Source organism: Haematospirillum sp. 15-248, from assembly GCF_012102665.1.
Lineage (GTDB): Bacteria > Pseudomonadota > Alphaproteobacteria > Rhodospirillales > Rhodospirillaceae > Haematospirillum.
The window spans coordinates 1-111,716 of the sequence record NZ_JAAVTF010000006.1; the positions used below are offsets into that span (position 1 = coordinate 1).

Below are 111,716 nucleotides of genomic sequence, written 5' to 3' on the forward strand. Positions count from 1 at the left end.
CGCGGTTCCGGAACCCGTCCTCACGGCGTGGCCGGAAACCATCTTCACGGCGTGGGCGGAATTCATCCCGTGCCGGGCGTTCGCTCCCTGCGGAACGGGGGCGGTCCTCGCGGTTCCGGAACCCGTCCTCACGGCGTGGCCGGAAACCATCTTCACGGCGTGGGCGGAATTCATCCCGTGCCGGGCGTTCGCTCCCTGAGGAACGGGGGCGGTCCTCGCGGTTGCGGAACGCGTCCTCACGGCGTGGCCGGAAACCATCTTCACGGCGTGGGCGGAATCCTTCCTCGCGGCGGGGGCGGAACTCGTCCCGTGCCGGGCGTTCACTTCCTGCGGAACGGGGGCGGTCCTCGCGGTTCCGGAACGCGTCCTCACGGCGTGGGCGGAAACCATCTTCACGGCGTGGGCGGTTTTCGTTGTTGTGGTCCCGATCCTTGTGGTGTGGGCGACGCGCACGGGACGGGGCCGTCTCTTCAGCCCTGAATGATGTGCGGCTTTTCTGCTCGTTTGGCATAGAGTCTACTTTGTTGGTTTTATGAAAATGTTTTCGGTGCCCGGGGCGTGTTGGTGCTACTTTTGCCTTTGCCCATCCGGTCCGGTCCATAACGGGTTTGCCCGTAGGCCCCGATTGAGTTGGGTCAAGGCTTGCCAGCTGTTCACGCAGAAGACGGGGAGGTACTTCCTCAATGCATCCACGTTCCATGCGGCCAAGATAGAAGTTTCCGTAGGCAACCCGGATCAAGCGATTGACGTGATAGCCAAGGTGCTGCATCACCCGCCTGATTTCGCGGTTCTTTCCTTCGGTCAGGGTTATCAGCAGCCATGAATTCGCGCCAACCCGGCGCTCTACATGCGCCTTGATCGGGCCATAGTGAATGCCCTCAACCGTGATGCCGTTTTCCAGATCGGCCAACCTGTTTTCATCAACCGCACCGTAAACTCGTACCCGGTAGCGACGGGGGATCCCTGTGCTCGGCTGTTCAAGCTTGCGTGCCAGTTCACCGTCATTGGTCAACAGCAAAATGCCTTCAGAGTTCAGGTCCAGCCGGCCTATACTGATGAGACGTGGCAGATTACCGGGCAGGTTCTCGAAAACAGTCGCGCGACCCTGTGGATCATGATGCGTGGTGACAAGGCCAGCAGGCTTGTAATAGCGCCAAAGACGCGGCACATCCGCCTTGGCAACAGGCACGCCATCAACGGTTACCCGGTCTGTTCCGGTAACCATAAAGGCAGGTGTATCCAATACCACACCATTGACGGCAACGCGTTGGTCTGCAATCCAGCGCTCTCCATCACGGCGTGAGCATACCCCGGCGCGGGCAAGAAACTTGCAAATCCTTTCTCCTTCGGGGCCTTGCCCTGTTTCATCGGAGTGGAGTTCCGCGCTGTCATCGTGATGGTCTGGAGTGTTGTCTTCGTTCCGCGACGAAGAATCCGCCGTGAAATCCAGTTCTTCCAGCGAGGTGTCAAGCTCGGGCAGCTCTTCCTTATTGTCGGGTTTGGGCATGTCGAGCGGGATGATGGTATCGGGTGTCATGGGAGGCGCGCCTCGTTGATAAAGGCGTCAAAGATTTTTTTGTCCGCCGGGCTGATGTGATACTCCGGGTGCCATTGCACACCGAGGCAAAAGGAATAGGAAGGGTGTTCAATGGCCTCGACTACGCCGTCGGGTGCTGTCGCGCTGACAACAACCCCCGGGCCAGGTGTTTTTGCAGCTTGGTGGTGTGCTGAGTTGACGGGAAATTCCTGCTCGCCCGTAATGCGATGGAGCAGTGTCCCCTCGCGTACATGGACGACATGTCCGGGTTCGGTACGCGGGTTGGGTTGCTCGTGGGCCAAGGGAGAGGGGATTTCGTCAGGTATATGCTGGATCAGTGTACCGCCCAGCAGAACGTGCAGAAGCTGCTGCCCGCCACAGATTCCCAGAACAGGCTTGTCTGCAGCAAGGGCTGCACGTGTTATGGAGGCTTCAAACAGGGTTCGGCCCGGCTTTAGCGTAACAGTTTCATGACGGTGGTCAGCACCGAATAGTGCAGGATCGATGTCAAAGGCGCCGCCGGCGATCAAGAGACCATCGATCATATTGATGTAGGCTTCTGTGCATGCCTCTTCATGAGGCAGCAGCAAGGGCACACCCCCGGCCTTGACCACGGATTCCACGTAATTCTTGCGCAAGGCATACCACGGCAACTTTGAGTAACCGCCCCCATCCTCGCTGTCCAGGGGAATTCCAATAACGGGTGCTTTCATGGGTCCCTTCTTACCGTCCCCGTATCAATCCGGCAATCATCCTGTAGAGAAGCAGAGCAAACTCTTGACGCCAAGTGTCTGTAACCAGACATTCAAGCCATGAAAAACGACGCTTCCCATATTCCGATGATGGCCGCTCTGGCCGAAGCCCATGCCGCTGCCAAGCGCGGGGAAGTGCCTGTTGGTGCGGTCGTCGTTTGCAAGGGCGAGATCATCGCCCGTGCATCCAACCGTACCGAGGAACAGTGTGATGCTACGGCTCATGCCGAGATTCTGGCCCTGAGGCAGGCTGCAAAGCATTGCAGAAGCACACGGCTCGATGATTGCGATCTGTATGTTACCCTTGAACCGTGTGCCTTGTGTGCGGCTGCTGTGTCTTTTTTTCGTATTCGACGCCTGTATTTCGGGGCCTATGACCCCAAAGGAGGTGCTGTCGAGCATGGCCCCAGACTGTATACCCAGCCAACGTGCCATCACAGGCCGGAAGTATACGGAGGATTGGCTGAAACGCAATGTGCTGATGTGCTGCGTGCCTTTTTTTGTTCCTTGCGCCAGACTTGATGCTGGTTATGGAAGCCGGGGTGTGTCCGGAGTCGGTTCATCCTCGTTGGAGTAGAGGCACATGTTATTTTTTTACAGGCAGTTACGGCACATTCTGGCGGTAGCCTTTGCCCTTGTGTCTGTTCTTTCGGTGTTTTTGTCTTCGGATGCAGAGGCCGGGTCTGGCGGGAAAAAGGCTTCAAAGCCACGTAGCGAGGCCAATGCGGTACCTGGAGACTATATCCAGCTGGATGTGATCTGGATTCCCGTTGTGGACGGTCAGAAGACCCTTTACCAAGGTCTTTTTGTCCGTCTTTTTGTTCCTCCCCCGCCAGAGCCTGTAGAGGGTGCGCTGCCGTCCAATGCCCGTTATCAGGCGTGTGTGAAGGCACCATGGGCTCGACAAGCTATCATCGCGGCTCTTAACGATATTCCTGCAAGCCGCAAGGAGTTTGCTGACGAAGCCAAGCTCAAGCGGCGGGTGGAGCAAGCTGTACAGACCATTTCCAAGGAGAAGGTCTATCGGTCGATAGAGATATCCACCAACGTGTTGGTACCGGATGCCGATGCGGCCATGTTATCCAATACGTGCAAGTAGTACTGTTATTTCAGAGCAGGGGTGCTCTTGCTGTGAAGAGGGCAACCGTACCATGTGTGCGAACGTGAACTGACCCGAAGTGCTTTTTCAGGGCTTCTTCCAGGTTCTCTGCCGTGTCGTTCCGGTTACCGAAAATCCCCTTCTTGTTGTAGACATTCATCAACGTGCGGCCAAAGCTGTTGTGGTTCGCCTGATCCCCCAGAATTGTTGCACCGTAGAGTATGCCGTCTGTGCTCAGTGCTGTTTTCAGGCAGTGAAAAGCGGCGGCCTTGTCCTCCATGGTTCCCGGAAGGCAATGCAAAAGGTAGAACAGCGAAATGGAGTCCCAGCTTTGCGCCGGGAGTTGAACCGATGGATTCAGGATATCAGCTTGGATTGATGTTGTGCCCGATCGCCCGATCCGGTCCGAGGCTGCGTTCAGGCTATCCGTGTTGAGATCGAGGAGGGTCAGTTTGGCATTGTCCCGGAATGTGGTGTTCGTAGGATAGAAGCCCGTTCCAACACCGACATCCAGGTGCCGGTTGCTTGCGTGCTCGGTGAAGAAGGGGAGCAGAACGGTCCGTGTTGGACACTGCCATGCCAGTGTATTTGATACCCCCAGCACCCAGAAATCATAAAGTTTCAAGATGAAGCGCGAGTATACGGCTGCCCCCGCTGTGGTATCGAGTGTTGTTGTCATCGTCTGTCCCCACCAAAAACAACGCGGCCACCCTTGACCGAGGGACAAGTTTTATCAGCCCTTTCTATTCAATTGAAGATAGATTTTTCCAGAATCACCTTCTTTTACTATGTTTGTATCCTTTGGCTTGCATGCAGGCATCAAGGATTTCTGTGTAGTGTTTCATGGCATTGCTCCGGTCTTGGATGTCCAGGGCATGTGTGGTGGAGCTTGCGCTGTCCACATAGCGTCTTCCCCCGCTTATCCCTTCGGCATAGCGTCGGCAGGACAGCCATTCTCGCTGTGTTTCCGTGTCGCTGGAGCCTGTTTTTGACCAAGGAGGGGGTGCTGCTGCGCAGGATGACAGGACTGTGCTGACACATATGACAGCTGGCAGGAACAAAGAGCGTATATGCATGGAGTCGTCTCGAGGAATTCTGGTCTTTACCGACCAAGCATACAGGCACGGCATGTGTCCGTCATGCGTCCTTTGCTTGTGACAGAGCCCTGTTCGGGTCTATACTGCGATGCACAAATTTGTTCGGTGTATTAGTACGTCCGTAACACCAAGGAGATCCTGCGATGAACAGTGTTGTTACGGGTTTTGCTGTTGATTCTCCCGTCCATTATTTTGAAGATATTATCAAGGGTGCCTACGCGTCCTTCAGCAAAACTGTGACCGAAGCGGATATGGTTCTGTTTGCAGGGATCAGCGGTGATACGAACCCGATTCATATCAATCAGGAATTTGCCGAAAGCACGGCCTTTGCCGGGCGAATTGTGCATGGCATGTTGTCTGCGGGTTTCATATCGACTGTTCTGGGGATGAAATTACCTGGTCCGGGGGCTGTTTATATGTCCCAGACCCTTAACTTCCGGGCACCCGTGCGCGTTGGGGATACTGTAACCGCCAGAGCCGAGGTTGTTGACCTGATACCGGAAAAAAGAGTGGTCGTGCTGCAAACAGTGTGTCTGGTCAAGGAGAAGGTTGTTCTGGATGGAGAAGCTAGGATGACCATGCCCTCCCGGCAACGACACGGCCGTTGATTGCTGTTGCTTTTCATTCATCCGGCCAGCGCCGGTGTACCCATAGCCATTGTTCCGGATTTTCGCGGATCCATCCCTCCACCATGGCATTGACATCCTTCATGATCTTTTCCACCCCATCATGATGGTCTGCACATGTTTCGGGCGAAAGGGGAGGAAGAATGTCGATGCGGAATCTGGCTCCGTTCAGGCGAATGACTCGTGCCGGTACAGCGGGTATAGCATACTTCAGGACAAACTGGGCCAGGGCCGGGGCTGTCATGGCTGTGCGCCCGAAAAAGGGGACAGGAATGCCGTCGTTCATTTTCTGGTCCACCAGCATGCCAACGTGTTCACCGCTTTTGAGAAGGGCAAGGCCCTGCTTGGCTCCGGATGCTCCCTTGGGCAGAAGGATCCCATTTCCCCGTCGCAAACGTGTGAATAACCGTCGCATCAGGGGGTTGTTGGGGGCACGGTAGAAAAGGTGTATGGGCAGCCCTTGATCCGCGGCGGACAAGGCAGCCAGCTCCCAGTTGGCAAGGTGGGCCGAAAAAAAGATACCGCCGATGCCATCTTCGGCCAAGGCTTGTATGTGTTCTGCGCCATTCAGCTGTATACGTCCGTTGGCCCGGTCCATGATGCGTTCCAGGTGCGGGAACTCTCCAACATTTCGCCCCAGGTTATCCCACATCCCTTTCAGGGTTCTCTGGATCCATGCTTCATCCTGTTCCGGGAATGCCTGCCGCAGGTTGCGGCTGGCAATGCGATGCGCACGCAGCCGCGGGCCTATGATACGCAGGACAAGGCCACCGAAACGGGATGCAGCGTCTATTGGAAGAACACGCATAAGACCCCAGTACAGGCAGGCAAGGGTAACCAGAAGAATATCTGTAACAGTTGGCTTTTCTCTCATCGGGTCAGGGGCTCCAGCAACGCACCCAAGGCTTCTCCATGATCGTTCCATTCTACATGCACGGACAGGACGGACAGTGCAGAACGCTGTAGGGGGTCAATGCGGACGGCATCTTTTGTGGTTGTGACCAGCTGACAGTGTTCAAGACGGGCATGTTCAAGCATCCTGCTGATCTTACTCCTGCTGTAAGGATGGTGATCGGCAAAGGAATAGGTCGCAACCAGTTCGGCCCCCAGCGTTGTAAGGGCATCAAAAAATTTCCCGGGACGCCCGATTCCGGCAAAGGCAATAACGCGCTGCCCGCTCCAAGTTTGGTCCTTGTTGTCCGGGACGAGGCGACCCCGCAAAACAGGAAGATGAGCCGGAGCCGTGTCTATAATGCCCGTGCGGTCTTCACCCAGAAGTACAATGCCATCAGCCCTTTTCCATGCTTGGCGCGGGATCTCCCGCAAGGGGCCGGCCGGTATCATCAGGTTATTGCCAAAGCCGTATTGTCCATCGATGACAACCAAGGACAATGTTTTAGTCAGGGAGGGGTTCTGTAAACCATCATCCATGACAATATACCGTGCACCCGCCTCGCAGGCCGCTTGTGCTCCGGCCGTGCGATCGCGTGCAACCCATGTCGGGGCTTTTTCAGCCAGAAGCAGGGCCTCGTCACCGGTTTCGTCACAGGTGTGGTGCTGTCGGTTGACCTGTACTGGCCCCTTGAGTTTCCCACCATAGCCGCGCAGCAGGGCATGCGCCCCGGGAAGACGTTCAAGAATATCCAGCGTTACCGGTGTTTTTCCGTTTCCCCCTGCGGTTATGTTGCCAACGCAGATAACCGGGACGGGTGCTGTCCAAGGGTGCATGGCGCGCTGCCTCATAAACGTCCCGAGGCCGTACAGCCACCCGAAGGGAGACAGGGCCAAGGCTGTCATATTGCGGTGCTGCCACCAAGAGGGGGTTTGCATCAGCTGGCCCCACTGTCGCACAACGGGAGCAGATAGGCCATAATCCGCTCCAGAATAGCAGCCTCTTGATGGCAAAAGCTTTGAGCAGACTGTATCAAGGTTTCGCGTATGCCGGGCTGCAGCAAAAGCTGCTGCACTGTTCTGGTCAGTTCTTCTGCATCGGGAACCTGTATCGCGGCACGATTCTGCAACATGCGGATGCTGATTTCAGCAAAGTTCTCCATGTTGGGTCCAAACACAACAGCGCTGCCAAGTCGGGCTGGTTCCAGTGGATTCTGTCCACCCGTTCCGAGCAGGGATTTGCCGATAAAGGAAACAGGGCACAGGCGATAGAAAAGCCCCAGTTCTCCCAAGGTGTCAGCCAACCAGACATCGCATGCCTGATCAGGAGCAGACCCGTGGGAGCGGAGGGCAACTTTCATCCCTCTGTCTGTTAGCTCCCTTGCAATATCTTCCCCGCGTTCGGGATGGCGGGGCACGATAATGGTCAGCAGGCCAGGCAGCTGTGCCGTCATGGCGCGGTGCACCTGCCCGGCCATCAGCTCTTCCCCGGGGTGGGTAGACGATGCCAGCCATACAGGGCGATTCTTTATGACGCTTCGAGCTGCCTCCAGTTTGTTGAGGTCGACCGGCAAAGGGGGTGATGCGTACTTGAGATTTCCCGGGCATACAGGATTCCGGGCTCCCAGTTCCTGCAGGCGTTGCGTGTCTTCCGGGCTTTGCCCCATGCACAGGGAGAAACCGGACAGCATATCCCGGATCAGGGCAGGGGCGAGCCGCCAGCGTTGGAAGGAGTGTTCCGACATGCGTCCGTTTACCAGAACGGAAGGAATGCCGCGCTCGCGGCATGCCTTCAGCAGGTTGGGCCACAGCTCGCTTTCAACCCACAAGGCAAGGTTTGGCTGCCAGTGATCCAGGAACCGTCCTACCCATCGGGGGTGATCCAGGGGGACAAACTGATGTATGACGCGCCCGGCTCCGATGTCATGGAGGCGAGAGGGGAGCAGGCGTGCCGATGTCCGTGTGCCGGTTGTCAGAACAGCTGACCAAGACGGACGGGCTGTCATCACGGACTGGAGCAGGGGCAGGACAGACAGGCTTTCCCCCACACTGGCCGCGTGGATCCACAGTACAGGTCCTGCAGGGCGCGGGCGGCTGGCAATCCCCCTGCGTTCCGGCAGGCGTTCAGGGTCCTCCTTGCCTTGCCGGGCCCGGTACTGAAGCCACAGGCGCAAGGCTGGTGCGCTGGTTGAGACAACGCTATGGTACAAAAAAGGTATCACGCCGATCGCCTTGTCTTGCTTGTCTCCCCGGGGTTGGCCGGGGGTGTTGGTTCGTGGCCCATGCGTGCATCGGCGTTAGCAGCCAAGGCAATCATCGCAGTCTCCAGCTTTTCGCGTTCTTGTTCCACCTGATCCGGGTCCAGGTCTGGTGCGATTGTGACGGGATCCCCCCATGCGATGATCCCCTTGCTGAAAGGCAGAGCAAGGCGGAATTTGTCCCAGCTTCCCAGGATCCGACGTTTCTTGCAGGAAAAGGCGCATGGGATGATGGGTACACCGCTCAGGCGGGCAATATCGATAATGCCCCGGCTGGCCCGCATCCTTGGTCCCCGGGGGCCATCTGGGGTCATGCCGATGCTGCTTCCTGTCTTGAGGACCTTCAGGATCTGCCGTACGGCAGATGCGCCGCTTTTGCCCGAGCTTCCGGCAATAGAGTGAAGGCCAAGGTAAGAGATCGTTTTCGCAATCAGCTGTCCGTCGCGGTGCCGCGAGATCAGCATGTACATAACGCGCCCTGTGCGCCATGCGTAAGGCATCATCAGCAGATGCCCATGCCAGAATGCCATGATGAAAGGCTTGTTCTCTGCCCACATGCGCTTGGGCTGTTCGTCATTGTCTATTGTCCACGATCCGGTATGCCAGACCAGCCGTATGTACAGGGATCCCAGCCAGCTGAAGAGGGAATGGACACGGTCGTGGCGCAGAATTTTTTTCAGCATGACGGTCCCGGTTCTGTTGTATCCCTGAACTGAAGGGCATACAGGGCGGCGTAGGCCCCGCCACGTTCCAGAAGATCCTGATGGGTACCATGCTCGATAACCCGACCTTCATCAATAACATGAATGATATCGGCTTGGGTTATGGTTGACAGGCGGTGCGCTATGACAACCGTTGTGCGTCCCTGCATCAGGGTTTGAAGAGCGTCCTGAACCTGACGTTCGCTTTCGGTATCAAGGGCGCTGGTAGCTTCATCCAGCAGAAGGACCGGTGCATTCTTCAGGATGGCCCGGGCAATCGCAATCCGTTGTCGTTGGCCCCCGGACAGGCTCATGCCACGTTCCCCGACCGGTGTTTCATACCCCATGGGCAGCGCAGAGATGAAGTCGTGCGCAGCGGCCAGGCGAGCTGCATTTTCAATTTCGGTATCATTGGCGTCCGGTTTACCGAAGGCAATGTTGGCCCGGATTGTATCATCGAACAGGACCACATCCTGACTGACCAAGGCGACGGATTGGCGGAGTGAGACGAGCGTTGCCTTCCGTACGTCCAGCCCGTCTATCAGGACGGCACCGGATGCAACATCATGGAAGCGTGGTATCAGGTTCAGGATGGTCGATTTTCCTGCCCCGGATGGCCCGACCAGCGCGACAGTCTTCCCCGGCGGGACAATCAGGTCCAGACCCGAAAGAACCGCTTTCTGACCGTTGTAGGAGAACGAGACATTCCGGAATTCAATCTGCCCACCATTTGTTTTCAGGGGAACAGCGTCCGCCTGTTCGGTAATGGCGGTACGGGTGTCCAGAATAGAGAACAGCCGTTCAGCCCCCGCCAGTCCTTCTTCCAGCGAAGCATTCAGCTTGGCCAGATTTTTCATGGGTTGGTAAGCCAGCATCAGGGCCGTGATGAAGCTGAAAAACTGACCAGCCGTTGTGGTGCCGTCCACAACCCGGCTGCCGCCATACAGTATCACAACAGTGATGGCAATTCCGCCCAGTGTTTCCATGACCGGACTGGACATAGCCCTGATTCGTGACGCCTTGAAAGCCAAGGAAAACAGATCTTCGGTCAGGGCACGAATTTTTGAGCATTCGTGTCCCTCAAGGCCATAGGACTTGACCATCCGGATTCCGTGGAAGGATTGCTCGAGAACGGTGTTGAAGGCCCCCATCTGATCCTGGGTGTTGATAGAGACCTTGCGCATGCGGCGCCCGATCCGGGCAATCGGCAAGATGGCAACCGGAAAGACAAAAAAGGCTACCGCAGCCAGAAGCCAGTCCTGCCAGAACATGACGGCTACCAGGCCTATGACGCTCAACATGTCTTTTCCCAAGCTGGTCAGGGCGTTGGAAACCGCATTGCGCATCTGGTTGATATCCACCAGGAAGCGCGATACCAGCCGCCCGGTTGTGTTGCGGGCGAAGAAGCCGGCATCCAGTGTCATCAGGTGGCCAAACAGCCGTTGCTGCAGGTCGGCAATGATACGCAGTCCAACCCGGGCCATGACAACAGACTGCCCGTACTCGGCTATCCCCTTGGTGGCAAACGTTGCCAGCACCATGCCGGCGACCGGCCACAGCAGGGCTGCATTCCGCAGCATGAACACTTCGTTGACAACCGGTTCCATCAGCTTGGCTACCGCTGCTGTCGCCGCTGCAGAAAGAGCCATGAAAAATGCCGCCAGAACAATCTGGCCGCGGTATTGTCCAACAGACTCCCGGTAAAGGCGTTTCATCAGGGCCATGGTCGGGGTTCTGTGGCGGGTCTCGGCGGTCACGCTTGGTTATCCTGTTGCTGCCATGATGCGGCGGGAAGCTATCATGTTGGCCTGTTTTGTCCAATCCCGCAGGCATGATGCAAGGCTTCCTCCGGGGCTATAGATCTGCTATCCACGCATGAACGTGTGCGCAGATCCACCATTGTCTGCCTCCCAACCCTGTTTTTCTGTGGAATGTCCTATGTCCAAGCCTCCTCTTGTGATTGCCCTGGCCGGACCACGTGGCTTCTGCGCCGGTGTTGACCGGGCGATCCAGATTGTCGAGCGGGCGCTGGAGAAATTCGGGGCTCCTGTTTATGTGCGTCATGAAATTGTCCATAATCGCTTTGTAGTTGAAAGTCTGAGGGCGCGTGGCGCTGTCTTTGTCGAGGATCTGGATCAGTGTCCGGACGACCGCCCGGTTATTTTCTCGGCGCACGGTGTCCCCAAGAGTGTCCCGGAGGCCGCAAAGGCCCGCAGGATGACCTGGGTAGATGCAACCTGTCCCCTGGTCAGCAAGGTTCATAACGGGGCCGAACGTCATGTGGCAGAGGGGCGTCAGGTCATCCTGATTGGTCACGCCGGCCATCCTGAAGTCATCGGTACCATGGGGCAGGTTCCCGACGGCCAGATGTTGCTCGTTGAAACGGTGGAGCAGGCCGAGGTTGTGCAGCCCCGAACGCCGGAGCATCTGGCCTATGTTACCCAGACGACCCTGTCGGTTGACGAAACCGCTGACATCATTGCCGTTCTGCGTCGTCGTTTTCCGCAGATTTCTGCGCCGCACAAAGAAGATATCTGTTACGCCACGACCAATCGCCAGGCCGCAGTCAAGGCGATGGTCCGTGGATGTGATGCCGTTATGGTGATCGGGGCGCCGAACTCGTCCAATTCACGCCGCCTGGTAGAAGTAGCCCGCAAGGCCGGCTGCGAGCATTCCCTGCTGGTGCAGTCTGCGGCAGAGGTTGACTGGGCCGCCTTGGCAGGCATGCGTCGTCTTGGGTTGACGGCTGGTGCTTCCGCCCCGGAAATTCTGGTTGAGACTGTTATCGAGGCGTGTCGGGAGCATTTTGATGTGACCCTGGAGCATGTGTCGGTGACCGAGGAAAACATCGTGTTCCGATTGCCCCGTATACTGGCAGCCGAATAGACGGAGAAATACAGAACAATGGCCGTTTATACCAAGGTCGGCGATTCCGAGCTGGCCGCGTTTGTCCGCTCTTATGATATCGGGGATGTCCAGTCTCTGGAGGGTATTGCAGAAGGGGTTGAGAATACCAATTTTCGTCTGGTGACCAGCGGCGGTACCTTTATCCTGACCTTGTACGAAAAAAGGGTTGATCCGGACCATTTACCCTTCTTTCTTGGCTTGATGCGGCATTTGGCTGCGCGTGGTGTTCCTTGCCCTGTGCCGGTGGATAACAGGCATGGTCAGGCGTTGGGTATGTTGTGTGGGCGTCCGGCTGCCCTTGTTACGTTCTTGCAGGGGCATTGGCCGCGACAGATCCTGCCTGTCCACATGGAACCGCTGGGCATGGCGTTGGCCACGATGCACCGCGGGGCTACCGATTTTGCCATGACCCGCCCCAATGATTTGTCCCTGCAGGGGTGGCATACCCTGTACAGGGCCTGTGCCGATCGCGCCCATGACATTGAGCCAGGCCTGGCTGATGAACTTGCCGCTGAGCTTGCTGTTCTTGATGATGTGTGGCCTTCCGGGCTTCCCTACGGGATCATTCACGCCGACCTGTTTCCTGATAATGTGTTTTTTCAGGATGGCCATCTTTCCGGGCTTATTGATTTCTACTTCGCCTGCAATGACATGTTGGCCTATGACATTGCTGTTTGCCTCAATGCCTGGTGTTTTGATGAGATGGCTGGTTTCAGTGCCGAACGTGCCCGTCTCCTCCTTTCTGGTTACCACAGTGTGCGTCCTTTACAGCCGGCAGAGCTTGACAGCCTGCCGTTGTTGGCCCGCGGTGCGGCACTGCGTTTTCTCCTGACCCGCCTTTATGACTGGTTGTACACAGATCCCGATGCTCTTGTGACCAGGAAAGACCCGCTTGAGTACCTGCGCAGGCTGCGTTTCCACCGTACGGCTGCCGGGATTTCCGCGTATGGATTGACGCCGGGAGAGCTGGTATGAGCCAGACACGGGATGATTCGGATCGCGTTGAAATTTTTACAGACGGGGCTTGTTCCGGGAATCCGGGCCCGGGTGGATGGGGGGCCATTTTGCGCTGGAAAGGGCACGAAAAAGAGATTTGCGGGGGGGAAAGCGAAACCACCAACAACAGGATGGAGCTGACCTCGGTAATCGAGGCTCTCAAGACCTTGCGGCGTCCGATGGTGGTAGATGTCTATACAGACAGCACATATGTCCAGAAGGGCATGACCGAATGGCTGCAGGGGTGGAAAAGGAAGCAATGGAAGACGGCTGACAACAAGCCAGTCAAAAATGCGGACCTGTGGCAGCTTCTTGATGTGCAGGCCAGCCGCCATGAGGTACGATGGCACTGGGTCAAGGGGCATGCCGGCCACCCGGATAACGAAAGGGCAGATTTCCTTGCCCGGTCCGGCATCCCGCAATCAACCCGCCAGGCTATGGATTGATTGCCCTTCAGTGGCGATGGCAACAGTTCCGGTTGTGGTGATGTACAGGGGAATGCCGTGTCGGACCAGAACAAGGACAAGAAGCTGAGACTGGGTGTCGGCGGGCCGGAAATGATCGTGCACGCCGAGGAAATTGGTAAGGTTGCAAAGAAGCTGGCGGAATCACGGGGCGTTGACAAGCTGGTTGCCGAAACCGAGCTGTTTGTCAAAGGCCAGGTCGCCCGTATGGAGATTACCTGCTCCAGCTGTGCCCGGCGTATGGTTCAGGATGCCTCTGCCGAGGCATTGAGGGCCGAGCCTATCGAGCGCCCCGCGTGGGACCGCCGTGCTGATTTTCTCCTGCGTTTGATTGTTGCCTTCTACCCACACGGTGTTTCCAACGAGGTCAAGGATCACTCCCTTGTTCTGCCCCGGCACTGTTTGGTGCGCCTGGGGGGGTTCTGGCGTGATGTTCTGGGGACTTTTCCCTATTCGGACCTGAATTCGGATGCCAGCCGCCTGATGACGCGCTTTCCCTCGGCCCGGGATAGCGAGCTGCGGTCGTTGATGTTTTCCCACCCGCCCTCGCGGCTTTTGCTGATGAAGCTTCTGACGCGCCTGTTGGCCATTTTCCAGGATGCTCCGGCCTTGCGTTCCCACTTCATTCCTGCTCTTGCGTATGACAAGTGGCCCAATATTTTCAAGCCGACGGAGAAGCATTTTTCGGCGATATGCTCGGGTTTGTTCGGTGACTTCATGCTGCAGCTCCAGAAGCCCCGGCAGGGAGATGATATGGAGCAATGGTTCGGGCGTGGGGCAACGGGGCGGCTTCTGGACTTGTTGGAAATGACGATCAGCCCCGGTGGCTGAGCTGTTTGTATTCCGTTCTTGCCGAGTCTGGTGGTGGTGCTATAACCATCGGCATCTTAGCCTTGGACAGGATACCTGCCATGTTTCCGGCCAACCCGTTGTTTGTTGCCTTGGATACGGTTGATCACACCCGTGCCGTGCGGCTGGCTTCTGCTGTAAAAGATCTGGCAGGAGGGATCAAGCTTGGTCTTGAGTATTATTCCGCCCATGGGCCCGATGGTGTGCGCTCTGTCCAGGAAGTATCGGGTGGTTTGTCGCTTTTCCTTGATCTCAAATTCCACGATATCCCCAATACGGTTGCCGGTGCTGTGCGTGCCGCGTGTCAGCTTTCTCCCTTTTGTATGACGCTGCATGCCGGGGGAGGGCGCGACATGATGCGCGCCGCAGCGGATGCCGTGCATGAGGAAGCGGGGCGGTGTGGCATTGTCAGGCCACGGCTGTTTGCTGTGACTGTCCTGACCAGTCTGAATGCTGCAGATCTGGCTGAAGTTGGTCTGCCGCGTGTGCCTACGGACCAAGTGCGGCACTTGGTCTCTTTGGCCCGTGATTGCCGTATGGACGGGGTTGTGTGCTCGGCGTACGAGGCTGAGCTTGTCCGTTCTGCCTGTGGGCCCGATTTCGCGATTGTCGTGCCGGGCATCCGGCCACTGTGGGCTGGCTCCGGTGATCAGAAGCGTGTTGCAACCCCGGCAGAAGCACGGGAAGCAGGCGCGGATTATCTTGTTGTCGGTCGTCCGGTAACCACGGCAGAAGATCCTTCACAGGCCGTTTATCGTATACTGGAGGAGCTGGCCGATCCAGCTTTCTCCCAGCAAGGAGATTATGTGTGAGCCAGCCGGTACTCATCAAGATTTGTGGCCTGACCGACGAGGATGCGGTTGAAACGGCAGCAGGGGCCGGTGCCGACTTCCTTGGCTTTGTCTTTTGTCCTGCCAGCCCCCGTGCTGTCAGCCCGGAACGTGCAGCCGAGCTTCTGGCCGGTGTACCAGCTGAGATCCGCGACGAAATTCGGATTGTTGGCTTGTTCGTTGATCCATCTGATGCGGACATTGATGCGGTGTACCGTCATGTCAGGCTGGATGTCATTCAGCTCCATGGAACCGAGAGTCCTGAGCGGGTCGAGGAACTCCGGCTGGAGTATGGTTCGGAAGTGATCAAGGCCATTGGTGTTGCCAGTGCTGCCGATCTGGAGGACGCAAGGCCTTATGACGGTATTGCTGACTGGTTGCTGTTTGATGCCCGTCCTCCGGAAGGAGCGTCTTGCCCAGGAGGAAATGGCCATGCATTTCCGTGGTCTGTAATGCGGGGGTGGTCCGGCCAGAGTCCCTGGCTTCTGGCTGGCGGACTGAATCCCGAAAACGTGGCAGCAGCAATGGCAGAAAGCGGTGCTGTTGGTGTCGATGTGTCTTCTGGCGTCGAGCGTGCGCTAGGGGTGAAAGACCCGGAGCGTATCGCCCGTTTTATTGTTGCGGCGCTTGATGCGGGTGAAGGAGAGTAGTCTCCCTCACCTTTTCAGGTATCCAGATCAGGCGGCCTGACGCTTCAGCTCGGCATCCAGTTTCTTGGCCCGCCGTGAGATGAAAGACCACATGATCTTGCCGACAGCCGCCCCGACCAATCCACCGGGTCTTATACCGGCTGCCTTCAAGACCATGTTGGAAGCGCGTTCTACATGCAACGGCCTGTAGAAACTGAAGGCCCGGGCACCATAGGCCAAGCTGGCCCGGGCACGGTCATAGGGTGTGTCGGCTGGCGCATTAGCGGCATGCCATGCAAAGGACAGCTCGTCATCCTCGCTTTCACGGATTCGTCCCATGGCGACCAGAAGGCGCCGCCATGTGGGGATTTGTTCTTTGTCCAGATAATCCTGCAGGGCAGTGTAAAACAGCTTGTAGTGACGGAACTCATCGCCGGCAATCCGGTGGCAGATGTACTGCAGGACAGGTTCTTCGGTTCCATCGCGCAGGGCGGAGTAGTAGGAGCTGGTACCCGTCTCTACGATGCAGCGTGCAATCAGCTCGCCTGTCAGTGACCCGCGTATGCTTTCTCCTGTTTCCAGATTGATCCGGTATCCATCCCGGAATCTCTGGAATGCAGATTTGTAGTCGAAAGTCTGGTCTGCACGTTCAGCCCAGAGTCCCAATGCATCACCGTGCTGTACCTCTTCTTCCTGCCATTCATCGGCCAGGGACTGGAAGGATGGGTCTGCATGGAACACGTTCTTCAGATATGTGGTGTAATCTGCGGCGTTTCGCTCGACCAAGGCGGCGGCCTTAACCAGCTTGGTCACTTCGGGATCAACCTTGGAGGGGTCAAACTGGCTCCAGGGAATATCGTCCAATTTCCATGTCTTCATTGTGCTGTTTGTATCTCCATTTACACCGACAGCAACTGTTTCCACGTAAAAAGAAAAGGGAACCAGTTACCCGCGCATCACCCAAGATCTTATACCTTTTGTAGTGATAGCCATGAAAAATACAAGGATATGTGTTCGGAAAAGGTTGCGTTTGCTCTCCTGGGGGGAGGCTTGTAGAGGATGATTTTCATCTCTGGATTGTTGATTCTGCAGCGGGGATATCATCGTTTTGTGACTGTCTATCCGCCCGGGCATTGCGTGCATGTGTCGGGTCGGGAATAATTCACGGGGTAATGGCCAGGGTTATCGGGAAGCATGAATACGTCCAGTCAGAACAGGGCTCCTGAGAATGACACCCCTCCCGAGGAATGGCAGGCGAAGGTCGCTGGCGCCAATATCAGCCAGCAGACCCTTCTGGCGACAGATTATCTCAATCATTTCAATGAAATAGTCATGCTGATGGATATCTTGGCAGATATGCCGGAGCTTTTGGAAGAATGCCTGCAGTGGACGCCAAAGAGTTATCAGGAACACTTTCGCGACAGTAGCTTCTCGGATAAAGAACTGGCAATTGAGGCGTATAATCATGTGCCCGCCCGTTACAAGCGGCCGTTCGAGGATACCATTGCCCAGATGGATTCGATTGTTCAGCAATCGTTGGAGCGTGTTGCCGAGGCGGTCAAACTGCAGGACCAAGAGATCGTAAGGGCGAGGGCAAAGGCAGGCTCAACGGCATTGCAGCGCCTGATTGACGTTGCCAGCTCCATCATTCACGGTAGGGACGCCGCGATGGATCAATCACAGATTGATGAAATCTTTCGTCACCTCTGAGAAATACTGATAGCAGGCCCTTTTCAGGGAATCCGTTTTGCCAATGGCTCATTGGGCATCAGCTCTGCATCCCACGGAAACAGGAGCCACATGTCTTGGGGAACGGCCACAGCGTATGTATCAACGCAAGGTTCTCCATGGGGTTTTGCATAGACGGTTGCCATGTAGCCCTGCGGCAGGATCGCTTTGGCCTTGCGAGCTGTAACGCCTGAATCAACCAAGTCATCGATAATCAGCCATCCTTCACCGTCCCCGACCACATCTTTCTGAACGGTCTTTGCTACTCTGACTTCCCCTTGGACGCGATCATCATAGGAAATGATGGACAGGCAGTCGATTAATCTCAGGTCAAGCTCGCGGGCAATGATGGAAGAGGGAATAAGTCCCCCCCTGGTTATAGCCACGATGCCCTTCCAGTCTTTGCGACCCATCAGTTTGTGCGCCAGAAGGCGCGTATCACGGTGGAACAGCTCCCACGCGATGGGCAAGTAGCGGTTTGCTGAATAGTCCTGCATGGCGCACGCTTCCACGAATCCAATTTCTCAAAGGTTTATCCCGACGTATGGGCATAGCTCCACCCAAGGTACAGGGCGGTTTTTGTATCCCATGATTTTCTGTCTGCGTCACATGTAAATTTTCTTGCCATACGTGGTTCTTTGTTACCGTATTCTTGATGAAATATTATTGTTGGACATACGTAGTTTCTATGTTCTCATCATCCGTTGAGACTGTCTTCGTTACCCTTTTCCGGGTTCCTGTGTCCGATGAAGGCAGGCTTGGCTTGCGGGTATACGTCCGGAGCGGATTCTGCTTGGGGGCACAGCTAGCATGTTCACTGTTGGATGAATGAAAAGATGGCTGCGGAATCGCCAACAAATTTGAGTGTATGTGATCTTTATACCATTGGTGTCGGTCCCTCCAGCTCACATACGGTTGGGCCAATGCGGGCAGGATACCGTTTTGTGCAGTCTCTGATACAGCAAAATATTCTGGATGCCGTTGCGTCGGTAACAGCCGAGCTTTACGGATCATTGGCCCTGACCGGCAAGGGGCATGCAACCGATACGGCTGTTTTGGTCGGGTTATCCGGAGAACAGCCGGAAACTGTTGATCCGGATGCGATCCCGATGATTGTTGCCGGGATTGAGCGTGAAGGAACGCTTCGTTTGGGAGGAAAGCGGACAATACCTTTTGCGGTATCCAAAGACCTTGTCTGGCGGTTTGATGATGTTCTTCCGGGTCATCCCAACGGGCTGCGCTTTACAGTCCGCAATGCCGGTGGCGAGGTTTTGTGTACGCGCGACTATTACTCGGTCGGAGGCGGCTTTGTTGTGACCGAGGGAGAGAGCGAGGCTGCCCTTACCCCGGGGCGCAATGTCTTTCAGCCTTACCCCTATAACTCGGCTGCAGAACTGGTTGCGATCTGTAACAGGGACAGCCTTTCAGTTGCCCAGGTTATGATGGCCAACGAGCAAGTCTGGCGCCCCGAAAGCGAGACCCATGCTTTCCTGGATCGTGTCCGTGATGCCATGATGCAGTGTATTGACCGGGGGATTTCACAGACAGGTATTTTGCCGGGGGGGCTGAAGGTCCGTCGCCGTGCCAATGATTTGTTTCGTGAGCTGACCGGAAGGCCCGAGGCCGCCATGAAGGATCCTCTGACAGTCCTTGACTGGGTCAATCTCTATGCCTTGGCGGTCAACGAGGAAAACGCAGCTGGCAGCCGTGTTGTCACGGCGCCAACCAATGGCGCTTCAGGCGTTATACCAGCTGTGCTGGCATACTATGAACGGTTCTGCCCGGGGGCAACCCGGGATGGCAGCCGGACATTCCTGATGACAGCGGCTGCGATTGGTGCCTTGTACAAGACACGTGCCTCAATTTCTGCGGCCGAGGTTGGCTGTCAGGGAGAAGTCGGCGTGGCTTGCTCGATGGCAGCAGGGGCGTTGACGGCTGTTCTGGGCGGGACGCCGGATCAGGTTGAGAACGCAGCCGAGATTGGCATGGAGCACAATCTTGGCTTGACATGTGATCCTGTGGGGGGCTTGGTGCAGGTTCCCTGTATCGAGCGCAACACGATGGGGGCCGTCAAGGCAATCAACGCTGCGCGTCTGGCATTGCGCGGCGATGGCCAGCACTTGGTGTCACTGGACAAGGTCATCGAGACCATGCGCCAGACCGGCCTTGATATGCAGAGCAAGTATAAGGAAACCTCGCAGGGCGGGCTGGCTGTCAATGTGGTTGCGTGTTAGTCCCGTGCCTTGAGACACTCTTTATGAATTCGGTATGAGCCCGCAAGACTTCCATATGGTGGTTCTGCGGGCTTTTACTGGCGTCTAATGACACAGCGAATCCAGTTCCTGGACACGGATGCTCCCCTGACATTATGTTTCATGAGCTGATCAATTTGATATATATACTTTGCATAAAGCATATTTTTTACTGAAAAATGACATATATACGTTCATGCTACTGCAAAATGTATATGCAGATCCCTGTTGGTTGTGTTATCGCTCCTTTCCATAAGAAGGACGTTTATAGGGGCCTGTTTTCGGCTCGTCCGGCGTCATTTTCATGGTGCTTCCTGCCCTGACAGGGCTGTGAGGCGCGTTTTTGTGGATCATCTCCTTGTATTGAAGAGATTTTGCAGTGAGGGACACAGAGATGACAAAGCAGGCCGGTGTTTTGAGCCCCGGAGATCTTGAAATGGTTGTGCAGGAAACGGCGCCGTCCCGCAGTGGGTTGCGTCTTGGGGCTCTGACAGCCTTGGTCGTTGGTTCGATGATTGGTGGCGGTATTTTTGCGTTGCCGCAGAACACCGCCAGCAGTGCCGCGCCTGGTGCCATGCTCATTGGCTGGACAATCAGCGCCTTGGGCATGCTTGCCCTTGCGTGGGTTTTCCGTCTTCTTGCTGATCGCAGGGCTGACTTGGACGGGGGCATCTATGCCTATGCCAGGGCCGGGTTTGGTAACTATGTTGGTTTCTTGTCAGCTTGGGGGTACTGGATCAGTGCCTGGATCGGGACAACCAGCTACCTTGTTTTGTTGCTCAGTACGCTGGGGTATTTCTTTCCTGTTTTTGGGGATGGTAACACCCTGTGGGCTGTGATTGCAGCCTCCGCACTGCTCTGGGCCGTGCATGCCATGGTGCTGCGTGGTATTACCGGTGCTGTTCTTGCCAACCAGGTTGCAACGGTTGCCAAGGTTATTCCCTTGATCCTGTTTGTCATCATTGCCGCCACGGCTTTCCAGCTGGATATCTTTACAACTGATATCTGGGGTGCTGGCAGTACGGATCTGGGCAGTGTCATGGACCAGGTTCGTAACATGATGCTGATTACAGTCTGGGTTTTTATCGGTATTGAAGGGGCTGGTGTTTACTCGGCACGTGCCCGGCGGCGTTCCGATGTCGGCAAGGCGACAGTTCTGGGGTTTCTTGGGGTTATGGCCCTTCTGGTTTCTGTCAATGTGCTGTCTATGGGCATTATGTCCAGAGCGGAACTGGCAGGACTCAAAGACCCCTCCATGGCATATGTTCTGGAGAGTGTTGTTGGTCCCTGGGGAGCCGTTCTGGTCAGTGTCGGGCTGGTGATTTCCCTGCTTGGTGGTTTGCTGGCCTGGATGCTGCTGTGTACCGAGATTTTGTTCTCGGCATCAAAAGGCAGAAGCATGCCGGCTTTCTTGCGTCAGGAGAATGCAAACCGGGTTCCTGCCAATGCCCTGTTCTTGTCCAATGTCATGATCCAGATTTTTCTGGTCCTGACCCTGTTCAACGAATCAACGTATCTGGCCTTGGCATCTCTTGGTACCTCGATGATTCTGGTGCCTTATCTGTTATCTGCTGTTTTCGCCTTGCGCTGCGGTATGCGTGGTGAGTTGTACGGGCACGGTGTTGCCGGTCGCCGACGTGCGATGTGTGTGACAGGCTTGGCTGCCCTGTATAGTTTGTGGTTGCTGTATGCTGCCGGTGTTGACTATCTGCTTTTGTCTGCTCTTTTGTATACGCCGGGCATTGTCCTATATGTGCAGGCCAGAAGAGAGCTGCGTGAACCGGTCTTCAGGCGTCGGGAGGGTGTCCTCTTTTCCCTGCTGTTGGCCGGTGCTGTTGTTGCGGGATCGATGCTTTACGCCGGTTATCTCAGCCTCTGAGTGAGCCAATCGAGCACGCCCCCGCCCAAGAAGCAGGACGGGGGCAATTGTTTCAGAATGTCAGGCGCTGCAGGAAATACCGCCATCCCTTTTTGTCATGCATTTCATGTCTTGATTGCCCATGGCCTGTATCTGTGATCAGGCCCAGTTTTGTGGCGACTTTGGACGCGATGTCCATATACGCACGGGCATGAGGTCCATTGGGTGACGATACAACGCTTGGTCTGCCGCTGTCTGCATCTTGGCGAATGGTGGCAGCCAAGGGAATTTCGCCCAGAAAATCCACACCCATCTCTTTTGCTGTTTGTCGTGCCCCGCCGTGGTCAAACACGTCTTCGCGATGTCCGCATTGCGTACAGATGTGATAGCTCATGTTTTCGACAATGCCGAGGATGGGAACTTCGACCTTGTTGAACATACCCAGCCCCCTGCGTGCATCAAGCAGAGCAAGATCCTGAGGGGTGGAGACGATCACAGCCCCTGACAGTGCCAGCTTCTGGCTGATGGTGAGCTGCGTATCGCCCGTGCCTGGTGGCATGTCGATAATCATGATGTCGATATCATTCCATCGGGTATCACGCAGCATTTGCTCCAGAGCCCCCATAACCATGGGACCACGCCAGACGAGGGGGCTGTCTTCCTCCACCATGAAGCCAATCGACATGATTTTCAGGCCCATGCTTTCTGCGGGGATCAGGCCCTTGTCGTCACTGCTCAGGCGCTGTCCTCGCAAACCGGTCAGGCAGGGGATGCTTGGGCCATAGATGTCAGCGTCAAACAGGGCAACAGAAAGCCCCAGATGCTTCAGCGCCAAGGCAATGTTCACCGCTGTTGTCGATTTGCCAACACCACCCTTTCCCGATGCGACCGCGACAATTTTCTTTACTTCCGGCATGGGAATATGGCCTTGCACTTTCGGTCTGCTTTTCTTTTCCGGGTTGGTATGGGCGGTCAGCACAACAGTGGCAGCTTCAACACCGGGCAGGTCGGCGATGACCGTTTCCGCTGCCTGCCGTAAGGGTTCCAGTGATGAACCCAGTGCAGGCGGAACAACCAATGTTACCACGACATTCTGATTGGTGATGGTGATGCTTTCAACCCATCCTGCCGAGACGGGATCCCCGGCTTCGGGATGGGAAACCGTGCGCAGTGCATCGGTGATATGGTTCCTGTCGGGGGACAGCATTCCTGAAAACTCCGTGTCTACTCTGGTGTTGCAGATGTTCGGTGCATTGCGTGGGGCTGCTTCATGACCTATAAGGCTTGCACGGAGACTTTGTTCCGTACGGTTCCCGGGGCGGCAGGTAAGTGCTTTGGGGCCGGTTTTGCTTTTGTGACTGTAGCGGATTGTACACCATGTCCGGTGCACCATAGCGGCAGATCCGATGTCATTCGAGAAGGAATTGTGGTAATGGCCTCTAACAATCAGGGCGGCCCATGGGGCGGAAGTGGCCCCGGTGGTGGTAACGGGGGAAACAATCCCTGGGGGCGGCGTGGACCCCGCAGTGGGAATCAGCCACCGGACATTGATGACTTGCTTCGTCAGGGCCAGGATCATCTGCGTCGTATGCTTCCCGGGGGCTTTGGTTCAGGACGCGGGACCGTTCTTGTCGTCCTTGCTGTTCTTGCGGCGTGGATGCTGACCGGTTTGTATCGGGTTAATCCTGATGAACAGGGCGTAGAGTTGTTGTTCGGGCGTTATGTCAAGACAACGGGGCCCGGTCTGAACTACTGGTTTCCGGCTCCATTGGGTGAGGTTGTTACCCCGCGTGTTACAGAGACCCGCCAGATCAGCATTGGCTCCCGCGAGAATGCACGGTCTCTTCTGGCACCCCGCGATACAGTGCGCGGAGAGCTGGCTGCTGCAACCAGCCAGATGTTGACCGGCGACCAGAACATCATCGATCTGGATTTTATTGTTCAGTGGCGTATTCGTGAGGCGGGCGAGTTCCTGTTCAACATCCGCGATCCCGAGCAGACTGTGCGGGCTGCGGCTGAGAGTGCCATGCGTGAGGTCGTGGGGCAGACCCCGCTGGAGATGGCCATGACAACCGGACGTGCCGAGATACAGAGCCGTACGCGTGAGTTGTTGCAGAGCATTCTTGACAGTTACCATGCCGGCATCACGATTCTGGATGTGAAGCTCCAGAAAGCAGATCCGCCGCAGGATGTGATTGATGCCTTTAACGATGTCCAGCGTGCGCGCCAGGACAAGGAGCGTCTGCAGAACGAAGCTCAAGCTTACAAGAACGATATTATCCCGCGTGCCAAGGGGGAGGCCGAGCGTATGCAGCAGGAGGCTTCTGCCTACCGGGATCGTGTTGTCAAGGATGCTGAAGGTGAGTCGGCACGGTTCCTTTCTGTTTATGAAACGTACCGCAATGCCCGTACAGTCACGACAGAGCGTTTGTATCTGGAAGCCATGCAGGATGTCCTGAAAAACTCTGACAAGATTCTGCTGGGCCATGGAAATGCTGCCGGGCCTGGCGTTGTGCCCTATTTGCCATTGCCGGAGCTGAAGCGTACCGAGCGCGCAGCCGGACAGGAGAAAGCCCGATGAACAACGGAAAACTTGTGCTTGGTGGTGTGGCAGCGTTTGTGTTGCTGCTGCTGGTTTCCGGGGCTTTGTTTACTGTGCGTCAGACCCAGCAGGCTATTGTGCTGCAGTTCGGCAATCCGGTTCGAGTTATTCAGGAACCCGGTCTGCATGCCAAGATTCCGTTTGCCCAGAATGTGATCTTGTACGAGAACAGGGTGCTGGAACTTGACCCACCGACCCAGGAACTGCCCCTGATCGACCAGAAACGGATCATCGTTGATACCTATGCCCGCTACCGTATCGTCAACCCACTGGAATTCTACAAGACGGTGCGGACCGAGAGCGGTTTGCGCGATCGTCTGGGCGGAATTCTGAATGCAGCTGTGCGTGATGAGCTTGGTGAGTCTGATCTTGCCGATCTTTTGACACAAAAGCGTGGTGACGTGATGCGGCGGATCACCCGTGCGGTGCAGGTTCGTGCTCCGGAATTTGGTATCGAGATTGTGGACGTCCGCATTGGTCGTACCGATTTGCCCCAGCAGACATCCCAGTCTGTTTTTAACCGGATGCGATCCGACCGCGTGGCCCAAGCTGCTCAGTTGCGGGCCGAGGGTGAGGAGTTGAAGGCCAAAATCCAGGCTGAAGCCGACCGCGAGCGGACAGTTCTTCTGGCAGAAGCCCGCCGCGTTTCCGAGGTTCTGCGTGGTGAGGGCGATGGGGAGCGGAACCGTATTCTGGGCGATGCCTATGGCCGTGATCCCGAGTTCTTCCGGTTCTATCGGTCCATGGAAGCGTATCGCAATGCGCTGGGCAATGGCGGTACTGCAATGGTCCTGAGTCCTGATTCCGAGTTCCTGAAGTATTTTGATCGATCTGGTCCGGCGGGTAGTTCCGTCCGTTAGTCTTGATTCCGAAGGGAAGGGTCGGTCAGGCCGGCCCTTCTCGGGCAAGACGGCTTCTCATACCTTGTTCTTTGTGTAGTGTTTGGGCTTTGGTGTGAGAAAGCAGGAAAATCGGGCATATGGTGTCCGGGAAACTTTTGTTATGTTTCGCAGAGGGTCCTGATTCCCGGCAGGATGCTGCGTCAATGGAGGTTCTCGTGACTTTTGGGCCTTCCCTTAAAGCAAGGCAGCTGGTTCCCGTGTGGTTCCGGTGCGCGCGTGCGCTGTCTGTTCTGGTCTTGTCTGCTGCCTTTCTTGCATTGCCATCCGGTTTTACCGGCCTGGCCTCGGCACGCAGTACAACAACCAGCGTGGCTGATCTTGCCGAGCGGTTGTTGCCGGCGGTTGTCAATATTTCAACATCGCAGACCCTTTCAGCAGAGCGTATGCCGGATCTGCCGCAGTTCCCGCCAGGCTCTCCGTTCGAGGATTTTTTCAAGGAATTTTTTGAACGTGGTGCGCCCGGGAATCCCCATGGTGGGCGCAGGGCGACATCACTCGGTTCCGGGTTCATTATTGATCCTGAGGGCTACATCGTGACGAATAACCACGTTATTCAGGATGCTGACGAAATAACCATTATTCTGTCTGATGAGACGGCTTTGAAGGCGAAGCTGGTTGGTCGTGACAGCAAGGTTGATATTGCGTTGCTGAAGGTTGATGCCAAGCGCAAATTGCCTCACGTTGAATTTGGTGATTCCGACAAGGCCAGAGTTGGGGAAGAGGTTATTGCCATCGGTAATCCCCTTGGCTTGGGTGGCTCTGTTACAACCGGGATTATTTCGGCCAAGACGCGGGATATCAACTTCGGACCCTATGACAGCTTCATACAAACGGATGCAGCCATCAACAAGGGTAATTCCGGGGGGCCCCTGTTCAACATGGATGGCCAGGTGATCGGGGTCAATACCTCAATCTATTCGCCGTCTGGGGGGAATATCGGTATTGCCTTTGCGGCCCCGTCCAATTTATTGCGACAGGTTCTGGATGATATTCGCAAGTATGGCCGTACCCGGCGCGGATGGCTGGGTGTCCGTATCCAGAGTGTTACAGACGAAATTGCCGAGAGTATCGGGTTGAAGAAAGCGTACGGTGCCCTTGTCGCTTCGGCCGAGGCGGGGAGCCCTGCCGAAAGTGCAGGTATCCAGTCCGGCGACGTTATTATCGAGTGGAACGGCAAGGAAGTGAAAGAGATGCGTCGCTTGCCGGTGATGGTTGCAGAAACGGAGATCAACCAGAGTGTCCCCGTTGTTGTCTGGCGCAATGGCGAGCGGGTGAAGATCAAGGTCAAGGTTGGCGAGCTGAAGGATGATGAGCCATTGCCTGTGGCAGGGGCAGAGGAGGGGGCTGGTCCCGCTGATCAGGGTGCCATTGTTCAAAGTCTCGGGTTCTCGTTGTTGCCCTTGGGGCAGGCAGAAAAGAAGCGCTATAACATTCCTGATGATGCCAAAGGGATGATAGTAGCGGATGTTTTACCTTCCGGTGCTGCGGCAGAGAAAGGGATACGCCCTGGTGATGTCCTTGTCGAAGTCAACCAGAGTGCGGTTGCCTCTGTCGCCGAGGTAGAGGAGCAGATCAAGAAGGTACGCGAAAAGGCAAGGAAGTCTGTTCTTCTGTTGTTCCAGAACGCATCAGGCATGCGTTTTGTTGCCTTGCCAATAACCGGTTAATCGTTACCTGGTTTCCCCTGTAGGTCGGTCGCGCTGTCCGGCCTACAGGTCTCCCTTCCACGCGCTGTCGTGGGTCGGAACCCGTTCCAGAAGTCCGTTCTTGACCAAGCGGCGCTGGATAACGCGCCCTTCGCCCTGCGGGGGCGTATCATCTGACTCCGGTGCCGTGCGGGAGAACGCGATCTCGATACTGCCCAGATCGTGGCTGACCCAGTTGGCTTGCAGGGATCCGTCTTTCTTTGCTCCGTCAGGGCCTGTGCTCAGTTCGATACGCAGACGTGCATTGTTGGCATCAACCAACGTGAAGACAGCGCCTTTCTTTCCGTCCTGCGCATCACGCTCGTTGCGTGTTGCCTTGGTTGGCATGGAGAGATCAACCTGTGGAGACTTCATCCGGACAATCAGATTTTCCAGCCTCTCGCGGATATACAGGGCTTCCTCTGATCGAGCACCGTCGAACATCTGATCCATTACTTTGGCAACCAGTGTGCCGTCCGGACCCGTCGAGCGCAGGATTTCTGCTGACATACGCGTCTTCAGAAGGCCATCCAGGCGTTCCTCTACCAAGCGGCCAGCCCCCGGTGTGGCGTGGTTAAAAAAACCGCCGAGTGCTTGGGCCAGCTTGGTCTTTTGCGCATCATCACCCGTGTTGCCGGTTCCCGTATCCTGTTCGGCAACGGATTTTTCTATGGCCTGTGCTTCCGCGGAGTTGATGCCAGACAGAATATCAACCCATCCCTTCGCTTCGCCGGTTCGGTCCTTGTCTGTGATCTCATTCTTTTGATCAATGAAGGATTGCCCGTTCAGAACAGCGCGCTTCAAGGCCCGCAATGCTTTTGAGTCCAAGGTTTCTGTAACCCATGCCAACTTTCCGACAGGTGGTACATCGACATCTTGTCCCAGCAATTTCCCGATAGCACTGCGCGAGAGTGCCACTTCGGATGCATTGCCAAAGCGGGACGACATGTTCTGACCCGGGGTTCCGGCACTTTCCAGGGCGGCCTGGTTTCGGGCAGCTGCCAGAAGGCGTGCCGAAGCGCCAATGCCCTGACCATAGAGAGCCAGAAGATTACCCGTCTGAATGGGGCCAAGCAGGCCGGAGAGCATAGAAGGTTTCATGAACGTAGACCTGTTTTCTTCAAGGCATCCGGTCCGGTAAGGCCCTGTGGGCTACCGGTTCTCTGGCCATCAGCAGCAATATTCATGCCTGGAAGAAATTGGTCCTGCTAACAGTGGGATAGAGATGTCTCCGTCATCCCTTGTCGGCAAGGATTGCCGCCCGGTGGGCAGTTCTGTGCCGTGAAAGCGACAGGGCCACCCTGAGGCAGCCCTGTCGTACCGGTTTTTGATATCCAAGGTAGGCGTTCAATCCAGTTCCTGGCGTCCCATCTGGATAAATTTATCGCGACGCTTTTGACGCAGAACCCCCGGTTCCATGGTGATCAGTCCTGTGAGGTGGCGTTCTATGGCCTCTCCGACAGCCTCGATAGCCGAGCGTGGCATACGGTGCGCCCCGCCCAAGGGCTCGGGGATAATTTCATCGACAAGACCCATCCGGTGAAGGTCTTGAGCCGTCAGGCGCATGGATTCAGCAGCGACCTGTGCCTGATCGCCTGATCGCCACAGAATCCCGGCGCATCCTTCTGGCGATATAACAGAGTAGATGGAATGCTCCAGCATGAGGATTGTGTTGGCAGCGGCCAAGGCGATAGCACCGCCGGACCCACCTTCCCCTATTACGACGGAAATCAGCGGAACCCGGATATCCAGGCATGTTTCCACAGAGCGGGCAATGGCTTCGGCCTGTCCCCTTTCCTCGGCATCCAGGCCGGGGAAAGCGCCCGCAGTGTCGACCAGTGTCAGGACCGGAAGGCCAAAGCGATCGGCCATCTGCATCAGGCGCCGGGCTTTCCGGTATCCTTCCGGGCGGGCCATGCCGAAGTTATGGCGCATCCGTGTTTCGCCATCGTGCCCTTTTTCCTGACCCATGACCATGACCGAGCGCCCGCGGAACCGTCCAATGCCGCCAATGATGGCTTCATCCTCTCCAAACTGGCGATCCCCGGCCAGGGGCTGGAAATCTTCGATAAGTGCACGAAGATAGTCCACAAAATGGGGCCGCTCAGGATGACGGGCAACCTGTGTCTTCTGCCATGGGGTCAGGCGTGCATACGTCTCACGCAGCCGTCTCTCGACCTTGTTTTGCAGGCGGGCGACCTCTTCGGCGATATTGAGACCTTCTCCGTCACCCATGTGACGAAGGTCCTCTATTTTACCTTCCAGTTCAGCGACTGGTTTTTCGAAATCCAGAAAGTTCATGGATCCGCACTACACTGCCTTCAGAAAATGGAGCCTACGTCTAGCACAGGGTTCCCGGGGCGGCGACGGGAAAATGCATGTCCTGCGCCGAAACATGCCCGGACCCACCACGCTGTTGCTGTTTACGGGGCACTCAGGGGGGCACGCAATCCTCTGACCAGGCTTTCATAATCCGGCTCTTTTTCAGGATCCAGAAGTCCATGACGTAGGGCAAAGTCAAGAATAACCAAGGCGACATTGAATTTGGCATCCTGACTGCGGCGTACTTGTTCGATCAGCTCCTCTGCGGGAATCAGCTCGAATCGTTCGACCTCGCCGTCTGTGTTGCGCGGCACAAATGATGCGGGAAGTTCCAGGTCGAAACAGAACAGGGTATCCCGGCGAATACCCCATGCATTGTCCATCATATACGACACGGCACCGACCGGTCGGGCTGCGGCCGCAATATCCGCGGGCATGCCGGCTTCCTCTGCCGCTTCCTTGCGCAGATTGTCCAACAGGCTCAGGCCGGCTGGTTGTCCGCCGGCAATCATGCTGTCGAGTTTACCCGGGTCGAGTGTCTTGCTGGCAGAGCGAATGCCGGTCCAGATCATGATACGACCATCGGGTTGGCGGACATACCCGTTGACGTGGATACCCCATGCCAGAAGCCCCAGCATGGCAACGTATCCCCTGTCGATCTGCATCAGGTCGGGATTATGGAATGCCGTGCGGACGGCATACAGTTCATGGCGGCTTCGGGGGGCTTTTCCTTGTGCTGTCAATGTGTCCAGAACCTGCGCAGCAGCTTGTGTTCGTTGTGCCGGTGTCTTGTGCGTCGCGGCGACTCTGACCGTGTCAGATGTAACGGTGAAGATATCCGGAAAAGCGGACAGAGCCTCTGCGTGGTCATGCCGCACCATGCCAACCGGGTGGCCGGCAACGCTGAGGGGACGATACAAATGAGGTGTCCAGGCGTTGCAACGCTTGATGTGATCCTGGAAAGTCATGAACGGGTTCCGGTTCTCAGAGAGCTCCCCCAATCAAAAAAGGAAGGTTGGATTTTTGCAAGATTGTTGTGTGATGTTTCGGTGTTTGCCCTGCGTGAAAGGATCAATCACCATGGCGTGACAAGCTCTTTCCTTTTGTCCCATTATGGGCATCTGTTTGCTGCATCCTGCTCTTGATCGGGAGTTTCTCCATGATGGCCCTTGTCGTTGTTTTTTGCCTTGCAGGCTTGCTGACCTCGTTGTGGTTGGGCGGGGCTGTCCTCTACATAGGCTCCCTTGTCGGATGGGACAGCCTGATGCTTTTGCCGCCATCGGACATGGCTGTTCTTGTTGCGGGTACTTTTGGTCCGGTTGTTGCCCTGTGGCTGCTGGTTGGCTTCATCAACATGGCGGCTTCCGGGCATCGGCAGGAGCATGTTCTCAATACGCTGGCCCAGCAGTCGCGTCATACTTCCGATCATGTCGAGGCCCAAGTGCGCACCCTTCTGCAAATGCAGGCCGACAGCCGCCGTCAGGCAGCCGTAGAGGGAATGGAGCTGGCACTGCGTGACCTGAATGCGCATGCGTCGCTTTTGGCAGAGCGGCTGGGCATGGTCAGTACCGCCGAGGCAGAAACGCTGTGGGGGCGCACGGTATCCGGTGATGTGTGGGCCTTTGCCCAGGCTTTTCTTGTGCGCGCGGCTGCTTACCCTGAGTTTGCCGGTATGTTGGCCGAGCGTGCTCTGGGGGACCCTGTATCAGTTCAGGCCCTGCACTGTTTTATCCGCCGCTGCGAAGCCTTGCGGCACGAGGTTCAGCAGCATGACCTCCACCCGCTGTTCGGGCAGGTTATTGAGGAGGGGCCTCTTGCCCGTCTTCATACCCTGTTTCTGGATCTTGCGGACCGTATCGAAATTTTGCGCGATGTTAAGGTCGGATCTGCGGATTCTTTCTCTTCGACGGTCGAGGACGTGGTGCGCCAAAGGGTTTCATCCTCGCTGGGTGATGACTCCTCGTTACTGGAGCAAACAGATTTTGGCGACGAGAATGATCCGGCCGTTCCCGAGCCTGAACCTGTTTATGGCTCTGGCTCCCGCGCTTCTGCATCGCCTCGCACATCTGGTCTGGATCGCCTCCATGATGCCTTGGCCCGTATGGGGGGCGGAGGGGCCTATTCGTCGAGTACTCTCGGAGACGGGGCTACGGGGCTTCCCGAACGGCCTGTGCAAGGTGAGAAAGGTGTTCTTTCTCGTGAGGCACAGCACCCGGCGTCAGACGCGGTTGTATAATTCTGATATTAGGTATGGGGACCCTTGTGTCCGGTGTTGTGGCAGGGTCCCATCCGTATAAAGGCAAGGATATTGGGAGCTTTTCTGGAGAAGATGTGGGCCTTGTTTTCCCGCCAGCCATCGGGCAGGAAGCAACGGCGCAAAGGCAGGGCTGGCGTTGCGGCCACCCGGGTGGGTGCTCCTTCTCCACCCGATTCTAAACCTCAAGATGTTGCTGGTGGCGCTGAGAATACCCAAGATAGCTTCGGGGAGGTTCCAAAGGAGTATCCCATGACTCCGGAGCGTGCAGAACTTATCCGGCAGGCAAAGGATATTCTGCAGGCCAAGCAAAAAATGATCGAGTCCCTTCCAGAGCCACAGCGCCACAAACTGGCTCTTCTGGCTCATTTGATGTTGTCCATACAAAGCCGGCAGGACAAAAGCGAAAAATCCTAGCCTGCCTGTTTGTGGAATATCCGCTACTATGTCCTGTCAGAAGTTGACGTATGAACGGACGGGCAGAGCGGATGGGCAAAGGTCCTGTAACCGAGGCCGATCTCCTGAAGCGGGAGTTGCGAGGCCTTTTCGAACACATAAAGCGTATGCGCCTTGAAATTGCGTCGATTCGCCGCCCCGGATCCACGGACGAGGACGACCACTTCGCCAAGATGTCCGACGAACTTGATGCCATTGTTAATGCGACAGAAACAGCAACCGACAGCATTATGAGTGGTGTCGAGGAGCTTGACGACCTGTTGACTGGCCTCAGGAAGCATATTGCCGGTAACAGTGAAGCGTTGGAAACCCTTGACCGTGTGCCAGCCCTGACGGCCAATATCTTTGAAGCCTGTTCTTTTCAGGATATTACGGGACAACGAATCAGCAAGGTTGTCCGCTCGCTTCAGTATATCGAGGAGCGGGTCAATACCCTGATCAATATGTGGGGTTCCGATTCGTTGGCTGATGCCGATGTCGATGAAAAGCCCATTGATTTCGAGAAGTCGCTGCTCAATGGTCCCCAATTGCAGGGGAAAGGGGTCAGTCAAAAAGATGTTGATGCCATGCTGGGTGGGGGCGCTGCACAGGCACCGAAAGCCCCCGTTCCTCCTCCGCAACCCCCTGCAAAAGCAGAATCCGCACCTCCTGCGGCAAAGGCTCCTCCCAAGCCCCCTGCAGCGCCTGCGAAGCCATCGTCCGGCGATGATAACCCGGGGAATGGAATGGGGCAGGGAGATATAGATAATTTGTTCGGCTGACGATACATCTTGACGAAAGCTGGGCGTATAGCTAATAACCCTCCCTCCTGCTTTCCGTTCAGGCCTGAAGAAGACAAGAAAAGGATACGAACCATGGCTCGTCGTTGCATTGTTACCGGCAAAGGCGTTCAGACCGGCAACAACGTCAGCCACGCCAACAACAAGACCCGTCGTCGCTGGCTGCCAAACCTCCAGGAAACAGCCTTGGTGTCCGAGGCACTGGGCGAGTCGGTTGCGATCCGTGTCTCTGTCCATGGACTTCGGACAATCGAGCATCGCGGCGGCATTGATGCTTATCTGCTTGGCATGGCCAACACCAAACTTCCGACTGACCTGCGTCGTTTGAAGAAGCGTATTCAGGCTGTCAAGGCCGCCTGATACCGACCTTCTTCAGGGTCTATGTTTGATGTAGAAAGCTCGGCTGCTCATAAGCCGGGCTTTCTGGCCTTTTTTTAAATCCTTCTTCATTTCCCGAGGGTATGCTGAGAAGCTATCTCCACGGGGGTGCCGGTGTATAGCCTTTCTGAGTCGCCGTTCTTTGCTGATGGGGCTGTCTGGTCTGCTGAGGGGCAGTATGTCGAGGAAAAAGGCATCGTTCTGCCCGCGCATGGATCGTGGCGTGTCCGTCATCGTCGCCTGCGGCAAAGAGATCGATCTGCGGATGATGAATCTCTTGATGTGCCGAGCCTTGCCTCTCCTCGTTTGGTTTGGTACATCGAGGCGGATCTGAGACTAATAACTGCCCAGGGCGACTTTGGAGCTATGCGCGGGGTTATCTCGGTCGATCCTCCTACAGAAAAGCGTCCGCGTGATGCGTGGTGGGAATGGTCCAGTCCCGGCATCGGGACATTGGGTGGCCGTTATACCCGTGTTGGTGATACCATCATCAGTCAAGGTGCAACAGATGATGGTGTGCATGTCCTCACCGAGTGCTTCCTGATATCAGAGTCCGGCATAATAGGGGTCGTACGCGGTGTTTTATCCCGTGACGGGGAGACAATCGCGTCGTGGGGATTGACTCTGAGTCTTGAGTAAGAGGTTGAGCTTACTGTACACCTGATAACTGTTCCGGGTGTGCCATTCAGGGTCTTCGCTGTTTTCCGGCGTGGTGCCTCCGCTCTCCCTGTTGAGAGGTGTCAAACAGGGCTGAAACTTGCTTCAGTACGGCCCCTCCAAGCTCTTCTGCATCCATAAGGGTTATGGCGCGGCGATAGTAGCGGGTGACGTCATGCCCAATGCCAATTGCGAGCAGGTCAATCGGGCTGCGGTTCTCGATCCAGGTGATGACGCTGCGGAGGTGCTGTTCCAGATAGGTTCCGGGATTTGCGGACAGGGTCGAGTCATCAACGGGAGCGCCATCCGATATAACCATCAGGATACGGCGTTGCTCCGGGCGGCCAATAAGCCTCTGATGGGCCCATAGAAGGGCCTCGCCATCGATATTCTCCTTCAGAATTCCTTCCTTCAGCATCAGGCCAAGGTTACGGCGTGCCCGTCGCCATGGTGTGTCCGCACTTTTGTAGATGATATGGCGTATATCATTCAGGCGTCCGGGGTTGGCTGGTTTGCCATTTTGCGTCCACGCTTCGCGCGCTTTTCCACCTTTCCATTGGCTGGTTGTGAATCCCAGAATCTCCACTTTGACGCCACAGCGTTCCAATGTTCTGGCCAGAATGTCAGCGCTCATGGCGGCAACTGTGATCGGGCGTCCGCGCATGGAGCCGGAATTATCAATCAGCAGGGTTACAACGGTGTCACGAAACGCGGCGTCACGTTCCTGCTTGTACGACAGGGACAGCGCTGGGTTGGCAACAACGCGGGCCAGGCGTGCTGAGTCAAGGATACCTTCTTCCAGATCAAAGTCCCATTCCCGCAGCTGTTGTGCCATCAGACGCCGTTGCAGACGATTGGCCAGGCGCGCCACAACTCCGCGCAGGTGATTCAATTGCTGGTCCAGCTGAAAGCGAAGACGAGCCAGTTCCTCGGGGTCGCACAGTTCATCGGCACTGCGGATCTGGTCGAATTCTGTCGTATAGACGTGGTATTTTTCGTCTGCAGGTCTATTGTGCCCCGGCCCCGGTGGATGTGTCTGTGATGGTGCAGACATCTCTTCCTCAAGCAGAGAGGCTCCGGAACTTTCCGTCTCTGTCTCCTGCTCTGCGGGGGTTGTATCCCCGGTTTCCAGGCTGTCGCTGGACTGATCCCCTGTGTCTTCTGCTGTGGAATCCGGGTTCTGTGCATCTGCCCCTTGGTCAGCGGAGGACTGCTGGTTCTTGTCCTGCGTGTCAGATTCAAGAGATGCTCCGTCTTCTTCTTGATCCCTGTTGTCGTCTGCTTCAATGCCAAGATCATCCAGAAGCTTGCGTATGGTGGCCGCATATTGCTTCTGATCTGTCAGGCTGTTTTTAAGAATATCCAGCCAGTTATCTAGGGGACCGAGGGATTCCGTACAGAGATCGAGGATGTATTGTTCTGACGTACTGGAGGGAACAATACCAAGATGGCGGTGGAAGGCTGCATGCACCAGATCAGCCATCGCGATGCTTCCGGGGTCAGTGACAGAGCAAAGCTCTTCAGCACTGAGCCTGGCTTCTGTTGCTGCGGCCAGATTCAGGGCTGTTCCGGGCAGGCGTATGGCACCAAGAGCCTCGACCCTTGCCTGTTCCAGGGCATTGTAAACAGACCGGGCATCTTGTCCCTGTGGCATCCGTCTTGCGTGCACGGATGGATCATGATGGCGCAGCTTCAGGGCAATGGCATCGGCCATACCGCGCAGACTTGCTCTGTGGTCAGGGTTGTCTGATGCTGGGGAAGAGGGGAGTGGCAGGCGGACCTGGTCATGAAAGATCCCTGCTGCAGGTGTGATGCCATGTGCATTGACCGGCGTATAACTGACCAGAAGTTCGGACCGGCCGCTTAGAGCGCGTACACAGGCTGCTGTTGCACGCTTGAGGGTCTCGACGGGGGTTTCCTGGCCATCAAGAGGTTTATTCGACATGCGGGCCCGGTGGTCCCCTCCTGCCGAAGATGGCGCGGGAGGATGCGGGCGAGGTGGCGGTTCAGTCATCAGGCAATCTCGACGCACGACAGGAGGGAGAACCCGTTTGATCCTGTTTATTTTTCAGGGCTGGGGTACAACAGCGCGAAGGGCCGAGGACGGCAGCTCTTCGCCAAAGCAGCGCTGATAGTATTCTGCCACGACAGGCCGTTCCGCTTCATCACACCTGTTCAGGAATGTGACGCGGAATGCGTAGGGTATACTACTGAATATGCAAGCATTTTCTGCCCACGTCAGAACCGAGCGCGGGCTCATGACGGTGGAGATATCTCCTGCTATGAAGCCGGCCCGTGTCAGGTCAGCAACAGAAACCATCTGGGATATGGTTCTGCGTCCGGTTGCGCTGTCATATTCTGGCATTCTAGACACCATGATTGCCACTTCGGCATCGTGTTCCAGGTAGTTCAGGGTTGCCACGATATTCCAGCGGTCCATCTGCCCCTGGTTGATCTGCTGGGTTCCGTGATAGAGCCCCGTGGTATCCCCCAAGCCGATGGTGTTGGCCGTTGCAAAAAGGCGGAAGGCCTTGTGTGGACGGATGACCCGGTTCTGATCCAGAAGGGTCAGCTTGCCTTCCACTTCCAGTACTCTCTGAATGACAAACATGACATCCGGACGGCCGGCATCATATTCATCAAAAACCAGGGCACAGGGATGTTGAAGCGCCCACGGCAGGAGACCTTCGCGGAATTCTGTGACCTGTTTACCGTCGCGCAGCACAATGGCGTCTTTTCCGATCAAATCAATACGACTGACGTGGCTGTCCAGGTTGATCCGAATGCATGGCCAGTTCAGCCGGGCGGCCACCTGTTCAATATGGGTTGATTTCCCGGTGCCATGATACCCTTGGATCATGACCCGCCTGTTGTGGTGAAATCCGGCCAGTATGGCCAACGTTGTGTCGTGGTCGAAGCAGTACCCCGGGTCTAGGTCGGGAACGTGGTCCGAGGAGGTGCTGAAGGCCGGAACCTGCATGTCACTGTCAATACCGAAGACCTCACGGACAGACAGTGTCCGGTCGGGAAGATCGGGCAGGGGGGCCTTGGAAAGATCCATCGGGGAAAGTCTCCGGTCACATGGCGTTATAAGAGGGGAGAAGAAGGCGTGGGAAGTGAGGGCACAGGCAGGAGGATAATCCTATCCCGGAGCCTTGAGTCCAGCGAGAAGGGTATGATAGGCATCACTAATGGTTTTGAATCGCTCTTCGGCGTCCGGGTCATCATGATTCAGGTCCGGGTGGTGTTCCTTGACCAGCGCCCGATAACGAGTCCGCAGTTCATTGATGTCAAGCGGAAGGTGCAGGCTCAGCGTCTCCAAGGCTTTTCTTTCTTCTGGATTATCAGGCTGTGGTTTGTGGCCATTTCTGTGCCATCGGCTTCGTCCCGCCTCGGCTTCGTCCCGTTCAGGGTCAAAGAAACCAAAGTGGTCGCGGAAGCGTGCGGAACCATTGCGATCTGCACCTCCCCCCAGTGTTCCAAGCTTCCAGGTTGGTCTTTGCCACGTGTAATCCTTGCGGATTTCATCCTCCAGCTCTTGGGGGCTCATATTATCATAGTAATTCCATTGCCGATTGTAGCTGCGAACATGGTCCAAGCACAACCAGATATAATCTGTCAGCCCACGGTCACGCGGTGCCCGATATTCCCCCTGCTGCGAGCAACCGGGCATCGCGCAGGCATGCGTCTCCGGGCCGCTTGCAGTGCGTGTGCGGCCAAAAGGGTCAAACGGATCAGGGGCGCCCGGGGCCCCGTTTTCGGGCTTTCTGTTACGCATGCAACCACTATAGACAGCCATTTTCCTTTCAGGCAAGCTGCAGGCCGTGGTCCGTGCCGGAAGGTTGACCTTCGTTTGCCATCCAGCCAGTTTCTCCAGCTTTTCTTTGCCTTTTCTGTTGTGGTGTTTCATGACCTTTCGCGACCGCATACACAGCAAGCTGACTGTGGCCCTGTCTCCGGTTTTTCTGGACATCAGGGATGATTCCGCGCGTCATGCCGGTCATGCAGACCGGATTGCCGCGCTGGCTGAACGGGGTGCCGGCGCAGGGCATGCGCCCTTGGACGATAGGGGCGAGACGCACTTTACGGTAACTGTTGTGTCGGCTGCATTTGAGGGGAAAAGCCGCGTGGAGCGCCAGCGCTTGGTTTATGCCCTGCTTGCTGACGAATTGCGGGAACGTGTTCATGCCCTTTCGATAATGGCCCGCACACCTGCTGAGGCATCCACCCTCTAGATTCCTAGCTGTTTCCCGGTGGCGTGTCTGTTTGCGGCCATTCCCGGGCAGCAACGCTTCCTTCTGCTCTCAGAGCGTAGCAGCTGTCCATCAGTGCCGGGGGAAGAGAGCGTTTCTGGTGTGCAGGTTGCTCGGGATCCACTCGTGCAGACATGATTGTTTGAATAGCGGTTGTTGCCAAGGGACGCAGTAGCTCTGTCAGATGGGTACAGCCGCATGGGCCTTGCAGAAGGCTGCGAACATGTTTCTCAAACCCCTTTCCGATTGTTAGGCCTTCCAGCTTTTTGTACGCCGATGCAATGTTCGGACATTCGTGGAATGGAGCGTGTTGAGTTACGGCCTGTGCCCCGTGAATAAGAAGGCTGCTGTCGATAGTCAGAGCGTATCGTCATGCCGTGAAGTGGTTCTCCGGCTTTGATTGTGCCTCTGTCGCGATTGGAGAAATCATAGGTTTTTGTGTCGTGCAGGCTGGCCTCGACATCCCACAGGCCATCTTGGCGCAGGTATCCCAGACATTCGATACGACGTGTATGGATCAGGGACCGTGGGGTGTCAGCGGGGCATGAGGGCATATCAGATGTCCAGTATCGGTAGGTGGTGGAGTGGAGATCCCAAGGTATATCTCCCTCCACCGCCGGATACAGGGATCAGCCCCCGGTTCCGTAACCATCACCGCCGATATAGCTCTCGCAGCTCTTGATGGTACTTTCAAGTTCACCTTGCACAACAGCGTATAAATCCCGCACGGACACGATACCCACTGCATTTCCACGATCATCAACCACCGGAAGATGGCGGTATTTGTGTTGTCGCATCATATGCAGGGCGTCCTGTGCCTGGTCGCCAGGCCGAAGGGTATCCGGATCTGCCGTCATGACATCACCGACCTTCGTGTGGTCAGGATCCAGCTGTGCAGCTACAACACGTTTTGTGATGTCCTGCTCTGTCATAATACCTTTCAGGCGTGTGCCTTCGGTAATCATGACAGCAGCAACACCTTTCTCCGCCATCAGGCGTGCTGCGTCGCGTACAGAGAGAGAGGAGGATACGGTAGCCAGCGTTTGTTCGTTGATAACATCAGGTACGATTCTGGGCATGGACTTGTCTCTCCATCTTGTTTCCTGTCTCCGCTTCGCCTGATGGCGATGGTGTACGGGGACAGGATCCGTGCCTTGATGTGCAATCATAGAGGGATAAGTGGTCAGGCCACAACACTAACATTTCATCCGAAATGTGTGTTCGCACGGAACAAGCGCCAGCATACGATTTATGTGTCGCAGCAGGCTAGATTGCAGATGGACTACGTTCTTCGATTATTTTTCCGGGACAGAGATTCCAACACCTAGGTAGGTCAAACCCAATCCAGGTTAAAGGCGCTGACAATGTCGTTATTATCTTCATCCTGTTCTTCGGATGTTTCTGCCAGAACAGGTGTGGTCGCAAAAACGTGGGCCCGTGACAGCAAGCTTGCGCTGACCACGATATTGGACACCAAGTATTGTTTCCCGTTATGGGCCGGGCTGACAAGGATTGCCGGGCTGTCTTCCGGCCATTCTGCAATTATTTGAGCCATAGAAACACCTTTCCCTGCCGGCCGAACAAACCGCCGGTATGCATAGAGACAATCGTGATTATCAGGAAAGCAGCCCCCGGGAGTTTTTTGACTCCCGGAGTCTCCTGTTTTTCCCGGGATTATCCGGGAAGGCTACGGGGTATCAACCCTTGGCAGCCTCGGCCTCGCGAGCCTTTACGTTGGCTGCGATGTCTTCGGCAATACGTGCCGCACGACCGCGACGGTCACGCAGATAGTACAGTTTTGCCCGGCGCACCTTGCCGCGGCGAACCAGTTCGATACGATCAACAGCAGGCGCATACAGGGGGAACACACGTTCCACGCCTTCCCCGAAAGAAATCTTCCGAACGGTAAAGTTGGAGTTGATGCCTGCATTCTTGCGTGCGATCACAACGCCCTCGTACGCCTGCAGGCGTTCACGGGTGCCTTCGACCACCTTTACATACACGCGAACGGTGTCGCCCGGGGTAAAGGCCGGAATCTTCTTGCCTTCGGTCAGTTTGGCAATCTGTTCCTGGTCAAGTTGCTCAATAATGTTCATGGAACTAACCCTCTTGCTCTTGCTTCTGTGCACAATACCGTTCCCACAAATCAGGACGGCGGTGCCGGGTAATGTATTCCGACTGAACGAGCCGCCATTGGGCAACCCGCGCATGGTGCCCCGAAAGCAGAACCTCCGGGACAACCCGGCCTTTCCAGTCGGCAGGCCGGGTATAGAGTGGGTACTCCAAGAGCCCCCGCTCGAAACTTTCTTCTTCCAGCGACTCCGCTTTCCCAACGACGCCGGGTAACAAGCGAACAACGGCGTCAACCAAGGCCATGGCCGCAGTTTCGCCCCCGGTCAGGACAAAGTCACCCAAGCTGACTTCCTCCATGTCCCAAGCATCTATCACCCTTTGGTCTACCCCCTCATACCGTCCGCACAGGAGCGTGAGGGAAGGCTCAGCGGCCAGTTCCTTGGCCAGAGCCTGATTCAGGAGCTTTCCCCTGGGTGACAGGTACAGAAGGCGCCCGGGGCGAGGCTTTACGGCCCCAAGGGCAGCATCAATGACATCGGGTTTCATAACCATGCCGGCCCCCCCACCAAAGGGGGTGTCGTCCACCGAGCGGTGTTTATCGCTCGCGAAGGCGCGGATGTCCACTGTTTCCAGAGACCACACTTCATCCGTCATGGCCTTTCCGAGAAGAGAAAGTCCCAGAGGCCCCGGAAACATCTCGGGAAAGAGGGTCAGAATCCGGACAGAAAAAGGAGCCTGATTGCCCTTCGCATGCGCAGCATCAGCACCCGCATCCATCAATGCCAGTCCTCTTCGGGCCACTCATCCGTGCGAATCACGGACTCGTTATCACGAATCGGGGGCTTCTTTTTCACTCGTGGGGGCTGGTCCCGGGAATCGGCGGCCGGAGCTACCGGAGCCTCCAGAAGTCCGGGGACAGGATTAATAACGATGCGCCCTGAGGCAATATCGACGGTTGGCACAGTTTTATGGGTAAACGGGATCATGGCTGCCCCACCCGTGTCGCCTCGAATCTCAAGGATATCTCCGGCACCAAAATCATACAGGGCGCCAACAGTTCCAACCTTGGTGCCATTGGGGAAGAAAACGGGCAGACCAAGCAAGTCAGAGTGGTAGAATTCTTCTTCGTGATCCGGACAGGGCAGGGCATCACGGTCGACGTACAGCCTCTGCCCTTTCAGAGCATCGACAGCTGAACGATCATTGACGCCCTCGATTCGGCATAGAATCGAGCCTTTTGCCCTGCCGGTGATTTCTAGGTCAAAAACCCGGGAACCGCTGAGGTCGGTCAGGGGGCCATAGGCCCCCAGGTCTTCGGGCGTTGCTGTAAAGGATTTGACCTTCACAAGCCCACGTACGCCATGTGCGCCCACGATGACACCAACACATATACGTTGGTTGGATTCATCGTTAGCGGAATGCACAGGTTCCCGGATCATGACCGCAAAATCCTCGGCCGTCTTATTCAGAGGCGGCTTCAGCAGCAGCGGCTTCGGCAGCAGCCTTGGCGCGCTCTTCAGCCATGCGCAGGCGTTCCTGAGCCTTGGCACGGGGCTGGTTCTTCTTGGTCTGAGCCGGGATGGCAGGGGTCTTCACAACGCCGGCCAGGCCAAGGATACGCTCGACACGGTCGGATGGAACAGCGCCCTTTGCAATCCATTGCCGGGTTACTTCATCCTGCACGCGGATGCGATCTGGGTGATCGGCAGGGAGCCTGGGGTCATAGGTGCCGATCTTCTCGATGAAGCGGCCATCACGTGGTGCGCGGGAATCAGCAACAACAATGCGGTAGAACGGCTTTTTCTTGGCACCACCACGGGCCAGGCGAATACGAAGGGACATATGTGTTTCCTCAAGACAGTTGATACGGGGTTGTGCTGGTGTGCATAACCCAAGTAAACCTCAGCGTTTCTTGCCACCTTTACGTGACATGGAACGCAGAAGATCAGGGGGAAGCTTCCCCGGTAGCCCGGGCATTGCGCCCGGAAATCCCGGCGGGAGCCCACCGGAGAATTGAGACAGATCAGGAATCGCATTGGCTTGGCCGGTCGGATCAGCTTCAGCAGGCAGTGAACCTTTGCCGAACAGGCCACCAAGGGCCCCCATCAGGCCTTTCTTGCCCCCCATTTTCCGCATCTGCTTCATCATGTCCGCCATTTGCTGATACTGCTTCAGCAGGCGATTGACATCAGCGACGGTAACCCCGGCTCCGGCCGCAATGCGCCGTTTCCGGCTTGCTTTCAGAAGGTCTGGTTTGCGCCGTTCCGTCGGGGTCATGGAGAGGATAATGGCTTCCTGCCGGGCAACCATGGTGTTGCTGATGTTGGCATTCTCGATTTGCTTTTTCATTTTTGAGATGCCGGGCATCAGGCCAAGAAGGCCCTTGACGTCTCCCATCTTCCGGATCTGGCGGATTTGGCCCAGCATGTCGGCTAGGTCGAACTTGCCCTCCATCATCCGGGCGGCCAGTTTCTCGGCTTCGTCCTGGTCCAGTGATATGGCAGCTTTCTCGACCAAGGCCACAACATCGCCCATTCCCAGAATGCGGGAGGCGATGCGATCCGGGTGGAAATCATCCAAGGCATCGAGTTTTTCACCGACGCCGATCAGTTTGATGGGGCAGCCAGTGACCGCACGCATTGAAAGGGCTGCCCCCCCGCGGGAGTCCCCGTCCATGCGGGTCAGGACAATGCCCGTAACGCCAACCTTTTCATTGAATTCGCGGGCCAGGGTAACGGCGTCCTGGCCAATCATGGCGTCTGTGACCAGAAGTGTCTCTGCCGGTGTTGTTATGTCCCGGACGGCAGCGACTTCAGCCATCAGCTCACTGTCAATGTGCAGCCTGCCGGCAGTATCAAGTATTACAACATCATAACCGCCCTTGCGGGCCTCGCTCATGGCCCGTGTTGCAATCGCTACCGGCATTTCGCCGACGATGACCGGCAGGGTGTCAACGCCGGTCTGTTCGCCCAGAATGCCAAGCTGCTGTTGCGCTGCCGGACGATACACATCCAGCGAGGCAAGCAGGACTTTTTTTCGCTCACGGGTCTTGAGACGCAGGGCAATTTTCGCCGATGTCGTTGTTTTACCTGATCCCTGCAGGCCAACCATTAAAATGGGCACGGGCGGTGTGCGGTGGATGTTCAGGCCATTGTCGCCTTTACCACCCCCAAGCATGTCAACAAGGGCGTCGTTGACAATCTTGACAACCATTTGCCCAGGGGTAACAGAGCGAATTACCTCTTGTCCGATCGCCCGTTCCTGTACGGCAGTAATGAAATCCTTGACGACGGGGAGGGCGACATCCGCCTCCAGAAGCGCGACTCGAACCTCCCGCATTGCATCAAGAACATCCTTCTCGCCAAGCGCACCGCGCCCGCGAAGTTTGTCAAAGATGGTTCCCAAGCGTTGCGACAGGCTGTCAAACATTCTTCTTTCCGTATCCTTTTTCCCGCTCTACCCCGTGTTCCCGGTTATGCTGGAGGATCTTCCTGTTGAACAACAGGAAACGCGCCAGTGCGCGTATCTTCGCGGACTGGCGGACCCCCTCGGGAGGAAAAGGAACCCGAAGCAGAGAGAAACCGGTATTTTCCGGTCCGGGCTTCATACGCTGTACAACCCGGTAAGTCAAGATTTCGCGTTATCCACAGACGTGGGCGCTGTTACCCATGGCCTGAATCCGGTTTGGCGGGCTTGTCCGGGGTCATGCGGACCAGCACGATCTGGTTCCGCTGCCGTTCAACAACTTCGAAGCGGAAGCCATGGAACCGGAATACTTGGCCTTGTTCCGGTATGGACCGGGTTTCATGCAGCAGAAGCCCGGCCAGGGTTGCCGCTTCTTCATCCGGCAGGGACCAGTCAAACTGACGGTTCAGGTCGCGGATAGTAACATCACCGTTGATCAGCCAGGTTCCACCCTCTTCCTGACAGATGCCGTAGGCGGGTTCATCGTGTTCGTCTGCAATGTCGCCGACGATTTCTTCCAGGATATCCTCCAGGGTCACAATGCCTTGCAGGGCGCCGTATTCATCGACAACAAGGGCAAAGTGCTCCCGGCGCTGGCGAAAGGCTTGCAGCTGGTCCAGAAGGTTGGTGGAATCCGGTATAAACCAGGGGCTGGATGCAATATCGTCGAGCCTGAGCTGGCTGGGGGTGTTGAAATTGGCCCGTACGGCCCGCAGCAGGTCCTTTGCGTGCAGGATACCAATAATATTGTCCGGGCGCTCGCGCCAGAGCGGAATCCGTGTATGCGGACTGGTCAATACTTGGTCAACGATGACATCGACCGGTTGGTCTGCATCGATCGTCATAAGATTGCGCCGGTGTACCATAATCTCGCTGACTTCGACGTCAGCCAGGTCCAGAACGCTTTTCAGCATGGCGCGTTCGTGCCGGACATCGTGATCCTGGCTGGCTATGGCCTCGGTGTGCAGGTCAATCGCTCCCCGTAGTTCGGCCAGCAGAAGGTCTGCGGACTGATGACCCGCCGAGCTGGCGCCGAAAAAGCGCAGGGTCAGGCTGACGACGGCCTGTAGCAAGCTGACAATCGGGTGAAGAAGCCAGACAAGGATGCTCATGATACGGGCCACGCGCAGGGCTGTTACCGTGGTGTGCATCAAGGCCAGCGTTTTGGGCAGGATTTCCCCGAAAATAAGCAGCAAGGCTGTCATGACAGCTGTGGCATAGGCAACGCCGGCGTCACCGAACAGGTTGATCATGATGCTGGTTGCCAAGGCAGAAGCAAGAATATTGACCAGGTTGTTGCCCAGTAAAATAGTGCCGATCAGGCGTTCCCGCTTTCCCAGCAAGCGGTTTACAAGACCGGCCCGGGGGTCATTGTCTTCTTTTTCCAAGGCATGCATCAGGGGGCGTGATGCGGCGGTCAGGGCTGTTTCCGAACAGGAAAACAGGGCCGAAAGCAGCAAAAGAAACAGGATAATGGTCAAGGTTGTAATCATGGTCTATGCCCGCGCGGGCCTTTCCAGTCTGTTCTCAGGGGCCGGTAACAGTACTTCGGGCAGAGGTCAGCGCCTGTTTCAGGATACCCGAAACATCGGCAGGCACAACATCCCGGCACAGGAAAGCCTGCCCAATTCCACGTGACAAGACGAACGCCACGGTGCCGTCCTTGGCTTTCTTGTCTGATGCCATGTACTCAACAAGGCGGTCTGCATCCAGCGGGTGTCCCTCATGGTGGGGTGGAGCTACCGGCAAGCCAAGTGCCCGGAAGTGATGGCGGATCCTGTCAGCGTCTGCAGGTTGGCACAGCCCCATGTGTGCCGAGAGGTCAAAGGCCATAACCATGCCAATCGCTACAGCTTCGCCATGCAGCAGGGTGCCGTCATAGCTGTATGCACGCTCCAGGGCATGACCGAATGTATGCCCAAGATTCAGGAGGGCGCGCACACCGCGTTCGCGTTCGTCTGCCCCGACAAGTCTGGCCTTGGCCACGCAGCTGGTATGGATGGCTTGTGCCAGTGCCGCTGTATCCAGTGACAGCACAGCAGGCCCATTGTCTTCCAGCCAGTGCCAGAATGTGGCATCGTCGATCAGCCCGTATTTGGCAACTTCGGCATAGCCGGCCAGACGCTCCCGTGCAGGCAAAGTGGACAAGGTTTCAGTATCCGTAATGACTCTGAGCGGTTGGTGGAAGGCCCCGACCAGGTTCTTTCCGTGCGCGGTGTTGATGCCCGTTTTACCCCCTACGGAACTGTCAACCTGGGCCAGCAGGGTCGTTGGGATCTGAACGAAATCAATGCCTCGAAGCAAGGTTGCGGCAGCAAACCCGGCTATGTCGCCGACAACGCCACCTCCCAAGGCTATGACCAGGGAAGAGCGCTCGCAGTGGTTGGCGAGCATTTGTTCCTGCAAGGTTTGCAGGATCTTGAACGTTTTACTGTGCTCACCGGGGGGCAGAATGGCCCGCCCGGTACGAAAGCCGCTCTCTGTCAGGCTGCGTTGCAGGGTATCCAGGTAAAGGGGAGCAACATTCTGATCTGTTACAATAAAGGCGTGGCGCCCCTTGGTTATTTCAGCAATCAACCGGCCTGCCTGCGCCAGAAGCCCGTGACCAATCAGGATATCGTAGGACCGTGGACCAAGATCAACAGTCAAATGACGGTACATTTCCGGGGCAGGCATCATTCAGAATCCGTGACAGAGCCGTGGGTGAAGTGGGCAAGTGCCCTGCGAATGCGGCGACAGGTCATGCCAGGAGACTCGTCCTTGGCCTCGATGACGATGTCAGCGCTGGCGTATATGGGATAGCGTTCTCGTATCAGGCGTTCCAGTGTTTCCTGCAGATTGCCTTGGTTCAGAAGCGGGCGGTGCATACGCCCTGTGGTGCGTGAAACCAGTAGATCCAGCTCTGCCCGCAGCCATATTGACACCGCACGATGAGTGATGAGGTCGCGTGTTTCCTCGGCCAGGAAGGCCCCGCCGCCTGTTGCCAGAACGCACGGTGCACCATTCAGGAGGCGTGCAATTACTTTGGCCTCTCCGGCCCGGAAATCCTCTTCACCAAACCGTGAGAACAGATCGTTTATGGTGCAGCCGGCCGCTTTTTCCACTTCGGCATCAGAGTCATGAAAGGGTAGGCTCAGCTGCTTGGCCAGTCTTCTCCCAACGACGCTTTTCCCGGCTCCCATCAAGCCAACAAGAACCAAGCTGCGTGATGGGGGGTGACAGTTTGAGGGAGAGGTGGCTTGGTTTGGGTCGTGCGACATTGAGAAAGTTTGTATTCTTCACTGAGAGTTCTGCATTGTTTCCGGGTTTGCGGCGGAGGGCAAGGGGCAACCGCACCGGGCATGCATGCCAGCAGCCAATGGAAGGCAGGCTGTTTCACGCATTGACTCCATTGTAGCCTACAGTTGCTTTCCTTGAGGTGGCATTCAGTGCTGCTGCGTTGCAATGACTTGGGTACAGGAGTGTTCCGGCTTAATTTCATGCTGATGGTTCTCAAGCTATTATGGATGTGAAAACGCCACGGAGATATCCCGTGGTGTTTTCTTTTTAATAAGTCTGTGGCCCACCGGATTCTTTGTCACTATGAGGTCAAGTGACTGTGTTCGACTTTAGGCAATCTGATCCTGGAGCGTCATTGCCAATGACTGTGAGGTAGGTTTGCTTCCTCAGTAAGTCTAGAGCGCTGATTCCAGAACAGCATATCCAGTCCTGCGATCGAAGAATGTGCTGCCAATTTGCAGGAGAAGCTTCTCGCATTCGCCTTTTAATTCCAAGGGAGGCGCTTCAAGAGGGCTTACGTCACGCCGTTGGCGACGTGAACAACTGCCTGCTTCCGGAACGACCCATCGTGGGGTTAGCGCAACCGCCAAAATAGCCCCCCAGCTTTGCAGATGGTTGCTGATGTCCTGCAGGCTTGAAGTAACCCAGATTCTCGGCTCGTCCGAGGGACGTCGCCGCCCCCTGAGTTCCATCCTCTGGGATATGCTGTCAGAGTCCGTATCACTACTGTGTAGCGATGTCCTTGAGCCAAACTCCGTTAGACTTCTCCAGTTATTTGTAATAACAGCAGCCCGATAATCGACGGTCCATGAATGTCCTTCATCGAGGCGCGCGGCATGTATCCTGTTTGAAATATCATGGAAACGCACCCCTTCAAAATAGGCGACAACGATGCGCAGGAGTGACATGGCTACTTCTGCATCGGCCTCCTGATCATGCGGTGTTCCATCATACTCAGACAGAATCACAACAGACTGTCTTAAAGTGCGCATGGACATTCTGATGCTATTGGGCTGGAGGCCATCGTATTGATCATGGCTTTGCCCGTATCGAGAAAGTCCTGCTACCCGTTCGATATCTGGATAATCATAAGAAAATGGCAGATCGACAGTTCTTGTGTTGGGCCAAGTCTCCGTTGATATCACTGAGTCCCTGGAACCCGGACGCGGTTCACGCATTCTGAAAAAAACACGCCTTCCCGGTGCTCCATTAATGAAGCCCAGAACGTAAAGATCCCTGTCACGAACAACCAAGCTTACAGAATTCCCTATCGGGGTTCTGTTATCTCTGTCCAGATTAATGAAATCTACTAAAGACCGACCATTGCTGATGCGCGTAAATCGCAATGCCCCGGGGGAGTAGGGAGGTATCCGTGATCCCGCCAGGTAGGATGATGCGGCACCTTCTGCGGTTTCCCCCGTTAATGCTGAACGCAATCCATTGATTTCGTCGAGATAAGTGTGACGGTCGGTAGATGATGATGCATGGCGTAGATAGACAACGTGTGGCTTCATTTGCGCAGCTGCAGGCAGCGATAAAAAGCCAAAAATGATCGCGGATAGAATTACACAGAATGCGTTTCTATATCTATTTACCATACTGTACACAGTCATATGTAAATCTCAATCAGAAAGAAGAGTTAAGCTTTTTATAGTCTGTTTTTCGCAGTCACTGTCATAATCGGCTTCGCCGCGTACTTTTATTCCTGTAGCCAGGGCCAAGGAGAGCATCTTATGCATGCCTTTTGTGCCGGAATAATCAATGTTTCTTGTTGTTGTGCCGTAGTTAAAGTCCTTTCCATTAGTTGATCCTGCTGTAGAGAAATGAACACTATAGTCGTCGTGAACTTTTACCAAGGTGACCCTTGCATTATCAAAGCACACAGCAGGACCTTTAGCTTCCGCGTCGTTGTTCATCGTGAATGAGATAAAAATAGCGGACATGATGGCTATGTTTTTTTTCATCTTTTTTTCATTCCGTAACGTAAAAAAACAGAAACGAAAAGATACACATGTGTACACCCGTATGTGAATATCATAATGATATGATTATGATGAATTTTTCTCATTTCTAGTGAAGTGCATTGTGCCCTGCGGGGAGCAGGCGGAAAAAGTGAGTAGGCGTGCAGAGCCTGACCGTCTAGACTGTCGTGGTCTTGCGCGTAGGTGGGCTATAGGCGTGCGTTGTATTATGGAAGAGTATGGTGATGCGTTTTCTTTTGGCTGTTTTGTTTTTGTCTTTGGTGGGTGGTGCAGTTTTCCTGGCTACATGGGATATGCCTCCCCCGCGTGTTTCTTTCGAAAAGGTTGTGCGCTCTGAACGCGTGACGGGGTAGGCATGTGGGCAACCTTTTTTGTCTGACCTGTATCTGTGGGGGAAAATAAGGAGTGGGCGCGCAAGGTTTGCACCACGTTGAATCTTTTCTGGAAATGATGGCGGTAGAACGCGGCGCAAGCCTGCGGACGCTGGAGGCTTATCGTCGGGATTTGCTGGATTTGGCTGAACATTGCCCGCATGTGAATGTGGCGGCTTTGTCTGAGGCTGATCTGCGCTGCTATGTCCGTTCCCTGGATGAACGGGCGATGTCTCCGCGCACGGCGTCACGTCGTCTTTCAACGTTGCGTCAGTTTTTTGGTTTTCTTCTGGTGGAAGACATCAGGAGAGATGATCCAACCACAAATCTTGACAATCCCCGCCTAGGGCGCATGTTGCCCCGGTTCTTGTCCGAGGAAGAGGTTTCACGTCTTCTGGATGCCGCCCGGATGTCTTCCGGTTTTGCAGGGATACGGAGCACGGCCCTTCTCGAGATTCTTTACGCTACCGGCATTCGTGTGTCAGAGCTCGTCGGTCTTCCGCTTGCTGCTGTTGCGCGGGATCAGGAAAGCCTGCGGGTGATGGGAAAAGGATCGCGGGAGCGTCTTGTCCCCCTTACACGGTCAGCGCGCAGTGCTATCCGGGATTGGCTGCCTGTGCGTGAGCATGATCTGCAGAAAGTAAAGAAAGACAGCCGTTGGCTTTTTCCCTCTACAGGAAAGAGCGGGCACCTGACCCGCGATGGCTTTTTCCGTATCCTGCGTGAAATCACAAAGACAGCGGGTATAGACCCGGCCCGTGTATCACCTCATGTTCTGCGGCATTCGTTTGCGACCCATCTTCTGGCCCGTGATGCTGATTTGCGGAGCGTGCAGCAGATGCTGGGGCATCGGGACATCGCAACAACCGAGATCTATACCCATGTGATGGAACAGCGCCTGCACGACGTCGTGATCCGTGCCCATCCCCTTGCCCGCAAAGCGGCAGACTCAGCAAATGACAAGACCTGAGCCTGCTTTGCGGACGGGGGTGGCATAGAGGATTTTCAGTGCAGGGGGCGTTCTGTCCTCTGCTGCACGTCTTGTTCCGGATCCTCCGGGTTCGTGTGGTTGCTGTCTGCTATCTCGTTTGCGTTTCCTGTTCGCGCGCGCCTTTCAAGGCGCAGGAAGGATGAGCGCGCAAAAGGAATGCTTCCCAGATAAATCAGTCCCACTATGCCCAATGTTGACCATGGTTCTGTCACCAGGAATGTTGCCAGCAGGCCGATCCCGATCATGAAAGGCAGAACCCAGCGGGTTGGAATGCGGAACCGTTTCATGGAATAGGTCGGGATCCGGCTGACCATCAGAAATGATACGCCAAGCATGTACGGGCCAACCAGCCATGGGCTGGAAAACACACCACCCTCGAATTCAAACGACATGACCATGGGCAGGACGCCAAGGAAGGCCGCTGCCGGAGCCGGGGTACCAACAAAGTAGTTGTGTGCATACGATGGCAGGTCCGGTTCGCCCAGCATGGTGTTGAACCGTGCCAGACGCAAGGCCATGCACAGGGCAAAAAGGACACATATGGCCCATCCGATGCCACCGGCGCTGCTCATGCTCCACATATACAGCAGAACAGCTGGTGCAACGCCGAAGCTGACCACATCTGAAAGGCTGTCCAGTTCGGCCCCGAATTTGGATGTGGACTGCAGCATCCGGGCCACGCGACCGTCTATGCCGTCAAAGACAGCAGCAAAGAATATGGCAATCACAGCATGACCGAATTCACCGCGCAGGCCGTAGCGTATGGAGGTTAGTCCTGCAGACAGGGCCAGCAGAGTAATCAGGTTCGGCAGCATTTTGTTGAACGACAGGCTTTGCAGGCGTGCCGTATGATGCAGCGGCATGATTATACAGCCTTTCCTTCACGGGCTGGTTCGTCTGTTGTCAGATCGGCCAGCACGGTTTCACCAGACACGCAAACCTGGCCAAGGATCACCAAAGGGTTAATGCCGGGAGGCAGGTAAATATCCAGACGTGAGCCAAAGCGGATCAGGCCAAAACGATCACCGGTCTGGCAAGCCTGGCCTTCATGAACATCGCAGCGAATGCGCCGTGCAATCAGCCCGGCAATCTGCACGACACCATATTCCCGGCCATCGGGCAGGGCGATGCGCAGCCCGTTGCGCTCGTTATCTTCACTGGCCTTGTCCAGTGTGGCGTTGACGAATCGTCCCGGCTTGTAAATCACAGAGCGTATTTCACCCGCGCATGGGATCCGGTTTACGTGGCAGTCAAACACGCTCATGAAGACGGATATGCGTGTGACCGCTGTATCACCCAATCCCAGTTCAGGGGGGGGGACCATTTCCCCGATCATTTGTACCACACCGCTGGCCGGGCTGATCATAAGTCCGGGGCGTGTCGGCACATAGCGTACTGGATCGCGGAAGAAGAAAAAACACCATACTGTACCAACCAGGCCGATCAGGCCACCAAGCCACCCTGTCAGCAGGTACAGGACAAGGGCCAGAGCTGCGAAGACGGCAAGAAAACGAGGCCCCTCCTCATGCAGAGGGGGCATCAGGAAGCGGCTCCAGGGGACGTCGACAGATTTCACGATCAACCTTCTTGCAATGGACAACACAGCACCGCAAGCAACCAAGGGTACCTATGCGGCCCGGCCAGAATAGACCTCTCTTGTCATGATAGGAAGTACAGTGTTTCCCGGCAGTGAATCTGGTCGTTTGAGCGTAGCCCTCTTCTGTCGGGGATGCCATCATGGGCTTGTGGGGCCGGAGGTCTCCCTATCCGATCCGGGTCCCTGGTTACAGGAGAGGTGTAGCGTGAGCGTTTCCATCCTGCATCACGAAGAGGCTCTGAGCCTGAAGTCGCTGTCCTTTGACGAAGAGGGTTCGGTTTCGCGCCGCCGGACCATTGGTCCTCTTGACTTCTCTTTTTCCAGTCACGGGCTGACGTGGAGTTGTCGTTTCCTTGAGAAGCAGGGGCGGGCTCGTCTGACAATGGCAACCAGCATCTGCTCGGTTCCGGGGCGCCCGGAGCGGATGGAGGCGATTGCAGCCCTGATCCGGGCTGCAAAAACGGCTGGCCTGCACTTTACCATCCAGGAGGGGCATGTGCTCCTTTTTGATCACCATCCCCTGTCGATACCTGTAACGCCCGTGCGTCTTCTGACTGCCCTGACGAAGAAGGTCTTGGTCTGCAAGCCATGGGCCATTGCGCTACAAGATGCGGCCTCCGGTGCCCTGTTCCGCTGAAGGCGGTCAGGATTCTTTGCTGCGGGATGATGGAACCACAAAGATCTGACCTGGGTAAATCAGGTCAGGATCCCGGATTTGACCACGGTTCGCATCGTAGATAACGGTGTAGGCCAGTCCATCGCCATACGCACGGCGAGCCAGTCGCCACAGACTGTTTCCTTCCTGTACGATAACGCGGCGGCCTTCGGGCATGGAGTCCATCTCTATCCTTTGGAAGGGCAGCTCGATACGGGCTTTGACCGCTCCCTTGTCATCCACAAAGTCGGCTCGCAGAGTGTGATCACCCAAGGCGGCTTTCTGTTCCGGGCGGATACGCCATATTCCTGCTTCCCGTGACTGAGCCTCGCCTGCCGGGTTGTTGTCCAGATACAGGCGGATCAGCCCCGGTCCGGATGAGCGGCCAGACACTGCAAGGGTGCCGTTCCGGTCGTAATCAATGGTATCAAGAGAGAGAAGGCTCCCCTCTGGAAGGGGCGCGGCACCTTGCAACAAGGTACTTTCACCGGTCTTCTGGTCGGAACGCACAGCCAGTGTCCGCGTGCCTTTGTGTTCCGGCACAACCAGTATCACAACATCGCGTGACGGAATATCCGTCCCATTCTGGTCTGTGGCTCTCAATGTCAGCTCGCGGGAGCCTGGTGGCAGAGGTTGATCCGGAAGGAAGACCCATTCACCGCGTGCGTCTGTGATGACTTTGCCCAGTTCCCGCATGCCGTCCATCACAACAACTGTGCTACCCACCGGTGCCCGTCCGGCAATGACGGTATTGCCTTCGGGGTCAATGCGTACAACGTCAAACGATGCTTCCCGGGTTGCATACATTGTCGGGGCAGGCATGGATGGGGGGATGTCTGTCCCGGGCGTTGGCAGAACAGCTTGCACATCGGTTGATGGTCTCTGGATTGCGGGGGTTGCGACAGACAGGGGGGCAACCGTATTGCCTTCGTACGTTATCCAGGCCAGAAGCGCGGCTGTTCCTGCAAGCCCAACCCCGACGGCGACAAGGAACAACGGCTTGCGGAACAAGGGCACGGCACCACGTGCGGCCTTGGTGGCTGTCTGGTTTTTCTTTGCTGTCATGTCCGCAAGTCCAATGTCTGGCGCAAACTGTCTCGGTGGAGTGGTCTGCTCTTTATGCCTGAAGATGCACCGTACGGCAAATGTTCCCGCTCAATCATGCAAGGCTATGTGGTGAAAAATCCATCTATGGGTTGCGGTTTGCAAGGGCCAGAATGCATCCGGCCATAACAGGGATCGAAGCAAGAAGAGCGGCCCATAAGGGCTTGGCCCACACAGGACCGGGCATGCGGCGTGCCGTTGGGCCGGCAAAAAGACCAAGCCCTGTAATCAGGAGGGGGAGGATGGATCCGGGCCACCGTGCTCCCAGCCCTTGCGCCAGGCCAAGAAGAGCGCCACCTCCACCAAGAATCGCCGATGATGACAGCCCTGTTCCTAGCGGACTGGCCAGAACAAGAACGCCAGCTGTAGCTGCAGCCAAGGCAAAGGCCGGTCCTGTCACCGGCTCTGCCTTGATAACCGAGGCGATCAGCCCGATGCCAATGGCAAGGACCAAGAGAATGGACAGCCCCTGTGTGCTGCGTTCGGGTTTGTGATGAAGATCAAGGCCAAGCAGCGTTGTAACCCAGACCATCGTTAAAAGGATGCAGCCCACCATGAGTTCCATGCGCGTTACCGGTCCGGCTGGAAGACGGGTCGGGAAGCCGAAAGCGGCCCAGATACACACCGCAGCAAATAAAAGAATGAACGGAACGCGCAGCCATCGGCGGGCATCGGTGCTGTCCAGCACGATACCCGCCAAGGCTCCCCCCAAGGCAACATGTGCCGTTTGCTCAAGAAGTCCTTCCGTACTGAAAGAGAACCCTGACATCCAGGCCCAGCTGGCAAGAAAACCGGCGGGAATGCCGCTGGCTGCCAAGGCTTGACCATGGCCGGGACCTCCGGTCATCCGAATGATACACGAGACAGTCACGGCTAGGCCGAAAGCAAAGGATACGGGTGCAATCAGGTCATTCATTTGGTCTTCTGGGATCGGTTGTTCGAAAGGCTGCTCCAGAGTCCGGGGCACGGCTTTGAAGAGGGGGATTGTCTGTGATATCTGCTCTGGTCAAAGGCGCATGCACCCCCGATACACAACAGATCCAAGATATCCGGGAAGGAGATTACCCGGTTTCCAGTTCGCTGTCCCAGTAAAGATAGTCACGCCAGCTTTCGTGCAGCCAGTTGTGTGGAAAAATCCGACCGATATCCCGAAGCTGGTGACTGGACGGGCGGAACGGTTCACGTATCAGGGGCATGTAGGCTTCCGAGGGAGTCCGGTTGGCTTTGCGGAGATTGCAGCACCCGCACGCAGCCACCACATTGATCCAGTTCGTCCGCCCTCCGCGAGAGCGGGGAATAACATGATCGAAAGTCAGATCGTGTGTTGGAAGTCGTCGTCCGCAGTACTGACAGCGGAACTGGTCGCGCAGGAAAACATTGAAGCGGGTGAAGGCGGGGTTTCGGGCGGGGGGGGCGTAGTCTTTAAGGGCTATGACACTGGGGAGTCGGAATTCTACGGATGGCGATCGAACAACCCTGTCATATTCCGATATTACATTGACCCGTCCCAGAAACACGGCCCTGACGGCATCCTGCCAAGACCACAGGGAGAGCGGGAAGTAACTCAAGGGCCTGAAATCAGCATTCAGGACCAAGGCCGGGGATTTTTCGAGCGTTGCCAGCAAGGTCGTTCCCCTCTTGCTTTGGGAACGGGGCTGTGCGATGTCCGTTCCCGATGCTCCCATGGTGCGCGTCTTGTCTGTTCTTGTCAAAGCCCTGGGGTGGGTTGCTGTTGACGGGACATGTCAGCCCGCAATCCCCGGAAAACAAAATGCCTGATGTTACCCGCTTTGCCCCCAGTCCTACGGGCTATCTCCACTTGGGCCATGTTTTTTCCGCGTGTTATGCCTGCCGGCAGGCGGGTCCCGGTGGGCGATTCCTGCTGCGGATTGAGGACATTGATCAAACACGCTGTCAGGACAGGTATGCAAACGCCCTGATTGATGATCTGGCGTGGCTTGGATTGTCTTGGGAGCATCCCGTCCGTTACCAGTCGCAGCATCTTGGTACATACAGTCTTGCCTTGGGACAGCTTGAAAATCAGGGGCTGATTTACCCTTGTTTCTGTACCCGTTCCGATATTATGCGGGAAGTGGGGGATATTCACCGTGCTCCCCATGGTCCTTATGGCCTTTTATACCCGGGGACATGCCGCTCCTTGCCGCGTCATGAGTCTGAGCGGCGTCGGGAATCAGGGGTTCCATATGCCTTGCGGCTGGATATGCAAGCGGCTCTGAGCCGGACTGGCTCTCTCAGCTGGAGAGACGGCAGCCGGGGTCTTGTCGGGGTGCCAACGGACGGACTTGGCGATGTTGTCCTGGCACGCAAGGATACGCCGACCAGCTATCATCTTGCTGTTACCCTGGATGATGCTTTGCAGGGTGTGACATTGGTAACGCGGGGCGAGGACCTGTTTCAGGCCACCCATGTCCACCGTATCCTGCAGGCGCTTCTGGAGCTTCCGGTCCCGCAGTATCACCATCACCCCCTTCTGTTGGATCCGCAGGGGCGGCGCTATGCCAAGCGCGACCGGTCTGTCACGATACGATCCCTCAGGGCAGCCGGGGCCACCCCTCAGGATATTCTGGCCATGATCGACCGGAAGGGGTGATCAGGTTTCCGTTGCGCGTACCGTGTTTTTATCATGCGTTGGTGTCTGATCCATGTGGTGCAGTCCGGCACGAAGGTAATCCCACCCGGTTACAGCTGTCAGAAGGGCGGCAATCCAGAGCAGGACCGTTCCGATATGTTCTGCCGGTAACCAGGATGGCGCAGCTGATCCCACCAGCAGAACCGGCAGGGCAACCATCTGAACGCCGGTCTTCCACTTGGCCAAGTTGGTCACGGGCAATCCCACCTTGGCTTCAGCCAGAAATTCCCGCAAGCCTGACACCAGAATCTCCCGACACAGGATAACCAGCGCCGGGAGAACACCCCATGCATCGATCCGGTGAAAAGCAACCAGCATCATCAGGACAGAAGCAACCAGAAGCTTGTCGGCAATCGGGTCCAGGAAACGTCCCAGACTGGACACCTGTTGCCATCGGCGCGCCAGCCAGCCATCCAGAAAATCGGATATTCCGGCCAAGGAGAACAGCCCGAGGGCAATCCAGCGCATGGTTGGTGAATCAAGGTAAAACGTGGCAACCAGCAACGGGATTGCCACAATGCGGAACAATGTCAGCAGGTTTGGCAGGCTGGACACGATGCAAGAAGCTCCCCGGAGCATGGACAATGAAACAATCCGGCACAGTTTAGCGGCCGGGATGGAAGTAACCATAGATTTTTTTTGCCAGCGCCTGGCTTATTCCCTCTACAGCAGATAAATCACTGATGCCGGCTGCGGCTATGCCACGTGCTGAACCAAACGCGTTTAAAAGGGCTTTTTTACGGCGAGGACCAATGCCTGGCAGATTGTCCAGGGTTGAGGTACCGATCGCCCGTGATCGTTTTGCCCTGTGTGTGCCGTTGGCAAAGCGATGCGCTTCATCCCGCAGTCTTTGCAGGAAGTAATGTACTGGATGGGATGGTGGCAGGGTAAACGGCTCCCGTCCGGGTTGGTGATAGGTTTCACGTCCGGCATTCCGGTCCGGACCTTTGGCAATACAGATCAGGTGGACGTTGTTGATGTTCAGGCTTTCCAGAACGCCCAAGGCGGCATTCATCTGTCCGGCACCGCCATCAACCAGGATAACATCTGGATAGGTACTGCCTTCGTTATCCCCAGCCTTGCCACGGCGAAAGCGTCGGGCAAGAACTTCCCGCATCATGCCAAAGTCATCGCCGGGTGTTATGTTGTCTCCACGAATGGAGAATGTGCGATAAGCCTGTCGCACAAAGCCTTCCGGTCCTGCGACAATCATACCGCCTACAGCGTGGGTACCCTGGATATGGGCATTGTCATATACCTCAATGCGTTCCGGCGGAGCAGGAAGGGCAAAAACTGTGGCCATCTCCTGAAGAAGAGTGCGCTGGGCCGATGTTTCGGCCATGCGCCTTCCCAAAGCTTCCCGGGCGTTGGTCAGAGCGTGTTCAACGGCCTTCATTTTGCTGCCACGGCGCGGAATGCGTACATCAACCCTGTGTTCGCATCGCAAACGCAGGGCATGCTCGAGTGTTGTGTGATCCAGTACATCTTCTGACAGCAGTACCAAGGGGGGAGGTTGGTGGGTTGCGTAGAACTGTCCGACAAAGGCCTCCAGTATGGCGCCGGATTTGTCTTCGAACGCATGATATGGAAAATAGGCTCGGTTGCCCCAGTTCTGCCCACCCCGGAAAAAGAAAACCTGGATACAGGTTTGTCCACCAGCCTGGTACAAGGCGATGACATCGGCATCGGCCAGTCCTTCGACATTAATATCCTGGTGTGCCTGAACCTGCAACAAGGCTTTCAGCCGGTCGCGCAAACGGGCGGCCTGCTCAAACTCCAGTGCTTCGGCATGAGCTTCCATGTGTTGCACAAGCTGCTGGCGAATTTCGGTGCTGCGACCTGACAGGAAAGACCGGGCCTGGTCCAGCAATGTTGCATACTCGCTCTGTTCGACGTGGTTGACGCATGGTGCGCAGCATCGCCGTATCTGGTGTAAAAGGCAGGGGCGGCTGCGGTTGGCAAAAACCGAGTCTGTACAGGTACGGAGCAGAAATGCCTTTTGCAGGATGGACAAGGTCTCGGTGACAGCTCCGGCTGATGCAAAGGGACCAAAATATTCCCCGGGAAGGTCGCGTGCTCCGCGGTGTTTGACCAGCCTGGGAAAGTCATGCCCACTCGTGATGACAACATAGGGGAAGGATTTGTCATCGCGTAGCAGGATATTGAAGCGTGGTTTCAGCTTTTTGATCAGGTTGGATTCCAGAAGCAGGGCTTCGGCTTCGGTATGTGTGGTCACAATGTCCATGGACATTGTTTCCCGTACCATCCGTTGCAGGCGCAAGGACAGGGATTCTGGTCGCGTATAGGCGACAACCCGTTTCTTCAGGCTTTTGGCTTTCCCAACGTACAGGACCACTCCCTGCTCATCCAGCATCCGGTATACGCCCGGAGAGTCCGGAAGGGTCTTCAGGACAGAGCGTATCAACGCCTCGCCGCGCATGGCTTCTGGTGCGGTGTCATGGCTGTCTGATGGAGAGGGTGGGCGCTTGCTCATGGTATGTTCTATCGCACGGGGGTCCCTGATCCGTCAAAGGCCCACGGTGGGCTGACATGGACTCTCTTTTCCGGCTGTCCACGGAATCTGTGGATAAAGTCGTGCATGATATGGGTGCTCTATCCTGAGTCCCCCGTAACGCCTTACTATCAAGCCATTTGCCTAAAAAATAGGCAAATTTTCTGTTTAATGATGGAGGGAAGCTTCAGGCGATACTGGAATACCTTACGATCTGAAACGGCCTTGGTGTTGATAACGTACGGCAAGAGTAGGAGTAAGTGTGTGGATATCCTGTTTGCGTAATTATCCTGTTTTACAAAGAAAGTCAGTATAGCCACCTGTTTGAGACGTCGTGCTATTTTATCCACAACCATGAGGCGCCACCATGATCATGAATGGTCCTTTCCGGGCGGTTGTTCAACAGCAGTCTCAGGGAGGAAGGAGGTGGCTCAGCCGTTCAATTTCCACCCCGACAATGGCATCGGGGATTACATCCAGCTTTTCGATGCGCACCCGGGCCGAGCGGATCCGGCGATCCTGCAGGCAAATGTCGGCAATGCGGGTTGCCATGGTCTCCACTAGGTTGACATGACCGTCATGGGCAACGGACCGGACACAGTGGCAAATGTGTTCGTAACAGACCACTCCGGCCAGGTCATCATGTTGTGTTCCTGGCTGCTCCAGAACCCCAAGGTCAACATTGACACGGACCCGCTGGGGAGCTGTGTGTTCGTGTTTGTAGACGCCGATCAGGCACGATACGATCATGTCGCGTACGAAGACGTGGCGGATCCTGTGCGATGCATTGGCAATGGATGGTATGACAGGCTTTATTGGCGCAAGAACGGGGCCAGAGGGGTGGTCTGTATGGTCTACGGGGCCCGGTCCGGGCTTGGCTAGCCGTGTGGTCATTAAAAACAGTACTCCGGGTACGGAACGGGAATCAAAAGAGCCCCTGTTATCTCTTTATTCTTCGGGGGGGGTGCCGGGGGCGGGAAAACTCCAACCAAGATGCTGCCCGCCATCCAAGGCTATCATTTGGCCTGTCATGGACCGGGCTGCAACAAGAAAGCGCACAGCATCGGCAATTTCTGACGGGTTGGTCCCGTGATGCAGGGGGACGTTGTCGCACTGCGCACGGAACTGTTCTTCCGTTTGCCGGCTGCTGGGAAGTGTCGGGCCGGGCCCTATGGCATTAACCCGTATGCGTGGTGACAGGGCTAGGGCCAAGGTCTGTGTCAAAGCCCAGAGTCCGGCCTTTGAAAGGGTATAGGTCATGAAATGGGGAGTTAGATTCCAGACCCGCTGGTCAATAATGTTAACAATACAGCCCTGTTGATCAGCTGTCAGCATGGATGCCATGCTCTGGGCCAGGACAAATGGTGCTCTGAGATTGGTCTCCATGTGATGATCCCAGCTGTCCCGGGTGGCCGTTACCACATCGTCATAGGTAAACGTTGATGCATTGTTGACCAAGATGCCGATGGAACCCAAGTGGCTGGTAACTTTTTGGCACATGCTTTCTGTTTCATCATCCCGTGCCAGATTGGCCCGGGCAACAATGGCTTTTCCGCCCTTGGCTTCGATTTCGGCAACAACCTGGTGAGCTTCTGTTGTTGATGTGTGGCAGTGCACAGCCACAGCGATGCCATCGGCAGCCAGAGAAAGGGCGATCTCGCGTCCAATCCGGCGCCCGGCACCGGTCACCAGAGCTGTCGGGGGAAGTGTTGGAGGCAAGGTGCAGGCCACAGGGGTCTCTCCGTCGGGTAGAAAATCAGCCCTCTTTCCTGCCCTGACAAAGGCATTCTGTCCAGTCCTGCCGTGTCGGAACCCGACTCCGGTGCATTGTGGCCCGGCTTTGGGTTTCCATCGCTGGCCTTGTGGAAAGACTGTCGCCCACGGGACACAGGGTATTTCTCTGTATACGAGCGGGTTCACGATGTTTTCGGCGTCCGTTGGGCCTGTTCGTTGCCCCGGGACTATCGTCAGGAATTGACTTGAATATTGGATAAAATTAAGACTTACGCACATAAGCACTGTGGAATGCGCCGGGCCTTGCTGCGGCGCCCTCTTGATTCGGGAAGGAAGCAACGAACATGGCCAGATACTGGATAGTCGGAACGGTCTTCTCGATTGTAGCGGCTGCGGCGCTATATGGATCAGCGGCCCTTGCCAAGACGGCAACCGGGCCTTCTGTTATCTTGCTGATCGTATGCCTTCTGGCAGGTTTCGGGATTTTCCGGACCATATCCATTGCCTTCGCCCCTGATGCCGCGCAAGAGGAGTCACCGGAGCCTTGGCGTGGTACATTGGCAACAGTCGGTGTTTTGCTGGTTGGTCTGGTTGCGCTCTTTCTCTACATCGGCACTTATGTTGCCGGTGTATTTGGTGTTAGTGGCTTCCTGACTTTGCCTGCTGTCTTGTTGACGTTCCTGGCCTTGATCCTGGTTGTCATGCTGACAGGAGGCAAGGTTGAGGGTGAGGGCGAACGTCACGACGGAATGCCCTGAAGATACGGTGTGTTGAGAGGATCAGCGTATGGGGTGTGCCCTTTGGTCGGGCATCACCCCTTTGTTTTCATTATGGTACTGTTTCAATGTCCCACGGCATGACAGGCACGGCTGTCAGGGCATTTTTCGGTGATCCTTCAATCAGCTTGTCAGAATAAACAAGGTATAGCAGAACATTCCGGCTCTGGTCATAGAACCTGACGACCTGCATCGTCTTGAAGAGGATGGATCGCCTTTCGCTGAATACGTTGTCGCCGTCTTTTGCTTTCAGATTGGCGGGGACGGTGATGGGTCCAACCTGACGGCAGGCTATGGATGCGTCCGATGTGTCTTCGGCCAAGCCCAGGGCACCGCTGATGCCACCTGTTTTCGAGCGGCTGATGTAGCATGTAACCCCGGGTACATCCGGGTCATCAAAAGCTTCTATGGCAATTTTGTGATTGGGTCCCAGCAGCTTGAAGGCCGTATCGACGGATCCAATGTCTTCTGCCCCTGAGGGGGTACTCTTTAGCAGGGTGATGCAAGCAAGGGCGGCGGCAAGGTATTTCATCCGTTTCTCTCTCCGTATCGGCTGTCTGTTCAGGTGTGTGCGTCTTTTACGGAGCTACGAATACTATGCACTGGCTGGTACCGTCACGGTAGAAATGATACGTTTTGCCGTCCAGTGCCTTACCATCAACATCAATCAGGTTCCAGCCCTTGAGGGCAATGCCTGTCAGGCCACGGCCCTTGTCACCGGAAAATTGGATGTACATCCGGTTCTTGTATTTCTGATTGAACCGCCCCAGTCCACACAGGCGTGAAAGATTATTGTCGCGCCGCCCGACATCCCAGTATGGCGCGTTGGATTTGGCATAAATACGTGCATTTCCATCCCATGCCTGGCTTGTGGAAGGCCAAGGCAAGGCAAGGGCCAGAGCCGCCCCGTACCACAGGATATGCAACAGAAAAGCCTTGGCCATGCCCTGAAACCCGTATACATGAGGCCATGATACGCCCGCCTTGGGGTAGTCTAGGGATGATTGCTTGCCAAATCCTGAACAGCAGGGTGTTTGTTGATATTCCACACGATTGGTGCCGGGAAGCCATAGTGTGCCATAGCTTTCTCGTATCCGGCAGACAGCCGGGATACCAAAGCCCGGTCCGTGCCACCGGGGCTGACCATGCCAGTCAAGCGTGCGGTTTGCCGGGCTATGGCCGCACCGGAATCAAGCCATGTCACGGGGCGGGGTGCGGTATCTTCCAGAATATGCCGAAGAAGGGGGTAGTGGGTGCACCCCAGAACCACCGTATCCAGATCCGGATGCTGGAAGAGTGGTGCCGCTTCTTCGGCAATATCTGTATCCTTGATCACATCACCCCGCAACCAGGCTTCAGCCATAGCGGCCAGACGGGCGGTACCATGCCGAACCAAGATACAATCCGGTGCTACTTTCTGCTTCAGGGCATCGATATAGGAGCTTGTAATGGTCCCCGGTGTTGCCAGAAGACCGATCACGCCGCTTTTGCTGCCCTGGGCTGCTGGTTTCAGAGCGGGTACGGTCCCAACAAATGCCATTCTGGTGAAGGTATCCCGAAGTGTATCCAAGGCCAGTGTTGAGGCCGTATTGCAGGCGATGACAACAATATCAGGGCGCTCTGTCTCTATAAGATGACCCAAAGTCCTGACAAGATGGGAACGCAGAAACAAGGGGTCGCGATCTCCATAAGGGAAGAACGCTGCGTCTGCGGCATAGGTCAGTGCCGCCCCCGGCAGGGACAGACGGATCTCTGGCACAACAGAAAGGCCACCAAGGCCGGAGTCAAAAACAAGAATACGGGTCATTCTGAGAGAAAAAGGGCTCGTGGATGTGAAAACCAGGAGCCCTTGATGACGGTCTGCTATGATCGTGTCAAGCCTTGTACTGCGATATTTTGCTCTTGCTCCGCAATGGCGCGGGCCATTGCGGCCTTGCGTTGCTTTTCGCGTCGTACCATCAGCCAGCCTGCGACCAAGACACAGATTGTAGCCAACGATATCAGGATGGTTGCCAGTGCATTGATCTTCGGAGTTACCCCCAAGCGGACGCTGGAAAAAACAACCATGGGCAGGGTTGATGACGATGGGCCGGCAACAAAGCTGGTAATGACCAAGTCATCGAGAGAGATTGTAAACGCCAGGAGCCATCCCGCCAGAAGGGCTGGGCTGATGATCGGCAGCGTTATGAACAGGAAGGTCTTGAATGGCCTGGCCCCCAGATCCATGGCTGCTTCTTCCACGCTTTCGTCCATCTGGGACAAGCGTGCTCGCACAACAATGGTGACGTAGGACATGCAGAACGTGATGTGGGCAATGGTAATGGTTGTGATACCCCGTCCGTCCGGCCATCCAATCAGGTCTTCCAGGGCGACAAACATCAGAAGAATAGAAAGCCCGGTGATGATTTCGGGCATTACCATGGGAGCGGTGATCATCCCGGAAAACAGGGTTTGTCCCCGGAATCGACGAAACCGTGTCAGCACGATGGCCGCCATTGTACCAAGCACGGTGGCAAAGGTAGCGGTCAGGGACGCAACAAGCAGGCTGACCTTTGCCGCAGCGATAATTTGCTGGTCACGAAACAGCTCACCATACCAATGCGTTGAGAAGCCACTCCATACTGTTACCAACCGGGATTCGTTGAACGAATAGATGACCAGCAACAGGATCGGGATATACAAAAACGCAAACCCGAAGGCCAGTGTTGTAATGAGAAAGGGAGAGCGACGGTTCATCAGGTTATCTCTCCTTCCTTTCCGTTCTGGCGGTTCTGGTAATGCTGGAACAGCATGATGGGTCCGACCAGGAACAGCAGCATCGCCACGGCAACAGCTGATGCAGCGGGCCAGTCACGGTTGTTGAAGAATTCAGCCCACAATACTTTGCCGATCATCAAGGTTTCTGCGCCACCCAGAAGATCCGGGATGACAAATTCCCCGACGGCAGGGATGAAAACCAGCATGCAGCCAGCGATAATACCCGGCATGGACAGGGGCAAGGTGATGCTCAGGAATGCCTTGAACGGGCGACAGCCGAGATCTTCTGCCGCTTCCAGCAGTGAGGTGTCCATCTTTTCCAAGGTTGTGTACAGCGGCAGCACCATAAAAGGGAGGTACGAATATACAAGGCCGATATAGACCGCGATTTCCGTGTTGTAGATGGGCAGGGGCTCATTGATCAGGCCAAGGCCCATCAGGAAGTTGTTCAGAAACCCTTGTGGCTTCAGGATGCCAATCCAAGCATAGACGCGGATCAGGAAGCTGGTCCAGAACGGCAGAACCACCATCAGCAACAGGACGCTGCGGATTCCCTCGGGAGATCGCGCGATGCCGTACGCCATTGGGTAGCCGAGCAGCAGCGTCAGCAATGTCGAGATCAAGGCGATCTTCAGCGAGCTGAGATAGGCACCGATGTATAGGGGATCGGACAGAAGGTACTTGTAAGCTTCCAGCGATACGGTCAGCTTGAGATATTGATCATCAACCCACTCAATCAGTGGCGTATACGGCGGAATACCGACCATGAATTCAGCAAAGCTGATTTTCAGGACGATGACAAAGGGAGCCAGGAAGAAAAGCAGCAGCCAGCCATAGGGCACGGCAATTACCAAACGCCGTCCGCCCAGTCCCAAGCGGTTCGGAGGTATTGTGGCGCTGTCACTGCTGTTGTGCCGCGAATGGTGGGGATGAACAGCCCCTTCATCCTCAAAGATGACAGGGTTGCTCATGACGTTACGACCACAACACTACTGCCCTCAAACACGATCCAGACCCTGTCCTCCCACGTGATTTCCGGCTGGGAGGAGCGGGTCTGGTTTTGCATGTCCACGCGTACGATGCGACCGGTATCCAGCCTGACCAGGTACGTGCTCTCACCGCCCAGATAGACAATGTCCTGAACGGTGCCGGCAGAAATGTTGTGACTGGTATCCGTCGGCATTTCTTTTGACAGGGTGATTTTCTCGGGGCGGATTGCCGCGTATACCGTAGCCCCTTCACGGGCGCTGATGCCGTGTCCGACATAGATTGGTGTATCAAGGTCACTTGATTGTGCCACGATATGATCAGGCTCGTCTTCGATCAAGATGGCTTCAAACAGGTTTACGGATCCAAAAAATTCCGCAACATACCGGGTGTTGGGATACTCATACATTGCGTATGGAGTATCAACCTGGAGAATGTGCCCCTGGTTCATGATGGCAACCCGGGTTGACATGGTCATGGCCTCTTCCTGGTCGTGTGTCACAACCACAAAAGTCACGCCGAGACTCTCCTGGATACCAACCAGTTCCAGCTGCGTGCGTTCGCGCAATTTCTTGTCAAGGGCAGCCAAGGGTTCATCCAGCAGCAGGACTTTCGGTCGCTTGGCCAAGGCACGGGCCAAGGCTACGCGTTGACGCTGGCCACCCGATAATTCATGTGGACGGCGGCGTGCCAGATGCCCCAGTTCCACCATGCCCAGCATTTCTTCGACACGGTTGCGGATTTCAACGCGCGACAGGTTGTCCTGCTTCAGGCCGAAAGCGACGTTCTGTTCCACAGACATATGCGGGAACAGGGCGTAGGACTGGAACATCATGTTGACCGGACGTTCATAGGGCGGAACGTCTGTCATGTCCTGTCCGTCGATCAGGATCCGTCCGGCAGACGGGGTCTCAAATCCTGCCAGCATGCGCAGCAAGGTCGTCTTTCCGCATCCAGAGCCGCCAAGAAGGGAAAAGAGTTCCCCCTGATATATGGTCAGGGATACATCGCTGACAGCGACAAAGTCACCGAAACGCTTGGTGACATTTTCAATACGGATGAGTGCTTTTACAGTCTCTTCCGGGCCTTCTCCCTTTTCGGTCTTGCTAACCTTGTCGCGGAGATTTCTGGCAAGTTGTGACATTCCGTGCGTGATCCCTGATTCAAAAGCACGCGGCCGTTACGCCCTGGTCTTCCGAACCGGCGAGAGCGAGGGTCGCCGAGCAGGCATACCGATGACTGGAGCGAATGGTGCCGACCAATACAGGTGAATAGGCCTGCCGTAAAGGGCGAACCGCCTGCCCGGCCACGATTGGGGGCAGGCGGAGACCAAATATTTCTTATATTCCTGTCTTGATCCGATTCCAGATCCGGGTGAAGACCCGTTCAGCTTTTTGATCCGGAACCTTTTTGACAAACAGATGCTTCATGACGGACTCCGGAGGATAAACCCCTGGGTCGTGGCGAATGGCATCATGAATCAGGTCAAAAGATTTGGTGTTTGCATTGGCATAAAACACGCTGTTCGATATTCCGGCCGTAATCTCCGGCTTCAGGATATGATTGATAAACTTCATGGCATTGTCCGGATGTGGGGCATCCTTCAGAACACCCATGAAGTCAAACCAGATTTCGCTGCCTTCCTTGGGAATGACGTATGTGACCTTTACGCCTTTGCCTGCTTCTTCAGCACGGTTGATGGCCTGGAACATGTCGCCCGAGAAGCCCATTGCCACGCAGATGTCGCCGTTGGCAAGGGCATTGATGGACTCCGAAGAATGAAACTTGGTCACGAAAGGGCGAACTTTCATGAGCAGTGCTTCAGCTTTCTCGATATCCTTTGGGTCTGAAGAATTTGGATCAAGTCCAAGATACTTCAGTGCAGAAGGAAAAACCTCGGACGGGCTGTCCATCATATACAAGCCGCATTTTGACACTTTTTCGGCCCAGACAGGATCAAACATAAGCGCCCATGAATCCACCGGCGCATCCGGGCCGGCGACTTCGGCGACCTTGGCCGGGTTATAGGCCATGCCGTTGGTGCCCCACATGTAGATGATGCCGTGGGTGTTATGTGCATCGAACTCCTGGGCATCCTTCATCAGTTTTTGGTCCAGGTTGCCCAAGTTGGGGATCAGGTCCTGTTTCAGGGGCTGGTACACGCCGGCCTTGATCTGGCGCTGGAAGAATGCGCCGGTAGGGACAGCAAGGTCATAGCCGGACTTGCCGGCCAGAAGCTTGGCTTCAAGCATTTCATTGGAATCGTAGACATCCACGGTCACCTTGATTCCTGTTTCTTTCTCAAAGCTCTGGATCGTATCTTCACCCAGATAATCCGACCAGATAAACAGGTTCAGCTTCTTCTCTTCCTCGGCCTTCACCGGTGTGACAACCGTCATCAGGGCAAGCGCGGGGGCAAGAAGGCCGGAGAGCGCAATCCGGAACCTGGACATCGATAATTCCTCCCAGATCATGGCCGGTTCCCGCACATCAAACGGGACCGGGAAGTGTTTTGCATGCCATGCAACAGGACACAGCCAAGCAGGACCGACATTGTGTGGACGCCGGTGTGCCCGATTTTACAGCATGGCGCGTACGCGGATGAAATGTCGCAACCTTTTGGATGCTGTGCAAGTTGATATTCTTGCTGAATTCATTCAAGTTACATCTTGCTGATGTGGACGGACAGAACCGGGAGACAACATGCAGAATTTCTCTATGTCGTGGTATGCTGCCTCCGCCCACGAGGCTGCCCCGCGTCCTGCATTGTCAGAAAACTGTCATGTTGATGTCTGTATTGTTGGTGCAGGTATTACAGGGTGCTCTGCCGCCTTGCACTTGGCGCAACGCGGCTATCGTGTTCTGGTCCTGGAAGCTGGACGGATCGGATGTGGTGCATCCGGGCGTTCCGGCGGGCAGATGATTGCGGGCTATAATCTTGGGCAGGACAGGATTACCCGGCTGGTTGGCAGGGATGATGCCCGCCATTTGTGGGATTTGTGTGAAGAGTCCCTCTCACTGACCCGTTCGCTTGTTGCAGAGCATGCCATCGATTGTGACTTTGTGAATGGTCACGTGATGGTCGGGGAGAAGAGCCGGCATGCCTCTGCCTTGCATGCGCTTTGCCGGGAGTGGGAAGACGGCGGGCGCAAGGAGCTGGAGCTGTGGGACCACGCGCAAACCCAGACCCGTGTTGCAAGCCCTCGTTATACATGCGCTCTCTATGATCCTAGTGGCGGGCACTTGCATCCATTGAACTATACCCTTGGACTTGCATCTGCAGCCGAGCGTGCCGGGGCTGTTTTTTGTGAGCAAACCCCGATGGTGTCCTGGCAGGATGGCGATCCTGCTGTTGTCCGGACCCCTCATGGGCAGGTTTATGCACGCTTTGTTTTGTTCTGCGGCAATGCCTATCTGTGGGGAAGCGAGCCTACCCTTGCCCGCACGATTATGCCGGTTGGCACCTATATTGCGGCGACGGAGCCTTTGGGGGAGGCGCGTGCCCGTGCGCTTGTTCCCGGTAACGAAGCGGTGGCCGACTGTCGCTTTGTCCTGAACTATTTCCGCTGCTCACGTGATCATCGTTTGCTCTACGGTGGGCGCGTCAGTTACTCGCGCCTGGATCCCCCCAGTGTGTCGGAGGCTATGCGAAAAAGCATGGTGGATTGTTTCCCGCAGCTGGCCGATGTGCGTATTGATTACGCATGGGGTGGATTGGTTGCCATTACCATGAACCGTATGCCTCACTTCGGACGTCTGTCACCAAATGTCTTGTTTGCTCATGGTTTCTCCGGTCATGGCATTGCCTTGACCGGATTGGCCGGCAAGTTGATGGCCGAAGTGATTGATGGCCAAGCCGGCCGGTTTGATGTCTTCACCCGTATACCACACCATGCCTTCCCCGGGGGCCGCTGGATGCGCACGCCGTTGCTGGTTCTGGCAATGATGTGGCGTCGTTTGTGTGATGTCTTGTAGCGGTCTGGAACAGGTTAACAAGGGCCGGAGTTGCAGCGTGGCTGTTTTACAGGTATTCCAAGGTAAGGTGAAGGATGACGGTGAGTTCCTCATGACTGATCTCAAGGCGGGTGTGAACCAGCTTTTTCTCCGCGAGGAGGAGCTGCGGCGCGGTATGGAGCTTCTGTTCTTTGCCTATCGTGATTTTACAGCCGAAGCTGATCTTGTGCTACGCAAGCTTGGCCTTGGTCGTGCGCATCACCGGATGATCTATTTTGTCGGGCGTCATCCCGGGCTTAGCGTATCTGATCTGCTCTCGATCCTGAAAATTACCAAGCAAAGTCTTTCGCGTGTTCTGGGGGAGCTGGTGCGTGATGGCTACATTATCCAGAATCCGGGCACCAAAGACCGGCGACAGCGCCTTCTGGATCTGACCGAGAAGGGCTATGCCTTGGAACGCCAGCTTTTTGAGAGCCAGAAAAGTATTCTGGCGCGTTCTTACCGTGATGCGGGGGGGGAGGCTGTTGACGGCTTCCGGCATGTCCTCTCGGGCATGATCCTGCGTGAAACAGACCGTGCAAAGCTTTCTGTGCCCGGTGGTGCCAAGGTACCTGATCTGGACCGGACCTGATGCCGTGAATGATCCAGTCGACGCGCCGGCTCATATTCTGGTTGTGGATGACGATACGCGTTTGCGTGATCTTCTGCGTCGTTTTCTGGGGCAGGCGGGATATATGGTCTCTGTTGCTCCCGATGCGGCCGAGGCCAGAATGCAAATGTCTGCCGTAGAATTCGATTTGCTGATCGTCGATATCATGATGCCCGGTGAAGATGGTTACAGTCTGACCCGTGCAATTCGTCAACAGTCTGATGTTCCCGTTCTGATGCTGACCGCCAGGGGAGAGCAGGAAGATCGGGTTTCCGGCCTTGAGACCGGGGCTGATGATTATCTTGGCAAGCCTTTTGATCCGCGGGAGCTTTTGCTGCGCATCCAGGCTATTCTGCGCCGGCGGCGGCCAAGGCCCGTTGATGTTCAGTCTACTGTTCGCCATATCCGTATGGGGCAGTGTTCTTTTGATCTTCAGCGTCGGGAACTTGTGTGCAGTGGGGACCGGGTGCATTTGACAACGGCAGAAGCGGATTTGTTGGTGGCCCTGACCCTGCGCAGCGGGGAACCTTTGTCGCGGGAGGATCTGGCCGATGCCCTTGGTATTGAGGGGGGTGTTCGGGCTGTTGATGTGCAGGTCACCCGCCTGCGACGCAAGATAGAGGTTGATCCACGCCAGCCCCTTTATCTGCAGACGGTGCGTGGCATTGGTTATTGTTTGAGGCCGGACTGAGATGCGTCTTGTAACAGGTACGCCGCGTGCTCTGCGCAGCCTTGTTCCAAGAGGGCTTCTGGGTCGTTTTCTGCTGATTCTTGCCGTTCCTCTTGTTGTGTTGCAGGCTGTAACGGCGCAGGTCTTTTTTGACCGTCACTGGGATACGGTCTTGCGGCGGCTGGCATTGGGTATTGCCGGCGACGTTGCCGTTATCGTCGAGCTTCTCGCCCGTTTTCCGGATGAGGGACAGCAGGGCTGGATTCTTGATTTGGCCCGTAGCCGGATGCACTTGGACAGCGTTTTTGCTCCCGGTGAAATTCTTCCGAACCTTCCGCCCCCCAGTGCGGGAGAGCAAGCAGCTGATGTTCTGGCTGCCAGCCTGCGCGAGAGCTTGCAACGCCCAGTCCTGATCGAGGCCAGTTTCTTTTCCGGAGATATCGTTATCGCCGTTCAGCTGTCCGATGGTGTGTTGCACGTAGTGGCACCACGCAAACGGCTTTTCACATCGACAACGTATATCTTTCTGCTCTGGATGGTTGGTACCTCTTTGATTCTTCTGGGTATTGCGATCCTCTTTACTTCCAATCAGGTGCGCTCCATCCGTCGTCTTGCAGCCAGTGCGGAAGGTTTTGGCAAGGGACGTGATCTTCCACCGATCAAACCGGAAGGAGCACGGGAAGTCCGGCAGGCTGGCATCGCCTTCAATCAGATGCGGGCCAGAATTCGCAGGCAAATCGATCAGCGTACAGAGATGTTGGCAGGCGTTTCCCATGATCTGCGTACGCCATTGACGCGGATGCGGCTTCAATTGGCGATGATGGGGGACAATGCGGAAACGTCTGATCTCAAGGATGATATTGCCGAAATGGAAAGGATGCTGGACGGATATCTGGATTTTGCCCGTGGAGAGGGGACAGAAACAGCCGTCGAGACCGACCTCTCGGACTTGGTTGACAGAATGGCCGGTCGGTTTCGTCGCCATGGGGTGAATATTGAACTTGTTGCTTTGCCCGATACACCCGTTCTTCTGACAGCAAGGGTCCAAGGGCTGGAGCGTGCACTGGGAAACCTGCTGTCTAATGCAGCCCGTTATGGGACACGTGTGCGTTTGGGGCTTGAAGTGGGGGAAGAGTGGATCAACCTGGTCGTTGAAGATGATGGCCCTAGTATACCACTTTCTGTCAGAGAGGATGTGTTCAAGCCTTTCTGGCGGGGGGACCCGTCACGCAACACCCAGACCGGCGGTGTCGGCTTGGGGTTGAGCATTGCGCGTGAGATGGCCCACGCCCACGGGGGTGAGGTTTTGCTGGATGACAGCACCCTCGGTGGACTGCGGGCCGTTATTCATCTTCCACGCTAAATCTATACCTTCTCTGGCAGGATCTCCTCTTCATGTAGCCCTTTCCATCAGGAACCATCTGTCTCAGGCGGGGCATACTCCCCCCATTTTTGAGTTTGCCAGTATTGGACTCTTCCAGCGTTGCAGGGCCTGTCGGATGTTTCGATGTTCTGTTGCAATCAGCTCGCGGATACGGGTTTCCAGCTTCTGTAGCGCGCGTGCTTCAATCTGGCGTATGCGTTCCCGTGACAGGCCATAGTCTTCGCCCAAGCTTTCAAGAGTGGCCGGATCATCCGTCAGTTTGCGACGTGTCAGGATATCCTTCTCGCGTTCGTTCAGTGTACCGAGCGCCGTGTGTACAAGGTGGTGCGAACGGTCACGTTCCTCGGTTGTCTGCAGCACAGACTCCTGATCTGGCCGTTCATCGACCAAAAGCTCGAGACGCTCTGTATCACTTTCGGCTCCTGCCATCGCGTTCAGCGATCCGTCCCGTCGGTTCAGGCGGGCATCCATAGCCAGCACATCATCTGCGCTGACATCCAGGGTGCGGGCAATCTCCTCGGCCTGTTCATCCCGGAGCGGTTTGTCTCCATAAATGCCAAGCTTGGCTTTCATTCGTCTCAGATTGTAGAAAAGCCGCTTTCTGGTCGAGGCCGTTCCGATTTTGACAAGAGACCAAGAGTTCAGGACGTACTCGTTGACGGCAGCCCGTATCCACCACACGGCGTAGGTGGAGAGGCGGAATCCCTTGTCCGGCTGAAACTTTTGTATGGCTCGTATCAGGCCAAGGTTACCTTCGGCAATAAGGTCTGCCATGGGCAATCCATAGCGTTTGTACTGCATGGCTACCTTGACGACCAGTCTCAGGTGGCTTGTAACCAGACGATGCAAGCTTTTCTGGTTGCCTGTCAGGGTAAAGTCACGTGCCAGTCCATGCTCTTCTTCCACAGAAAGAAGAGGGAACTTCCGTATTTCGGCCAAGTAGAGAGCCAGGCTTTCCTCTATCAGCAACGACGAGCGGGGGGGCGAGAGTGCCTGTGTTGTCATGATGATCATCTCCCTGCTGTGTGGCGATGCAATTATCCCTCATGACCGGGGCAGGATCATGGCGCCTGCCCCGGTACAAGACGGCATCAAGCGGCGCTGGGCAATGTTTTTGCTGCTGTCGCGATGGCAATATGCCTTGGTTTCGATGCCTCAGGGACCTCGCGAACCAGTGTGATGGTCAACAGCCCGTTTTCCAGATGGGCACCTGTAACCGTCATATGGTCTGCCAGCTGGAAGTGGCGCACAAAGCCGCGGAACGCTATACCGCGATGCAAATAGCGACGCTCACCTTGGTCCCCGTCATTCGGGGTGGCATCAGTATCACCGGCCAAGGGAGACCGATTGCCACGGACAACCAGCAGGTCATCGTGCACTTCAACGTCCAGGTCGTTCTCAGGGAAGCCGGCAACGGCCAGCGTGATAGCGTACGAATCTTCGCCTGTCTTTTCAATGTTGTATGGTGGCCAGCTTGTGGCCTGTTCTCCCGAATGCCGCAACGTGGCTTCCGCCAGACGCGCAAGACGGTCAAATCCTACGCCAGAGCGGAACAGGGGAGAAAAATCAAACGCATTCATGTCCATCCTCCTTCGAGCGATGTTACGCTGCCCGTCCTGTAGACCAAGCAGCACCGACTCCAGGTCCGATTCTTGCGATACGAACCCGGTAACTCATGAACGTGTGGTGGAGTGCGCAGGCTCCCTGCCCGTAACTGCAGAGCAGCATTGTCAGACCCGCATCGGCGCATCTTTGGCATATGGAAAGCCAAAAAATTGCCGCTTTTCATGTCCTTAATCCGTGATTTCCCATCAATGGACCAAGGCAGGAACTCCGACATGAACAAAGGTGCCATTATGGCCACCACACGTCGTACCACCCGTGCGGGTCAACCTTTTGAAAAGGAAGATTTTCCAGCCCGGGTTTCATCTGGCACCAAGCGCACAGCACCCGCTTTGCGGCGTGTCATGCTACAGTGCAGGCGCAAACCTGCGTTGTTTTGCAGCATTTGCGCGAACGAATTATGGGGGGTACACTGTTATGTGTCAAGGGGAGCGCATCTCTCTACGGGAATAGTATTATAGCCTTTTTACAAAGCATTGAAGTATGTAGAGGAGGTTATTGATGAGCGGTGATGACAAAGGAGTAGAGGTCTGGGATTTGCCGGTAAGGCTTTTTCACTGGTCTCTGGTCACATGTGTTCTGATACTGTTCTTGACGGGCGAGATTGGCGGCCTTGATTTCAGCATGCCATTTACAGGGATGCTGGTTGGAAATATGGATTTGCACATGACCTTGGGAAGTATTGTGCTGGCCTTGCTGATTTTCAGGGTGTTGTGGGGTGTTGTGGGGTCATCAACGGCTCGTTTCATTCACTTTGTGCGTGGCCCATCTGACGTTCTCGATTACCTGCGTGCACTCCTTCGTGGTGAATTGCCGCGGCATGTTGGCCATAATCCCGCCGGTGCCCTTATGGTTTTGGCTCTGTTGGGTGTGCTCTTCCTGCAGGTTGGAACAGGGCTTTTTTCCAATGATGATATATTCTCCGAAGGTCCCTTGGCGCATCTGGTTGGCAAGGACGTCAGCGATTTGATGACGGAGCTTCACGAGGCTTCGTTCGGTCTTTTGCTGTTGTGCGTGTCGCTACACATCAGTGCAGCGCTGTATTACCGGATACGGGGGGAAGATCTGGTAACGCCGATGATAACGGGCCGGAAACATTCTGCTGATATCCCTGCCGATTCCCCGCTGCCAGCTTTTGTCGGGCCGGTTTGGGCAGCAGCTCTTTTTGCTTTTTCGTGTTTCATTGTATGGGGTGTCATTCTGAAGTTGTGATGTGAGCCAAGGCAGGTCTGTGCATGTGTTGTATCACGTGGGAAGGAGCAGTTGCTTCCCACGTGACCGTAAGGCGATCTACTTCTTGTTTCTGAACGTATCGTGACAGTTCTTGCAGCTCTTGCCGACATCCCCGACGGCGGCCTGCACAGCAGACATATCCCCGGATGCGGCGGCTGTTTCCAGTTTGGCTGTGCTGGTCAGCATCATTTGCATGGCTTCATCAAATTTTGCACTGTCAGACCAGATTGTGTCCTTGGCTGTCGTATCTCCGCCGCTGGTTTTTTCCTTGAAGGCGGCGCTGCTCATTTTAGCTGCTGCCGACAGGCCGCTTGCGTGTGTTGCTAAATGCTCTTTATGCGGAACTTGTTCCTTGATGATGGCCACGATTGAGTTCATGTGAGAACCTATGATCTCCATATTGTTCTCACGGTATTTGATGGTTTCTTTTTCGCCGGCCTGTGCGCAGATCGGAAGCGCCAGCAGGCAGGACGTGACCAAGGCCATGGATTTGATCGCATGCATGAGATGATTCCTTCGTATGATGTTGTCCAGGAATGTGAATAACGAAACTTTACTGACAAATATGGCGGAATTTTACTAATATTTATTGTAAAGTATCGAAAAAAAATCGTCCATAAAGATGTTCTGTTATGTTAATTGTTTTGATGGACATGATTTGTTGTCATGTTTCTTGATAGATTGAAAGTATTCTGAACATAATCCGTGCGTCGAACATTTGATTTGATGTCTAACAATCGGGAATCCTGACATGTCTTTATTGCAGTCATCCTTACATGCTCTGTGTGTTTTTTGTGGATCCTCTTTCGGTTCCAGCCCACGCTATGCTGATGCCGCAAGTCGTTTGGGAACTCTTCTTGGGGAGAACGGAATTCGCCTGGTTTATGGCGGTGGTGCCGTTGGCTTGATGGGAACTGTCGCCAAGGCATGTCTGGAGGCCGGTGGGAAGGTGACCGGTATTATTCCGCAGCATCTTGCCAGTGCCGAGGTGGCAATGGAAGGTCTGACCGAATTGATTGTTGTACCGGACATGCACACACGCAAGCGCATGATGTTCGAGCGTTCCGATGCCTTTGCTGTTCTTCCCGGTGGTTTCGGGACCATGGACGAGACATTCGAGATCCTGACGTGGAAGCAGCTCAAGCTCCATGATCGCCCGGTTGTTATTGCGGATATCGGGGGGTACTGGACTCCGTTCCTGCGGTTCAATGAATCCATGGCGGCCGAGGGATTCGTGCGGCCCGAGGGCCTTGAGCTGTATTCGGTTGTCAGCGACGTTGATGATGTTCTGCCGGCGGCACGTAATAATCTTGATCTGGCCAGCCGTGTGCATGAAAGGGTCGGGTTGTTTTGATGTCGCGTGTCTTCTTTGTTTTTCAAGTCAGTAGATAATATGGGTTCGGCTCTTGCGTGACAGGTGCTGTTGCGCTTAAGGTTCGTGCATCCGTCTGATTTCCTCAGGTGGGCCGGACCGGGCCGATCCCTCCATCCCGGGCGTGTGGTCATCCTCAAACCGTAAAAGGGTCCGAACATGAGCAAGATCAAGGTCGCCAAGCCGATCGTCGAACTCGACGGCGACGAGATGACCCGCATCATATGGAAGTTTATCAAGGACAAGCTGATCCTTCCGTATCTGGATATTGACCTGAAGTATTATGACCTCAGCATCCAGAAGCGTGATGAGACTGCTGATCAGATTACGGTTGATTCTGCGAATGCGATCAAGCAGTACGGGGTTGGTGTCAAGTGTGCGACCATCACGCCGGATGAGCAGCGGGTTCAGGAATTCAGCCTGAAGAAGATGTGGAAATCCCCGAACGGGACAATCCGCAATATTCTGGATGGAACCGTATTCCGCGAGCCGATTATCTGCCGTAACGTTCCCCGTTATGTCCCCGGCTGGACCAAGCCAATCGTCATTGGTCGCCATGCTTTTGGTGACCAATATCGCGCCACCGATTTCAGGGTTCCGGGCAAGGGCACCCTGACCATGACGTTTACGCCGGATGGTGGTGGTGAGCCTGTCCAGTATGAGGTTTTCAAGTTCCCCGAGGCCGGGGTAGCCATGGGCATGTATAATCTGGATGAATCTGTGCGTGGCTTCGCCCGGTCCTGTTTTAACTATGGACTGATGCGGAGCTGGCCGGTTTATCTGTCCACCAAGAATACTATTCTCAAGGCGTATGACGGGCGCTTCAAGGATCTCTTCCAGGAGGTTTTCGATCGTGAGTTTGCCTCTGAGTTCAAGGCGCGGGGCATAACGTACGAGCATCGTTTGATCGATGACATGGTTGCCTGCGCCATGAAGTGGTCCGGTGGTTTTGTTTGGGCCTGCAAGAATTACGATGGTGATGTGCAGTCTGATACTGTGGCTCAGGGTTTCGGGTCGCTTGGCTTAATGACGTCCGTTCTTCTTAGCCCCGATGGTAAAACAATCGAAGCCGAGGCCGCCCACGGCACTGTGACGCGTCACTATCGTCTGCATCAGCAGGGGAAAGAAACGTCGACAAATCCCATAGCCTCGATTTTTGCATGGACTCGTGGCCTGAAATTCCGTGGTGAGTTTGACAATACGCCACAGGTGATCAAATTTGCGGAAGCTCTTGAGACCGTGTGTGTGGAGGCGGTTGAGGATGGAAAGATGACCAAGGACTTGGCCATCCTGATCGGTCCGAATCAGCCATGGATGACGACAACCCAATTTCTGGAAGAACTGGACGGTCGTTTGCGTCGCAAGATGGGAAGCTGACCAGGGCGGCCTGATGGTCTGTTCGCTTGGGTTCACTACGGAGCATGTTTCATGTCTATTCCGCAGGTTCTTTACCGTGCCCATGCCAAGGCGACGGGCGGTCGCAATGGTCATGCCTCGATCCCGGAAGCTGGTCTTGAGCTTAAGCTGACCAGTCCCAAGGAGCTGAATGGCCCCGGTGGCGAGGGAGCAAACCCCGAACAGCTGTTTGCCGCCGGGTATAGCGCCTGTTTTCTTGGGGCCATGAAGTTTGTTTCGAACCGCGACGGCATAGCGATGCCAGCAGATGCCAGTATAGAGGGGGCTGTTGGCATCGGTCCGATTCCGGACGGCTTTGGGATAGAAGTCGAGCTGAAAATTTCCTTGCCGGGTATGGGTCGTGCAGCGGCGCAGGGCTTGATCGACAAGGCTCACAAGGTTTGCCCGTATTCCAATGCCACCCGTGGGAATATTGATGTTCGGTTGACCCTTGCCTAGTGCCTCAGGAGTCCTGATGGTGCCGGTGCTTTGGATCAGCGGGAGGCGAGTTGCCCGGTTGTATTCTGCGCGGGTTTCTTTCTGCTTTCCATGGGCAGTGATGTTAGCTGGTTGATCATGGCCCGGACGGATCGTATTTGGATACCGTCGCGGTTCAAGTAGTCTTGGTTGGTGTAGCCCCACCAGTCCCAGCATCCTGCCGGGTTATAGAGAGGGGCTGCGCTGACTTGGGGGTACAGCACAACAATCCGGTTGCTGGCTGCCCACTGATTGTAGCCTGTTTCTGTGAAAAAGCGATTTCCTATAAAAAACTGGTTCTGCTGGCATCCGTGGAAAGCCACGTGCAGCCGGCAGGTTTCCCCTGCTGTGCAGTCATCAGGAATAAAGACATGGCCGGTTTCGTGCATGCCATCCCGCGTTGGTGTATTGGGGACAAACGGGCGTTGCGAGAAAGCAAATAATGTCCCCCGATCTTTGTCGGCAGGCTGTAGCGTCTCGTCCATCAGAAAGGATAGAGCCCGGCCTGCACCATCCATATGACAGTCGTTGATATAAGGCAGGCGTGTCACCGGGCACGGGACAGAGCCTTGCAAGCTTAACATTCCGTGGCCGGCGTTCACATCAAAGAGCGTTTCTATCTGAGAAGCAGGCATCAGTTTTCCGTACCAGTTTCCCAGTGCCTGCATAACAGCTTGGGGAATCAGGGTGTCATTGATTCCTGAGAACAGGAAAACACGATGATTTCTGATGTTTGACAGCGCATCAATTTTGTTCTGCTCTTCAAGTTTTTGTGCCCCGTTCATCAAGGCCAGCGTATCGGGAGGCCCCATAAAGCTGCTGATAGGATTCCACGGCATGCCAACAACATTTTGGCAATGAGCCGCGGCTTCTGTCAGTGTCGCCATCGTGCCGTCGCCACGGGCACACCCGAAAGGCCCTCCACCAAAAACAGCGGCCCCCTTGATCGATGCCGAGTGTGCTACCTGCATCTGCACAGCCATAAATGCGCCGGAACTCAGGCCGGAAACGGTGACGCTGTCGGCCTCAAGTCCCAGTGCAGGAAGATTGATGGAGGGGGGGGCGCTGCCTGCCCAAGATCCGGAATATGCAGCGGTAATGCCAATCCATGCCATAACAGCAGGCCATAGGCTTTGTCCCCGTTTCATGTGCTCACCCCCATCAGGCACAGTGATGCCATTATGATAACAGGGGTTGATGCTTATGGGGAGTCGTCCCCATATAGGTGTGTTTGTTTACACGGGCGCCACGTCCAAGCCGATATCAAGTTGGCGTACGCTGTGCGTAAGGAAGCCAAGAGATATGACATCTACGCCCGTGGCGGCAACGTCTGCAATGGTATTGGGGGTTATACCGCCGCTGGCCTCTACAACAAGGCGGCGGTTTACCATGGCTACTGCCCGGCCCAGGGTATCTGCTGTCATGTTGTCAAGCAAGACGACGTCAACAGACAGTGAAGGTGGAAGAGACAGGATGTGGTCCAGCTGATCCAGGGTATCGACCTCGATTTCTATTTTCACCATATGACCGACATGCTTGCGGACACGCCGGATGGCTTCATCGACAGAGCCGGCCACTGCAATGTGATTGTCCTTGATCATGACGGCGTCATCGAGGCCAAAGCGGTGATTAATTCCACCACCGGTCCGGACGGCACATTTCTCCAGAATACGAAGCCCTGGTGTTGTTTTGCGGGTATCGGCAATCTGTGCCCTGTGCGGTTGGGCTTTCTGGACACAGAGCCGTGTTACCGTGGCAATGGACGAAAGGCGGGCCAGAAGGTTAAGGGCGACCCTCTCGCCAGTCAGGATGGAGCGCGCTGAGCCTGTAACCGCAGCAACAACCGTTCCGGCTTCAACGTCATCCCCGTCTTTTGCCAGGCTTTGGAAGGTCAAGGATGGGTCCACCAGCATCATGGTCCGTTCTGCTGCAGCAAGACCGCACAGGCGCCCTCCTTCACGGAACCGGAATTCAGCCTGCATGGTCAGATGTGGTGGCGCAATGGCATCGGTGGTGATGTCACCGGCCCGTCCCATGTCTTCGCGCAGGGCTTGTTGAAGGATTGGGTCAAGCAGAAGGGGGTGGGGTGTGCTCATGGCAAGAAAGGCTCCGGCACAGCATGAGGCAAGGCAGGAGGCATGGCCCCTGTGCCATGGTGCGTTAGTGTAGCGGGTGTCAGGATTTGCTTGTGACGGTGTGCGAGGGCAGGGTCACAATGGGGGAAATCTGTGCGCATATGTGCGCCCCGGCTTTCCTTGCGTTCCAGTGCCGCAGTACAGACAAGGCGGGCTGTCATCAGAAGGGAATGTGTTTCCAGTGCCGCCCTTGGGTGCATCCCGTTTGGGGCTTTTGCTGTTCGTTCATCCAGGAAGGCAAGCATGCGTCCCATTCCTTCCGCGTTGCGACTGATCCCCAGTGCCTGACCAGCCAGAAGGCGCAAGGTTCCAAGGCCGCCAGGATCGGGCAGGGTGTTGAAAGGTGGCTTGTCCCTCTGCTCCACTTTGTATTTTTTACCAACAGAAGGTGTGGATTGAATATCTGTAGCTGCCCTTTGTCCAAAAACCAGAGCCTCGGGCAGGGAGTTCGAAGCCAGGCGATTGGCACCGTGGATGCCCGTACACGCAACCTCTCCGACAGCCCAAAGCCCTTGGCAGCTGGTTCGTCCGTGACTGTCTGTTACGATACCCCCCATGGCGTAGTGCGCGGCGGGTTCTACGGGAATTGGTGTTCGTCTGGGGTCCAGCCCATGTGACTGACAGATTTCAATCACCTGAGGAAACGTGTTGCCATCTTTCTTGGACAGGGCAGGGCGTAAATCCAGAAAGACAGTTTGTCCGCGCAGGCGTTCGGCTTCTATGGCGTGGGCAACGATGTCGCGCGGGGCTAGTTCATCGACAAAGCGGTGTCCGTGTTCGTTCAGCAAAATGGCGCCAGCCCCGCGCAGTGCCTCTGTCAGCAGGGGAAGGCGGGAGAAGCCGTGTATGGTACGGGACGGAACGGAAAGAGCTGTTGGATGGAACTGCATGAACTCCATGTCTGCGATCATGGCCCCGGCCTGAGCGGCTATTGCCAGACCATCACCCGTATTTTCCACCGGGTTGGTCGTGCCGGGCCATAGCTGCCCCCAGCCGCCCGTTGCCAGAACAACAGCCCGGGCCGGTTGATGGAACCATCCCATCGTGTCGCTGTACAGCCAGATACCATCCACGCGGCTGTCTGTTGATGTTAGCTGTGCAGCTATGGTTGATGTCAGGACCGCTATATGCTCTGCAAACTGCACCTGTTTGACCAGCCAGGATGCGAGACCAAGGCCAGACCGGTCGCCATTGATGTGAAGAATCCGATTGGTGGAATGGGCTGCTTCACGCCCCAGGCACAGCGAACCATCTTTCTTACGGTCGGCGGGCAGCCCCTTCTTCAGCGCCTCCAAGAAGTATGATGCACTTTCCCTTGCCAGCAGATGGGCCATGCTGGAATCTGTCAGGCCCGCCCCTGCGGCAATGGTATCGGCTGCATGCTCCCGTACATGATCGTCCGGAGACAGGACAGCCGCCATTCCCCCCTGTGCCCAAGGCGTTGAGCCTGAGATGATGGCATTGGTTTTCGTGACCAGAACAACCGGAAGGGGCGCCAAGGCCAAGGCTGTTGCCATGCCTGCGGCACCGCTTCCTACCACAACGACGGGCTGATTCATGTTACGAGCGCCCGACAGCCAGCATCCGTTCAACAGATACCCGGGCACGGCGTGCCAGTTCGACCGGGATATCAATGCGTGGCTCCAAGGTTTGCAGGCTGTTTGCAATAGACTCCAGGGTAATGCGCTTCATGTGCGGGCACATGTGGCAGGATCGGATAAAGTCTGTTTCAGGATGGGACTTCATCAGATTATCCCCCATCGAGCATTCTGTGATCAGAAGTACGCGACCGGGTTTTTCTCGTTCCAGGTAATCTGCCATCTGGGCGGTTGAACCGGCAAAGTCTGCGGCCTGGATCACGTCAGATGGGCATTCCGGGTGGGCAATTACAACCAGGTTATTGTTGTAGTCTTCGCGGATGCTGTGTATGTCCTCGGGACGATACTGTTCATGCACCTCGCAGGATCCATCAAAGGGGATAATACGGACATCGGTCTGGGTCTGAACCCATGCGGCCAGATAGCGATCAGGCAGAAACAGAACGCTGTCGCTGCCGGTTTCGCGGGCAATCGCCTCCACAATCCGTACGGCATTTCCTGATGTACAGCAGATGTCTGCTTCGGCTTTGACGGCAGCCGAGGTGTTGACATACACACACACAGGCACCCCGGGCCATTGTTGTCTCAAGGCCCTGATATCATCTGGTGTGATAGATTCAGCCAGTGAACACCCGGCGCGCATATCCGGGATCAGGACTGTGCGTGTCGGGTTCAGAAGCTTCGCTGTTTCTGCCATAAAGTGAACCCCGGCGACGACGATAACCTCGGCATCTACCTCAACGGCCTTCTGTGCCAAGGCCAGGGAGTCCCCTGTGATGTCGGCGACGCCGTGGAAAATTTCCGGGCGCATGTAATTATGGGCCAGAATAACGGCCTGACGCTCTGCTTTCAGGGCCTGAATGTGTTCGATAACCGGTGTTATGAGGGACCATTCCATTGGCGTCAGCATGGACTGCATGCGCATATAGAGAAGGTCAAGATCCGGTTTCCGGGGCATATTCATAGGAAAAACTCCCGATGATTCCTTGCCGCCTGTGGGAAGCGGGCAGAATCGTGCTCATCCTGAGTATAATTAATATGCTCTTCTAGAGTATATTATGGGGCGTTGCAAGGGGAATGTGAGACCGGAAACAAAGGCACAAATGGTTATGCCTGCTCTGTGCGATATATATCAATGCGTTAGGATTGTTCTCCGCGTACAACCGGGACGCCAATACCCAGCGTGCGGCGTTCCAGGATAGCGGCGCGGCGGAATCGAAACAATTCAGCCGGGCGACCACGTCCCTGGGTCTCCATTTTCCCTGTTGGTTCCACCAGATCCATGCTTGCGATGGTCCGTCGGAAATTCTGCTTGTGAACTGTGGTGCCAAACAAGGCTTCAACAACGCGCTGAAGCTGCAGCAGGGTAAAGGTATCCGGAACCAGGTCAAAAACAACCGGGCGCCATGCCAGCTTGCCCCGCAACCGGGTCAGTGCGCTGGCCAGCACGCGCCGGTGATCCATTTCCATGGGTTTGCCCAAGGCGGCTATCACGTTTCTTTTGGTGTCAGGCACAGGTGGGGCTTTTTTACCATTGGCCTGGGCCAAGGCATCGGCGTCACGCCGGGACTCATGGACCAAGCCGGCTTCGTAGAGAAGTTCGTAGCGATCCAGGGCCCTGACAGGATCGAATGTGCCTGGGGCTATCGTTCCAAAGGCAAGATCAATACGATCCAGGCGGTGTTTACGTACGGGAAAGGCTTGTTCCTCTGCCCATGAGCGCAGGCATGGCATAATGACACGATCAATCAGTTCCGGACGTCCTGCTCGCCAGTCCTCCCATGGCAGAAAGCTGTACCAGTCATGCCATGTTGCCTTGTTGTGTTTGTCGGTTCCTGTTTCGCGTGTCAGGGCCAGATATGCGATTGAAACCAGGCGCCCAGCTCCGTGTAATTCCTGTGGATCACGATTCCGACCGCCGAACGTATACAACTGCTCCACATATTGCAGGGCCAAGCCTGTTCGTGTTTCGACCCACTGCCGACACCCGTGATCAAGGCTGCGATGGCTGGCCGGATCAAAGGGGCCGCAGGGCAGTGTTCCTGAAAAGGCAAGGTTTTTATGGCCAGTGACATCAGATTGCGAGTGTTGATCTCTGGCAAGCAGGATCCGTGGAACATCGTCGGTCACTGCGGCGATGACCGCCATCAGGGACAGTGATACCGAAGGTGTATTGGACACAGGAAGCAGGCTCCACTCAGATCATGAAAGATGTGATCGCTCCAGGCACCGGACGCCCGGACCATCCTATGCAAACCATCGGTTCTGGCAAGGGGAATGCTTGATCATACACCACAGGGCTTGTCCACGAGAACTCTTCTGCCATAATCGCAACCGGGCGGATGGGGATTGCCGGGGGGAACGGATCAATGCTTGATATGCCAACGTTATGGGTGTCGATGGTGGCGATATCCACCCTGATGGCTGTAACGACCGGCATGATGGCCTTTGCGCCAGGATGGCGTTCTATTATGGCACCTTTATGCCTTTCCCAGATACTCAAGGCATTGGGCAGTTTTCTGCTTGCCCTGCGTGGATCTGCTGGGGACTGGTTGTCTGTCATTGTCGCCAATATCTTTTTGTTGGTGGTTATCGCGCTGTCTCTTGTCGTGGTCGATCGTCTCAGTGGTGTGCGCCGTTCACCTCGGGTTACATGGGCGTCGGTACTGGGTGTGGTTGTTTTCGCCTGCCTGATTACTTGGTTCACGATTGTAGATCCCAGCTTGCCGGTACGTATGGTTCTTATGGGAATCTTTGCTGCTTTTTTCTGTTGGGTTGCAGCATGGAGGATGTTTTCATCCGTCGAAGGTGAAGCGGGCACGGTTGGTGCCATTATTCTTTTCTTCTTGGGTGTGGCCATGGGCAGCCGCGGGATGTATGGAGTTTCCCTGCCGCCTGGTATTGATTTTCTACAGCTTGGGAACGTCAATTCCGTAACCATTCTTGTCGCGGAAATGCTGCAGTATGCTGCAATTGTTGCCTTCAGCTGGGTTATGACCAGCCGCTGGCAGGCGACTGCCGTGGCGGCGGCCCGTGCGGGGGCAAAGGCAGAGCGTGCGCGCGAAGAGGCGGACGTCCGTTTCCAGGCTGTTTTCCGCCAAGCTGCTGTTGGTATTGCCCTGATGGATCTTGATGGTCGCATTATTGTAGCCAACGATGCGTTTGTCCGCCTGTTTGGGTATGACGCCTCTGATCCTGTTGTGGGTCTTTCATGCCATGATTTTTCTGTCTCCGAAGATATACAGGCCGAGCGGGATGTCATTGCCTCCATGCTCAGGGGCGAATGTACAGTCAGCCATGTTGAGAAACGCGGCCTGCATCGTTCCGGCCAGGTTATCTGGGTTGACCGTATGTTGGCCATGGTATGTCGTGCGGGTGGCGATCCGGTCAGTCTTGTTATGTCTGTTGTTGATGTGACGGAGCGACGTCATGCTCAGGCTGCCTTGGTCGAGGAACGTGCTGCTCTGCGCTGTAGTAACAAGGATCTGGAACAGATTATAGCCCTTGTATCCAGCCATATCAGAGGCCCGGCTCGCTCCATATCCGGCTATCTTGGTCTGTTGGAGCGCCGTATAGAATCGCTTCTGGGTGAGGGAGAGCGTGAGTATCTGCGTTTGGCATCGGAGGGGGCATTATGTATAGACCGGTCCCTTGAGGGCCTTCTGGACTACATATCCCTGACACGTGTTCAGGCGCACACGGATCAGGTCTCTGTCATGGATGTTATCAACGATGTCTTTGATGCTCTCCGGGGGCAGATTGAAGCTGTCGGCGCCTTGGTGCGGGTCATCGGTACGGACGCCGATGTGCGTTGTAACCGTGACATGTTGTGCCGGGTTTTTGGTAATCTTCTTGATAATGCATTGAAGTACAAGAAAGAAGGACACGCACCGGAGATGCGCTTTTCTGTATGCCGCACAGAACAGGGAGTGGAGGTATCGATTGCTGATAACGGCATTGGTATTCCGGATGATGTGCAGGTCAATCTTTTTGATTTTCAGCCGGGTTCCAGTTCCGTGACAGAATGCGGACGACGTGGCATTGGGCTGGCTGTCAGTCGCAAGATTGTCGAGAGTTTCGGCGGTAGCATCCGTGTTTCGTCAGCTATAGGACGAGGCTCGACGTTTGTTGTCTTCTTGCCATTGACGGTATGTGACGACAAGTCAAGGGCAGCGGCTGTTTACGAAGCCGTAGCGACAGCCTGACCGTTTTTTTGTGGTACCGGTCAGGCTGTCTTTTTCAATCAACCCAATCCTTGTTCCATCAGGCGAGCCATGCGTCCTGCAAAGGCGGCGGGGTCAATCGGCAGTTCCCCTTCAACAATCCGCGCCTGATCAAGCAAGAGGAACGCTGCATCTTCCAGTGCCGGGCTGGTTGTTTCTGCATTGGCCCGGGCGGCCAGGCTGCGGATCAGGGCATGTCCGGGATTGATTTCCAAAACCCGTGCAGCGGCTCCATCTGTTTTTTCACCCCTGTGCTGACGCATCAGCCGTTCCAGGTGAATGGACATTTGGCCTTCGTCCGAAACAAGGCAACACACAGATGTTGTCAGACGTGACGATGGACGAACATCCTTGACCTTGTCGCCCAGCGTTCCTTTCAGCAAGGCAACCAGGCGGTCCATCTGGTCGGTTGGCGGCACGTTCTTTTCTTCGTCAGGCTTGCTGTCCTCGCACGCGATCGCGTCCAGGTCGGCTGTGCCGCTGCTGACGGAACGGAACGGTTTGTCACGGAATGACGGCACCATGCCGGTCCAGAATTCATCAATAGGGTCAGAGAGAAGAAGAACTTCGATCCCGCGTGCAAGATAACCTTCCAGCTGAGGGCTTTTGCGCAGAGCTTCTGCGGAATCACCCGTTATGAAGTAGATGGCTTCCTGTCCATCTTTCATGCGTTCCAGGTATTGTGTCAGGCTGACGGGTGTATCACTGGCTGTGGAATGGAAGCATGCCAGTTCCAGAATATCATTACGCCGCTCAAAGTCTTCGTACAGGCCTTCCTTGAGGACAGGGCCAAATGTTTTCCAGAAAGTAAGCCAGCCGTCTGTGTCGTTGGCCTTCTTGCCCAGATCGGCAAGGAGTCGTTTGACCAGGCCGGTGCGTATTTTCGATACCATCGGGTTGTTTTGCAGCATTTCACGGCTGACGTTCAGCGGCAGGTCTGCACTGTCCACGACGCCGCGCACAAAACGCAACCAAGCAGGCAAAAGCTCTTCGCAACTGTCGGAAATCAGGACGCGGTTGGCATAGAGCTTCACATGCTGGCGACGGGATGGTTCGAACAAGTCCAAGGGTTTTTCGGACGGCACAAACAGGAGGGCCGTGTATTCCAAGGTTCCTTCAGCACGGTAATGCGTTGTCATCCATGGTGTGTCAAAGGCATGAGCAACGTGTTGGTAGAAGTCCTTGTACTGATCCTCTGTGATGTCATTGCGGTTCAGTGTCCAGAGAGCCGAGGCGGTGTTCAGTGTTTCATCATCGCTTTTGCCATCATTGCCGCCCACCAGAATGACTGGCAGCCCGATGTGCTCGGAATAGGACTTTACAACCTTGCGCAGGGTCCATCCTTCCAGGAACTCCTTTGCCTCTTCTTTGAGGTGCAGAGTAATGACGGTGCCACGTGTGGCACCGGGGGCTTCTGTCACCGTGAAGCTGCCGCGCCCGTCACTGGACCATTTCCATCCCTGTTCTGAGCCGGCCTTGCACGATACAACTTCAACCCGGTCGGCGACCATGAAGGCCGAGTAGAAGCCAACGCCGAACTGGCCGATCTGGGTAATATCCTTGCGGGCGTCGCCGGACAGTGACTTCAGAAATTCGCTGGTGCCGGAACGGGCGATGGTTCCCAGATTGGTGACAAGTTCATCACGGCTCATGCCGATGCCATTATCAGTAATGACCAAGGTTCCCGCATCACGATCGGTTTGTAACCGTACAGCGAGGGTACTGTTTTCAGCAATCAGCTCAGGCTTGGTCAGGGCCTCATAACGCAGTTTGTCGCAGGCATCCGAGGCATTTGATATCAGCTCTCTCAGGAAGATGTCCCGCTGCGAGTAAAGAGAGTTTACCACTATATCAAGCAGGTTGTTGACCTCGGCCTGGAAGGTCATCTTCTCTTCGGTGATCGTCATGGTTTTCCTCTGGTCATCATAATTGTTTCGGTTGCAGGATGCAGTGCATCCGTGTTTCTTCCACAGCTAGGGGCCCATATGGTGGAGATTGCCATATTTTGCAAGGGGCAAGAAATATCCTCCGGTGAAGCTTGCTGATGCCTGTTGCGGAGCTGTGGAAAAGGGATCAGAATATGAGGATGAGTGAATCAGAGTCGTCTTTATAAACAGATGGTTGTCTGAATTCCCGGGCGCGGTGTTGCGCCCCTGAAGATCTGGCCGGTGGGCGTGATCTACGCAGCTCTTGGATGGTGTGCAGATCAGCTCTGGCGGTCGGTGTGTTCAGCGCCCCGCTGCTACCGCACGAGTAGGGGTGGGGTCCGATCCGAGGGAGAGGCCTTGATGCAGATTCCCGTTCAGGTTTCCTTTCATGGTGTAGATCATTCCGATTCGGTAAAGCAGAAGGTGCATGACAAGGTCGCCAAGCTTGGGCGATTCTGTCCTGATATTATCAGCTGCCGTGTCACGATAGGTAAGCAGCGAAAAAGCCCGCATGTCGAATATCACAAGGGAGAGCCGTTCCAGGTTGGTATAGACGTTGCTGTGCCCGGTGATGTGCTGGTGGTGCAACGTGGTCCCCATGAAAGCGATGGGGGTGAGGATATTGCGATAGCGCTCAGGGATGCATTTGAAGCCATGAGCCGAAAGGTCAGGAGTTATGCTGATCGTCGGCGGGCCTAGAGCCAGCAGGCATAATGAAAGCATATTATTTCTGGATTTCTGCTTTCGTCCTCCGCTACAGCGGGGGACTTTTTTGCGTATTATGTCACATGGATTGTGCCATTAATTATATTCGTGTCATGGTGGTGGCTGTGTGCAAAAGTGCACTGGCTTGCATATTGGGTTTCGGTCTTATGTTTTCTTGGCGTCCTGTTTCTACACTTTCACTGATTATGCTTCTGGTCTCTGGGTGTGCGCGGAATCCGGAGTCTGATCCGGAGTCTGATATTGTTGATACATCGGCGGCTGTTTTGGAAAAACGTTATCGTGATGCGCCTTCTGTCTTGTACGTTCCGGAAGAAGGAGGAGTAAAGATACCAGTTGGCGCCCCGCATGACGCTTCTTCCCCGCCGTTTGTTGATTTCGGGGCGTCTGAATCAAAACCGTCTCCGCGTCTTGCTGAAGGTGACCGTTCCACGATCGCTGATTTTTTATCCCGTCCTCCCACAGTCCCTCCAGATTCTGGTAATGCGCAGGATATTTACAGCAATGCATGGTGTCCGGTTGCGATCGAGGGCGCCCTTGATGCTGTTAGCGGTTATCTGGCTTTGCCATCGTCGCGCTTTGATGAACGTACGTGGGTTGAGCATGCGTTGCGGGCAACGGCTTTCGCTGTACATGCCTGTAAAGGAACGCACGGAGAACCCATCGCAGCGTACTGGCGGGCCACATCATTTTTTCTTCATGGACAATACCCGCGGGCTGCCTTGTATTTCCGGCGCGTGGCACAGTCTCGATCCGTACTGAACGCTCACGGCTATCCTTTGGCCTTGGCTGTGCTTCTTGAGACCTGTCAGGCTGACAGGGAAGGTCTGGATGCATACCGATTGGCCGGCCTGCACGAGACTGCCGGGCTTTGGCATTCAGCGGCAGACTTGTACAGGCAGGCCGCGTCCGGCTCCTGTCGTTTGCTGGCAGAAAGGGCAGAAACGCGCCTGGTTGCCTTGGGGGATCATGCCAAGTCGTTTGCGCAGCACTAGGAAGATCCTGTTTTGTGGTGCGCGTATGTTTGTGTCGATACATATCCGTGGCTGTATCCAGTTCTTATACCCGAAGTTGCCTCTATAGCGGGTTGAAGGATCAGTCATTTATCCCGTCAGACAGCCAATCCAGAACGTTCTTGCGGTGTTATTGGCCGCGTGTTCAACTGCCAGCGGGGAAAAGAACGGGGTGCTACGGCAGGAGAGTGTCGCAATGGCTTCTTTCTGGGGATGTCCAAGGCGTTTTGGTGCGGCAGTGTGCGCTGCTCTTGCGCTTCTTCTGGCCGTTGATGGGCCGTTGCGCCCGGCAGAGGCATCCGGCCCCGTCATGCGCTGGGAGCGCGGGACATGCAGCCGTCCCCTGTATTTTGGTATTACGCCGGACTGGCCACCCTATCAGTATGTCAGCCCCAGTGGATCCCCCTTGGGCGATGATGTTGCGCTTATTCGCGAAACGGCCAAGGTCCTTGGGTGCCCTCTGGTCGTTGAAATTACATCTTGGAGCCGCCTTCTCAGTGGTCTTCTGTCTGGCAAGATTGATGTCATTGGCGGGGCCTCCTGGACCAAGGAGCGGGCCCGGAACCATCATTACAGCAGTCCGTATCGTCAGGAAACGCTGGGTCTGTTTGTTCGCAGTGCGGATGTGGGGAAGCTGACCCTGACCGGTTTGTCCTCGTTCATTGGAACACCGCTACGGCTTGGTGTTGTGGCTGATACCTACATTGGTGGCGAATATGAGAAGCTGGTTGATGACCCTGCTTTCAAGAAGATTGTTGTTGAAGATCCCCGGCAGGACCAGTTTGCCTTGGTAGCAACCAAGCGGATTGATGCATTCCTGACAGACAGTGGATCCGGCCTGTATTCCATCTACAGGAATGGGCTGGATGATACGGTCACATTGTATCCTGGCTATCTGCTTGATAATGGCCCTGTTTATTACATGTTTGGCAAGGCATCGGTGGATGCAAGCGTGATTGCTCCTTTCAACAAGGCGCTTGAGGATGTGCTGGCCCGTCGGAGCGCGGCAGGTACCCAGCAGTAGAATAGTGATGCCTCTTGCGTCTTGGTTCAGGATGTGCGACCGTTCTCCCCGTTCGTTTACGGTTACCGTGGGAGCCGTGTGTGTTTCGTCTTTTCTCCTTGTTGTCAGCAGGGCGCGTGCGGTGTCGGCCGCCGATGCGGTCCATGCGGCGCTTGGTCTTGAGCGCTACGGTCTGGACAGGAACAGGGGCCTGGTAAAAGGCTGCCCCGCGGGATTGGCTGCTGTGCCGGTCCCTTGTTTCCCTGTTTTGATGAGACGACTGTTCAATGACACATCATCCAGATTCTTCCTCCCTGCGTGGGGGAGCCGATTCGCGCGGCCATTTTGGTATCTATGGTGGCCGCTATGTTGCAGAAACCCTGATGCCGCTGATCCTGGAGGTTGAGGAGGCTTATAATACCCTTCGCCGAGATCCCGCGTTCCGGGCCGAGTTGAACCAGCTGTTATCCGCCTATGTTGGACGTCCCAGTCCGTTATATCTGGCCCGTAGTCTGAGTGACGAGCTGGGTGGGGCCAGGATTTACCTGAAGCGGGAAGACCTCAACCATACTGGTGCCCACAAGATCAACAGCTGCCTGGGGCAGATTCTTCTGGCCCGTCGGATGGGGAAGACGCGCATTATTGCTGAAACCGGTGCAGGTCAGCACGGGGTTGCAACAGCAACGGTTTGCGCCCTGTTTGGTTTGTCCTGCGTCATTTATATGGGGGCGACAGATATAGCCCGGCAGCAGCCCAATGTTTTCCGCATGAAACTTCTGGGGGCCGATGTCAGGGCGGTCCAGAGTGGTGCTGCAACCCTCAAGGATGCGATGAATGAAGCGCTGCGGGACTGGGTTGCCCACGTCCGGGATACGTACTACCTGATCGGGACTGTTGCCGGTCCGCATCCCTATCCGACCATGGTACGTGATTTCCAGTGTGTTATTGGCGAAGAGACCCGTGTCCAGATGCAGGATGAGTGTGGGTCGCTTCCAGACAGCCTGGTGGCCTGTGTCGGTGGTGGATCCAACGCCATGGGTTTGTTCCATCCTTTTCTTGATGACCGCGATGTCCGGATTATCGGGGTGGAAGCAGCCGGGCATGGCCTGGAAACGGGCAAGCATGCGGCCAGTCTGGCCGGTGGGCGTCCCGGTGTTTTGCACGGCAACTGTACCTCTATCCTGCAAGACGATGATGGGCAGATTGCAGAGGCTCACTCCATTTCAGCAGGTCTTGATTATCCCGGGATTGGTCCGGAGCATGCGTGGTTACACGATACGGGGCGTGTTGAATATGTATCGGTTACAGACGAGGAAGCATTGGAAGCCTTTCACCGTCTGACACGGCGGGAGGGGATTATACCAGCTCTTGAGTCAGCGCATGCCTTGGCGCATGCCATCCGTGTGGCACCGGATTTACCGCAGGATCATCGGATGGTGGTTTGCCTGTCCGGGCGGGGGGACAAGGATATGAACACTGTGGCTGCGGCCATGGGGATCGCGCTGTGAAGATGGAGAGACCAATGCACACCCATACGCCGACCCTTGTGGTCAACCGCCTTGATGATTGTTTTGCCGGCCTGAAGCAGGCAGGGCGGGCTGCTCTTGTGACCTATATCATGGCCGGTGATCCTGATCCGGCTTTGTCCCTGGAGGTTATGGCCGGTTTACCGGCAGCCGGGGCTGACATCATCGAACTGGGAATGCCTTTCTCGGATCCCATGGCTGATGGTCCCACCATTCAGGCCGCAGCCGGTCGTGCCCTGAAGGCAGGTATGACCCTGCCGGGTACGCTGGAGCTTTTGAGGCAATTCCGCCGTCAGGACCGCAAGACGCCGGTTGTTTTGATGGGGTATTACAATCCTGTTTATTCTTACGGGCCGGCCCGTTTTGCTGCGGATGCGGCAGAGGCTGGTGCTGATGGTGTGATTCTTGTGGATCTTCCGCCCGAGGAAGCCGAAACCTTTGTTGTGGATTTAGCCCATAACGGTCTGCATATGATCTGCTTGGCGGCTCCCACGACGGACAGTCGCCGTTTGTCGGCCATACTGGACCGTGCGGGTGGTTTCCTTTATTATGTCTCTGTCACGGGAGTAACCGGGACTGTCCTTGCCGATGTCGAAGAAGTTTGGTCTTCTGTTGATCGTCTGCGGCGGACGACAGATTTGCCTGTGGCAACTGGTTTCGGGATTCGTACGCCGGATCAGGCTGCGGCTTTTGCCCGATTTGCTGATGCCGTTGTCGTTGGTTCCGCCCTTGTTGAGGTGATTGCCGACAAGAGCAAAGGATCAGGGCAGGTGCCGGCAGCGCTTGGGTTTGTAGCCTCTTTGGCAGAGGGGGTGCGCTTGGCGGGGAAATAGGGTATACGCTCTGTCCTGCCCCCGAACAGGTGGGTTATTTTATAGTCGAGGCAACACGGGATTTCCCGATAATGAACTGGCTGACCAACTTCGTCCGCCCCAAAATCCAGCAACTGGTTCGTCCCAAGGATGTGCCGGACAATTTATGGGTCAAGTGTCCTTCGTGTGAGCAGATGGTATTCCATCGCGAGCTGGAGAAGAACCTCCACGTTTGTACGCACTGCGGCCATCATATGCGGATTGCCGTCAAGAAGCGGCTGGAATTGCTGTTTGATGATGGAAAGTACAAGCGGGTTGAACTGCCCAAGGTGGCTGAAGATCCCCTGCGCTTCAAGGACCTGAAGAGCTATTCCTCCCGTCTTCGCGATGCCCGGTCCAAGACCGGGGAGCATGATGCGATTATCGTGGCAACCGGTACGATTGGCGGTATTGAAACCGTTGTCGCCGCCTTTGACTTTGCCTTCATGGGCGGATCGATGGGTATGGCTGTGGGTGAGGGTATTGTTACCGCGGCCGAGCTGGCTGTTGTACAGGATGCGCCATTGGTCGTTGTGCCGGCATCCGGCGGGGCCCGTATGCAGGAAGGGGCGCTGTCCCTGATGCAGATGGCTCGTACCACGGTGGCTGTGGACAAGGTCAAGGAGAAGGGGCTGCCCTACATTGTGCTTCTGACGGACCCAACCACGGGCGGGGTAACGGCAAGCTTTGCCATGCTGGGGGATATTCACGTGGCTGAAGCCGGTGCCGTTATCGGGTTTGCTGGCGCCCGTGTGATTGAGAGCACGATTCGCCAGAAGCTGCCCGAAGGGTTCCAGAAAGCGGAGTATCTGCGTGAGCATGGTATGGTTGATATCGTTGCCACCCGTCAGGAACTGCCCGGGGTTCTGGGTAATATCCTGAATCTTCTGCGTCACCGAGGGCCGGCGGGACAGGTGGTGCCGCTGCGTTCACGCTTTCCGGCTGAATGACGGGCAGGGGTAAAGGGGCGGTTGATGTTGGTTTCTCCTCCTGCTGTGGGTCCGGACCGTGTTCTGGAGCGCCTTACGGCGCTCCACCCCAAGGCCATCGACCTTTCCCTTGACCGTATGTGGTCGCTGCTGGACCGTCTCGGAAATCCCCAGAACGCCCTGCCGCCAGTTGTCCATGTTGCCGGGACCAACGGCAAAGGCTCAACAATCGCGACCATGCGGGCTTTGCTGGAAGCGGGTGGTTTGCGTGTGCATGTGTATACGTCTCCTCACTTGGTTCGCTTCAATGAACGCATTGTTCTGTCTGGTTCACGGATTACAGACCAAGCCTTGTCTGCTCTTCTTGAGGAGGTCGAGGCTTGTAATGCCAGGCAGCCCATTACGTTTTTCGAGGTGACAACTGCGGCGGCTTTTCTGGCTTTTTCGCGTGTACCGGCTGATGTCGTCTTGCTGGAAACCGGTCTGGGTGGTCGCCTTGATGCAACCAACGTTGTCAAGAAACCCTCGGTGACGGTTCTGACTTCTATCTCTCTCGATCATCAAGCCTATCTGGGAGATACGGTTGCGGCCATCGCTGCGGAAAAGGCCGGTATTATGCGTGCCGGGGTGCCGTGTATAAGCATGAAGCAGAAAGCAGATGTGCTTCCGGTTCTGGAGTTTTCTGCGTCCGCAATCGGGGCCCCTATCCTGTTGCAGGGCAGGGACTTTTCCGGTGTTATGCATGACCAGTCACTGGTTTATACGGGGTTGAATGGGTCGGTGCATGCCCTTCCTGCCCCCGTTCTGCCCGGGGGGCATCAGGCCCATAATACCACCCTTGCCCTTGCCGTGATTGAGCACCTTGGCATGGTCCCATCTGATGTGTGGGGGCGTGGTCTGTCACGTGTCGTTTGGCCTGCGCGTTTGCAGCACTTGGTTCAGGGACCCCTGTCAGATCTTCTGCCAAAGGGGTGGGATCTTTGGCTTGATGGCGGTCATAATCCGGATGCCGGGTTGAATCTGGCGGATCACGTCTGTGGGCAGTGGCAGGACAGGCCGCTGGATCTGGTTATTGGTATGATCGATACCAAGGATGAAGGTGGTTTTCTGGCACCCTTGGCCCGTGTTGCCTCTCGCATCCGGACTGTTCCGGTGCATGGAAGCTTGGCGGGCCGTTCTCCCGAACATTTGGCACAGGTAGCCCGTAGTCTTGGAGTAGAGGATACGGCTGCCTGCGCCGATGTGTCGGCAGCTCTGGCAAGCCTTGCAGCAACAGCAGGGGATTCCCTGCGGCGTGTCCTGATCTGCGGCTCCCTTTATCTGGCTGGTGATGTTCTGGCCCGCAATGGTGGATGCTGAGCATACCAATCCACGTGGCAAAACGGAGGTGATGCCGGCTATGACCCCGGCACCATATCCCTGTTCCGTGCCCTGAAGCGATAGGGGTGAGCGGGCCAGACACCCAGAATGCGCACTTCGGTGCTGAAGAACTCCAGCTCTTCCATAGCGCGTATCATGGATGGGCTGGCTGGATGTCCCTCGATCTCGGCAAAGAAGCGCGTTGAGATAAATTGCCCGTTGATCTGGTAGCTTTCCAGTCGGCTCATATTGACGTTGTTGGTGGCGAAGCCTCCCAATGCCTTGTAGAGAGCCGAAGGAACATTGCGGACCTGGAAGATCAGGCCGGTGACAACCGGGCCGGATTCAACAGCCGGAACAAGGGGTGTGCGGGCCATGACAACAAAGCGTGTGGTGTTGTGCGTGTCATCTTCCACATTGGCTTTAAGGGACACCAGCCCATGAATCTCGCCGGCCAGCGCGGATGCAATGGCGGCGACCTGTGGATCCCCCAAGCTGGCGATATCACGGGCGCTGCCGGCGGTATCGGCTGCAATTACAGCATTGAGTCCCAGGTCACGGATCAGGGTACGGCACTGGCCTATGGCGTGAACATGGCTGTAAACAGTGCGTATATCTTCCAGCCTGGATCCAGGTACACCCAGAAGGTGGTGGTGCACTGGCAGGTAGTATTCCCCGATGATATGAAGGCCGGAATCCGGTAGCAGGTGGTGAATATCTGCCACCCGTCCTGCCAGTGAATTTTCAATCGGAATCATGGCGTAGCGAGCTTGTTCATTGCGCACAGACGCCAACGCATCTTCAAAGCTGATGCAGGGCAGGACATCAAGGTCAGGAAAAACATCGCTGCATGCGATATGGGAGTAAGCACCAGGCATTCCCTGGAATGCAACGGACATGGGGTGTTGTGTATTTGGCATGGGACTTACGATTTTGCAGAGTTCAGGATGGAACGGGCTTTCTCAAGATCGGCGGGTGTGTCAACGCCCAGGGGAACAGTCTGGACGCGCACGCAGTCAATGCGCATTCCGTACTCCAGGGCACGCAATTGTTCCAGTTTCTCGCGGCGCTCCAACGGTGACGGGGGCAGGCTGACAAAGCGCTCCAGTGCCTCCCGTCGATAGGCGTAGAGGCCAATATGATGCCATAGCGGTCCATCTCCCCACGGTGCCGTGGCCCGCGTAAAAGCCAGTGCGCGCGCGACAGATGGCTGTCCGGAGGCAGGCAGCGCCGTGACGGCCTTGACCACGTCGGGGCTGGTGCGTTCTTCCGGATCGGAGACAGGTGCAACCAGGGTGGCGATGTCAACCTGGTCGTCGTGCAGGGGTTCAAGTGCCGCGCGAATCAGGGATGGGTCCAAGGTTGGCAGATCTCCCTGAACATTGATGATAACAGGGTGCCGTCCTTCAGGGTCAAACTGCTGGACCGCATGCCATACACGATCCGACCCCGAAGGAAGATCCGGAGGTGTCAGCAGGGCCAGTCCACCGGCCTGCTGTATGGCTGCGGCAATCTCGGGTTCAGCGCAGGCGACAACAACTGGCCCGACGTCTGCCTCGATGGCCCGCCGCCAGACATGGACAATCATCGGCTCTCCACACAGGTCAGCCAAGGGCTTTCCGGGCAGGCGGGTTGAAGCCATGCGGGCAGGTATAACAATCAAAGGGGCAGCCGGCAGGGAGGAAACAGAAGCGGCAGAGGTCATGAGAGGCTGATGCTCCGGTACGACAAAAATTCGAGCACGCACTGTACCAGCAAGATAATGCAGGGGGGAAGCTCTTGCCCGGATGGCTGCAATGTCGCACTCTGGTCGGCATGCTTGTGGGTATGGAGTGACATATTTTGGAGACCCGTGAACATTATCAGCAAATCAGCACGTTGATTGCCTCTGTCGCCAAGGCTCTTGGATTGCCGGATGATCAGGTTGCCAAGGAAATCGAAAGCGGTGCTATTGTGTTGGGCATGGGACAGGATGATAACGGAAATCATTTTGTTGAGGCCCGAAGGGGTCCTGTAGTCGGGCGTATTTTCCGGGGTGCTATCCGTTATGCCGACGGTGTGGAGCCCTCTGGCGCATCGCCTGAAAGTGGGGGCAAGGGACCATGATCTGTTTGTCAGGGGGACACCGTGCGCAGTGAAACGCGCCATTTTCTGGCTGGTGATATCATCTTCCGCGAGGGGGATGACAGCGATGCAGCCTGGGTGATTGAGAGTGGCCGTGTTGAGCTGGTCAAGTCCGGTGTTACGGGCGCGCCAATGCGCTTGTCCATTCTGGGGCGCGGTGACCTGTTCGGGGAAAGCGGGATTCTGGATAGCAGTGCCCGAAGCTTTACAGCCCGTGCGGATACCGATGTCATTGCCAAGGCAATTCCACGGTCCGAGTTCCTGAAGGCCATTCAGACTGATCCGGCGTCTGCCCTGAAGATCATGACCCAGCTGGCCAAGCGGCAGCGGGATACAGATGAGCGCCTGGTGCGTGGCGATATTGACCTGACGGATCCGGTGCTGTCAGCCAGTCGTGAGCTTGTTGCCCTGAGTGGGCCGCCGGCCTCGGTTCCTCCGCCGGGTGTTCCGTCATGGGAAGTGGGGCGTCGTTCCAATTCCCTGTTCGGACGTCTGGCTCGGGCTTTTGTGCCGGGTATCAAGGCACGGGCTGCGCGGCGTCGGGTTCGCACCATTATGGTGACTCCTCTGTCCCTTGAGCCCGAGTACGACCAGCGTCCCTATCTTATTGAGGCGCTGGGCGGGCTGGAGCACATGGCGGTCAAGCCATCATCGGGTTCTTTGTTTCCTCCGGCACTGGGTATGCCGGTTTACAGTGCAGCCGCGTCGCAGGCCCGGGCGCGCCGCATGCTGGAGGACGAGCGTGTCGATGTTCTTGTCTGGGGAGGGGAAACCGGCGACGGGCGCCTGATTGAACTCCGGTTTTGTACCACGACGCCGCCGGTTGGTGATCGTCCGGGGGGGCTCCCACCTGATCAGGCACTGATCCTTCCTGCTGATTTCGATGCGCGTTGGGCTCCTTTGCTGAAGGCATGCGTCCTGACGGCCTTTGCCAACGGATTTCAGCCGTTGATGACCGCCGATGACAGCATGGCCTTGGTGACCCTGACCGATCAGGCGGCTGACGTTGTGTTCAATCCGCCGGAACAGCTGGATGCGGTGGCTGTCGGTCAGTTGCTTGCCACCTATGGCTATGTGGCGGCAACGGCGGCCAACTGCATTCGCCGTCCCGACCTTCAGGAACGCGCGGCGGAGGCATGGCGCAGTGCGCTGAACCGCTTGTCCGATGATACCCGTGGCGTGGCCCGTCTGTCCTTGGCCTTGGGGATGGTGGTTCAGGGGCATGCCGAGAAAAGTGATGACGAGCAAACCCTGCGCGAGGCTGTGCAGATCTATCGCAATGGGTTGCGGGGTGTTCAGCGTGATGATGATCCCCAGTTATGGGGGCGGTTGCAGTACCGTATTGGCACCGCCCTGTTCCGTCTGGACTTGATGACGGGTGATGACCATACCCTGCGTGAGGCTCTGCTGAGTTTCCGGGACGCAACGGGTGTGATCAATCGTGCCGACGATCCGTGGCGCTGGTCCGACGCCATGCATGCCATGGCTCAGGCCTTGCAGGTCTGGGGGGATCATAACCGGAATATCGAGGTCTTGGGCAAGGCTGTGGACTTGTGCCGTGTCGCGCTGGAGGTGCGCACTCCGGAAGCGGCTCCACACCTGTTTGCAGCCACACGGAACAACATGGGATCTGCACTGTTCCTGATGGCAAAGTACACAAGCGATCCAGAGTTTTTGCGGTTGGCCGCTGCTGCTTTTCGTGACGCTTTGGCTGTATACCGCGAGAATGGTGGTCGTGGTCGGGCTTTGTACATAACCATCGAAAAGAATTTGCAGCGGGCTGAGGACATGTTGCGACGCCAGGATATTCGTCCGGTTGCAGCGGTGCGCTGGGCGGATGAACCCGCACCATTACGTGTTCCAGCCCCCCTGCGCGAGGAAGATGACCTGATCTTCCGGCTGTGATGGTTCTTTCATGTCATGTGTGGCTGCAAGGACATATCTGCATCTGCGGCATTTTTCTGCTTCAGACCTGTGATGCATGAACAGGGTGAAAGCCATTGGTCTGGCGCAGGGCTTCCCCGGTAATCATGGCTGCTGCTGTGACGACATTCAGTGACCGCATGCCCGGTTTCATTGGCACACATATCTGTAGGTCAGCACGGTCGTGGACTTCTGCTGGTACCCCGCAGCTTTCACGTCCCAGCAGCAGCGTGTCATCAGGATGGAACGTCACGTCTGTGTGCGGTGTCGAGGCCCTTGTTGTCAGCAGGACAAGGCGACTTTTGCGGCATATGTGTTCATCAAGAAAAGCAGACCATGATGTATGCCACAGGGTATGTGTCCGCCGGGAATAGTCGAGACCTGCCCGCCGCATGCGGCTATCATCGTGTACGAATCCGCAAGGCCCGATAATATCCAGTTCCAGGCCAAGGCAAGCGGTCAGGCGAATCATGGCCCCGGCATTCTGGGGAATATCGGGTTGATAAAGCGCGATGCGCATCGTGGTTTCTCCGGGTACAATGTCAAATGGCCATCTGCGAAAGCCGATGACTTTTCAAAGGGTCTGATTTGTTTTATACCGCGCGGATGGGCTGTGTCTCCGTCGGGAAACGGGGGCAGGGCATACCGAATATCAGGCGTACCAAGGGCCGACGGGGCTGGGTGCGTGTTTTTTTCAGCGTTTGCGCGTTTCCCCAGCGTGCTATGGAGAGGGGTTTAGAGGATGGCTGACACGGCGAATCCCGCTAACGGTTCATCTGATGGCGAGACCCGTCGCGATTTCTTGCTGTATGCATCGACAGCTGTCGGGGTGGCCGGTGCCGGCCTTGCCTTGTGGCCGTTTGTTCACAGTATGAATCCGGCGGCTGACACTTTGGCTCTTGCGTCGACCGAGGTGGACCTGACGCCCATCGCGGAAGGGCAGGCTATCACCGTGATGTGGCGCGGCAAGCCAGTTTTCGTACGTCATCGTACATCTGCAGAGATTGAGGCCGCTCGTGCTGTGAATACGGCGGATCTTCGTGATCCCCAGAAAGACGAAGCGCGTGTCAAGAAGGCGCAGTGGCTGGTGATGGTTGGTGTGTGCACCCACCTTGGGTGTATTCCGCTTGGCCAGAAGGCTGTCGATCCCAAGGGTGATTTTGGCGGCTGGTTCTGTCCATGCCACGGGTCGCACTACGATACCTCGGGGCGTATTCGCAAGGGGCCTGCGCCGCTTAACCTGCATATCCCGGAATACGCGTTTCTGGGCGAGAACACCGTGAAGATTGGTTGAGAGGGGCGCACAGGATGAGTTTCGTTCCAAAAAGCAAGGCCATCAAGTGGCTGGACGAGCGTCTGCCCGTCTTCTCCATGCTGCATCATACGGCCTATGAATATCCGACCCCCAAGAATCTGAGCTACTGGTGGAACTTTGGTTCCTTGGCCGGTCTGGTTCTTGTCATCATGATTTTATCCGGCTTGTTCCTGGCCATGAATTATGCGGCCAATACCGGTCTGGCCTTTGTCTCCGTTGAGCGCATCATGCGCGATGTCAACTATGGCTGGTTGATGCGCTATGTGCATGCGAACGGGGCCTCGATGTTCTTTATCGTGGTTTACCTGCACATGGTGCGCGCCTTCTACTATGGCTCTTACAAACCCCCGCGGGAGGTTTTGTGGTGGCTTGGGCTGATCATCATGCTGGTCATGATGGGGACTGCCTTTATGGGGTACGTCCTGCCATGGGGGCAGATGTCCTTCTGGGGTGCTACGGTTATTACCAACCTGTTCTCGGCTATTCCTTTGGTTGGTGAGCATATTGTGACGTGGCTGTGGGGTGGTTTCTCGGTTGATAACCCGACCCTGAACCGTTTCTTTGCCCTTCACTTCCTGCTGCCATTTGTTCTGGTTGGTATCGTCGTCTTGCACGTATGGGCCTTGCATACTGTCAGTTCCAACAACCCGCTTGGAATTGATATGAAGGGTCCGCAGGACAGCCTGCCGTTCCATCCGTACTACACCATCAAGGATTTGTTTGGTGTGGGCGTGTTCATGATGTTTTTCATGGTGTTTGTGTTCTGGGCACCGAATTATCTGGGGCATCCGGACAATTACATCCCGGCCAACCCGATGGTGACTCCGGCGCACATTGTTCCTGAGTGGTATTTCCTGCCGTTCTACGCCATTTTGCGTGCTGTACCGGACAAACTTGGCGGCGTTTTGCTGATGTTTGGTGCGATTGTTATCTTGGCTGCCATGCCGTGGCTGGATACGTCCAAGGTTCGTTCCTGTACTTTCCGTCCGGTTTACAAGTGGTTTGTGATGCTGTTCATCGCGGATTGCATGCTTTTGGGTTACATCGGGGGCAAGCCGGCTGAAGAGCCCTATATCCTGATCGGCCAGATTGCAACCGCTTGGTATTTCATCCATCTTCTGGTCGTTACGCCGCTGGTTGGCTGGCTTGAAAAGCCGCGTCCCCTGCCGGAAAGCATTGCGCTTGCGGTCACGAAGAAAGCTGCGACGGAGAGCGCCTGATGCAAAAGCTTCTTATTGCCGCCGTTGTGGCGCTTGGATGGTCTGTTGTCGCTCCTGTCTCCCCTGCCCACGCTGCCGGGACCGATACCAAGCTGGTGACACAGCCTTGGTCTTGGCAGGGCGTGTTTGGTCATTATGACCGTGCCCAGTTGCGCCGTGGGTTGCAGGTGTATCAAGAGGTCTGCGCGACCTGTCACAGCCTCAAGCTGATCCGCTACCGCAGTTTGGCGGAGATTGGCCTGACCGAGGATGAGATTAAGGACTATGCGGCGGCTTTTGAATATCAGGATGGCTTTGATGACAGCGGCGAACCGAAGATCCGCCCCGGTATTCCGGCAGATCCGATCAAGGCTCCTTATCCCAATGATCAGGCCGCGCGTGCTGCAAACGGGGGTGCTTTGCCGCCTGATCTGTCCCTGATGGCCAAGGCTCGTCCTCATGGCCCTGATTATCTCTTTACCCTTCTGACGTCCTATGAAGAGCCTCCGAAGGGTACAGAGGTTATGGCGGGGATGTACTATAACCCGGCCTTCCCTGGGCACCAGATTGGCATGCCGCAGATGATTTATGACGAGACCGTTACGTATGCAGACGGATCTCCGAATACGGCGGCAGCGATCAGTCGTGATATTGTTGCCTTCCTGAATTGGTCAGCTGAGCCAGAGCTGGAAGCGCGCAAGTCACTGGGCGTTAAAGTAATGATCTTCCTTCTGGTGATGACGGCGCTTTTCTATGCCCTGAAGCGCCAGATTTGGAAGGATGTGGAGCATTGATCTAGCCTTCCATAAGGCTTCCAGGGAGCCGCCGCGTAAAATACGGCGGCTCTTTCTCTGTTGTTCAGGGGGGTGGGGCTATGAAGAGAAATGGTTTCCACCATTGGAAGTGGATCCGGGATATTCTGACGGTTTTGCTGCTGTCCTTGCTGTCCAAGGAATCTCTTGCTGCTTCTGATGTTTTGGTTGTTGCCAGTCTGGAGCATTATCCCCCTTATTCAGATCATGACCTGAAGGAACAGGGTTTCTGCCCCGATGTGACCAAAACGGCACTGGAGAGAGCCGGATACAAGGTTGAAATACGGCTTATGGATTGGCGCAAGGTTCTGGAGAGTGCGTCCAGCGGGGAGGCTGATGTCATTACCTGTTCTTGGTATGTGCCGTCGCGGGAGAGTTTTCTGATTTTTACACGTCTCCTGCATGCAAACCGTTTGGTTTTTGCTGTATCGAAGATGGATTCCTTTGAATATACGCGGCTGGAGGATCTGAAGGGAAAGAAGGTGGGGGTTGTTGCCGGTTATGGTTATCCCCCTGATTTTCTTGATGCGCCCTATATCCAGAGAGTCGTCGGGCCATCTGTAGAGGACAATATTCGTGCTGTTGCCACGGGTGGGCTTGATGCGACGCTGGATGATGAAGGGCTGATGCGCAGCCAGTTGCGCCGCTCTTTGTCCGCGTTGGCCGGAGATATTCGTCTGACCCGGGGCGCTATCCACGAAACGCCCTTGGTTGCTGGCGTTTCGCGCCATCGCGCTGATGCGGCTGAAATTGTTGAACGGTTTAATGCAGCCTTGGTTGTGATGGCGGGTGACGGTACCCTCAAGGACCTGCGACGGCGGCATGACCTTATTGAGTAGCTTCCCCCTTCCAGGGCTTGCATGATCCTCGTAGAGCCTCTATTGCATGCAGAACTACTTTGTATGTACGAGACTGCGATGACTGATACTGTCCCTGAATCTCCCAAGGGGGATCCTATAGTGAATCTTGTGTTGTCCATGGCTGCTGATGCCGGTGTGCGTGGCGTCAGTGCACAAGAAATTGCCAAGGTATATTTCTCCCAGCGTCGCCGCCCAAAGGATCCTGATGATGGTTGGCGCCGTTTTATGAATCCGGTTAAACAGCAGGTGCTCAGCTTGGCGCGCAGTGGGCGCATTGAGATTGTTCGTGGGGGTGAGGTACAAGATCCAAACGATTTCAGGGGTCTTGTCCGCGTGCGTTTGCCTGGGGAATGACAGGTAACCCTGTAATGCTCTGTTGTTAGAAAAAGAAGCCCCGCATAAGCGGGGCCTGAGTGAACAGGGAGGCATTACGTCCGATGATAGACGCTGGATAAAAACCGCCAGGCGGACCCGGCGCTGGTGTAGGAATAACTTGGGGTTACTCCCGCACCAGTCCTGCTGTTCGTGTGGGTGAACAGCAGGACTGGAAGTGTAGGCGGCGGCGGGAAAACACACCAAAGCAAAAGATCTGTTGCTGCCATGCGCTCTGCGCATGCTTCGTGTGTGTCGTGATTGTCAGGGAGCCGGCGTGTTGTCTTTCTGGAGCTTCTGGAGAAGAAAGTCCCTGAAGACCATGACGCGCTTTGAGTGACGAAGCTCTTCCGGATATACAAAGTAACAGTCAAAACTTGGTCCACGCAATTCAGGAAGCACTTGTACCAAGTTAGATGCGACTGAGGCAAAATAATCTGGAAGAGCTGCAATGCCCAAGCCGGAGTGCACGGCGCGATAAATTCCGTAAATGTTGTTGATGCGCAGAACTGCAGAGCGAGGCGTTGTCGTTCCGGCAGACAAAAGCCAGTTCATGTTGTCAACTGGTGCCTTTGAATCATCGCCATACGTGATAAGCCGGTGATTGTCGAGATCCGCCGGCGTTTTGGGTGTGCCATGTTTCTGCAGGTATTCTGGTGCAGCATAGACATTGTAATGCAGGTTGATCAGATGCCTTTGGATCAAATCCGGCTGGCGGGGGGCGTTGAAGCGGATGGCAACATCTGCGGCGCGCATGGCCAGATCCACTTCCTGATCATCAAGCAGAAGCGATATCTCTATGCTGGGGTATTGCTCCATAAAATCGGTAATGCGGGGAGTCAGCCATACGGACCCGAAAGCAACTGTCGTTGTAACCTTCAGCAAGCCTTCAGGGCGTTCCCTGCTCTCGGTTATCCGTGCTTCAACCATTGACAGGCGTGCAAACACCTCGTGCACGGTATGATACAGAAGCTCGCCTTGCTCGGTCAGGATCAGGCCACGGGCGTGGCGATGAAACAGGGAGACCCGCAGGCTTTCTTCCAGGGCACTGATCTGTCGGCTGACGGCAGACTGACTCAGGTGCAGCACATCTCCTGCATGGGTAAAGCTACCAGCCTCTGCGACGGTGTGAAAAACACGCAGTTTATCCCAGTCCATCATGGTGCCCTGTCGCCCGGCCATAATTCTCTCGTTTTCTTCAAATTTTGTTCTATTCCAAGGGTACCGGTACCAAGCCCGGGCTGGCAAGGTGGTGTCGGGAAGAAGTCCTTACCAGCCCGATCTTTCCTAGATATCGTCGTCTGTCCGCAGGAAACGATCAGCTTCAAGCGCGGCCATGCAACCGGTTCCCGCAGCGGTTATAGCCTGGCGGAACACATGATCCTGCACATCGCCAGCAGCAAAAACGCCCGGGATCGAGGTTGCAGTCGAGTCCGGCTGCGTAATCAAATAGCCGTTCTCGTCGGTTTGAAGCTGACCGATAAATAGGTCCGTATTGGGTTTATGGCCGATGGCAATGAACACGCCGTCACAGGCAAGATCAGAAAGGGCCCCCGTTATTGTATCTTCCAGGCGGATGCCGGTTACACCCTCGGGATTACCTCCGCCCAAGATCTCATGGACCTTGCTGTTCCAGCGTACTGTGATTTTGGGGTTTCGCAGCAGGCGGTCCTGCAGTATTTTCTCGGCCCGGAAACTGTCGCGGCGGTGTACAACGGTGACGCTGGCGCAGATATTTGCCAGATACAGGGCTTCTTCTACAGCACTGTTGCCGCCACCAACGACGACGACATTCTTTCCACGGAAGAAGAAGCCATCACACGTCGCGCAGGCAGACACGCCAAGGCCGGCGTATTTCTTTTCGCTTGGTATGTCCAACCATTTGGCAGAGGCCCCGGTTGCGATAATCAGTGTATCGCTTTTCCATACGTCGCCGCCGTCGGTGCGAACCGTAAATGGGCGCCGGGACAGATCAACGGATGTCGCCATATCGTGCACGATGCGGGCACCGCAATGTTCAGCCTGTTGGCGCATCTGTTCCATGAGCCAAGGCCCTTGGACTGGATCGGCAAAGCCCGGATAGTTTTCAACGTCTGTTGTTATGGTCAGCTGTCCGCCAGGTTGGAGTCCTGCCAGGACAACCGGTTCCAGATTGGCGCGGGCCGTGTAGATGGCGGCTGTACAACCAGCGGCTCCGGTGCCAAGGATGAGAACCCGGGTACGATGCTCAGTCATATGTAGAAAAACCTCCGGGCAGTGGTGTGTTTTCAATACGCAAGGGGGTTGCAGCAGGCTTGATCAGGGGCGAGGGAGTATTATTCCCCGATGTGCCAAAACGGGGTCCCGATGGAGCGTCGGGACCCCGTCTTCAGGGTTTGTCTGATGACCGTATTACAGGGCCTCAGCGTTCTCTTTCAGGAAGTTGGCCACGCCCTTGGGGCTTGCTTCCATACCCTTTTTGCCTTTTGTCCAGCCGGCGGGGCATACTTCCCCATGCTCTTCATGGAACTGCAGGGCATCAATCATCCGCAGTGCTTCATCAACGTTACGGCCCAAGGGCAGGTCGTTGATTGTGGCATGCCGGACCATGCCCGCCTTGTCGATCAGGAAAGAGCCGCGCAGGGCAACACCAGCATCTTCGATCAAGACACCAAATGAACGGGCGATGTTCTTCTTGAGGTCGGCAACCAAGGGGAACTGTACATTCCCAAGTCCGCCTTCGTTTTGCGGTGTATTTTTCCAGGCCAGATGAGAAAACTGGCTGTCAACAGAAATGCCTATGACTTTTGTATTGGCTGCTGTGAACTGCTGGAGACGATGGTCGTGCGCAATAATTTCCGAAGGACAAACAAAAGTGAAATCCAGAGGGTAGAAGAATACCCAGCCATAGGATCCGTGCAAGTAGCTTTTCAAGTTGAACTGAGCATTGATGCTGTTGTCGGGCATAACAGCCTGAGCGGTAAAATCCGGGACAGGCTTGCCAACAAGGGTTCCAACGTGTGCAAAATCAGTCATGAAACAATCTCCGGCTGGATAGCGTTCTGGTTAGTGAGGAGTCTAGTTCCTGAAGCTCATAACCATAGGGGAGTGTATGTTTTTTCGCAAGTCTGGAATCGATCTAAAAATGACGCAGGGCATACATCTTATGGGGGATATCAATTCATGGTAACGCTTATGGATGCGATTCTTCTTTTAGTATCTTCGTATTGATCTTGAGAGTTCTGTACCATTTACGGTAATTTCCTTGCGTATTGGGACAGTTGGTTTGTCCCTGACGCTTTGAGAGGAAGCTACAGATGCAGCGTGTCAAGCTGGATCGGACAGACAGGCACATTCTTCATGACCTTCAGGAGAATGGTCGTATGACGAATGTCGAGTTGGCTAACAGGGCCGGGATTTCCGCCCCGCCGTGTTTGCGGCGTGTCCGTGCCTTGGAGGAATCCGGTTGTATACACGGTTATCATGCAGCAGTAGATCCCAAGGTGCTTGGATACAATGTAACAGCTTTTGCGCATGTCGGCCTGGACAGCCAAGCCGAGGCCGACCTGCGTGCTTTCGAGGATCTGGTTGCCGGTTGGGATAATGTGCGGGAATGCCATATGCTTGCCGGCGAGACGGACTTTATCCTCAAAATTGTTGCCCAGGACTGGGACGATTATCAGCGTTTCCTGACGACACAGCTGACCGTTGCGCCCCATGTGACGCATGTCAAAAGCGCTCTCGCGATTCGTACAGGCAAGTACAGGCCCGGTGTGCCGATCGATATTGATAGTGATCGTAAGTCGCGTTCAGATCTCTACTTGGGTGCCAAGCTCGATCAGTCGGTTGGGGGGTAAGCGGAAGTACCGCATGGTGTCTGTGGCGCTTCTTGCCATGGCGATAAACAAGGCAATACGCCACGGTGCCATGCCAGGATTTTTACTTTCAATGACGGTTTCGCGTGACAGGAACCACGAAATCCCCTGTGGTTCGTAGAAGAACCCTAATTTTTCTGATGAAATGTGCGCCAATGTTCTTGGTATGTTTGGTGTTTCCATAAATCCATAGTGCAGGATAATGCGTTGTAGTCCCGGAGCAATCTCCTTGGATTCAAGCCTGTTGTCATCAGAAACAAGGGGAGTTTCTGCTGTAACGGCGCTGAGCAGGATAACGCGCTCGTGTACAACTTTGTTGTGGCGCAAGTTGTGTAGCAGGGCGAGAGGTAGTCCGGAGCGGATGCTGGTGAGGAAGACGGCTGTTCCCGGTACTTTCGCGACATTATTTCCTGTCAGTTCATTGAATTCGGACTCTGGCCGGGAAACATTCTGTAGCTGTTGTAGAAGAAGTGCCCGTCCTGCTTTCCAAGTCATCAAAATGACAACAATAATTGCCGCCACGGTTACAGGCACCCAGCCGCCATCAGGGATCTTGATGGCGCAGCTCAGGAAAAACATCAGATCTGTACCCAAGAAAATGCCGCAAATCACGAAAATCTTGTTTCGGCTCCAACCCCACAAGATTTTCATGGCCAAAGCCATCATCAGGGCAGTGATAACCATATTTCCGGTTACAGCTACCCCATAGGCTGCCGCAAGATTGCTTGATGTTTTGAAACTGAGAACAAGAGCAATGCATGAAACCATAAGGCATGCATTCACTGTTGGCATGTAGATCTGACCCATTTCCTGGCCAGACGTATGAATGATGGTCATTCTCGGCAAGTACCCCAGTTGGATCGCTTGCCGGGTCAGGGAAAATGCGCCTGATATAACAGCCTGTGATGCAATAATGGTGGCCAGCGTTGCCAGAATCACCAAGGGAAGTATCATCGACTGTGGTGCCAGGAGGAAGAATGGATTTTCCGCCGCTTCGGGGGAACGCAACAGAAGGGCACCCTGACCGAAATAGTTCAAAAGCAGGCATGGCATGACAAGAATATACCAGCCTGTTCGTATGGCCTTGCGACCAAAGTGCCCCATGTCGGCATACAGGGCCTCGGCCCCTGTAACAGACAAAACAACGGCCCCGAGAACAGAAACAGAAATTCCCGGTTCCGTAAAAATGAAGAACCATCCGTAGTGCGGGCTGAGCGCGGCCAGGATAGACGGTGTGCCGACGATGCTCCGTAGGCCCAGAAAGCCGATAACCAGGAACCATATCAGGCACACGGGGCCGAAGATCTTGCCAACCATTGCTGTTCCAAACCGCTGGATCAAGAACAAACACAAAAGAATGCTGACGGTGATGGGTATGACAAATTCACTCAGTGCTGGTGCTGCGATATGTAATCCCTCGACAGCGGACAGGACTGACACAGCAGGCGTGATAATGCTGTCGCCGTAAAACAGGGCTGCCGCCAGAATTCCCAATCCCGTTACGGCCGAGAAGGCGCGCCCATCCTGATCCAGGACATTATGCAGGCGTGCCAGAAGCGCCAAGCTGCCGCCTTCGCCACGGTTGTCAGTGCTCATGACGTAAATGACGTACTTGACGGATACAACAACCAAGATGGTCCAGAATATGAGTGACAGAACGCCAAGTATATGAATGTGGTCCACAGTAACCCCATGTTCGGGGGACAGGGATTCCTTGAACGCGTAAAGAGGACTTGTCCCAATGTCACCGAAGACAACGCCTATGGCACCAATAATAAGGGGCAGCAGAGGTTTGTTCTGATGTGACATTATTGTGTTTCAGTCTGTTGTTATGGATGTAAAAGCCATGGCCGGCTTGATTCTGCCTTAGGTAAAGGCTGCCAATTCTAACTGTATCGGCCAGATTGCGCAGTTCGGGAGCGCAAGATGAGTCTTCTCAGACACTGTTGTTCTCTGGTCTGAGGTAATGTCCATTGTTGTCAGCAGGACGATTTATGGCGGGATACGAGGGACGGCAGGAAGCAGAGGCGCTTAGTCACAGCGCCTTCATGTGCTTCTGCATTTCAGGTTTGATTACAGTCCGGGCAATCACGTGTCGGATTGCCCGGATTCTTGGAGTGTTTCAGGAAAAACGAACGTTTACAACTTCATAGGAGCGGAATCCGCCCGGTGCAGATACTTCAGCCGTGTCACCCATGACCTTTCCAATCAAGGCCCGAGCCAAGGGGGAGGCTATTGAAATCCGACCCTTCTCCAAATCTGCTTCGTGGGGGCCAACAATCTGGTAGGTCACTTCACCATCTGTATCTTCATCAGCCAGCGTAACCGTTGCCCCGAATCGGATGGTTGAACCAGACAGCTTGCTGACATCAATAACGTCAGCGCGGGACAGAACGTCCTCCAATTCTGCAATACGCCCTTCAATAAAGCTCTGGCGTTCCCGCGCAGCGTGGTATTCGGCATTCTCTGACAGATCACCGTGTTCACGGGCCTCGGCAATAGCTTTGATGACCGCGGGGCGTTCCTGGCTTTTCAGCATACGCAGCTCATCTTCCAGGGCCTTCATGCCCTGTGCGGTCATGGGGATCTTTTCCATATCCGGGTACGTCCTTACACTTGCTTGTTTGTCGCGAAGGCGACCGGCTGCGCGCAACACCAAGAAACGACCCGGGGCTGCGCAGCGTAGCCCCGGGGCATCGAATCGGATCAGGCGGGGAAGTATACCCTGTTTTGTACTTCCGGAACAGAATAGTGTTGCAAGGGGGTTATCCCCGGTTCCTTGTCCTGCAGGCTTCTTATGGCCTGCGCTGCGGCCCTTGCCCCTGCCATGGTTGTGTAGTGGGTCACAGATCTTGTCAAAGCCGCGCTGCGGATATCCAGGCTGTCGCGTATGCTGTTCATGCCTTCAGCCGTATTGATAACCATATCAACGGTACCGCACAAGATGGCGTCCACGCAGTGAGGCTGGCCTTCCCGTACTTTGTTGATGGCGGTTGCGGGAACGCCTCCCTTGTTCAGGAAAGTAGCTGTTCCGCCTGTTGCCAGGATATCAAATCCCATGGCAAAAAAAGACTTTGCAATATCAAGGGCTTCAGTTTTATCCGAGTCGCGCACAGACAAGAATATGGTTCCCTGCAGGGGGAGTGGGAGCCCGGCTGCCATCTGGCTTTTGGCGAAGGCATGCCCGAAGCTTCTGGCTATGCCCATGACTTCGCCTGTTGATTTCATTTCCGGCCCCAGCAGTATGTCGGTGCCGGGGAAGCGGGCGAACGGGAACACGGATTCCTTGACTGCGACGTGGCTTGGGGTTGTCGTACGCAGCGCAAAGGCAGCCAGGTTTTCACCGGCCATAACCCGGGCTGCTATGCAGGCAACAGGATTGCCGGTGGCCTTGGATACAAAGGGTACTGTACGGCTTGCGCGCGGGTTTGCTTCCAGGACGTAGACGTCTGTTCCCTGAATGGCGAATTGAATGTTTATAAGCCCTTGTACGTCAAGTTCGGTAGCAAGAAGGGTGGTTTGTCGTTCCAGCTCCCGTATCAGGGGTGCCTGAAGGGAATGTGGCGGCAGTGAGCAGGCGGAGTCTCCGGAATGAATGCCTGCTTCCTCAATATGCTCCATAATGCCGGCGATAAACACGGCTCCGCTTGAGTCCCGTATGGCATCAACATCCACCTCGGTTGCGCCGCGTAAATACTGGTCCAGCAGGATCGGCATGTCGGAAGAAATGGTGATGGTGCCTTGTCCTTCGTTCTGCCCGCCACAGACCTTGGTCAGCCATGTGCGGAGTGAAGATTCGCCATGGACAATTTCCATGGCCCGCCCTCCCAGTACAAAGGATGGGCGTACGACCAAGGGATAGCCAAGGATCGTTGCCTGCTCCAGAACGTCTTCCGGGGTTCGTGCTATTGCGTTGGGTGGCTGGCGAAGCTCCAGTTTTTGCAGGACAGACTGGAATTGCTGGCGGTCTTCGGCTCTGTCGATTGCAGCGGGAGACGTGCCCAGAACAGGAATATTGGCCTGTTGCAGGGCGCTGGCCAGTTTCAGCGGGGTTTGTCCGCCGAATTGCACGATAACCCCTTTGATGTGGCCCCTGCGTTGTTCAACCCGTATCAACTCAATAACAGATTCGGCGGTCAGAGGCTCAAAGTACAGGCGATCTGACGTATCCGGGTCGGTTGAGACCGTTTCCGGGTTACAATTGACCATAATGGTTTCATAGCCGGCCTCGGAAAGGCTGAAGGCTGCGTGGACGCAGCAGCAGTCAAATTCTATGCCTTGTCCAATACGGTTTGGTCCCCCACCCAGGATGATGATCTTCTCACGTGTTGATGGTTTTGCTTCGCAGTCTGCGGCACTTACGCCATCGCCTTCGTAGCAGGCGTACATGTACGCCGTTGGCGATGAAAATTCCGCTGCACAGCTGTCTATGCGCTTGTAGACCGGGTGAAGGCCCAAGGTATTGCGTAAAGCGGTTACCTCTTCTTCTGTTTGTCCATTCAGGTGGGCCAGCCTTG

Annotated in this window: 115 protein-coding genes and 1 pseudogene (1 of these 116 running past the window's edge); 49 read left to right on the top strand and 67 right to left on the bottom strand. The window is 55.7% G+C overall.

Translation table 11 applies throughout. The features are described from left to right. Positions 1-1,537: pseudouridine synthase (locus HEQ72_RS11730; RefSeq protein ID WP_322099488.1), on the bottom strand; the 1,537-nt coding region annotated here is incomplete at its 3' end. After that, on the bottom strand, positions 1,534-2,250 hold the full coding sequence (locus tag HEQ72_RS06620) for a gamma-glutamyl-gamma-aminobutyrate hydrolase family protein (protein ID WP_168019425.1): 717 nt from the start codon (positions 2,248-2,250) through the stop codon (positions 1,534-1,536). The genes HEQ72_RS11730 and HEQ72_RS06620, both read right to left, overlap by 4 nt. Before the next feature lie 99 nt (positions 2,251-2,349). On the opposite strand from HEQ72_RS06620, the gene HEQ72_RS06625 reads away from it, so the two are divergent. Next, positions 2,350-2,811 (top strand): nucleoside deaminase, encoded by a 462-nt coding sequence (locus HEQ72_RS06625; RefSeq protein ID WP_245184227.1) that lies wholly within the window; start codon positions 2,350-2,352, stop codon positions 2,809-2,811. A gap of 61 nt (positions 2,812-2,872) precedes the next feature. Beyond that, positions 2,873-3,388: a hypothetical protein gene (locus HEQ72_RS06630; protein ID WP_168019423.1), complete on the top strand. Its 516-nt coding sequence runs from the start codon at positions 2,873-2,875 to the stop codon at positions 3,386-3,388. A 10-nt stretch (positions 3,389-3,398) separates the two neighbouring features. Here HEQ72_RS06630 and HEQ72_RS06635 read toward each other — a convergent pair whose 3' ends face one another. Then, a complete protein-coding gene (locus HEQ72_RS06635) occupies positions 3,399-4,067 on the bottom strand; it encodes a methyltransferase domain-containing protein (RefSeq protein WP_168019421.1) in 669 nt (222 codons plus the stop codon). 561 nt (positions 4,068-4,628) lie between these two features. Between HEQ72_RS06635 and HEQ72_RS06640 the strand changes: the two genes are divergently transcribed. After that, on the top strand, positions 4,629-5,093 hold the full coding sequence (locus HEQ72_RS06640; RefSeq protein WP_168022925.1) for a MaoC family dehydratase: 465 nt from the start codon (positions 4,629-4,631) through the stop codon (positions 5,091-5,093). Positions 5,094-5,106: 13 nt separating this feature from the next. Here the strand turns inward: HEQ72_RS06640 and HEQ72_RS06645 are convergent, their stop codons facing one another. Genes HEQ72_RS06645 through msbA form a run of 5 tightly spaced genes read right to left on the bottom strand, consistent with a single transcriptional unit; the run spans position 5,107 to position 10,718 of the window. Next, positions 5,107-5,985 (bottom strand): lipid A biosynthesis lauroyl acyltransferase, encoded by an 879-nt coding sequence (locus tag HEQ72_RS06645; RefSeq protein WP_168019419.1) that lies wholly within the window; start codon positions 5,983-5,985, stop codon positions 5,107-5,109. Beyond that, a complete protein-coding gene (gene lpxK, locus HEQ72_RS06650) occupies positions 5,982-6,941 on the bottom strand; it encodes a tetraacyldisaccharide 4'-kinase (RefSeq protein WP_168019418.1) in 960 nt (319 codons plus the stop codon). The genes HEQ72_RS06645 and lpxK overlap by 4 nt, the downstream gene beginning before the upstream one ends. Next, positions 6,941-8,224, bottom strand: a complete 1,284-nt coding sequence (locus tag HEQ72_RS06655) for a 3-deoxy-D-manno-octulosonic acid transferase (RefSeq protein ID WP_168022926.1) — start codon at positions 8,222-8,224, stop codon at positions 6,941-6,943. Before HEQ72_RS06655 ends, lpxK begins: the two co-directional genes overlap by 1 nt. After that, a complete protein-coding gene (locus tag HEQ72_RS06660) occupies positions 8,221-8,943 on the bottom strand; it encodes a lysophospholipid acyltransferase family protein (protein ID WP_168019416.1) in 723 nt (240 codons plus the stop codon). Before HEQ72_RS06660 ends, HEQ72_RS06655 begins: the two co-directional genes overlap by 4 nt. Beyond that, positions 8,937-10,718, bottom strand: a complete 1,782-nt coding sequence (gene msbA / locus HEQ72_RS06665) for a lipid A export permease/ATP-binding protein MsbA (RefSeq protein WP_322099489.1) — start codon at positions 10,716-10,718, stop codon at positions 8,937-8,939. The genes HEQ72_RS06660 and msbA overlap by 7 nt, the downstream gene beginning before the upstream one ends. 181 nt (positions 10,719-10,899) lie before the next feature. Here msbA and ispH point away from each other — a divergent pair, with 181 nt between their 5' ends. Genes ispH through HEQ72_RS06695 form a run of 6 tightly spaced genes read left to right on the top strand, consistent with a single transcriptional unit; the run spans position 10,900 to position 15,657 of the window. After that, the gene (ispH, locus tag HEQ72_RS06670; RefSeq protein ID WP_168022927.1) at positions 10,900-11,847 is read left to right on the top strand and encodes a 4-hydroxy-3-methylbut-2-enyl diphosphate reductase; all 948 of its coding nucleotides are present in this window, start codon (positions 10,900-10,902) and stop codon (positions 11,845-11,847) included. Between the two features lie 18 nt (positions 11,848-11,865). After that, positions 11,866-12,843 (top strand): homoserine kinase, encoded by a 978-nt coding sequence (locus tag HEQ72_RS06675; RefSeq protein WP_168022928.1) that lies wholly within the window; start codon positions 11,866-11,868, stop codon positions 12,841-12,843. Further along, a complete protein-coding gene (gene rnhA / locus HEQ72_RS06680; RefSeq protein ID WP_168019412.1) occupies positions 12,840-13,310 on the top strand; it encodes a ribonuclease HI in 471 nt (156 codons plus the stop codon). The genes HEQ72_RS06675 and rnhA overlap by 4 nt, the downstream gene beginning before the upstream one ends. A 57-nt stretch (positions 13,311-13,367) precedes the next feature. Further along, positions 13,368-14,159 (top strand): hypothetical protein, encoded by a 792-nt coding sequence (locus tag HEQ72_RS06685; protein ID WP_168019410.1) that lies wholly within the window; start codon positions 13,368-13,370, stop codon positions 14,157-14,159. 5 nt (positions 14,160-14,164) lie between these two features. Further along, a complete protein-coding gene (pyrF, locus tag HEQ72_RS06690; RefSeq protein ID WP_322099490.1) occupies positions 14,165-14,989 on the top strand; it encodes an orotidine-5'-phosphate decarboxylase in 825 nt (274 codons plus the stop codon). After that, entirely contained in the window at positions 14,986-15,657 is a 672-nt protein-coding gene (locus tag HEQ72_RS06695; RefSeq protein ID WP_168019408.1) for a phosphoribosylanthranilate isomerase, read from the top strand. Before pyrF ends, HEQ72_RS06695 begins: the two co-directional genes overlap by 4 nt. Positions 15,658-15,684: 27 nt before the next feature. On the opposite strand, the gene HEQ72_RS06700 is transcribed toward HEQ72_RS06695, so the two are convergent. Continuing rightward, complete coding sequence (locus HEQ72_RS06700; RefSeq protein ID WP_168022929.1) at positions 15,685-16,515, bottom strand: ferritin-like domain-containing protein; 831 nt, start codon at positions 16,513-16,515, stop codon at positions 15,685-15,687. A gap of 315 nt (positions 16,516-16,830) precedes the next feature. Between HEQ72_RS06700 and HEQ72_RS06705 the strand changes: the two genes are divergently transcribed. Beyond that, positions 16,831-17,346 carry a hypothetical protein gene (locus HEQ72_RS06705; RefSeq protein ID WP_168019406.1) on the top strand — a complete coding sequence of 172 codons (516 nt, stop codon included), beginning with the start codon at positions 16,831-16,833 and terminating at the stop codon, positions 17,344-17,346. Between the two features lie 23 nt (positions 17,347-17,369). Here the strand turns inward: HEQ72_RS06705 and gpt are convergent, their stop codons facing one another. Next, the gene (gene gpt / locus HEQ72_RS06710) at positions 17,370-17,861 is read right to left on the bottom strand and encodes a xanthine phosphoribosyltransferase (protein WP_168022930.1); all 492 of its coding nucleotides are present in this window, start codon (positions 17,859-17,861) and stop codon (positions 17,370-17,372) included. 339 nt (positions 17,862-18,200) lie between these two features. On the opposite strand from gpt, the gene HEQ72_RS06715 reads away from it, so the two are divergent. Together HEQ72_RS06715 and arcD are read left to right on the top strand one after the other, a co-directional pair. Then, on the top strand, positions 18,201-19,598 hold the full coding sequence (locus tag HEQ72_RS06715; RefSeq protein ID WP_168022976.1) for an L-serine ammonia-lyase: 1,398 nt from the start codon (positions 18,201-18,203) through the stop codon (positions 19,596-19,598). A 412-nt stretch (positions 19,599-20,010) separates the two neighbouring features. Continuing rightward, positions 20,011-21,495 (top strand): arginine-ornithine antiporter, encoded by a 1,485-nt coding sequence (gene arcD / locus HEQ72_RS06720; RefSeq protein ID WP_245184229.1) that lies wholly within the window; start codon positions 20,011-20,013, stop codon positions 21,493-21,495. A 52-nt stretch (positions 21,496-21,547) separates the two neighbouring features. On the opposite strand, the gene apbC is transcribed toward arcD, so the two are convergent. Then, a complete protein-coding gene (gene apbC, locus HEQ72_RS06725) occupies positions 21,548-22,681 on the bottom strand; it encodes an iron-sulfur cluster carrier protein ApbC (protein WP_168019404.1) in 1,134 nt (377 codons plus the stop codon). Between the two features lie 225 nt (positions 22,682-22,906). On the opposite strand from apbC, the gene hflK reads away from it, so the two are divergent. The 3 genes from hflK (at position 22,907) to HEQ72_RS06740 (ending at position 26,645) form a co-directional block, all read left to right on the top strand. Then, entirely contained in the window at positions 22,907-24,055 is a 1,149-nt protein-coding gene (gene hflK / locus HEQ72_RS06730) for an FtsH protease activity modulator HflK (RefSeq protein ID WP_168019403.1), read from the top strand. Beyond that, positions 24,052-24,936: a protease modulator HflC gene (gene hflC / locus HEQ72_RS06735; RefSeq protein WP_168019401.1), complete on the top strand. Its 885-nt coding sequence runs from the start codon at positions 24,052-24,054 to the stop codon at positions 24,934-24,936. The genes hflK and hflC overlap by 4 nt, the downstream gene beginning before the upstream one ends. Before the next feature lie 197 nt (positions 24,937-25,133). Continuing rightward, on the top strand, positions 25,134-26,645 hold the full coding sequence (locus HEQ72_RS06740) for a Do family serine endopeptidase (RefSeq protein ID WP_322099491.1): 1,512 nt from the start codon (positions 25,134-25,136) through the stop codon (positions 26,643-26,645). 42 nt (positions 26,646-26,687) lie between these two features. Here the strand turns inward: HEQ72_RS06740 and HEQ72_RS06745 are convergent, their stop codons facing one another. From HEQ72_RS06745 to HEQ72_RS06755, 3 genes are all read right to left on the bottom strand, one after another. Next, positions 26,688-27,764, bottom strand: coding sequence for a hypothetical protein (locus HEQ72_RS06745; protein WP_168022932.1), 1,077 nt, complete (start codon positions 27,762-27,764; stop codon positions 26,688-26,690). Between the two features lie 246 nt (positions 27,765-28,010). Next, positions 28,011-28,964: an acetyl-CoA carboxylase carboxyltransferase subunit alpha gene (locus HEQ72_RS06750; protein WP_168022933.1), complete on the bottom strand. Its 954-nt coding sequence runs from the start codon at positions 28,962-28,964 to the stop codon at positions 28,011-28,013. A gap of 122 nt (positions 28,965-29,086) precedes the next feature. Next, positions 29,087-29,953: a DUF4743 domain-containing protein gene (locus tag HEQ72_RS06755; RefSeq protein WP_168019395.1), complete on the bottom strand. Its 867-nt coding sequence runs from the start codon at positions 29,951-29,953 to the stop codon at positions 29,087-29,089. A 191-nt stretch (positions 29,954-30,144) separates the two neighbouring features. Here HEQ72_RS06755 and HEQ72_RS06760 point away from each other — a divergent pair, with 191 nt between their 5' ends. The 5 genes from HEQ72_RS06760 to HEQ72_RS06780 all read left to right on the top strand — a co-directional run bounded on the left by HEQ72_RS06760 (position 30,145) and on the right by HEQ72_RS06780 (position 33,491). Next, entirely contained in the window at positions 30,145-31,221 is a 1,077-nt protein-coding gene (locus tag HEQ72_RS06760) for a hypothetical protein (RefSeq protein ID WP_168022934.1), read from the top strand. Between the two features lie 270 nt (positions 31,222-31,491). Next, a complete protein-coding gene (locus tag HEQ72_RS06765) occupies positions 31,492-31,656 on the top strand; it encodes a hypothetical protein (protein ID WP_168019393.1) in 165 nt (54 codons plus the stop codon). A gap of 50 nt (positions 31,657-31,706) precedes the next feature. Beyond that, entirely contained in the window at positions 31,707-32,456 is a 750-nt protein-coding gene (locus HEQ72_RS06770) for a protein phosphatase CheZ (RefSeq protein ID WP_245184231.1), read from the top strand. A gap of 93 nt (positions 32,457-32,549) precedes the next feature. Next, positions 32,550-32,834 carry a 50S ribosomal protein L28 gene (rpmB, locus tag HEQ72_RS06775; RefSeq protein ID WP_066132596.1) on the top strand — a complete coding sequence of 95 codons (285 nt, stop codon included), beginning with the start codon at positions 32,550-32,552 and terminating at the stop codon, positions 32,832-32,834. 132 nt (positions 32,835-32,966) lie between these two features. After that, positions 32,967-33,491 carry a hypothetical protein gene (locus tag HEQ72_RS06780; protein ID WP_168022935.1) on the top strand — a complete coding sequence of 175 codons (525 nt, stop codon included), beginning with the start codon at positions 32,967-32,969 and terminating at the stop codon, positions 33,489-33,491. A gap of 46 nt (positions 33,492-33,537) precedes the next feature. Here the strand turns inward: HEQ72_RS06780 and HEQ72_RS06785 are convergent, their stop codons facing one another. From HEQ72_RS06785 to HEQ72_RS06795, 3 genes are all read right to left on the bottom strand, one after another. Further along, complete coding sequence (locus tag HEQ72_RS06785) at positions 33,538-35,454, bottom strand: cobaltochelatase CobT-related protein (protein ID WP_168022936.1); 1,917 nt, start codon at positions 35,452-35,454, stop codon at positions 33,538-33,540. Positions 35,455-35,577: 123 nt separating this feature from the next. Next, on the bottom strand, positions 35,578-36,570 hold the full coding sequence (gene cobS, locus HEQ72_RS06790) for a cobaltochelatase subunit CobS (RefSeq protein ID WP_168019387.1): 993 nt from the start codon (positions 36,568-36,570) through the stop codon (positions 35,578-35,580). A gap of 81 nt (positions 36,571-36,651) precedes the next feature. After that, positions 36,652-37,419, bottom strand: coding sequence for a J domain-containing protein (locus HEQ72_RS06795; RefSeq protein WP_245184233.1), 768 nt, complete (start codon positions 37,417-37,419; stop codon positions 36,652-36,654). On the opposite strand from HEQ72_RS06795, the gene HEQ72_RS06800 reads away from it, so the two are divergent. After that, positions 37,418-37,744 carry a BolA family protein gene (locus HEQ72_RS06800; protein WP_168019385.1) on the top strand — a complete coding sequence of 109 codons (327 nt, stop codon included), beginning with the start codon at positions 37,418-37,420 and terminating at the stop codon, positions 37,742-37,744. The two genes, HEQ72_RS06795 and HEQ72_RS06800, sit on opposite strands and share 2 nt — an antisense overlap. 4 nt (positions 37,745-37,748) lie before the next feature. Here the strand turns inward: HEQ72_RS06800 and HEQ72_RS06805 are convergent, their stop codons facing one another. The 15 genes from HEQ72_RS06805 to HEQ72_RS06870 form a co-directional block, all read right to left on the bottom strand. Then, positions 37,749-38,099 (bottom strand): DUF2889 domain-containing protein, encoded by a 351-nt coding sequence (locus HEQ72_RS06805; protein WP_322099498.1) that lies wholly within the window; start codon positions 38,097-38,099, stop codon positions 37,749-37,751. Continuing rightward, complete coding sequence (locus HEQ72_RS11735; RefSeq protein WP_322099492.1) at positions 37,993-38,316, bottom strand: DUF2889 domain-containing protein; 324 nt, start codon at positions 38,314-38,316, stop codon at positions 37,993-37,995. Before HEQ72_RS11735 ends, HEQ72_RS06805 begins: the two co-directional genes overlap by 107 nt. Positions 38,317-38,391: 75 nt before the next feature. Then, entirely contained in the window at positions 38,392-38,841 is a 450-nt protein-coding gene (locus tag HEQ72_RS06810) for a CBS domain-containing protein (protein WP_168019383.1), read from the bottom strand. 254 nt (positions 38,842-39,095) lie between these two features. Further along, positions 39,096-39,317 (bottom strand): hypothetical protein, encoded by a 222-nt coding sequence (locus HEQ72_RS06815; protein ID WP_168022937.1) that lies wholly within the window; start codon positions 39,315-39,317, stop codon positions 39,096-39,098. A gap of 142 nt (positions 39,318-39,459) precedes the next feature. Then, positions 39,460-39,858 carry a 50S ribosomal protein L19 gene (gene rplS, locus HEQ72_RS06820; RefSeq protein ID WP_168022938.1) on the bottom strand — a complete coding sequence of 133 codons (399 nt, stop codon included), beginning with the start codon at positions 39,856-39,858 and terminating at the stop codon, positions 39,460-39,462. A gap of 4 nt (positions 39,859-39,862) precedes the next feature. After that, entirely contained in the window at positions 39,863-40,612 is a 750-nt protein-coding gene (trmD, locus tag HEQ72_RS06825) for a tRNA (guanosine(37)-N1)-methyltransferase TrmD (protein ID WP_168019381.1), read from the bottom strand. After that, positions 40,612-41,274, bottom strand: a complete 663-nt coding sequence (gene rimM, locus HEQ72_RS06830; RefSeq protein WP_168019380.1) for a ribosome maturation factor RimM — start codon at positions 41,272-41,274, stop codon at positions 40,612-40,614. Before rimM ends, trmD begins: the two co-directional genes overlap by 1 nt. A 22-nt stretch (positions 41,275-41,296) precedes the next feature. Further along, positions 41,297-41,677, bottom strand: coding sequence for a 30S ribosomal protein S16 (rpsP, locus tag HEQ72_RS06835; RefSeq protein WP_066132565.1), 381 nt, complete (start codon positions 41,675-41,677; stop codon positions 41,297-41,299). Positions 41,678-41,737: 60 nt separating this feature from the next. After that, a complete protein-coding gene (ffh, locus tag HEQ72_RS06840; RefSeq protein WP_168022939.1) occupies positions 41,738-43,264 on the bottom strand; it encodes a signal recognition particle protein in 1,527 nt (508 codons plus the stop codon). Further along, on the bottom strand, positions 43,257-43,442 hold the full coding sequence (locus tag HEQ72_RS06845) for a hypothetical protein (protein WP_168022940.1): 186 nt from the start codon (positions 43,440-43,442) through the stop codon (positions 43,257-43,259). The genes ffh and HEQ72_RS06845 overlap by 8 nt, the downstream gene beginning before the upstream one ends. A 55-nt stretch (positions 43,443-43,497) precedes the next feature. Beyond that, on the bottom strand, positions 43,498-44,793 hold the full coding sequence (locus HEQ72_RS06850) for an HlyC/CorC family transporter (RefSeq protein WP_168022941.1): 1,296 nt from the start codon (positions 44,791-44,793) through the stop codon (positions 43,498-43,500). A gap of 34 nt (positions 44,794-44,827) precedes the next feature. Further along, complete coding sequence (aroB, locus tag HEQ72_RS06855; RefSeq protein ID WP_168019375.1) at positions 44,828-45,979, bottom strand: 3-dehydroquinate synthase; 1,152 nt, start codon at positions 45,977-45,979, stop codon at positions 44,828-44,830. Then, positions 45,976-46,560, bottom strand: a complete 585-nt coding sequence (locus HEQ72_RS06860; RefSeq protein WP_168019374.1) for a shikimate kinase — start codon at positions 46,558-46,560, stop codon at positions 45,976-45,978. The genes aroB and HEQ72_RS06860 overlap by 4 nt, the downstream gene beginning before the upstream one ends. Before the next feature lie 414 nt (positions 46,561-46,974). Then, positions 46,975-48,093, bottom strand: coding sequence for a ribosome-inactivating family protein (locus tag HEQ72_RS06865; RefSeq protein WP_168019373.1), 1,119 nt, complete (start codon positions 48,091-48,093; stop codon positions 46,975-46,977). Positions 48,094-48,201: 108 nt separating this feature from the next. Beyond that, the gene (locus HEQ72_RS06870) at positions 48,202-48,543 is read right to left on the bottom strand and encodes a hypothetical protein (RefSeq protein WP_168022942.1); all 342 of its coding nucleotides are present in this window, start codon (positions 48,541-48,543) and stop codon (positions 48,202-48,204) included. Between the two features lie 438 nt (positions 48,544-48,981). Here HEQ72_RS06870 and HEQ72_RS06875 point away from each other — a divergent pair, with 438 nt between their 5' ends. Continuing rightward, complete coding sequence (locus HEQ72_RS06875) at positions 48,982-49,902, top strand: site-specific tyrosine recombinase XerD (RefSeq protein ID WP_168022943.1); 921 nt, start codon at positions 48,982-48,984, stop codon at positions 49,900-49,902. A gap of 185 nt (positions 49,903-50,087) precedes the next feature. On the opposite strand, the pseudogene pssA reads toward HEQ72_RS06875, so the two are convergent. Both pssA and HEQ72_RS06885 read right to left on the bottom strand, forming a co-directional pair. Next, positions 50,088-50,786, bottom strand: a pseudogene (gene pssA / locus HEQ72_RS06880) (CDP-diacylglycerol--serine O-phosphatidyltransferase); the annotation flags it as partial. A gap of 2 nt (positions 50,787-50,788) precedes the next feature. After that, complete coding sequence (locus tag HEQ72_RS06885) at positions 50,789-51,499, bottom strand: phosphatidylserine decarboxylase (protein ID WP_322099493.1); 711 nt, start codon at positions 51,497-51,499, stop codon at positions 50,789-50,791. A 226-nt stretch (positions 51,500-51,725) separates the two neighbouring features. Between HEQ72_RS06885 and HEQ72_RS06890 the strand changes: the two genes are divergently transcribed. Continuing rightward, positions 51,726-52,157 (top strand): hypothetical protein, encoded by a 432-nt coding sequence (locus tag HEQ72_RS06890; RefSeq protein WP_168019369.1) that lies wholly within the window; start codon positions 51,726-51,728, stop codon positions 52,155-52,157. A 6-nt stretch (positions 52,158-52,163) separates the two neighbouring features. On the opposite strand, the gene HEQ72_RS06895 is transcribed toward HEQ72_RS06890, so the two are convergent. From HEQ72_RS06895 to HEQ72_RS06905, 3 genes are all read right to left on the bottom strand, one after another. After that, complete coding sequence (locus tag HEQ72_RS06895) at positions 52,164-53,240, bottom strand: LysM peptidoglycan-binding domain-containing protein (RefSeq protein ID WP_168019368.1); 1,077 nt, start codon at positions 53,238-53,240, stop codon at positions 52,164-52,166. A 124-nt stretch (positions 53,241-53,364) separates the two neighbouring features. Continuing rightward, complete coding sequence (locus HEQ72_RS06900) at positions 53,365-54,195, bottom strand: YfhO family protein (RefSeq protein WP_168019366.1); 831 nt, start codon at positions 54,193-54,195, stop codon at positions 53,365-53,367. 145 nt (positions 54,196-54,340) lie between these two features. Beyond that, a complete protein-coding gene (locus HEQ72_RS06905; protein ID WP_168019364.1) occupies positions 54,341-54,964 on the bottom strand; it encodes an HNH endonuclease in 624 nt (207 codons plus the stop codon). Positions 54,965-55,050: 86 nt separating this feature from the next. Between HEQ72_RS06905 and gluQRS the strand changes: the two genes are divergently transcribed. Then, complete coding sequence (gene gluQRS / locus HEQ72_RS06910) at positions 55,051-55,890, top strand: tRNA glutamyl-Q(34) synthetase GluQRS (protein WP_168019362.1); 840 nt, start codon at positions 55,051-55,053, stop codon at positions 55,888-55,890. Here the strand turns inward: gluQRS and pgsA are convergent, their stop codons facing one another. The 4 genes from pgsA to HEQ72_RS06930 form a co-directional block, all read right to left on the bottom strand. Then, the gene (gene pgsA, locus HEQ72_RS06915; protein ID WP_168019527.1) at positions 55,891-56,487 is read right to left on the bottom strand and encodes a CDP-diacylglycerol--glycerol-3-phosphate 3-phosphatidyltransferase; all 597 of its coding nucleotides are present in this window, start codon (positions 56,485-56,487) and stop codon (positions 55,891-55,893) included. A 46-nt stretch (positions 56,488-56,533) separates the two neighbouring features. Further along, positions 56,534-58,423, bottom strand: coding sequence for an excinuclease ABC subunit UvrC (gene uvrC / locus HEQ72_RS06920; RefSeq protein WP_168022944.1), 1,890 nt, complete (start codon positions 58,421-58,423; stop codon positions 56,534-56,536). Between the two features lie 429 nt (positions 58,424-58,852). Further along, positions 58,853-59,335, bottom strand: a complete 483-nt coding sequence (gene folB / locus HEQ72_RS06925; protein ID WP_168022945.1) for a dihydroneopterin aldolase — start codon at positions 59,333-59,335, stop codon at positions 58,853-58,855. 54 nt (positions 59,336-59,389) lie between these two features. Continuing rightward, positions 59,390-60,172, bottom strand: coding sequence for an SDR family oxidoreductase (locus tag HEQ72_RS06930; protein ID WP_322099494.1), 783 nt, complete (start codon positions 60,170-60,172; stop codon positions 59,390-59,392). A 347-nt stretch (positions 60,173-60,519) separates the two neighbouring features. Between HEQ72_RS06930 and HEQ72_RS06935 the strand changes: the two genes are divergently transcribed. After that, entirely contained in the window at positions 60,520-60,933 is a 414-nt protein-coding gene (locus tag HEQ72_RS06935) for a hypothetical protein (RefSeq protein WP_168019356.1), read from the top strand. 70 nt (positions 60,934-61,003) lie between these two features. Here HEQ72_RS06935 and HEQ72_RS06940 read toward each other — a convergent pair whose 3' ends face one another. The 7 genes from HEQ72_RS06940 to HEQ72_RS06970 form a co-directional block, all read right to left on the bottom strand. Continuing rightward, positions 61,004-61,483, bottom strand: a complete 480-nt coding sequence (locus tag HEQ72_RS06940; RefSeq protein WP_168019354.1) for a CreA family protein — start codon at positions 61,481-61,483, stop codon at positions 61,004-61,006. A 46-nt stretch (positions 61,484-61,529) separates the two neighbouring features. Further along, on the bottom strand, positions 61,530-61,895 hold the full coding sequence (locus HEQ72_RS06945; RefSeq protein WP_168019352.1) for a hypothetical protein: 366 nt from the start codon (positions 61,893-61,895) through the stop codon (positions 61,530-61,532). Positions 61,896-61,945: 50 nt separating this feature from the next. Continuing rightward, entirely contained in the window at positions 61,946-62,758 is an 813-nt protein-coding gene (gene murI, locus HEQ72_RS06950) for a glutamate racemase (RefSeq protein ID WP_168019351.1), read from the bottom strand. A 56-nt stretch (positions 62,759-62,814) separates the two neighbouring features. Beyond that, a complete protein-coding gene (locus HEQ72_RS06955) occupies positions 62,815-63,687 on the bottom strand; it encodes an ABC transporter permease subunit (RefSeq protein WP_168019350.1) in 873 nt (290 codons plus the stop codon). Further along, positions 63,687-64,679 carry an ABC transporter permease subunit gene (locus tag HEQ72_RS06960; protein ID WP_168019349.1) on the bottom strand — a complete coding sequence of 331 codons (993 nt, stop codon included), beginning with the start codon at positions 64,677-64,679 and terminating at the stop codon, positions 63,687-63,689. The genes HEQ72_RS06955 and HEQ72_RS06960 overlap by 1 nt, the downstream gene beginning before the upstream one ends. Beyond that, positions 64,676-65,839, bottom strand: a complete 1,164-nt coding sequence (locus HEQ72_RS06965; RefSeq protein ID WP_168022946.1) for an ABC transporter ATP-binding protein — start codon at positions 65,837-65,839, stop codon at positions 64,676-64,678. Before HEQ72_RS06965 ends, HEQ72_RS06960 begins: the two co-directional genes overlap by 4 nt. 196 nt (positions 65,840-66,035) lie before the next feature. Next, positions 66,036-67,169: a polyamine ABC transporter substrate-binding protein gene (locus HEQ72_RS06970; RefSeq protein WP_245183117.1), complete on the bottom strand. Its 1,134-nt coding sequence runs from the start codon at positions 67,167-67,169 to the stop codon at positions 66,036-66,038. Positions 67,170-67,398: 229 nt separating this feature from the next. Here HEQ72_RS06970 and HEQ72_RS06975 point away from each other — a divergent pair, with 229 nt between their 5' ends. From HEQ72_RS06975 to HEQ72_RS06990, 4 genes are all read left to right on the top strand, one after another. Further along, positions 67,399-68,670 carry an NAD(P)/FAD-dependent oxidoreductase gene (locus HEQ72_RS06975; RefSeq protein ID WP_168022947.1) on the top strand — a complete coding sequence of 424 codons (1,272 nt, stop codon included), beginning with the start codon at positions 67,399-67,401 and terminating at the stop codon, positions 68,668-68,670. 91 nt (positions 68,671-68,761) lie between these two features. Beyond that, complete coding sequence (locus HEQ72_RS06980) at positions 68,762-69,280, top strand: MarR family winged helix-turn-helix transcriptional regulator (RefSeq protein WP_168019523.1); 519 nt, start codon at positions 68,762-68,764, stop codon at positions 69,278-69,280. Positions 69,281-69,284: 4 nt separating this feature from the next. Next, positions 69,285-69,989 carry a response regulator transcription factor gene (locus tag HEQ72_RS06985; RefSeq protein ID WP_322099495.1) on the top strand — a complete coding sequence of 235 codons (705 nt, stop codon included), beginning with the start codon at positions 69,285-69,287 and terminating at the stop codon, positions 69,987-69,989. A gap of 1 nt (position 69,990) precedes the next feature. Further along, positions 69,991-71,331 (top strand): ATP-binding protein, encoded by a 1,341-nt coding sequence (locus HEQ72_RS06990; protein ID WP_168022948.1) that lies wholly within the window; start codon positions 69,991-69,993, stop codon positions 71,329-71,331. A gap of 63 nt (positions 71,332-71,394) precedes the next feature. On the opposite strand, the gene HEQ72_RS06995 is transcribed toward HEQ72_RS06990, so the two are convergent. Both HEQ72_RS06995 and HEQ72_RS07000 read right to left on the bottom strand, forming a co-directional pair. Further along, entirely contained in the window at positions 71,395-72,357 is a 963-nt protein-coding gene (locus HEQ72_RS06995) for an RNA polymerase factor sigma-32 (RefSeq protein WP_168019344.1), read from the bottom strand. A gap of 86 nt (positions 72,358-72,443) precedes the next feature. Continuing rightward, positions 72,444-72,932, bottom strand: a complete 489-nt coding sequence (locus HEQ72_RS07000) for an Hsp20 family protein (RefSeq protein ID WP_168022949.1) — start codon at positions 72,930-72,932, stop codon at positions 72,444-72,446. Positions 72,933-73,476: 544 nt separating this feature from the next. Here HEQ72_RS07000 and HEQ72_RS07005 point away from each other — a divergent pair. Beyond that, positions 73,477-74,187: a cytochrome b/b6 domain-containing protein gene (locus HEQ72_RS07005; protein WP_168022950.1), complete on the top strand. Its 711-nt coding sequence runs from the start codon at positions 73,477-73,479 to the stop codon at positions 74,185-74,187. A 78-nt stretch (positions 74,188-74,265) separates the two neighbouring features. Here HEQ72_RS07005 and HEQ72_RS07010 read toward each other — a convergent pair whose 3' ends face one another. Then, entirely contained in the window at positions 74,266-74,712 is a 447-nt protein-coding gene (locus tag HEQ72_RS07010; protein WP_168019338.1) for a c-type cytochrome, read from the bottom strand. 247 nt (positions 74,713-74,959) lie between these two features. On the opposite strand from HEQ72_RS07010, the gene HEQ72_RS07015 reads away from it, so the two are divergent. From HEQ72_RS07015 to HEQ72_RS07025, 3 genes are all read left to right on the top strand, one after another. Next, on the top strand, positions 74,960-75,562 hold the full coding sequence (locus HEQ72_RS07015; protein ID WP_168022951.1) for a TIGR00730 family Rossman fold protein: 603 nt from the start codon (positions 74,960-74,962) through the stop codon (positions 75,560-75,562). 177 nt (positions 75,563-75,739) lie between these two features. Beyond that, positions 75,740-76,957, top strand: a complete 1,218-nt coding sequence (locus HEQ72_RS07020; RefSeq protein ID WP_066132465.1) for an NADP-dependent isocitrate dehydrogenase — start codon at positions 75,740-75,742, stop codon at positions 76,955-76,957. A 51-nt stretch (positions 76,958-77,008) separates the two neighbouring features. After that, the gene (locus HEQ72_RS07025) at positions 77,009-77,434 is read left to right on the top strand and encodes an organic hydroperoxide resistance protein (RefSeq protein WP_168022952.1); all 426 of its coding nucleotides are present in this window, start codon (positions 77,009-77,011) and stop codon (positions 77,432-77,434) included. Positions 77,435-77,469: 35 nt separating this feature from the next. Here HEQ72_RS07025 and HEQ72_RS07030 read toward each other — a convergent pair whose 3' ends face one another. The 6 genes from HEQ72_RS07030 to HEQ72_RS07055 all read right to left on the bottom strand — a co-directional run bounded on the left by HEQ72_RS07030 (position 77,470) and on the right by HEQ72_RS07055 (position 83,625). Next, entirely contained in the window at positions 77,470-78,600 is a 1,131-nt protein-coding gene (locus HEQ72_RS07030; RefSeq protein WP_168019332.1) for a hypothetical protein, read from the bottom strand. Positions 78,601-78,687: 87 nt separating this feature from the next. Beyond that, positions 78,688-79,548 carry a carboxylating nicotinate-nucleotide diphosphorylase gene (nadC, locus tag HEQ72_RS07035; protein WP_168019331.1) on the bottom strand — a complete coding sequence of 287 codons (861 nt, stop codon included), beginning with the start codon at positions 79,546-79,548 and terminating at the stop codon, positions 78,688-78,690. Next, on the bottom strand, positions 79,545-81,146 hold the full coding sequence (locus HEQ72_RS07040; protein WP_168019330.1) for an L-aspartate oxidase: 1,602 nt from the start codon (positions 81,144-81,146) through the stop codon (positions 79,545-79,547). Before HEQ72_RS07040 ends, nadC begins: the two co-directional genes overlap by 4 nt. A 1-nt stretch (position 81,147) precedes the next feature. After that, positions 81,148-82,149 carry a quinolinate synthase NadA gene (gene nadA / locus HEQ72_RS07045; protein WP_168019329.1) on the bottom strand — a complete coding sequence of 334 codons (1,002 nt, stop codon included), beginning with the start codon at positions 82,147-82,149 and terminating at the stop codon, positions 81,148-81,150. Positions 82,150-82,325: 176 nt separating this feature from the next. Beyond that, a complete protein-coding gene (locus HEQ72_RS07050; protein ID WP_322099496.1) occupies positions 82,326-83,366 on the bottom strand; it encodes an NrtR DNA-binding winged helix domain-containing protein in 1,041 nt (346 codons plus the stop codon). A gap of 16 nt (positions 83,367-83,382) precedes the next feature. Then, a complete protein-coding gene (locus HEQ72_RS07055; protein ID WP_168022953.1) occupies positions 83,383-83,625 on the bottom strand; it encodes a hypothetical protein in 243 nt (80 codons plus the stop codon). Positions 83,626-83,656: 31 nt separating this feature from the next. Here HEQ72_RS07055 and HEQ72_RS07060 point away from each other — a divergent pair, with 31 nt between their 5' ends. Beyond that, positions 83,657-85,390: an ATP-binding protein gene (locus HEQ72_RS07060; protein ID WP_168019327.1), complete on the top strand. Its 1,734-nt coding sequence runs from the start codon at positions 83,657-83,659 to the stop codon at positions 85,388-85,390. A 38-nt stretch (positions 85,391-85,428) separates the two neighbouring features. On the opposite strand, the gene htpG is transcribed toward HEQ72_RS07060, so the two are convergent. Next, positions 85,429-87,309: a molecular chaperone HtpG gene (gene htpG, locus HEQ72_RS07065; RefSeq protein ID WP_168022982.1), complete on the bottom strand. Its 1,881-nt coding sequence runs from the start codon at positions 87,307-87,309 to the stop codon at positions 85,429-85,431. 387 nt (positions 87,310-87,696) lie between these two features. Between htpG and HEQ72_RS07070 the strand changes: the two genes are divergently transcribed. The 7 genes from HEQ72_RS07070 (at position 87,697) to HEQ72_RS07100 (ending at position 94,740) form a co-directional block, all read left to right on the top strand. Beyond that, positions 87,697-88,035 (top strand): HPF/RaiA family ribosome-associated protein, encoded by a 339-nt coding sequence (locus HEQ72_RS07070; RefSeq protein ID WP_167805152.1) that lies wholly within the window; start codon positions 87,697-87,699, stop codon positions 88,033-88,035. 173 nt (positions 88,036-88,208) lie between these two features. Further along, positions 88,209-89,054, top strand: a complete 846-nt coding sequence (locus tag HEQ72_RS07075; protein ID WP_168022954.1) for a hypothetical protein — start codon at positions 88,209-88,211, stop codon at positions 89,052-89,054. A gap of 214 nt (positions 89,055-89,268) precedes the next feature. Next, a complete protein-coding gene (locus HEQ72_RS07080; protein WP_168022955.1) occupies positions 89,269-90,096 on the top strand; it encodes a substrate-binding periplasmic protein in 828 nt (275 codons plus the stop codon). 266 nt (positions 90,097-90,362) lie between these two features. After that, positions 90,363-91,583, top strand: coding sequence for a tryptophan synthase subunit beta (trpB, locus tag HEQ72_RS07085; protein ID WP_168019324.1), 1,221 nt, complete (start codon positions 90,363-90,365; stop codon positions 91,581-91,583). A gap of 14 nt (positions 91,584-91,597) precedes the next feature. Next, the gene (trpA, locus tag HEQ72_RS07090) at positions 91,598-92,434 is read left to right on the top strand and encodes a tryptophan synthase subunit alpha (RefSeq protein ID WP_168022956.1); all 837 of its coding nucleotides are present in this window, start codon (positions 91,598-91,600) and stop codon (positions 92,432-92,434) included. Between the two features lie 71 nt (positions 92,435-92,505). Beyond that, positions 92,506-93,402 (top strand): acetyl-CoA carboxylase, carboxyltransferase subunit beta, encoded by an 897-nt coding sequence (gene accD / locus HEQ72_RS07095; RefSeq protein WP_168022957.1) that lies wholly within the window; start codon positions 92,506-92,508, stop codon positions 93,400-93,402. A 24-nt stretch (positions 93,403-93,426) separates the two neighbouring features. Beyond that, on the top strand, positions 93,427-94,740 hold the full coding sequence (locus HEQ72_RS07100) for a bifunctional folylpolyglutamate synthase/dihydrofolate synthase (RefSeq protein WP_168022958.1): 1,314 nt from the start codon (positions 93,427-93,429) through the stop codon (positions 94,738-94,740). Between the two features lie 38 nt (positions 94,741-94,778). Here HEQ72_RS07100 and HEQ72_RS07105 read toward each other — a convergent pair whose 3' ends face one another. Together HEQ72_RS07105 and HEQ72_RS07110 are read right to left on the bottom strand one after the other, a co-directional pair. Next, the gene (locus HEQ72_RS07105; RefSeq protein ID WP_245184235.1) at positions 94,779-95,639 is read right to left on the bottom strand and encodes a prephenate dehydratase; all 861 of its coding nucleotides are present in this window, start codon (positions 95,637-95,639) and stop codon (positions 94,779-94,781) included. A gap of 26 nt (positions 95,640-95,665) precedes the next feature. Next, the gene (locus HEQ72_RS07110; RefSeq protein ID WP_168019319.1) at positions 95,666-96,445 is read right to left on the bottom strand and encodes a 3-deoxy-manno-octulosonate cytidylyltransferase; all 780 of its coding nucleotides are present in this window, start codon (positions 96,443-96,445) and stop codon (positions 95,666-95,668) included. Between the two features lie 137 nt (positions 96,446-96,582). On the opposite strand from HEQ72_RS07110, the gene HEQ72_RS07115 reads away from it, so the two are divergent. Together HEQ72_RS07115 and HEQ72_RS07120 are read left to right on the top strand one after the other, a co-directional pair. Continuing rightward, positions 96,583-96,846, top strand: a complete 264-nt coding sequence (locus tag HEQ72_RS07115; protein WP_168019318.1) for a hypothetical protein — start codon at positions 96,583-96,585, stop codon at positions 96,844-96,846. Between the two features lie 21 nt (positions 96,847-96,867). Further along, positions 96,868-98,769 (top strand): Crp/Fnr family transcriptional regulator, encoded by a 1,902-nt coding sequence (locus tag HEQ72_RS07120; protein ID WP_168022960.1) that lies wholly within the window; start codon positions 96,868-96,870, stop codon positions 98,767-98,769. 61 nt (positions 98,770-98,830) lie between these two features. Here the strand turns inward: HEQ72_RS07120 and HEQ72_RS07125 are convergent, their stop codons facing one another. Then, entirely contained in the window at positions 98,831-99,307 is a 477-nt protein-coding gene (locus HEQ72_RS07125) for a tRNA (cytidine(34)-2'-O)-methyltransferase (protein ID WP_168022961.1), read from the bottom strand. A 222-nt stretch (positions 99,308-99,529) separates the two neighbouring features. On the opposite strand from HEQ72_RS07125, the gene petA reads away from it, so the two are divergent. From petA to HEQ72_RS07150, 5 genes are all read left to right on the top strand, one after another. Continuing rightward, positions 99,530-100,081 carry a ubiquinol-cytochrome c reductase iron-sulfur subunit gene (gene petA / locus HEQ72_RS07130; RefSeq protein WP_168019315.1) on the top strand — a complete coding sequence of 184 codons (552 nt, stop codon included), beginning with the start codon at positions 99,530-99,532 and terminating at the stop codon, positions 100,079-100,081. Between the two features lie 14 nt (positions 100,082-100,095). Continuing rightward, positions 100,096-101,322 (top strand): cytochrome b, encoded by a 1,227-nt coding sequence (locus HEQ72_RS07135; protein ID WP_168019314.1) that lies wholly within the window; start codon positions 100,096-100,098, stop codon positions 101,320-101,322. Continuing rightward, positions 101,322-102,095 carry a cytochrome c1 gene (locus tag HEQ72_RS07140; protein WP_168019313.1) on the top strand — a complete coding sequence of 258 codons (774 nt, stop codon included), beginning with the start codon at positions 101,322-101,324 and terminating at the stop codon, positions 102,093-102,095. The genes HEQ72_RS07135 and HEQ72_RS07140 overlap by 1 nt, the downstream gene beginning before the upstream one ends. A gap of 80 nt (positions 102,096-102,175) precedes the next feature. Further along, positions 102,176-102,952, top strand: coding sequence for a substrate-binding periplasmic protein (locus HEQ72_RS07145; RefSeq protein WP_168019312.1), 777 nt, complete (start codon positions 102,176-102,178; stop codon positions 102,950-102,952). Between the two features lie 120 nt (positions 102,953-103,072). Next, positions 103,073-103,327, top strand: coding sequence for a DUF3253 domain-containing protein (locus tag HEQ72_RS07150; RefSeq protein WP_322099497.1), 255 nt, complete (start codon positions 103,073-103,075; stop codon positions 103,325-103,327). A gap of 282 nt (positions 103,328-103,609) precedes the next feature. On the opposite strand, the gene HEQ72_RS07155 is transcribed toward HEQ72_RS07150, so the two are convergent. The 3 genes from HEQ72_RS07155 to HEQ72_RS07165 all read right to left on the bottom strand — a co-directional run bounded on the left by HEQ72_RS07155 (position 103,610) and on the right by HEQ72_RS07165 (position 106,360). Further along, positions 103,610-104,527 (bottom strand): LysR family transcriptional regulator, encoded by a 918-nt coding sequence (locus HEQ72_RS07155; protein ID WP_245183119.1) that lies wholly within the window; start codon positions 104,525-104,527, stop codon positions 103,610-103,612. A gap of 105 nt (positions 104,528-104,632) precedes the next feature. Continuing rightward, the gene (gene trxB / locus HEQ72_RS07160) at positions 104,633-105,580 is read right to left on the bottom strand and encodes a thioredoxin-disulfide reductase (protein ID WP_168019309.1); all 948 of its coding nucleotides are present in this window, start codon (positions 105,578-105,580) and stop codon (positions 104,633-104,635) included. Between the two features lie 156 nt (positions 105,581-105,736). Continuing rightward, positions 105,737-106,360: a peroxiredoxin gene (locus HEQ72_RS07165; RefSeq protein ID WP_168022963.1), complete on the bottom strand. Its 624-nt coding sequence runs from the start codon at positions 106,358-106,360 to the stop codon at positions 105,737-105,739. Between the two features lie 281 nt (positions 106,361-106,641). On the opposite strand from HEQ72_RS07165, the gene HEQ72_RS07170 reads away from it, so the two are divergent. Next, a complete protein-coding gene (locus HEQ72_RS07170) occupies positions 106,642-107,181 on the top strand; it encodes an Lrp/AsnC family transcriptional regulator (protein WP_168019305.1) in 540 nt (179 codons plus the stop codon). Here HEQ72_RS07170 and HEQ72_RS07175 read toward each other — a convergent pair. The 3 genes from HEQ72_RS07175 to carB all read right to left on the bottom strand — a co-directional run. Next, positions 107,134-109,008 (bottom strand): potassium transporter Kup, encoded by a 1,875-nt coding sequence (locus HEQ72_RS07175; RefSeq protein ID WP_168019303.1) that lies wholly within the window; start codon positions 109,006-109,008, stop codon positions 107,134-107,136. The two genes, HEQ72_RS07170 and HEQ72_RS07175, sit on opposite strands and share 48 nt — an antisense overlap. A 313-nt stretch (positions 109,009-109,321) precedes the next feature. Next, positions 109,322-109,795: a transcription elongation factor GreA gene (gene greA, locus HEQ72_RS07180; RefSeq protein WP_066132382.1), complete on the bottom strand. Its 474-nt coding sequence runs from the start codon at positions 109,793-109,795 to the stop codon at positions 109,322-109,324. A gap of 110 nt (positions 109,796-109,905) precedes the next feature. Then, on the bottom strand, positions 109,906-111,716 hold the 3' portion of the coding sequence (gene carB / locus HEQ72_RS07185; protein WP_168022964.1) for a carbamoyl-phosphate synthase large subunit. It continues 1,501 nt past the right edge of the window; the window shows 1,811 of its 3,312 coding nt (coding positions 1,502-3,312); its start codon lies off the right edge, out of view; its stop codon occupies positions 109,906-109,908.

What these genes read in the sequence shown, in the direction of transcription:
- HEQ72_RS06620 (WP_168019425.1), bottom strand. Translation starts at nt 2,250, where the DNA reads ATGAAAGCACCCGTTATTGGAATTCCCCTGGACAGCGAGGATGGGGGC.
- HEQ72_RS06625 (WP_245184227.1), top strand. Translation starts at nt 2,350, where the DNA reads ATGAAAAACGACGCTTCCCATATTCCGATGATGGCCGCTCTGGCCGAA.
- HEQ72_RS06630 (WP_168019423.1), top strand. Translation starts at nt 2,873, where the DNA reads ATGTTATTTTTTTACAGGCAGTTACGGCACATTCTGGCGGTAGCCTTT.
- HEQ72_RS06635 (WP_168019421.1), bottom strand. Translation starts at nt 4,067, where the DNA reads ATGACAACAACACTCGATACCACAGCGGGGGCAGCCGTATACTCGCGC.
- HEQ72_RS06640 (WP_168022925.1), top strand. Translation starts at nt 4,629, where the DNA reads ATGAACAGTGTTGTTACGGGTTTTGCTGTTGATTCTCCCGTCCATTAT.
- HEQ72_RS06645 (WP_168019419.1), bottom strand. Translation starts at nt 5,985, where the DNA reads ATGAGAGAAAAGCCAACTGTTACAGATATTCTTCTGGTTACCCTTGCC.
- lpxK (WP_168019418.1), bottom strand. Translation starts at nt 6,941, where the DNA reads ATGCAAACCCCCTCTTGGTGGCAGCACCGCAATATGACAGCCTTGGCC.
- HEQ72_RS06660 (WP_168019416.1), bottom strand. Translation starts at nt 8,943, where the DNA reads ATGCTGAAAAAAATTCTGCGCCACGACCGTGTCCATTCCCTCTTCAGC.
- ispH (WP_168022927.1), top strand. Translation starts at nt 10,900, where the DNA reads ATGTCCAAGCCTCCTCTTGTGATTGCCCTGGCCGGACCACGTGGCTTC.
- HEQ72_RS06675 (WP_168022928.1), top strand. Translation starts at nt 11,866, where the DNA reads ATGGCCGTTTATACCAAGGTCGGCGATTCCGAGCTGGCCGCGTTTGTC.
- rnhA (WP_168019412.1), top strand. Translation starts at nt 12,840, where the DNA reads ATGAGCCAGACACGGGATGATTCGGATCGCGTTGAAATTTTTACAGAC.
- HEQ72_RS06700 (WP_168022929.1), bottom strand. Translation starts at nt 16,515, where the DNA reads ATGAAGACATGGAAATTGGACGATATTCCCTGGAGCCAGTTTGACCCC.
- HEQ72_RS06705 (WP_168019406.1), top strand. Translation starts at nt 16,831, where the DNA reads ATGAATACGTCCAGTCAGAACAGGGCTCCTGAGAATGACACCCCTCCC.
- gpt (WP_168022930.1), bottom strand. Translation starts at nt 17,861, where the DNA reads ATGCAGGACTATTCAGCAAACCGCTACTTGCCCATCGCGTGGGAGCTG.
- HEQ72_RS06715 (WP_168022976.1), top strand. Translation starts at nt 18,201, where the DNA reads ATGGCTGCGGAATCGCCAACAAATTTGAGTGTATGTGATCTTTATACC.
- arcD (WP_245184229.1), top strand. Translation starts at nt 20,011, where the DNA reads ATGACAAAGCAGGCCGGTGTTTTGAGCCCCGGAGATCTTGAAATGGTT.
- apbC (WP_168019404.1), bottom strand. Translation starts at nt 22,681, where the DNA reads ATGCTGTCCCCCGACAGGAACCATATCACCGATGCACTGCGCACGGTT.
- hflK (WP_168019403.1), top strand. Translation starts at nt 22,907, where the DNA reads ATGGCCTCTAACAATCAGGGCGGCCCATGGGGCGGAAGTGGCCCCGGT.
- hflC (WP_168019401.1), top strand. Translation starts at nt 24,052, where the DNA reads ATGAACAACGGAAAACTTGTGCTTGGTGGTGTGGCAGCGTTTGTGTTG.
- HEQ72_RS06745 (WP_168022932.1), bottom strand. Translation starts at nt 27,764, where the DNA reads ATGAAACCTTCTATGCTCTCCGGCCTGCTTGGCCCCATTCAGACGGGT.
- HEQ72_RS06750 (WP_168022933.1), bottom strand. Translation starts at nt 28,964, where the DNA reads ATGAACTTTCTGGATTTCGAAAAACCAGTCGCTGAACTGGAAGGTAAA.
- HEQ72_RS06755 (WP_168019395.1), bottom strand. Translation starts at nt 29,953, where the DNA reads ATGACTTTCCAGGATCACATCAAGCGTTGCAACGCCTGGACACCTCAT.
- HEQ72_RS06760 (WP_168022934.1), top strand. Translation starts at nt 30,145, where the DNA reads ATGATGGCCCTTGTCGTTGTTTTTTGCCTTGCAGGCTTGCTGACCTCG.
- HEQ72_RS06765 (WP_168019393.1), top strand. Translation starts at nt 31,492, where the DNA reads ATGACTCCGGAGCGTGCAGAACTTATCCGGCAGGCAAAGGATATTCTG.
- HEQ72_RS06770 (WP_245184231.1), top strand. Translation starts at nt 31,707, where the DNA reads ATGAACGGACGGGCAGAGCGGATGGGCAAAGGTCCTGTAACCGAGGCC.
- rpmB (WP_066132596.1), top strand. Translation starts at nt 32,550, where the DNA reads ATGGCTCGTCGTTGCATTGTTACCGGCAAAGGCGTTCAGACCGGCAAC.
- HEQ72_RS06785 (WP_168022936.1), bottom strand. Translation starts at nt 35,454, where the DNA reads ATGTCGAATAAACCTCTTGATGGCCAGGAAACCCCCGTCGAGACCCTC.
- cobS (WP_168019387.1), bottom strand. Translation starts at nt 36,570, where the DNA reads ATGGATCTTTCCAAGGCCCCCCTGCCCGATCTTCCCGACCGGACACTG.
- HEQ72_RS06800 (WP_168019385.1), top strand. Translation starts at nt 37,418, where the DNA reads ATGACCTTTCGCGACCGCATACACAGCAAGCTGACTGTGGCCCTGTCT.
- HEQ72_RS06795 (WP_245184233.1), bottom strand. Translation starts at nt 37,419, where the DNA reads ATGAAACACCACAACAGAAAAGGCAAAGAAAAGCTGGAGAAACTGGCT.
- HEQ72_RS11735 (WP_322099492.1), bottom strand. Translation starts at nt 38,316, where the DNA reads ATGCCCTCATGCCCCGCTGACACCCCACGGTCCCTGATCCATACACGT.
- HEQ72_RS06810 (WP_168019383.1), bottom strand. Translation starts at nt 38,841, where the DNA reads ATGCCCAGAATCGTACCTGATGTTATCAACGAACAAACGCTGGCTACC.
- HEQ72_RS06815 (WP_168022937.1), bottom strand. Translation starts at nt 39,317, where the DNA reads ATGGCTCAAATAATTGCAGAATGGCCGGAAGACAGCCCGGCAATCCTT.
- rplS (WP_168022938.1), bottom strand. Translation starts at nt 39,858, where the DNA reads ATGAACATTATTGAGCAACTTGACCAGGAACAGATTGCCAAACTGACC.
- trmD (WP_168019381.1), bottom strand. Translation starts at nt 40,612, where the DNA reads ATGGATGCGGGTGCTGATGCTGCGCATGCGAAGGGCAATCAGGCTCCT.
- rimM (WP_168019380.1), bottom strand. Translation starts at nt 41,274, where the DNA reads ATGATCCGGGAACCTGTGCATTCCGCTAACGATGAATCCAACCAACGT.
- rpsP (WP_066132565.1), bottom strand. Translation starts at nt 41,677, where the DNA reads ATGTCCCTTCGTATTCGCCTGGCCCGTGGTGGTGCCAAGAAAAAGCCG.
- ffh (WP_168022939.1), bottom strand. Translation starts at nt 43,264, where the DNA reads ATGTTTGACAGCCTGTCGCAACGCTTGGGAACCATCTTTGACAAACTT.
- HEQ72_RS06845 (WP_168022940.1), bottom strand. Translation starts at nt 43,442, where the DNA reads ATGAAGCCCGGACCGGAAAATACCGGTTTCTCTCTGCTTCGGGTTCCT.
- HEQ72_RS06850 (WP_168022941.1), bottom strand. Translation starts at nt 44,793, where the DNA reads ATGATTACAACCTTGACCATTATCCTGTTTCTTTTGCTGCTTTCGGCC.
- aroB (WP_168019375.1), bottom strand. Translation starts at nt 45,979, where the DNA reads ATGATGCCTGCCCCGGAAATGTACCGTCATTTGACTGTTGATCTTGGT.
- HEQ72_RS06860 (WP_168019374.1), bottom strand. Translation starts at nt 46,560, where the DNA reads ATGTCGCACGACCCAAACCAAGCCACCTCTCCCTCAAACTGTCACCCC.
- HEQ72_RS06865 (WP_168019373.1), bottom strand. Translation starts at nt 48,093, where the DNA reads ATGAAGCCACACGTTGTCTATCTACGCCATGCATCATCATCTACCGAC.
- HEQ72_RS06870 (WP_168022942.1), bottom strand. Translation starts at nt 48,543, where the DNA reads ATGAAAAAAAACATAGCCATCATGTCCGCTATTTTTATCTCATTCACG.
- HEQ72_RS06895 (WP_168019368.1), bottom strand. Translation starts at nt 53,240, where the DNA reads ATGACAGCAAAGAAAAACCAGACAGCCACCAAGGCCGCACGTGGTGCC.
- HEQ72_RS06900 (WP_168019366.1), bottom strand. Translation starts at nt 54,195, where the DNA reads ATGAATGACCTGATTGCACCCGTATCCTTTGCTTTCGGCCTAGCCGTG.
- HEQ72_RS06905 (WP_168019364.1), bottom strand. Translation starts at nt 54,964, where the DNA reads ATGGGAGCATCGGGAACGGACATCGCACAGCCCCGTTCCCAAAGCAAG.
- gluQRS (WP_168019362.1), top strand. Translation starts at nt 55,051, where the DNA reads ATGCCTGATGTTACCCGCTTTGCCCCCAGTCCTACGGGCTATCTCCAC.
- uvrC (WP_168022944.1), bottom strand. Translation starts at nt 58,423, where the DNA reads ATGAGCAAGCGCCCACCCTCTCCATCAGACAGCCATGACACCGCACCA.
- folB (WP_168022945.1), bottom strand. Translation starts at nt 59,335, where the DNA reads ATGACCACACGGCTAGCCAAGCCCGGACCGGGCCCCGTAGACCATACA.
- HEQ72_RS06935 (WP_168019356.1), top strand. Translation starts at nt 60,520, where the DNA reads ATGGCCAGATACTGGATAGTCGGAACGGTCTTCTCGATTGTAGCGGCT.
- HEQ72_RS06940 (WP_168019354.1), bottom strand. Translation starts at nt 61,483, where the DNA reads ATGAAATACCTTGCCGCCGCCCTTGCTTGCATCACCCTGCTAAAGAGT.
- HEQ72_RS06945 (WP_168019352.1), bottom strand. Translation starts at nt 61,895, where the DNA reads ATGGCCAAGGCTTTTCTGTTGCATATCCTGTGGTACGGGGCGGCTCTG.
- murI (WP_168019351.1), bottom strand. Translation starts at nt 62,758, where the DNA reads ATGACCCGTATTCTTGTTTTTGACTCCGGCCTTGGTGGCCTTTCTGTT.
- HEQ72_RS06955 (WP_168019350.1), bottom strand. Translation starts at nt 63,687, where the DNA reads ATGAACCGTCGCTCTCCCTTTCTCATTACAACACTGGCCTTCGGGTTT.
- HEQ72_RS06960 (WP_168019349.1), bottom strand. Translation starts at nt 64,679, where the DNA reads ATGAGCAACCCTGTCATCTTTGAGGATGAAGGGGCTGTTCATCCCCAC.
- HEQ72_RS06965 (WP_168022946.1), bottom strand. Translation starts at nt 65,839, where the DNA reads ATGTCACAACTTGCCAGAAATCTCCGCGACAAGGTTAGCAAGACCGAA.
- HEQ72_RS06970 (WP_245183117.1), bottom strand. Translation starts at nt 67,169, where the DNA reads ATGATCTGGGAGGAATTATCGATGTCCAGGTTCCGGATTGCGCTCTCC.
- HEQ72_RS06975 (WP_168022947.1), top strand. Translation starts at nt 67,399, where the DNA reads ATGCAGAATTTCTCTATGTCGTGGTATGCTGCCTCCGCCCACGAGGCT.
- HEQ72_RS06980 (WP_168019523.1), top strand. Translation starts at nt 68,762, where the DNA reads ATGACTGATCTCAAGGCGGGTGTGAACCAGCTTTTTCTCCGCGAGGAG.
- HEQ72_RS06990 (WP_168022948.1), top strand. Translation starts at nt 69,991, where the DNA reads ATGCGTCTTGTAACAGGTACGCCGCGTGCTCTGCGCAGCCTTGTTCCA.
- HEQ72_RS06995 (WP_168019344.1), bottom strand. Translation starts at nt 72,357, where the DNA reads ATGACAACACAGGCACTCTCGCCCCCCCGCTCGTCGTTGCTGATAGAG.
- HEQ72_RS07000 (WP_168022949.1), bottom strand. Translation starts at nt 72,932, where the DNA reads ATGAATGCGTTTGATTTTTCTCCCCTGTTCCGCTCTGGCGTAGGATTT.
- HEQ72_RS07005 (WP_168022950.1), top strand. Translation starts at nt 73,477, where the DNA reads ATGAGCGGTGATGACAAAGGAGTAGAGGTCTGGGATTTGCCGGTAAGG.
- HEQ72_RS07010 (WP_168019338.1), bottom strand. Translation starts at nt 74,712, where the DNA reads ATGCATGCGATCAAATCCATGGCCTTGGTCACGTCCTGCCTGCTGGCG.
- HEQ72_RS07015 (WP_168022951.1), top strand. Translation starts at nt 74,960, where the DNA reads ATGTCTTTATTGCAGTCATCCTTACATGCTCTGTGTGTTTTTTGTGGA.
- HEQ72_RS07020 (WP_066132465.1), top strand. Translation starts at nt 75,740, where the DNA reads ATGAGCAAGATCAAGGTCGCCAAGCCGATCGTCGAACTCGACGGCGAC.
- HEQ72_RS07025 (WP_168022952.1), top strand. Translation starts at nt 77,009, where the DNA reads ATGTCTATTCCGCAGGTTCTTTACCGTGCCCATGCCAAGGCGACGGGC.
- HEQ72_RS07030 (WP_168019332.1), bottom strand. Translation starts at nt 78,600, where the DNA reads ATGAAACGGGGACAAAGCCTATGGCCTGCTGTTATGGCATGGATTGGC.
- nadC (WP_168019331.1), bottom strand. Translation starts at nt 79,548, where the DNA reads ATGAGCACACCCCACCCCCTTCTGCTTGACCCAATCCTTCAACAAGCC.
- HEQ72_RS07040 (WP_168019330.1), bottom strand. Translation starts at nt 81,146, where the DNA reads ATGAATCAGCCCGTCGTTGTGGTAGGAAGCGGTGCCGCAGGCATGGCA.
- nadA (WP_168019329.1), bottom strand. Translation starts at nt 82,149, where the DNA reads ATGAATATGCCCCGGAAACCGGATCTTGACCTTCTCTATATGCGCATG.
- HEQ72_RS07055 (WP_168022953.1), bottom strand. Translation starts at nt 83,625, where the DNA reads ATGCCGGTCGTTACAGCCATCAGGGTGGATATCGCCACCATCGACACC.
- HEQ72_RS07060 (WP_168019327.1), top strand. Translation starts at nt 83,657, where the DNA reads ATGGCACCTTTATGCCTTTCCCAGATACTCAAGGCATTGGGCAGTTTT.
- HEQ72_RS07070 (WP_167805152.1), top strand. Translation starts at nt 87,697, where the DNA reads ATGCAGATTCCCGTTCAGGTTTCCTTTCATGGTGTAGATCATTCCGAT.
- HEQ72_RS07075 (WP_168022954.1), top strand. Translation starts at nt 88,209, where the DNA reads ATGTTTTCTTGGCGTCCTGTTTCTACACTTTCACTGATTATGCTTCTG.
- HEQ72_RS07080 (WP_168022955.1), top strand. Translation starts at nt 89,269, where the DNA reads ATGGCTTCTTTCTGGGGATGTCCAAGGCGTTTTGGTGCGGCAGTGTGC.
- trpB (WP_168019324.1), top strand. Translation starts at nt 90,363, where the DNA reads ATGACACATCATCCAGATTCTTCCTCCCTGCGTGGGGGAGCCGATTCG.
- trpA (WP_168022956.1), top strand. Translation starts at nt 91,598, where the DNA reads ATGCACACCCATACGCCGACCCTTGTGGTCAACCGCCTTGATGATTGT.
- accD (WP_168022957.1), top strand. Translation starts at nt 92,506, where the DNA reads ATGAACTGGCTGACCAACTTCGTCCGCCCCAAAATCCAGCAACTGGTT.
- HEQ72_RS07100 (WP_168022958.1), top strand. Translation starts at nt 93,427, where the DNA reads ATGTTGGTTTCTCCTCCTGCTGTGGGTCCGGACCGTGTTCTGGAGCGC.
- HEQ72_RS07105 (WP_245184235.1), bottom strand. Translation starts at nt 95,639, where the DNA reads ATGTCCGTTGCATTCCAGGGAATGCCTGGTGCTTACTCCCATATCGCA.
- HEQ72_RS07110 (WP_168019319.1), bottom strand. Translation starts at nt 96,445, where the DNA reads ATGACCTCTGCCGCTTCTGTTTCCTCCCTGCCGGCTGCCCCTTTGATT.
- HEQ72_RS07125 (WP_168022961.1), bottom strand. Translation starts at nt 99,307, where the DNA reads ATGCGCATCGCGCTTTATCAACCCGATATTCCCCAGAATGCCGGGGCC.
- petA (WP_168019315.1), top strand. Translation starts at nt 99,530, where the DNA reads ATGGCTGACACGGCGAATCCCGCTAACGGTTCATCTGATGGCGAGACC.
- HEQ72_RS07135 (WP_168019314.1), top strand. Translation starts at nt 100,096, where the DNA reads ATGAGTTTCGTTCCAAAAAGCAAGGCCATCAAGTGGCTGGACGAGCGT.
- HEQ72_RS07140 (WP_168019313.1), top strand. Translation starts at nt 101,322, where the DNA reads ATGCAAAAGCTTCTTATTGCCGCCGTTGTGGCGCTTGGATGGTCTGTT.
- HEQ72_RS07145 (WP_168019312.1), top strand. Translation starts at nt 102,176, where the DNA reads ATGAAGAGAAATGGTTTCCACCATTGGAAGTGGATCCGGGATATTCTG.
- HEQ72_RS07155 (WP_245183119.1), bottom strand. Translation starts at nt 104,527, where the DNA reads ATGGCCGGGCGACAGGGCACCATGATGGACTGGGATAAACTGCGTGTT.
- trxB (WP_168019309.1), bottom strand. Translation starts at nt 105,580, where the DNA reads ATGACTGAGCATCGTACCCGGGTTCTCATCCTTGGCACCGGAGCCGCT.
- HEQ72_RS07165 (WP_168022963.1), bottom strand. Translation starts at nt 106,360, where the DNA reads ATGACTGATTTTGCACACGTTGGAACCCTTGTTGGCAAGCCTGTCCCG.
- HEQ72_RS07170 (WP_168019305.1), top strand. Translation starts at nt 106,642, where the DNA reads ATGCAGCGTGTCAAGCTGGATCGGACAGACAGGCACATTCTTCATGAC.
- HEQ72_RS07175 (WP_168019303.1), bottom strand. Translation starts at nt 109,008, where the DNA reads ATGTCACATCAGAACAAACCTCTGCTGCCCCTTATTATTGGTGCCATA.
- greA (WP_066132382.1), bottom strand. Translation starts at nt 109,795, where the DNA reads ATGGAAAAGATCCCCATGACCGCACAGGGCATGAAGGCCCTGGAAGAT.